The organism is Bradyrhizobium xenonodulans (genome assembly GCF_027594865.1).
GTDB classification, from domain to species: domain Bacteria; phylum Pseudomonadota; class Alphaproteobacteria; order Rhizobiales; family Xanthobacteraceae; genus Bradyrhizobium; species Bradyrhizobium xenonodulans.
Window position 1 is genome coordinate 8,017,839 of sequence record NZ_CP089391.1, and the last position, 115,343, is coordinate 8,133,181.

At 64.7% G+C, this 115,343-nt stretch carries 96 protein-coding genes (2 of these 96 cut by a window edge); 55 read left to right on the forward strand and 41 right to left on the reverse strand.

The features are described 5' to 3' along the window. The 7 genes from I3J27_RS37895 to I3J27_RS37925 all read left to right on the forward strand — a co-directional run. Positions 1 to 331, forward strand: the 3' portion of a protein-coding gene (locus I3J27_RS37895) for a response regulator (protein WP_270163901.1). It extends 404 nt beyond the left edge of the window; only the last 331 of its 735 coding nucleotides appear in the window; its start codon lies beyond the left edge, outside the window; its stop codon occupies positions 329 to 331. Positions 332 to 751: 420 nt separating this feature from the next. Next, positions 752 to 1,363 (forward strand): sigma-70 family RNA polymerase sigma factor, encoded by a 612-nt coding sequence (locus I3J27_RS37900; protein WP_270163902.1) that lies wholly within the window; start codon positions 752 to 754, stop codon positions 1,361 to 1,363. A gap of 487 nt (positions 1,364 to 1,850) precedes the next feature. Continuing rightward, the gene (locus tag I3J27_RS37905; protein WP_270163903.1) at positions 1,851 to 2,549 is read left to right on the forward strand and encodes a cytochrome c biogenesis CcdA family protein; all 699 of its coding nucleotides are present in this window, start codon (positions 1,851 to 1,853) and stop codon (positions 2,547 to 2,549) included. A 32-nt stretch (positions 2,550 to 2,581) separates the two neighbouring features. Continuing rightward, complete coding sequence (locus I3J27_RS37910; protein WP_270163904.1) at positions 2,582 to 3,169, forward strand: thioredoxin family protein; 588 nt, start codon at positions 2,582 to 2,584, stop codon at positions 3,167 to 3,169. An 82-nt stretch (positions 3,170 to 3,251) separates the two neighbouring features. Next, the gene (locus I3J27_RS37915; RefSeq protein ID WP_270172985.1) at positions 3,252 to 4,226 is read left to right on the forward strand and encodes a hypothetical protein; all 975 of its coding nucleotides are present in this window, start codon (positions 3,252 to 3,254) and stop codon (positions 4,224 to 4,226) included. Between the two features lie 364 nt (positions 4,227 to 4,590). After that, positions 4,591 to 5,184 carry a L,D-transpeptidase gene (locus tag I3J27_RS37920; protein ID WP_270163905.1) on the forward strand — a complete coding sequence of 198 codons (594 nt, stop codon included), beginning with the start codon at positions 4,591 to 4,593 and terminating at the stop codon, positions 5,182 to 5,184. A gap of 87 nt (positions 5,185 to 5,271) precedes the next feature. Continuing rightward, positions 5,272 to 6,309, forward strand: a complete 1,038-nt coding sequence (locus tag I3J27_RS37925; protein WP_270172986.1) for an amino acid ABC transporter substrate-binding protein — start codon at positions 5,272 to 5,274, stop codon at positions 6,307 to 6,309. Positions 6,310 to 6,506: 197 nt separating this feature from the next. On the opposite strand, the gene I3J27_RS37930 is transcribed toward I3J27_RS37925, so the two are convergent. Next, positions 6,507 to 7,646, reverse strand: a complete 1,140-nt coding sequence (locus I3J27_RS37930) for an acyl-CoA dehydrogenase family protein (protein WP_270163906.1) — start codon at positions 7,644 to 7,646, stop codon at positions 6,507 to 6,509. Between the two features lie 142 nt (positions 7,647 to 7,788). Then, positions 7,789 to 9,003: an acyl-CoA dehydrogenase family protein gene (locus I3J27_RS37935; RefSeq protein ID WP_270163907.1), complete on the reverse strand. Its 1,215-nt coding sequence runs from the start codon at positions 9,001 to 9,003 to the stop codon at positions 7,789 to 7,791. 138 nt (positions 9,004 to 9,141) lie between these two features. Between I3J27_RS37935 and I3J27_RS37940 the strand changes: the two genes are divergently transcribed. Then, positions 9,142 to 9,687, forward strand: a complete 546-nt coding sequence (locus I3J27_RS37940; protein WP_270163908.1) for a carboxymuconolactone decarboxylase family protein — start codon at positions 9,142 to 9,144, stop codon at positions 9,685 to 9,687. A 90-nt stretch (positions 9,688 to 9,777) separates the two neighbouring features. Beyond that, on the forward strand, positions 9,778 to 10,272 hold the full coding sequence (locus tag I3J27_RS37945) for a VOC family protein (protein WP_270163909.1): 495 nt from the start codon (positions 9,778 to 9,780) through the stop codon (positions 10,270 to 10,272). A gap of 91 nt (positions 10,273 to 10,363) precedes the next feature. Here I3J27_RS37945 and I3J27_RS37950 read toward each other — a convergent pair whose 3' ends face one another. Next, positions 10,364 to 11,602, reverse strand: coding sequence for an MFS transporter (locus tag I3J27_RS37950; RefSeq protein WP_270163910.1), 1,239 nt, complete (start codon positions 11,600 to 11,602; stop codon positions 10,364 to 10,366). Between the two features lie 196 nt (positions 11,603 to 11,798). Beyond that, the gene (locus I3J27_RS37955) at positions 11,799 to 13,046 is read right to left on the reverse strand and encodes an MFS transporter (protein WP_270163911.1); all 1,248 of its coding nucleotides are present in this window, start codon (positions 13,044 to 13,046) and stop codon (positions 11,799 to 11,801) included. A 197-nt stretch (positions 13,047 to 13,243) separates the two neighbouring features. On the opposite strand from I3J27_RS37955, the gene I3J27_RS37960 reads away from it, so the two are divergent. Further along, the gene (locus I3J27_RS37960) at positions 13,244 to 15,313 is read left to right on the forward strand and encodes a prolyl oligopeptidase family serine peptidase (protein ID WP_270163912.1); all 2,070 of its coding nucleotides are present in this window, start codon (positions 13,244 to 13,246) and stop codon (positions 15,311 to 15,313) included. 178 nt (positions 15,314 to 15,491) lie between these two features. Here the strand turns inward: I3J27_RS37960 and I3J27_RS37965 are convergent, their stop codons facing one another. Further along, complete coding sequence (locus tag I3J27_RS37965; RefSeq protein ID WP_270163913.1) at positions 15,492 to 16,163, reverse strand: DUF938 domain-containing protein; 672 nt, start codon at positions 16,161 to 16,163, stop codon at positions 15,492 to 15,494. 260 nt (positions 16,164 to 16,423) lie between these two features. Between I3J27_RS37965 and soxX the strand changes: the two genes are divergently transcribed. The 11 genes from soxX (at position 16,424) to I3J27_RS38020 (ending at position 25,737) form a co-directional block, all read left to right on the forward strand. Further along, positions 16,424 to 16,780, forward strand: coding sequence for a sulfur oxidation c-type cytochrome SoxX (gene soxX / locus I3J27_RS37970; protein WP_270163914.1), 357 nt, complete (start codon positions 16,424 to 16,426; stop codon positions 16,778 to 16,780). A gap of 38 nt (positions 16,781 to 16,818) precedes the next feature. After that, positions 16,819 to 17,310: a thiosulfate oxidation carrier protein SoxY gene (gene soxY / locus I3J27_RS37975; RefSeq protein WP_270163916.1), complete on the forward strand. Its 492-nt coding sequence runs from the start codon at positions 16,819 to 16,821 to the stop codon at positions 17,308 to 17,310. A gap of 11 nt (positions 17,311 to 17,321) precedes the next feature. Further along, the gene (gene soxZ / locus I3J27_RS37980; protein WP_270163917.1) at positions 17,322 to 17,633 is read left to right on the forward strand and encodes a thiosulfate oxidation carrier complex protein SoxZ; all 312 of its coding nucleotides are present in this window, start codon (positions 17,322 to 17,324) and stop codon (positions 17,631 to 17,633) included. Continuing rightward, entirely contained in the window at positions 17,633 to 18,496 is an 864-nt protein-coding gene (gene soxA, locus I3J27_RS37985; RefSeq protein WP_270163918.1) for a sulfur oxidation c-type cytochrome SoxA, read from the forward strand. The genes soxZ and soxA overlap by 1 nt, the downstream gene beginning before the upstream one ends. Continuing rightward, complete coding sequence (locus I3J27_RS37990) at positions 18,493 to 18,798, forward strand: hypothetical protein (protein ID WP_270163919.1); 306 nt, start codon at positions 18,493 to 18,495, stop codon at positions 18,796 to 18,798. The genes soxA and I3J27_RS37990 overlap by 4 nt, the downstream gene beginning before the upstream one ends. Before the next feature lie 52 nt (positions 18,799 to 18,850). After that, positions 18,851 to 20,602, forward strand: coding sequence for a thiosulfohydrolase SoxB (soxB, locus tag I3J27_RS37995; protein ID WP_270163920.1), 1,752 nt, complete (start codon positions 18,851 to 18,853; stop codon positions 20,600 to 20,602). Further along, entirely contained in the window at positions 20,599 to 21,057 is a 459-nt protein-coding gene (locus I3J27_RS38000) for a DsrE family protein (RefSeq protein ID WP_270163921.1), read from the forward strand. The genes soxB and I3J27_RS38000 overlap by 4 nt, the downstream gene beginning before the upstream one ends. Positions 21,058 to 21,300: 243 nt before the next feature. Continuing rightward, the gene (locus tag I3J27_RS38005; protein WP_270163922.1) at positions 21,301 to 22,338 is read left to right on the forward strand and encodes an MBL fold metallo-hydrolase; all 1,038 of its coding nucleotides are present in this window, start codon (positions 21,301 to 21,303) and stop codon (positions 22,336 to 22,338) included. Between the two features lie 80 nt (positions 22,339 to 22,418). Continuing rightward, entirely contained in the window at positions 22,419 to 22,586 is a 168-nt protein-coding gene (locus I3J27_RS38010; protein WP_270163923.1) for a hypothetical protein, read from the forward strand. A gap of 130 nt (positions 22,587 to 22,716) precedes the next feature. Next, a complete protein-coding gene (locus I3J27_RS38015) occupies positions 22,717 to 23,937 on the forward strand; it encodes an MFS transporter (RefSeq protein WP_270163924.1) in 1,221 nt (406 codons plus the stop codon). An 81-nt stretch (positions 23,938 to 24,018) separates the two neighbouring features. Beyond that, positions 24,019 to 25,737, forward strand: a complete 1,719-nt coding sequence (locus I3J27_RS38020; RefSeq protein WP_270163925.1) for an N-acyl-D-amino-acid deacylase family protein — start codon at positions 24,019 to 24,021, stop codon at positions 25,735 to 25,737. Positions 25,738 to 25,935: 198 nt separating this feature from the next. On the opposite strand, the gene I3J27_RS38025 is transcribed toward I3J27_RS38020, so the two are convergent. After that, complete coding sequence (locus I3J27_RS38025; protein ID WP_270163926.1) at positions 25,936 to 27,273, reverse strand: MFS transporter; 1,338 nt, start codon at positions 27,271 to 27,273, stop codon at positions 25,936 to 25,938. After that, the gene (locus tag I3J27_RS38030; protein ID WP_270163927.1) at positions 27,270 to 27,431 is read right to left on the reverse strand and encodes a hypothetical protein; all 162 of its coding nucleotides are present in this window, start codon (positions 27,429 to 27,431) and stop codon (positions 27,270 to 27,272) included. The genes I3J27_RS38025 and I3J27_RS38030 overlap by 4 nt, the downstream gene beginning before the upstream one ends. Here I3J27_RS38030 and I3J27_RS38035 point away from each other — a divergent pair. The 4 genes from I3J27_RS38035 to I3J27_RS38050 are packed head-to-tail and all read left to right on the forward strand — an operon-like array spanning position 27,421 to position 32,023. Continuing rightward, positions 27,421 to 28,074 (forward strand): ABC transporter ATP-binding protein, encoded by a 654-nt coding sequence (locus I3J27_RS38035; protein ID WP_270163928.1) that lies wholly within the window; start codon positions 27,421 to 27,423, stop codon positions 28,072 to 28,074. The two genes, I3J27_RS38030 and I3J27_RS38035, sit on opposite strands and share 11 nt — an antisense overlap. After that, complete coding sequence (locus tag I3J27_RS38040) at positions 28,071 to 30,533, forward strand: ABC transporter permease (protein WP_270163929.1); 2,463 nt, start codon at positions 28,071 to 28,073, stop codon at positions 30,531 to 30,533. Before I3J27_RS38035 ends, I3J27_RS38040 begins: the two co-directional genes overlap by 4 nt. Beyond that, a complete protein-coding gene (locus I3J27_RS38045; protein WP_270163930.1) occupies positions 30,523 to 31,605 on the forward strand; it encodes a lipocalin-like domain-containing protein in 1,083 nt (360 codons plus the stop codon). Before I3J27_RS38040 ends, I3J27_RS38045 begins: the two co-directional genes overlap by 11 nt. 28 nt (positions 31,606 to 31,633) lie before the next feature. After that, positions 31,634 to 32,023, forward strand: coding sequence for an MAPEG family protein (locus tag I3J27_RS38050; RefSeq protein ID WP_270163931.1), 390 nt, complete (start codon positions 31,634 to 31,636; stop codon positions 32,021 to 32,023). Between the two features lie 193 nt (positions 32,024 to 32,216). On the opposite strand, the gene I3J27_RS38055 is transcribed toward I3J27_RS38050, so the two are convergent. From I3J27_RS38055 to I3J27_RS38065, 3 genes are all read right to left on the reverse strand, one after another. Further along, positions 32,217 to 33,410, reverse strand: coding sequence for an ABC transporter substrate-binding protein (locus tag I3J27_RS38055; RefSeq protein ID WP_270163932.1), 1,194 nt, complete (start codon positions 33,408 to 33,410; stop codon positions 32,217 to 32,219). Between the two features lie 208 nt (positions 33,411 to 33,618). After that, complete coding sequence (locus I3J27_RS38060) at positions 33,619 to 36,789, reverse strand: efflux RND transporter permease subunit (RefSeq protein WP_270163933.1); 3,171 nt, start codon at positions 36,787 to 36,789, stop codon at positions 33,619 to 33,621. Next, positions 36,786 to 38,003: an efflux RND transporter periplasmic adaptor subunit gene (locus I3J27_RS38065; RefSeq protein ID WP_270163934.1), complete on the reverse strand. Its 1,218-nt coding sequence runs from the start codon at positions 38,001 to 38,003 to the stop codon at positions 36,786 to 36,788. Before I3J27_RS38065 ends, I3J27_RS38060 begins: the two co-directional genes overlap by 4 nt. Positions 38,004 to 38,417: 414 nt before the next feature. Between I3J27_RS38065 and I3J27_RS38070 the strand changes: the two genes are divergently transcribed. The 7 genes from I3J27_RS38070 to I3J27_RS38100 all read left to right on the forward strand — a co-directional run bounded on the left by I3J27_RS38070 (position 38,418) and on the right by I3J27_RS38100 (position 46,812). Further along, the gene (locus I3J27_RS38070; RefSeq protein ID WP_270163935.1) at positions 38,418 to 39,572 is read left to right on the forward strand and encodes an iron-containing alcohol dehydrogenase; all 1,155 of its coding nucleotides are present in this window, start codon (positions 38,418 to 38,420) and stop codon (positions 39,570 to 39,572) included. Positions 39,573 to 39,588: 16 nt separating this feature from the next. Beyond that, positions 39,589 to 41,139, forward strand: coding sequence for an AMP-binding protein (locus tag I3J27_RS38075; RefSeq protein ID WP_270163936.1), 1,551 nt, complete (start codon positions 39,589 to 39,591; stop codon positions 41,137 to 41,139). Positions 41,140 to 41,331: 192 nt separating this feature from the next. Then, a complete protein-coding gene (locus I3J27_RS38080) occupies positions 41,332 to 42,930 on the forward strand; it encodes an ABC transporter substrate-binding protein (protein WP_270163937.1) in 1,599 nt (532 codons plus the stop codon). Between the two features lie 35 nt (positions 42,931 to 42,965). After that, a complete protein-coding gene (locus I3J27_RS38085; protein ID WP_270163938.1) occupies positions 42,966 to 43,913 on the forward strand; it encodes an ABC transporter permease in 948 nt (315 codons plus the stop codon). Between the two features lie 9 nt (positions 43,914 to 43,922). Further along, the gene (locus I3J27_RS38090; protein ID WP_270163939.1) at positions 43,923 to 44,816 is read left to right on the forward strand and encodes an ABC transporter permease; all 894 of its coding nucleotides are present in this window, start codon (positions 43,923 to 43,925) and stop codon (positions 44,814 to 44,816) included. Beyond that, on the forward strand, positions 44,816 to 45,820 hold the full coding sequence (locus I3J27_RS38095; RefSeq protein WP_270163940.1) for an ABC transporter ATP-binding protein: 1,005 nt from the start codon (positions 44,816 to 44,818) through the stop codon (positions 45,818 to 45,820). Before I3J27_RS38090 ends, I3J27_RS38095 begins: the two co-directional genes overlap by 1 nt. Beyond that, the gene (locus tag I3J27_RS38100) at positions 45,817 to 46,812 is read left to right on the forward strand and encodes an ABC transporter ATP-binding protein (RefSeq protein ID WP_270163941.1); all 996 of its coding nucleotides are present in this window, start codon (positions 45,817 to 45,819) and stop codon (positions 46,810 to 46,812) included. Before I3J27_RS38095 ends, I3J27_RS38100 begins: the two co-directional genes overlap by 4 nt. Before the next feature lie 110 nt (positions 46,813 to 46,922). Here the strand turns inward: I3J27_RS38100 and I3J27_RS38105 are convergent, their stop codons facing one another. From I3J27_RS38105 to I3J27_RS38135, 7 genes are all read right to left on the reverse strand, one after another. Next, positions 46,923 to 48,896, reverse strand: a complete 1,974-nt coding sequence (locus I3J27_RS38105) for an acetyl-CoA carboxylase biotin carboxylase subunit (protein WP_270163942.1) — start codon at positions 48,894 to 48,896, stop codon at positions 46,923 to 46,925. Next, entirely contained in the window at positions 48,893 to 50,509 is a 1,617-nt protein-coding gene (locus tag I3J27_RS38110; RefSeq protein ID WP_270163943.1) for an acyl-CoA carboxylase subunit beta, read from the reverse strand. Before I3J27_RS38110 ends, I3J27_RS38105 begins: the two co-directional genes overlap by 4 nt. Before the next feature lie 97 nt (positions 50,510 to 50,606). Continuing rightward, a complete protein-coding gene (locus I3J27_RS38115) occupies positions 50,607 to 51,473 on the reverse strand; it encodes a beta-keto acid cleavage family enzyme (RefSeq protein ID WP_270163944.1) in 867 nt (288 codons plus the stop codon). Positions 51,474 to 51,673: 200 nt separating this feature from the next. Next, complete coding sequence (locus I3J27_RS38120) at positions 51,674 to 52,474, reverse strand: helix-turn-helix domain-containing protein (RefSeq protein WP_270163945.1); 801 nt, start codon at positions 52,472 to 52,474, stop codon at positions 51,674 to 51,676. Between the two features lie 174 nt (positions 52,475 to 52,648). Continuing rightward, positions 52,649 to 53,305, reverse strand: coding sequence for a glutathione S-transferase family protein (locus I3J27_RS38125; RefSeq protein ID WP_270163946.1), 657 nt, complete (start codon positions 53,303 to 53,305; stop codon positions 52,649 to 52,651). Continuing rightward, positions 53,305 to 54,468, reverse strand: a complete 1,164-nt coding sequence (locus I3J27_RS38130; protein ID WP_270163947.1) for an acyl-CoA dehydrogenase family protein — start codon at positions 54,466 to 54,468, stop codon at positions 53,305 to 53,307. The genes I3J27_RS38125 and I3J27_RS38130 overlap by 1 nt, the downstream gene beginning before the upstream one ends. A gap of 12 nt (positions 54,469 to 54,480) precedes the next feature. Further along, a complete protein-coding gene (locus I3J27_RS38135) occupies positions 54,481 to 55,617 on the reverse strand; it encodes an acyl-CoA dehydrogenase family protein (protein ID WP_270163948.1) in 1,137 nt (378 codons plus the stop codon). Between the two features lie 268 nt (positions 55,618 to 55,885). Here I3J27_RS38135 and I3J27_RS38140 point away from each other — a divergent pair, with 268 nt between their 5' ends. Both I3J27_RS38140 and I3J27_RS38145 read left to right on the forward strand, forming a co-directional pair. Next, complete coding sequence (locus I3J27_RS38140; protein WP_270163949.1) at positions 55,886 to 57,436, forward strand: acyl-CoA synthetase; 1,551 nt, start codon at positions 55,886 to 55,888, stop codon at positions 57,434 to 57,436. A gap of 87 nt (positions 57,437 to 57,523) precedes the next feature. Then, positions 57,524 to 58,744 carry an ABC transporter substrate-binding protein gene (locus I3J27_RS38145; RefSeq protein ID WP_270163950.1) on the forward strand — a complete coding sequence of 407 codons (1,221 nt, stop codon included), beginning with the start codon at positions 57,524 to 57,526 and terminating at the stop codon, positions 58,742 to 58,744. A gap of 49 nt (positions 58,745 to 58,793) precedes the next feature. On the opposite strand, the gene I3J27_RS38150 is transcribed toward I3J27_RS38145, so the two are convergent. Both I3J27_RS38150 and I3J27_RS38155 read right to left on the reverse strand, forming a co-directional pair. Beyond that, complete coding sequence (locus tag I3J27_RS38150; protein WP_270163951.1) at positions 58,794 to 60,305, reverse strand: glycosyltransferase family 2 protein; 1,512 nt, start codon at positions 60,303 to 60,305, stop codon at positions 58,794 to 58,796. A gap of 49 nt (positions 60,306 to 60,354) precedes the next feature. Beyond that, positions 60,355 to 61,125 (reverse strand): helix-turn-helix transcriptional regulator, encoded by a 771-nt coding sequence (locus I3J27_RS38155; protein ID WP_270163952.1) that lies wholly within the window; start codon positions 61,123 to 61,125, stop codon positions 60,355 to 60,357. Positions 61,126 to 61,312: 187 nt separating this feature from the next. Between I3J27_RS38155 and I3J27_RS38160 the strand changes: the two genes are divergently transcribed. The 3 genes from I3J27_RS38160 to I3J27_RS38170 all read left to right on the forward strand — a co-directional run bounded on the left by I3J27_RS38160 (position 61,313) and on the right by I3J27_RS38170 (position 65,387). Further along, entirely contained in the window at positions 61,313 to 63,574 is a 2,262-nt protein-coding gene (locus tag I3J27_RS38160) for a marine proteobacterial sortase target protein (protein ID WP_270163953.1), read from the forward strand. Between the two features lie 96 nt (positions 63,575 to 63,670). Beyond that, the gene (locus I3J27_RS38165) at positions 63,671 to 64,240 is read left to right on the forward strand and encodes a class GN sortase (RefSeq protein WP_270163954.1); all 570 of its coding nucleotides are present in this window, start codon (positions 63,671 to 63,673) and stop codon (positions 64,238 to 64,240) included. Positions 64,241 to 64,394: 154 nt separating this feature from the next. Then, positions 64,395 to 65,387 (forward strand): glycosyltransferase family 2 protein, encoded by a 993-nt coding sequence (locus tag I3J27_RS38170; RefSeq protein ID WP_270172987.1) that lies wholly within the window; start codon positions 64,395 to 64,397, stop codon positions 65,385 to 65,387. Between the two features lie 11 nt (positions 65,388 to 65,398). On the opposite strand, the gene I3J27_RS38175 is transcribed toward I3J27_RS38170, so the two are convergent. Beyond that, on the reverse strand, positions 65,399 to 67,045 hold the full coding sequence (locus I3J27_RS38175; protein WP_270163955.1) for a glycosyltransferase family 2 protein: 1,647 nt from the start codon (positions 67,043 to 67,045) through the stop codon (positions 65,399 to 65,401). Between the two features lie 202 nt (positions 67,046 to 67,247). Here I3J27_RS38175 and I3J27_RS38180 point away from each other — a divergent pair, with 202 nt between their 5' ends. After that, positions 67,248 to 69,461: an acetate--CoA ligase family protein gene (locus I3J27_RS38180; protein WP_270163957.1), complete on the forward strand. Its 2,214-nt coding sequence runs from the start codon at positions 67,248 to 67,250 to the stop codon at positions 69,459 to 69,461. Between the two features lie 144 nt (positions 69,462 to 69,605). Continuing rightward, complete coding sequence (locus I3J27_RS38185; protein ID WP_270163958.1) at positions 69,606 to 70,439, forward strand: MlaD family protein; 834 nt, start codon at positions 69,606 to 69,608, stop codon at positions 70,437 to 70,439. A 63-nt stretch (positions 70,440 to 70,502) separates the two neighbouring features. On the opposite strand, the gene I3J27_RS38190 is transcribed toward I3J27_RS38185, so the two are convergent. The 9 genes from I3J27_RS38190 to urtA all read right to left on the reverse strand — a co-directional run bounded on the left by I3J27_RS38190 (position 70,503) and on the right by urtA (position 82,796). Next, positions 70,503 to 74,402: an autotransporter domain-containing protein gene (locus I3J27_RS38190; protein ID WP_270163959.1), complete on the reverse strand. Its 3,900-nt coding sequence runs from the start codon at positions 74,400 to 74,402 to the stop codon at positions 70,503 to 70,505. Between the two features lie 577 nt (positions 74,403 to 74,979). Beyond that, positions 74,980 to 76,020: an aliphatic amidase gene (locus I3J27_RS38195; RefSeq protein WP_270163960.1), complete on the reverse strand. Its 1,041-nt coding sequence runs from the start codon at positions 76,018 to 76,020 to the stop codon at positions 74,980 to 74,982. A gap of 44 nt (positions 76,021 to 76,064) precedes the next feature. Next, a complete protein-coding gene (locus I3J27_RS38200; RefSeq protein WP_270163962.1) occupies positions 76,065 to 76,442 on the reverse strand; it encodes an FmdB family zinc ribbon protein in 378 nt (125 codons plus the stop codon). 92 nt (positions 76,443 to 76,534) lie between these two features. Then, positions 76,535 to 77,764 carry a formamidase gene (fmdA, locus tag I3J27_RS38205; protein ID WP_270163963.1) on the reverse strand — a complete coding sequence of 410 codons (1,230 nt, stop codon included), beginning with the start codon at positions 77,762 to 77,764 and terminating at the stop codon, positions 76,535 to 76,537. A gap of 28 nt (positions 77,765 to 77,792) precedes the next feature. Continuing rightward, positions 77,793 to 78,482 (reverse strand): urea ABC transporter ATP-binding subunit UrtE, encoded by a 690-nt coding sequence (gene urtE / locus I3J27_RS38210; RefSeq protein ID WP_270163964.1) that lies wholly within the window; start codon positions 78,480 to 78,482, stop codon positions 77,793 to 77,795. 12 nt (positions 78,483 to 78,494) lie between these two features. Next, complete coding sequence (gene urtD, locus I3J27_RS38215) at positions 78,495 to 79,250, reverse strand: urea ABC transporter ATP-binding protein UrtD (RefSeq protein ID WP_270163965.1); 756 nt, start codon at positions 79,248 to 79,250, stop codon at positions 78,495 to 78,497. Positions 79,251 to 79,315: 65 nt separating this feature from the next. Then, positions 79,316 to 80,458, reverse strand: coding sequence for an urea ABC transporter permease subunit UrtC (gene urtC / locus I3J27_RS38220; RefSeq protein WP_270163966.1), 1,143 nt, complete (start codon positions 80,456 to 80,458; stop codon positions 79,316 to 79,318). A gap of 17 nt (positions 80,459 to 80,475) precedes the next feature. Further along, positions 80,476 to 81,402, reverse strand: a complete 927-nt coding sequence (urtB, locus tag I3J27_RS38225; RefSeq protein WP_270163967.1) for an urea ABC transporter permease subunit UrtB — start codon at positions 81,400 to 81,402, stop codon at positions 80,476 to 80,478. A gap of 134 nt (positions 81,403 to 81,536) precedes the next feature. Next, complete coding sequence (gene urtA, locus I3J27_RS38230; protein ID WP_270163968.1) at positions 81,537 to 82,796, reverse strand: urea ABC transporter substrate-binding protein; 1,260 nt, start codon at positions 82,794 to 82,796, stop codon at positions 81,537 to 81,539. Between the two features lie 168 nt (positions 82,797 to 82,964). Between urtA and I3J27_RS38235 the strand changes: the two genes are divergently transcribed. Both I3J27_RS38235 and I3J27_RS38240 read left to right on the forward strand, forming a co-directional pair. Beyond that, a complete protein-coding gene (locus I3J27_RS38235; protein WP_270163969.1) occupies positions 82,965 to 86,336 on the forward strand; it encodes a hybrid sensor histidine kinase/response regulator in 3,372 nt (1,123 codons plus the stop codon). Further along, complete coding sequence (locus I3J27_RS38240; RefSeq protein WP_270163970.1) at positions 86,320 to 87,246, forward strand: response regulator; 927 nt, start codon at positions 86,320 to 86,322, stop codon at positions 87,244 to 87,246. Before I3J27_RS38235 ends, I3J27_RS38240 begins: the two co-directional genes overlap by 17 nt. A gap of 122 nt (positions 87,247 to 87,368) precedes the next feature. On the opposite strand, the gene I3J27_RS38245 is transcribed toward I3J27_RS38240, so the two are convergent. Both I3J27_RS38245 and I3J27_RS38250 read right to left on the reverse strand, forming a co-directional pair. Further along, on the reverse strand, positions 87,369 to 88,871 hold the full coding sequence (locus I3J27_RS38245; RefSeq protein ID WP_270163971.1) for a flavin-containing monooxygenase: 1,503 nt from the start codon (positions 88,869 to 88,871) through the stop codon (positions 87,369 to 87,371). A gap of 124 nt (positions 88,872 to 88,995) precedes the next feature. Then, the gene (locus I3J27_RS38250) at positions 88,996 to 89,754 is read right to left on the reverse strand and encodes a S1 family peptidase (protein WP_270163972.1); all 759 of its coding nucleotides are present in this window, start codon (positions 89,752 to 89,754) and stop codon (positions 88,996 to 88,998) included. 97 nt (positions 89,755 to 89,851) lie between these two features. Between I3J27_RS38250 and I3J27_RS38255 the strand changes: the two genes are divergently transcribed. Next, positions 89,852 to 90,487, forward strand: a complete 636-nt coding sequence (locus tag I3J27_RS38255) for an HAD-IA family hydrolase (protein ID WP_270163973.1) — start codon at positions 89,852 to 89,854, stop codon at positions 90,485 to 90,487. Positions 90,488 to 90,581: 94 nt separating this feature from the next. On the opposite strand, the gene mtnA is transcribed toward I3J27_RS38255, so the two are convergent. The 3 genes from mtnA to I3J27_RS38270 all read right to left on the reverse strand — a co-directional run bounded on the left by mtnA (position 90,582) and on the right by I3J27_RS38270 (position 93,066). Beyond that, on the reverse strand, positions 90,582 to 91,691 hold the full coding sequence (mtnA, locus tag I3J27_RS38260; protein ID WP_270163974.1) for an S-methyl-5-thioribose-1-phosphate isomerase: 1,110 nt from the start codon (positions 91,689 to 91,691) through the stop codon (positions 90,582 to 90,584). Positions 91,692 to 91,721: 30 nt separating this feature from the next. Continuing rightward, complete coding sequence (locus tag I3J27_RS38265; RefSeq protein WP_270163975.1) at positions 91,722 to 92,597, reverse strand: S-methyl-5'-thioadenosine phosphorylase; 876 nt, start codon at positions 92,595 to 92,597, stop codon at positions 91,722 to 91,724. 196 nt (positions 92,598 to 92,793) lie between these two features. After that, positions 92,794 to 93,066 (reverse strand): phosphopantetheine-binding protein, encoded by a 273-nt coding sequence (locus I3J27_RS38270; protein ID WP_270163976.1) that lies wholly within the window; start codon positions 93,064 to 93,066, stop codon positions 92,794 to 92,796. Positions 93,067 to 93,422: 356 nt separating this feature from the next. On the opposite strand from I3J27_RS38270, the gene I3J27_RS38275 reads away from it, so the two are divergent. From I3J27_RS38275 to I3J27_RS38305, 7 genes are all read left to right on the forward strand, one after another. Beyond that, positions 93,423 to 94,640 (forward strand): acyl-CoA dehydrogenase family protein, encoded by a 1,218-nt coding sequence (locus I3J27_RS38275; RefSeq protein ID WP_270163977.1) that lies wholly within the window; start codon positions 93,423 to 93,425, stop codon positions 94,638 to 94,640. 108 nt (positions 94,641 to 94,748) lie between these two features. After that, positions 94,749 to 95,729 (forward strand): amino acid--[acyl-carrier-protein] ligase, encoded by a 981-nt coding sequence (locus tag I3J27_RS38280; RefSeq protein WP_270163978.1) that lies wholly within the window; start codon positions 94,749 to 94,751, stop codon positions 95,727 to 95,729. A gap of 41 nt (positions 95,730 to 95,770) precedes the next feature. Beyond that, positions 95,771 to 96,646, forward strand: coding sequence for a GNAT family N-acetyltransferase (locus I3J27_RS38285; RefSeq protein ID WP_270163979.1), 876 nt, complete (start codon positions 95,771 to 95,773; stop codon positions 96,644 to 96,646). Positions 96,647 to 96,882: 236 nt separating this feature from the next. After that, complete coding sequence (locus I3J27_RS38290; RefSeq protein ID WP_270163980.1) at positions 96,883 to 99,750, forward strand: PAS-domain containing protein; 2,868 nt, start codon at positions 96,883 to 96,885, stop codon at positions 99,748 to 99,750. A 203-nt stretch (positions 99,751 to 99,953) separates the two neighbouring features. Then, entirely contained in the window at positions 99,954 to 100,931 is a 978-nt protein-coding gene (locus I3J27_RS38295) for a tripartite tricarboxylate transporter substrate binding protein (RefSeq protein WP_270163981.1), read from the forward strand. Between the two features lie 145 nt (positions 100,932 to 101,076). Further along, on the forward strand, positions 101,077 to 101,562 hold the full coding sequence (locus tag I3J27_RS38300; protein WP_270163982.1) for a tripartite tricarboxylate transporter TctB family protein: 486 nt from the start codon (positions 101,077 to 101,079) through the stop codon (positions 101,560 to 101,562). 4 nt (positions 101,563 to 101,566) lie between these two features. Next, positions 101,567 to 103,075, forward strand: coding sequence for a tripartite tricarboxylate transporter permease (locus I3J27_RS38305; RefSeq protein WP_270163983.1), 1,509 nt, complete (start codon positions 101,567 to 101,569; stop codon positions 103,073 to 103,075). Between the two features lie 114 nt (positions 103,076 to 103,189). On the opposite strand, the gene I3J27_RS38310 is transcribed toward I3J27_RS38305, so the two are convergent. Beyond that, positions 103,190 to 104,881 (reverse strand): bifunctional diguanylate cyclase/phosphodiesterase, encoded by a 1,692-nt coding sequence (locus tag I3J27_RS38310; RefSeq protein ID WP_270163984.1) that lies wholly within the window; start codon positions 104,879 to 104,881, stop codon positions 103,190 to 103,192. 222 nt (positions 104,882 to 105,103) lie between these two features. On the opposite strand from I3J27_RS38310, the gene I3J27_RS38315 reads away from it, so the two are divergent. After that, positions 105,104 to 105,364 carry a hypothetical protein gene (locus I3J27_RS38315; protein ID WP_270163985.1) on the forward strand — a complete coding sequence of 87 codons (261 nt, stop codon included), beginning with the start codon at positions 105,104 to 105,106 and terminating at the stop codon, positions 105,362 to 105,364. Between the two features lie 122 nt (positions 105,365 to 105,486). Here the strand turns inward: I3J27_RS38315 and I3J27_RS38320 are convergent, their stop codons facing one another. From I3J27_RS38320 to mtgA, 3 genes are all read right to left on the reverse strand, one after another. After that, positions 105,487 to 106,128, reverse strand: coding sequence for a hypothetical protein (locus I3J27_RS38320; protein WP_270163986.1), 642 nt, complete (start codon positions 106,126 to 106,128; stop codon positions 105,487 to 105,489). A 144-nt stretch (positions 106,129 to 106,272) separates the two neighbouring features. After that, positions 106,273 to 106,455 (reverse strand): 50S ribosomal protein L32, encoded by a 183-nt coding sequence (rpmF, locus tag I3J27_RS38325; protein ID WP_007598106.1) that lies wholly within the window; start codon positions 106,453 to 106,455, stop codon positions 106,273 to 106,275. Positions 106,456 to 106,623: 168 nt separating this feature from the next. After that, positions 106,624 to 107,298, reverse strand: coding sequence for a monofunctional biosynthetic peptidoglycan transglycosylase (mtgA, locus tag I3J27_RS38330; protein WP_270163990.1), 675 nt, complete (start codon positions 107,296 to 107,298; stop codon positions 106,624 to 106,626). Between the two features lie 161 nt (positions 107,299 to 107,459). Here mtgA and I3J27_RS38335 point away from each other — a divergent pair, with 161 nt between their 5' ends. Then, positions 107,460 to 108,383 carry a polyprenyl synthetase family protein gene (locus tag I3J27_RS38335; protein ID WP_145638445.1) on the forward strand — a complete coding sequence of 308 codons (924 nt, stop codon included), beginning with the start codon at positions 107,460 to 107,462 and terminating at the stop codon, positions 108,381 to 108,383. 9 nt (positions 108,384 to 108,392) lie between these two features. Then, positions 108,393 to 109,082, forward strand: a complete 690-nt coding sequence (locus I3J27_RS38340; RefSeq protein WP_270163991.1) for a DUF1345 domain-containing protein — start codon at positions 108,393 to 108,395, stop codon at positions 109,080 to 109,082. 51 nt (positions 109,083 to 109,133) lie between these two features. Here the strand turns inward: I3J27_RS38340 and I3J27_RS38345 are convergent, their stop codons facing one another. Both I3J27_RS38345 and I3J27_RS38350 read right to left on the reverse strand, forming a co-directional pair. Continuing rightward, a complete protein-coding gene (locus tag I3J27_RS38345; protein ID WP_270163992.1) occupies positions 109,134 to 110,948 on the reverse strand; it encodes a caspase family protein in 1,815 nt (604 codons plus the stop codon). Between the two features lie 183 nt (positions 110,949 to 111,131). Next, entirely contained in the window at positions 111,132 to 111,560 is a 429-nt protein-coding gene (locus I3J27_RS38350; protein ID WP_270163993.1) for a GFA family protein, read from the reverse strand. Between the two features lie 94 nt (positions 111,561 to 111,654). Between I3J27_RS38350 and I3J27_RS38355 the strand changes: the two genes are divergently transcribed. The 3 genes from I3J27_RS38355 (at position 111,655) to I3J27_RS38365 (ending at position 114,739) form a co-directional block, all read left to right on the forward strand. Continuing rightward, positions 111,655 to 112,029, forward strand: coding sequence for a nuclear transport factor 2 family protein (locus tag I3J27_RS38355; RefSeq protein ID WP_270163994.1), 375 nt, complete (start codon positions 111,655 to 111,657; stop codon positions 112,027 to 112,029). A 195-nt stretch (positions 112,030 to 112,224) separates the two neighbouring features. After that, a complete protein-coding gene (gene bla, locus I3J27_RS38360; protein ID WP_270163995.1) occupies positions 112,225 to 113,082 on the forward strand; it encodes a class A beta-lactamase in 858 nt (285 codons plus the stop codon). A 49-nt stretch (positions 113,083 to 113,131) separates the two neighbouring features. After that, a complete protein-coding gene (locus I3J27_RS38365) occupies positions 113,132 to 114,739 on the forward strand; it encodes a Na+/H+ antiporter (protein ID WP_270163996.1) in 1,608 nt (535 codons plus the stop codon). A gap of 31 nt (positions 114,740 to 114,770) precedes the next feature. On the opposite strand, the gene I3J27_RS38370 is transcribed toward I3J27_RS38365, so the two are convergent. Then, positions 114,771 to 115,343, reverse strand: partial view of an N-acetylmuramoyl-L-alanine amidase gene (locus I3J27_RS38370; RefSeq protein ID WP_370692001.1) — the 3' portion only. The gene runs 219 nt beyond the window's last position; the window shows 573 of its 792 coding nt (coding positions 220-792); its start codon lies beyond the right edge, outside the window — the gene reads right to left on this strand; the stop codon is at positions 114,771 to 114,773.

The window sequence follows — 115,343 nt, forward strand, 5'->3', positions numbered from 1 at the left end:
ATCGGACAAGGACCAGCTGGTACGGTTCGGGACGAAGTGGCTCGATCTCGAAGCCCAGGCCCTGCGCGACGACGAGGGCAACGAGCATCCGCTGACCGCGTCCGAGTTCGGGCTGCTGAAAGTGTTCGCGGCCAATCCGAAGCGCGTGCTGTCGCGCGAGCGTCTGCTGGAATTGGCCAATGCGCGCGACGCCGAGGCCTTCGACCGCGCCGTCGACCTCCGCATCATGCGCATCCGCCGCAAGATCGAGCCCGATCCGGCCAAGCCGGCCGTGATCCGCACCATCCGCGGCGGCGGCTATCTGTTCTCGCCGGCGGGCGAGAAGGCCTAGGGGCGGGCGGCAGTGCCGTAGTAGTGCCGTAGGGTGGGCAAAGCGCAGCGTGCCCACGTTCTCTCAATACTTGGTTCGTGGGCACGGCGCTTTGCGCCTTTGCCCACCCTGCGAGACCGCCGTCCAGGCTACGCGCGCCCCGGGACGACGGCGGTAGGTGCCGTGCGACCGAACGCAATCCCCCGAAATACGTTCCCGGCGCTTCCGTCCGGCCCCAAACCTCCACCCCCGTATTTTCCGTACATTGAAATTCCGGGACTTTTTGCCCCGAATGTTTCGTCGCCCCCCATTCGACGAAACAATTTGGCGGCGCACGAAACCATTTTCCCCTTTTCGTGCAGACGTCCCGAAACGTTGGCTCATTAACACTTTGGTCCAAGGAAACGCCGCTCGGTTGCGGCGCTACGGGGAGCCAGGTCAATGCGGAACGTCATCGCCATCAACGCCCAAGCCAGCCAGAGCATCATTGCCGCTCAGGCGACCTCGGACGATATGCTTCTCGAAAGCATTGCCGACGGCAACCGGACGTCGATGCACATCCTCTATTGCAGGCACAATGTGCGGGTTTATCGTTTCATCCTGCGCATCGTGCGCGATGCCACCACGGCGGAAGACCTCGTCAGCCAGGTGTTTCTGGACGTGTGGCGGACCGCCGGCCAGTTCCAGGGCCGCTCGCAGGTCTCGACCTGGCTGCTCTCGATCGCCCGCTTCAAGGCCCTGACCGCGATGCGCCAGCGTCGTTTCGAGGACATCGACCAGGAGGACGTGCGCCAGATTCCCGACGATTGCGACACGCCGGAGACCTCGCTCGACCGCAGCGACACCAGCGCCATCCTGCGCGCCTGCGTGCAGAAGCTGTCACCGGCCCATCGCGAGATCATCACCCTCGTCTACTACCACGAGAAGTCGGTGGAGGAGGTCGGCCAGATCATCGGCATCCCCCAGAGCACGGTGAAGACCCGGATGTTCTACGCCCGCAAGCAATTGGCCGAGTTGCTTAAAGGCGCCGGCGTCGAGCGCTTCGCCGCGTAAATCCAGTAATTTCAATTGGATAGGGCCTAACCTTGGGCCCTGTCCCCGGACACGGAAGTGTTACCGCCGACGAAACAATTGAAACAAAGCACAACATCAGGCGGAAAAACTTCCCTCCTATAAAGCTACATACGGTTTTCGTTAAACCTCCCAAGACCTCCAACGACCCGGCGAGATGCCCCCTCGCCGGGTTGTTTTTATTTTGGGGGGAACCGTGGAAATGGGGCGGACGGCGCTCACCGCAGGCTCCAGCCTCTCCCGCATGCGGGAGAGGCCGACGCACTCGCAGAGTGCGGCGGGTGAGGGTTCTTTCCTCTTGGGGAGTGTCCCGATGCGGGGACACCCTCTCCCCAACCCTCTCCCGCAAGCGGGAGAGGGAGCGCACCGCCTTCGCGGCTGACGCCACCCGTCACGAGCGCGTGACGACGCGTAACGTCCGCCGCCTCCATTCCGAACTGCCCTCGTGACCTCCCTCACGAGTGCCCCGATGCTCGAACTTCTCTTCGCCGTCCTCGCCGGTGTCCTCACCATCGCCGCGCCGTGCACGCTGCCGATGCTGCCGATCCTGCTCGGCGCCTCGATCGGCCGTGCGGGTCATTTGCGGCCTGCGATGATCGCGCTCGGCTTCGTCGTCTCGTTCTCGGCGACCGCGCTGCTGCTCGGCGCCATCACGCGGCTGTTCGACTTCGATCCGAATGTGCTGCGCGAGGCCGCCTCGATCCTCCTGCTCGGCTTCGGCCTGCTGATGCTGTGGCCGGCGCCGTTCGAATGGCTGTCGATCCGGCTCAATGGCTGGCTCGATCTCGGCAATTCCAGCGCCGTGCAGCGCGAGGGCGCGCTCGGCGGGCTCGTGCTCGGCACTACGCTGGGCTTGGTCTGGACGCCCTGCGCCGGTCCGGTGCTGGGCTCGATCCTGACGCTCGTCGCAACCCAGAAGAACGCCGCCTGGGCCGGCACGCTGCTCGTCGCCTACGCCATCGGCTCGGCGATCCCGATGCTGGCGATCGCCTATGGCGGCCAGGCCGCGACCACGCGCGTGCGCAGCCTCGCCCGCATCTCGCCGCGGCTGCAGCAGGGCTTTGGTGTCGTCGTGATCGCTTTCGCGGTCGCCGCCTATTTCCAATACGACACGCTGATCGTGGCGTGGCTCACCGGCTTCTATCCCACCGGCCAGATCGGCCTGTGACTATCTCGCATCTCAACCGGAGGACGTTTTCCATGACTCTCAAGCTGCTCGCCGTCTCCGCCGCCCTGATCGGCATCGCCGTGACAGGCGCCGTCATCCCCGGCATCTGCGACGAGGCCGCGCGCGCAACGCCGGTCGCCACCGCGCCCGCGGTGCCGATCCAGGTCGCTGCCGCAAGCCAGCGGACCGCGCCCGACTTCGCCGGCATCAACAACTGGTTCAACTCGAAGCCGCTGAACATGGCCGACCTCCGCGGCAAGGTCGTGCTGGTCGATTTCTGGACCTATGGCTGCGTCAACTGCGTCAACACGCTGCCGCACGTCACCGACCTCTACGCCAAGTACAAGGACAAGGGCCTCGTCGTGGTCGGCGTGCACACGCCGGAATTCCCGTTCGAGCGCTCGGTCTCGAACGTGCAGGCCGCACTGAAGCGCCACGGCATCACCTATCCGGTCGCGCAGGATAACGATTCGAAGACCTGGAACGCCTACAGCAACCGGTACTGGCCGGCGCAATACATCATCGACCAGACCGGCAAGATCGTGTTCCAGCACGAGGGCGAGGGAAGCTATGGCGAGATCGACCGCACGGTGGCAAAGCTGCTGAATGTCAGCAGCTGAAGCTGCGGCGGAGCGTCCGATGCTGCTTGACTCCACGGACCCGTCCGTGGAGTTTCGCGAGCACCGGAATCAGCCGCCCGCAATGGACGACGCGACCACCAGCACCGACATTCGCCTTCGCGAAGGCTCTTCGATCGCGCAGCGGCTGGTCATGTCCGCCTTTGCGGCGGCCGTGGCGCTGTGCTTCACGCCGGGCCTGTTCACGCACGACACGCTGGAAATCATCATCTCGGTGGTCGCACTGCTCGTGGGCGCCGGGTTCGTCGTCGGCATCATGCTGGCGCCGGCGGTGGTGTGGATCATCACGCCGAACGAGATCCTGATCGGGCGGCAAAGTCCGTTCGGCAAGCTCCGCACGCGGATCGTCGCGAAAGACGACATCGCGGGATTGCAGGTTCCCGGTAGCAAAAGAGTGAAAGCGCGCTTCCAACTCGTCTTCACGCTGGCCTCGGGGGAGCGCCTGACGTCCCCGCCGATCTCCGACGTCACCCATGTTCGTGACACGGTGGCCCGGATCGCCACGCAGTTCGATGTCCCCAATGTCGAGGAACCGGTCAATCCGCTCGATGCCAGCAATCCCGAGATGCATCTCGGCGAGCCGCTCGAGGCGTTTTCGACGCGGGACATCAGGATCGTGTCGCTGATCGCCGTCGCGTTGTCCGCCGTGCCCTACGCCACCAAGCTCTGGCGCGGATGGCCGCCCACGCATGTCGATATCCTGCTGCTGCCGCTTGGCGTGATTGCAGCGTTCGCCGTGCATCGATACGCCAATCTCGTGACCGGCGCGTTCTGGATCATCCGCGAGGGCGATATCCGCGTCGAACGCCTGTGGGGCGACGGCACGCCGCGCGCAGACCATATCGAGGGTCACGACGTCAGGACGATCACGGTCGACCGTCGCGGCCGCTCCGAGGACGAGCACTGCATCGTCACGATCCGGTTGCGGTCCGGGCGACGATTTCGCAGCCCCCGCATCGGCTCACGGGTCGAGGCCCGTGCGGTCGGGACGGAGATCGTCCGGCGGCTCGGGATCGCGGCGGAGAGCAACAAGATCTAGCCGGCAACCAGTGCCCATTGCCGAAGTTGATCTTTCCGCGAGTTCGATCTGAGCCTCTCCCGCTTGCGGGAGAGGCTCAGATCGAAGGCGCGGGTGAGAGCTCGCTCCGCATCGGGAGTCCCATTGCGGAAACACCCCTCTCCCCAACCCTCCCCCGCAAGCGGGGGAGGGAGCGCATCGAGCCAGACGCCACCATCACTGCTTTTCGCGCCATCCCCTGTTTGTGGCATTGCCCGGACTCGTCAAAAAACCATAGGCATTCTCGTGACATACCAGCCGAGCGCGCCATCAACTTGCCATGAACATGCCCCTGAGATTTGATGGCTTTGAATGATTTGCGCTGTGGCAGCGGGGAGAGCTTGAAATGACGGATTTTCGTCGCCTGACGGGGATGTGTGTGGCTGCGATCGGCCTGATCCTGTCGGTGCCCCAGGCCTTCGCCCAGCAGCCCGACCGCGGCGACGAGCCCGGCCTGGTCGCCGACGACGCCTACCAGCTCGAGCCGGAATGGCAGAAGCAGGTGGTCTACTTCCGCACCACCGAAACGCCGGGCACCATCATCATCTCGACCGCCGAGCGGCACCTCTATCTGGTGCAGCCGGGCGGGCGGGCGATCCGCTACGGCATCGGCGTCGGCCGCGACGGCTTCCAGTGGCAGGGGCTGGTGAACATCACCAACAAGAAGGAGTGGCCGGACTGGACGCCGCCGCCGGAGATGATCCAGCGCCAGCCCTATCTGCCGCGCTTCATGGCCGGCGGCCCCGGCAACCCGTTAGGGGCCCGCGCCATGTATCTCGGCACCACCGTCTACCGCATCCACGGCACCAACCGTCCCGATACGATCGGCACCAAGGTGTCCTCGGGCTGCTTCCGTCTGGTCAACAATGACGTCGCCGATCTCTACGATCGCGTCCCTGTCGGCACCAAGGTCGTCATCCGGCAGAAGCCCGAGCTGTAAGACCTAACGTTCGAGCATGGTCGCACCGATCATGCTCGCCCGCCTCCGTCCGAATTCCTTTTCCCGATTTTTCGAGAGAGCAACATGATGCGCACATTCCGAGGCGGCCTGCTGATCGGGCTCGCGGTCGCCGTGCTGGTCGCCGTCCTGGCCATCATCTACGAATTCTACGACACCCGCACTCTGAAGCGCACCGTGCGCCGCGGCGAAGTGCTGTGCGGCGTCAACAAGGGCCTGCCGGGCTTCTCGATTCCGGACGACAAGGGCAACTGGACCGGCTTCGACGTCGATTTCTGCCGCGCTGTCGCGTCGGCGATCTTCAACGATCCGGGCAAGGCGAAGTTCGTTCCGCTCGACGCCGGCGAGCGCTTCAAGGAATTGCAGAGCCGGAAGGTCGACATCCTCTCGCGCAACTCGACCTGGAGCATGGCGCGCGAGCTCGATTACGACCTCTATTTCCCCGCGGTCGCCTATTACGACGGCGCAGGCTTCATGCTGCCGCGCTCGCGCAACAAGGAGACCTCGCTGGACCTGACCGGCAGCAAGGTCTGCGTGCAGGCCGGCACCACCACGCTGCTCAACGTCGCCGACTACTTCAAAGCCAACAACATGAAGTATGAAGAGGTGAAGTTCGACAAGCTGGACGACGTGGTGAAGGCCTACGACACCGGCAAGTGCGACACGCTCTCCGCCGACGTCTCCCAGCTCTACGCGCTCAGGCTGAACCTGTCGAAGCCCGGCGACCACATGATCCTGCCGGACATGATCTCCAAGGAGCCGCTCGCTCCCGTCGTGCGCCAGCGCGACGACGACTGGATGATGATCGTGAAGTGGACGCTCTACGCCATGATCAACGCCGAGGAGCTCGGCGTCACCTCGGAGAACATCGACGAGGCCCTGAAGTCGAAGAAGCCGGAAGTGATGCGCCTCGTCGGCACCGAGGGCAATTACGGCGAGCAGCTCGGCCTCACCAAGGACTGGGTCGTCCGCATCATCCGCAACGTCGGCAATTACGGCGAGATGTACGAGCGCAACATCGGCGAGAAGTCGAAGCTGAAGATCCCGCGCGGCATGAACCAGCTGTGGAACGCGGGCGGCGTGCAGTACGCACCGCCGATGCGGTGACGGCGGTCTCTCCGCCGTCATTGCGAGCTTGAGGCATGCGCCCGCCACTCACTCCGCTGTCATCGCCCGCGAAAGCGGGCGATCCAGTATTCCAGAGGCGGTTGTAGTCAATCGAGAAGCCGCGGCGTACTGGGTCGCCCGGTCTCAAGCCGGGCGACGACACCGGCTATGAGGCGCGTCCCCGCCCCAACGTCGGCTCAATACCCCCGCGCCTTCGCCAGCTGCTCGGTGTGGTAGTTCGCATCCCCGAACAATTCCTCGCACACCCTCGCGCGCTTCATGAAGAAGCCGATGTCGAACTGGTCGGTCATGCCCATGCCGCCATGCATCTGCACGCCCTCCTGCACCGCGCGCGTCGCGGTGGTGCCGGCGCGCGCCTTGGCGACCGCAACGGCTGAGGCGGCCTTGGCGACATCAGCATCCAGCGCCTGAAGCGCCTTCATGGTGGCGGCGCGGGTGATCTCGATGTCGACATAGAGCTCGGCGGCGCGGTGCTGGAGCGCCTGGAATTCGCCGATCAGCTTGCCGAACTGTTTTCTGTTCTTCAGATATTCGACGGTGCGGTTGAACACCTCGTCGCTCAAGCCGACCATCTCGGCGGCGACTGCACCGCGACCGATATCGAGCACGCCGTCGAGCAGCGTGGCGCCTTGATCGACCTCGCCGAGCACGCTGTCGGCTGTGACCTCGACATTGGCAAGCTCGATCCGCGCCGCATTGTGCGCATCGACCATGATGGTGCGCTCGATCGCAACGCCCTTGGCCGCGGGGTTGACCAGGAACAGCGTCAGGCCCTCGCGCTCACCGGCGGCGCCTGCGGTGCGCGCGGCGACGATCAGGAGGTCGGCGACATGGCCGTCGACCACCAGGGCCTTGGCGCCGGAAAGCTTGAAACCGTTGCCGGCGCGCACGGCCTGCAAGCTGGTCTGGAGCGGGCGGTGCTTGGCGCCCTCGTCGATCGCAAGCGTCGCGAGCAGCGAGCCGCTCGCGATCTTCGGCAAGAACTCCGACTTCTGCGTGGCATTGCCGCCGCGGTTCAGCGCCGAGGCCGCGACCACGCTGGTGGCGAGGAACGGCGACGGCATCAAGGTGCGGCCGATCTCTTCCATGATGATGCCGGCTTCCATGAAGCCGAGACCGGAGCCGCCGAACTCCTCCGGCACCAGCAGGCCGGCAAAGCCCATCTCGGCGAAGGAATGCCAAAACTCCTTGGAGAAGCCGGTGGGATCCTTGCTGTCGCGCAAATGGCGCAGATGCGACACCGGCGCCTTGTCGCTGATCAGCCCGCGCGCACTGTCGCGGAGCATCGATTGTTCTTCGGTGAGGACGAGGGCCATGACGGGCTCCGGAAAGGACTGTCGATTGAATTCGGTGGTGAACCTCATGGTGAGGAGGCGCGTGGCGCCGTCTCGAACCATGAGGCTGTGGCCATCCTTCGAGACGCGGCCTTGCGGCCGCTCCTCAGGATGAGGACTGTACCTAGGCCCCGGGCAAATCCAAAATGCGCTTGGCGACGATGCCGAGCATGACCTCGCTCGTGCCGCCCTCGATCGAGTTGGCCTTGGTGCGCAGCCAGGCGCGCGGACGCGCGCCCTGCTTCGAGCGTTCGCTCTCCCATTCCAGCGCGTCGAGGCCGCCGGCCGACATCAGGATCTCGTATCGGCGCTTGTTGAGCTCGGTGCCGTAATATTTCATCGCCGACGAGAACGCCGGGTGCGCCTGGCCGGCCTTGGCGAGATCGACCGCGCGCTCGGCGCAGGCCGCGAGCGCGGCCTCATCGACGTCGAAGGTCGCGATCTTCCCGCGCAGCATGGAATCGTCCAGCTTGCCTTGCCCATCCGTGCCGACGGAGTCGGCCGCGATCTGGCCGAGCGGACGGCCGACGCCGCGCTCGCCCATGCCCGAGATCATCGCGCGCTCGTGCTGGAGCAGATATTTTGCGACGTCCCAGCCGCGGTTGACGGTGCCGACCACATGCGACGTCGGCACACGGACGCCGTCGAAGAAAGTTTCGCAGAACGGCGAGTAGCCCGAGATCAAGAGGATCGGCTTGGTCGAGACGCCCTTCGAGGCCATATCGAACAGGATGAAGCTGATGCCGTCGTGCTTCTTGGCGGCGGGATCGGTGCGGACCAGGCAAAAGATCCAGTCGGCGTAATTGGCGTAGGATGTCCAGATCTTCTGGCCGGTGATGACGAAATCGTCGCCGTCGCTCTCGGCGCGGGTCTGGAGCGAGGCGAGATCGGAGCCGGCGTTCGGCTCGGAATAGCCCTGGCACCAGCGGATCTCGCCGGCCGCGATCTTCGGCAGATGCTCCTTCTTCTGGGCCTCGTTGCCGTATTTCAGCAGCGCCGGCCCGAGCATCCAGATGCCGAAGCTCGACAGCGGCGGACGCGCGCCCATCCTGGCCATTTCGGCGCGCAGCACCTTGTGCTCGGCGGCGCTGAGGCCCCCGCCGCCATATACCCTCGGCCAATCCGGCACGGTCCAGCCCTTGTCGCGCATGCGCTCGAACCAGACGCGCTGCGGCTCCGACGAGAACTTTGCGTTGCGTCCGCCCCAGAACACGTCGGTGTCAGACGTCACGGGCTTGCGCATCTCGGGCGGGCAGTTCGCGTCCAGCCAGGCGCGCGTCTCGTTGCGGAATTGTTCGAGATCGGCGGTCTCAGAATCGCTTATCTTAGCGTCAGCCATTGGTCGTTTCCATCAATCAAGATCGATTTATTGCCGGCGACTCTGGGCCATCGCCCCGTGGAATTCAACCACTTCCGCAGGCCGCGCTCGGCTATAGTCACCGCGACGGCGGTGCCTGAAAACAAAGAGGAAACGACAATGCGCCTGAAGCTTCTTTCGCCTGGCGAAATGAACGAGAGCCAGCGGCAGACCTATGACGAATCGATTGCCGGCAAGCGCGGCAAGCCGCCGGCGCCGATGATGGCCTGGCTGGGCAGCCCCGAGATGGCCCGTCACGCCACGCGGCTCGGCGAAGTGCTGCGCTTCGACACGATCTTCCCCGCCAAGCTTTCGGAGATCGCGATCCTGGTGACGGCGCGGCACTGGACCGCGCATTACGAATGGTTCGCGCACAAGCGCCTCGCGCTTGCCGGCGGCATGGACCCGAAGATCATCGACGCGATCCGCGACCGCCGCACGCCCGAGTTCGACGATCCCAAGGGCAGGATGATCTACGACGTCGCGAAGTCGCTGCATGAGGGCCACGGCGTCGAGAAGGGCCTCTACGACGAGGCCGTGAAGCTGCTCGGCGAGCGCGGCGTCGTCGAGGTGATCGGGCTGTGCGGCTATTACACGCTGGTGTCGATGACGCTGAACACCTTTGAATTCGGGCTGCCGGAGGGCGAGGTGTCGGAGCTGGCATAGTTGCGCATCCGGAAACGCTGGGTTTCGGGATAGGCCAATGGCGCTGTCCCGAGGCCGCGCCTATGTGGAGTTCATCAACGGAGCACCACCATGTCGGAAAACCAAGCCGTCGCCGCCGGCACCAGGATCGGCCACGTTCACCTCAAGGTCGCCGATCTCGATCGCGCGCTGGGCTTTTATTGCGGCGTGCTCGGCTTCGAGCTGATGCAGCGCATGGGCTCGGGCGCGGCCTTCATCTCGGCCGGCGGCTACCATCACCACATCGGGCTCAACACCTGGGAAAGCAAGGGCGGCTCGCCGCCGCCGCCGGGCACGACCGGGCTGTTTCACACCGCGATCCTCTATCCGACGCGCCCGGCGCTGGCGGACGCGCTGCACCGCGTGCTCACGGCCGGCATCGCGCTGGACGGCGCCAGCGACCACGGCGTGTCCGAAGCGCTGTATCTGCGTGATCCCGACCAGAACGGCGTGGAGCTGTATTGGGACAAGCCGAAAGAGCAATGGCCGTTCGGACCGGACGGGAAGCTTTCGATGTTCACGAAGCGGCTGGACGTGGAGGACTTGCTACGGCAACGCGAGTCGTGATGCCGTAGGATGGGCAAAGCGAAGCGTGCCCACCAACTCTTGGTGACTCATTGAGAATTCGTGGGCACGGCGCGGTGCGCCTTTGCCCGCCCTACGAGAGCTTCGCCCGGGGCGTCCCCCGCACCATGATCAGCGCCGCCGCCACCACCTCCAGCGCGATGCAGAGATAGAACGGCAGTGTGTATCCGCCGGACCAATCGCGCAGAAAGCCGACGACACCGGGGCCGAACGCATAAGTCACCTGGTTGATCGCGGTGTTGAGGCTGATCAGCACGCCAAACGCGGCGGAGTCGAATTCCTGCTGCACGATCAGCGACGGCAGCGTGATGAGATTGCCGACAGAGAAGCCGAACACCGCGCAGGCTGCGATCAGCACATAGTCATTGTGCAGGTTGATGACGACGCACAATGCCGCCGCCTGACTCAGGAACGACAGCGCGGAGGCCAGCCGCTGGTTGAGCCGGTCGATCACCAGCGAGAACAGCACGCGGCCGATCACCGCCATCGCCGTCAGCACCGCAACCGCGACGGCGGCACGCTCGCGCCCGATCACGGGATCGAGGAACGAGATCAGGTGCACGATGAAGCCGACCTGGGCGAACAGCACCAGCGCAAACGCAATCGTCACCGTGAGGAAGCCGACATCGCGCAACGCCCAGGCACGGATCTGCGTCGATGATTGCGGCTTCGCCTTCGCTGTCGTCTGCCAGCCGTGAAGATCGGGCGGCCGTCCCACGAGGATGAGGATCACCGGCAGCAGCAGCACCAGCATGGCACCGGCGGCGGCGTACATCGCGCTGGCAAAGCCGATATGGCCGATCAGCGTCACCAGCAGCGGCACGCCGACGATGCCGCCGAAGCTCGCGCCGTTCAGCGCGAGGCTGATCGCCATGCCGCGCTTCTGGTCGAACCACAGGCTGATCGTGTTGGTGATCATGGCGAGGCTGGTGCCGGCCCAGCCGAAGGCGAGCACAGCGTCCGCGAGATAAAGCTGCCAGGGCTCGCGCACCGCGCCGATCGCGACCGCGGCGGCCGACATCGCCAGCGTGCCGGCGATCAGGCTGAGCCGCGGACCATATTTTCGCACGGCTTCGCCGACGAAGACGACGAGCAGCGCGCCGAACAGATAGAAGAACGTGGTGCCGGAGGAGATCAGCGATGCTGGCCAGCCCCGCGCGCGCTGCAGCTCGGCGACATAGACGCTCTGCCCGTAGAAGCCGAGACCCCAGCCGAAAGTGGCGAGCAGGAAGCAAACCGCGACGATGCGCCAGCCTTCGTAGCCGAGCGAAGATTCGTCGATTGGTGCGGTGGGGCGGGGATTGTCGAGCATTTGCGCTTGTCCTTGGTTTCCCCCGCGAGCGCTGTGCTTCACGCTCGCCTGTTCATGACGAGCATCATGTAACAATTCTGCTTCCGAAAATCACTTCGACCGGGATCGAAGTATCAACGTTGCTGACAGCCTCCTGCCAACTTGTGTTGAGCATGATCTTTCCGGAAAACCGCTACACACTTTTCGGGATCGTGCACTAGATCGCATCCGGGAACTCGCCCATCGCCGCGTCCGGCCGCGCCTTGCGGCGGCGGGCCCAGGACGCCAGCGAGAGCACGGCAAGGCCAAGCACCACCGGCGGGAACACCACCAGGTTCACGGCGGACCAGCCGTAATTGGCAAGCAGCTGGCCGGAGGAGAACGAGCCGATCGCCATCATGCCGAACACGAGGAAATCGTTGAAGGCCTGCACCTTGTTGCGCTCCTGCGGCCGGTGCGTCTCCAGCACCAGCGCGGAGGCGCCGATGAAGGAGAAATTCCAGCCGACACCGAGCACGATCAGCGTGGCCCAGAAGTGCATCGCGGTGAGACCGGACAGACCGATGCCGGCGGCGGCCGCCTCCAGCAGCAGGCCGGCGGCGACGATCTTGGGTGCGCCGAAACGCGCGATCAGCGCACCCGTGAAGAAGCTCGGCCCGTACATGGCGACGATGTGCCATTGAATGCCGAAATTGGAATCGGACACGGACAGGCCGCACATCTTCATGGCGAGCGGCGCCGAGGTCATCACCAGATTCATCATGGGATAGGAGATCACGCCGCACAGCGCCGCCGCGATGAAGCGCGGCTGGGTCACGATGTCGAGCAGCGGCCGGCCGCCATGCAGATCGGCCGGCGCGGGTTTTGGCATGTCGACGCCGGCGACGATGCCCATCGCAACCAGGGCGACCGCGGCCTGCACCAGGAAACTGAAGGCGAACAGATAGGGCGACCAGACGTCCATGGTCCATTGCACGAGCTGCGGACCGAGCACTCCGGCGAACACGCCGCCCGCCATCACCCAGGACACGGCCTTGGGCCGATAGGCCGCGCTGGCACCGTCGGCGGCGGCGAAGCGATAGGACTGCGCCACCGCGCCATAGAGGCCGCCGAGGAAGGTCGCAAGGCAGAACAGCGCGAACGAGCCGCGCAGGATCGCGAACGAGCCGAGCAGGCCGGTGAGCGTGCCGAGGCCGGTGCCGATGACGAAGGCGGCGCGGCGGCCGAAACGGCGCGAGATCGCTCCGGTCGGCAAGGTGCCGGCGGCGAGCCCCACCACATACATCGAGATCGGCACCGTCGCGAACGACATGTCGGGCGCAAGCGTGGCGCCGACGATGGCGCCGGTGGCGAAGATCACGGCCGAGTTGGCACCGGTCAGCGCTTGCGCGGCGGCAAGGCGCACCACATTGGCACGCACGCGGGCGTCGGCGGCGATCTCATTGGCTGTCGTCACGTCTAACATCGGCATTTCCGCCCCAAGGGGCTTTCAAGGGGCTGTGTTGATTCCCGGCACTATGGAGGGGCGCGGGAACACGGGCAACCGGCGCAAACGGGCGCGGGCCATGCCCCTGACGCAATCACGCCAATGATACCGGAACGCGCCCTTGACGGCTTGCGTTCGATCAAATCCTATCCGCCGCGTTCTCAGGAGTTTCGTTCATGTCCGTCGACGACCGGCCTACGCTCAGCGCTCCCGACGACGATCCCTGGCTGTGGCTGGAGGAGATCGAGGGCAAGCAGGCGCTCGATTTCGTCGCGCGGCAGAATCAACTGACGCTTCAAGCGTTCGGGGGCAAGGCCTATGAGCGCGACCGCGACATCCTCGCCGCGATCTACGATCGTCCCGACAACATTCCCTATGTCAGCCGGCGCGGAGATGACCTGCACAACCTGTGGAAGGACGCCACCAACCCGCGCGGCCTGTGGCGGCGGACCACACTGGCGGAGTTTCGCAAGGCCGATCCGGCGTGGGAGATCATGCTGGATATCGACCAACTCGCGGCGAGCGAGGGTGAGGACTGGCTGCTGAGCTCGATCACCTCGCTACGAGGGACCTCGCGAGCGATCCTGAGCCTGTCGCGCGGCGGCAGCGATGCCGTGACGTTGCGGGAGTTCGACCTCGACACCAAGAGCTTCGTTGCCGACGGCTTCACGCTGCCGGAAGCCAAGGGCGGCGTCGACTGGCTCGATGCCGACACGCTGCTGCTGTCGAGCGCCCATGGCGAAGGCATGGCGACGAGCTCCGGCTATGCGCGGACCGTTCGCGTATGGCAGCGCGGTCAGCCTGTCGATCAGACCGAAGTGATCACCGAGACCACCGCCGATCACATGGTGATCTATGGCGGCGTCGACGACACTGGACCTGCGCCGCGAGTTTGGATCGTCGATCAGATCGACTTCTTCAATCACGCGATCTCGCTGCGCGACGCGGCCGGTCACACGACGAAGCTCGACCTGCCGACCGGCATCTGGCTGCAAGCGCATGGCGACTGGTTCGCGATGAAGCTGCGCAAGGACTGGACGGTCGAGGGGCGGACCTACGCCACCGACACCGTGCTCGGCATCTCGCTCTCGGCGTTCCTCGCCGGCCGCCGCGATTTTGCGGTGCTATTCGAGCCTGCGCCGCGGCGCGCGCTGCAAGGCCTGTTCTGGGCTGCGGGAAAGCTGGTGCTGTCGATCCTCGACGAGCTCAAACCGCGCTTCGAGATCTGCACGCCGTCCACCACAAGCTGGAGCCGCGAGACGCTTCCCGGCCTGCCTGAGATCGGCGTCGTCGACGTCTGGCCGCTCGATCGCCATCCGTCCGAGAGCAACGGCGACCTGCTCGCCAACGTGCAGGATCCGCTGACGCCGCCGTCGCTGCTGTTGCTCGAGCGCGGTGTCACAAGCCCGACCGTGCTGAAGCAGGCGCCGAAGATTTTCACCGCCGACGGCCTCGTGGTGAGCCAGCACGAGGCGATCTCTGTCGACGGCGAGCGCATTCCCTATGTCCAGACCGGCCCGGCGAACGAGACCGGCGATGCGCCGGTCTACATGAGCGCCTATGGCGGCTTCGCCCATGCGGTGAAGCCGTATTACAATTCCTCGCTCGGCAAGCTGTGGCTGGAGCGCGGCGGCACCATCGTGCAGGCCAATTTGCGCGGCGGCGGCGAGTTCGGCACGCGCTGGCACGATGCCGGACGGCTCGCCGGCAAGAAACTCTCGCATGACGATTTCGCGGCGGTGGCCGCCGATCTCGTCCGCCGCGGCGTGACCAGCGCAAAGCGCATCGCCGCGCAGGGCGGCTCGAACGGCGGCATCCTCATCACCAACATGCTGGTGCGCTACCCTGAGCGATTCGGGGCGCTGTTCTGCACCATCCCGCTGATCGACATGCGCCGCTACACCAAGCTGCTGGCGGGTGCGAGCTGGATCGCGGAATATGGCGATCCTGACAAACCTGAAGAGTGGGACTGGCTGAAAACCTACTCCGCCTATCACAACGTCAAAGCCGGCCAGTCCTATCCGCCGATCCTGATCGCCACCACGCGGCGCGACGACCGCGTCCATCCGGGCCATGCGCGCAAGATGGCGGCCAAGCTCCAGACGATGGGCTACGAGGCCTGGTTCTACGAACCGGAAGCCGGCGGCCATGGCTACGGCAAGGACAACAAGGAGCGCGCCGGCTTCGAGGTGCTGGGCTTCCGGTTCTTGAAAGACAAGATCGGGTGGCGGGACGGCGAGGCGTGACCGCCTCTCGATTTGACCAATGCGAGCCCAGCGGGGCGGTACACCTCTCCCGCTTGCGGGAGAGGTCGCGCCGAAGGCGCGTGTGAGGGTTCTCTCCTCTTGGGGATTTCCCGTTGCTGAAGCACCCTCTCCCCGACCCTCCCCCGCAAACGAGGGAGGGAACGCACCGCCGTTGCGGCTAGCGCGCGAACACCAGCGTGAGATTGTTCGCGGGCATCTCGATCGTATCGACGAGGCGAAGGCCCACACCCCGTGCAAGGGTCTCGACATCGCTGATATCGCGCACGCCCCACTCCGGATTGCCTTCGCGCAAGGAGGTGTCGAACACCGCATTGCTGAGCGCGGTGTGCTTGCCGTCGCGCTTGAACGGGCCGTAGAGGAACAGCTTGCCGTCGGCCCGCAGGTAACGGCCGGCGCCGGCGAACAGGCCCTCGGCCACGGCCCAGGGCGCGATGTGGATGACGTTGGCGCAGAATAAGGCGGCAAGGCTCGTCGGCCCCTGCCCGCTTTTCATCTCCGGGCACCAGTCGGGATCGGTGAGATCGATCCGCAAGGGCGGGCGGATGTTTGGAAGGCCCGAATGAACCCGCCAGGCCTCGATGCTCCTCAGGTGCCGCTGGTTGAGGTCGCTCGGCCACCAGATCAGGCCGGGCGTGTTGCGGGCGAAATGGACCACGTGCTGGCCGGTTCCGCTGCCGAGCTCGACCACGTGGCCGGTCAGGCCTGCGAGGTGCTTTTCCAGCGCCGCCCAGAGCGGCTCGTGATTGCGATGGAATGCCGGCGCATCGAGCCGTCCGTCGGGCTCGACCCGTCCGCCATCCCTGCCGAATTCGACGACATAGTCCGCCAAGTGAGGTCCCCTTGAAAAAACGAGAACACGATGAAAACGAAAGGAGCGCCCAAACGCCCTCGAAACAGCCGGCCCGCACCCATTGATCTTATTCGTGGGGCCAAATCGGCCGAACAGATAATCTCTTTAGTTGCAATGCGGAAGATATTAACTCCATTTTGCCGCGTGCATAGTCTTGATTGTCAGGCGATGCCCTTTGTGCTTTGGAACACTATATTTCCGCAAACGAGATCATCGGCATAACGCCTCGGAATGACGCCTTGACCGCCTTTCCCCGGACGCCCGTCCTGTTCCTCCTGCTGGCCATCGCGGCCGGCCTTGCCGCGAGCCCCGCGCGGGCGCAATCCGCCGTGGCCGATGGCCAGAAGCTCGCCTTCGACCGCGGCAAGGGCAATTGCTTGACTTGCCACGTCATCAAGGGTGGCGACCTGCCCGGAACGATCGGCCCGGAGCTGAAGGACATCAAGTCAAAATACCCTGATCGCAGCGAGCTGGTCGCGATCATCTTCGACGAAACCAAGCGCAATCCGCAGACCATGATGCCGCCGTTCGGCCGGAACCGGATTTTGACCGAACAGGAGATCAGCGCGATCGTTGATTTCCTGCAAACCCTGTGACTTCAGGCAGGCCCAAGAGACTGTCCGGGAGATTTGAGATGACCACGACCACCGGCCCTCGTCCGACGCGGCGCCTGATCCTTCAGGGCACAGCCAGCGTCGCGCTGCTCGGCCTCGGCAATCTGCCGTTCGGCGCAACCTCCGCGCTCGCGGCCGCGAACGACAAATATCCGGAAGAGGCGTTCAAGCAGAAGAGCGAGGCCGACGCGATCAAGGCGCTCTACGGCAAGACCGCCGAGCCGTCCGACAAGGTCAAGCTCGACGCGCCCGAGATCGCCGAGAATGGCGGCGTCGTGCCGATCTCGGTGACGACGACGCTCGACAAGGTCATCTCGATCTCGTTCTTCGTCGCCGAGAACCCGAGCGCGCTCGCCGCGAACTACAAGATATCCGACGGTACGATCCCGAGCGTCGCCAACCGCCTGAAGATGGCCAAGACCAGCAAGGTGGTCGCGATCGTGGAGGCCGACGGCAAGCTCTACAGCGCGACCAAAGAGGTCAAGGTCACTGTCGGCGGCTGCGGCGGCTAGGGAGAACCGAGATGGCATCCACCATTCGCGTCCGCGCAACATCCAACGGCGACATCACCGAGGTGCAGGCGCTGATCCAGCACCCCATGGATACCGGCCTCGTCAAGGATTCCAAGGGCGAGCTGATCCCGGCGCACTACATCCAGGAGCTGAAGTTCGAATGTAACGGCAAGGACGTCTTCGTCGCCAATTGGGGCACCGCGGTCTCCAAGGACCCCTACGTCAAGTTCAGCTTCAAGGGCGCCAAGAAGGGCGACGACCTCAAGATCTCCTGGATCGACAACAAGGGTGGATCGGACACGACCACCGCGAAGATTTCGTGATGAAGGCCCGATCTGCCCTCCTGCTTGGCTCGCTCAGTGCCGCGCTGGTCGCGTTCGCCCTCACCTCGCCGCGCGTGGTCGCGGCGGACAAGGTCGATCCCGTCGCCGACGCCAAGGCGTTCCAGAACTTCTTCTTCCAGAAATTTCCTGATGTGAAGCACGAGGACTTCGTCAACGGCCCCTATTCCATGAACGCGGACATGAAGCGGCAGTGGCAGGAGAAGGAAGAATTCCCGCCCTACGAGTTCGCGCTCGACGCCGGCAAGGAGATGTTTGCGACGCCGTTCAAGAACGGCAAGACCTATGCCGATTGCTTCCCGAGCGGCGGCATCGGCATCCGCCAGAACTATCCCTACTTCGACGAGAAGGAAGGCAAGGTCGTCACGCTGGAGCTCGCGCTCAACCGCTGCCGCGAGGCCAATGGCGAGGTGCCCTATTCCTACGTCAAGGACGAGATGGCCTCGCTCACCGCATACATGGCCTACACCTCGCGCGGCAAGCTGATGGACATCAAGATTCCCGATGATCCCCGCGCGCTCGCGGCGTTCGAGAACGGCAAGCGCTATTTCTACACCCGCCGCGGCCAGATGAATTTCTCCTGCGCGAGCTGCCACGTGCAGAGCCCGGGCGAGCGCATCCGCGCCGAGATCCTGGCGCCGGCGCTCGGCATTCTGAACGCGATGCCGATCTACCGCTCCGAATGGAGCGGCATGGGCACGACCAGCCGCCGCTTCGTCACGTGCAACAGCCAGACCCGCGCGGTTCCGCTGGAGCCGCAGGCCGATGAATATCGCGACGTCGAATATTTCCTGTCCTATGTCGCCAACGGCTTGCCGATTTCGGGCCCGGGAGCGCGGCCATGAAGCGGTCACTTCCCCTCGCCATGCTGCTCGCCATGAGCCTCGCGCCGGCGGCGCGCGCGGCAAATGAGGCGGACTACAAGGCGGCCTATGCTGCTGCGGAGGCCGTCTCCAAGGAGGCAGCCGGCATGCGCAACCAGTGGACCGTGACCGTATCTGCGCTTGCGGCGGCGAAGAAGGCGGCCGACGGCGGCGATTTCGACCGCGCGGTCGCGGCGTCGAAGGAAGCCGAAGCGCTGGCGAAGGCCTCGATTGTCCAGGCCACGACCGAAAAAGAAGCCTGGAAGGCGATGGAAATCCGCTAGACTGAGCCGTGTTGGAACAGCCGAGCGATCATTGAGGGGCGGAGAATTCGAGATGGCGATCCGCCGCCGCGATTTCCTGAAGAGCACAGCCGCAACGGCCGCATCGCTCAGCCTGCCGCGGCTTGCGCGCGGCGCCGAGACCGCGAGCATTTACGACCTCGAACGGTTCGGCAATGTGCGCATCCTGCACACCACCGACACGCATGCGCAGCTCAACCCGGTCTATGTCCGCGAGCCCAGCGTCAATATCGGCATCGGCGAGATGGCGGGGCGGCCGCCGCATCTGGTCGGCCGCGCCTTCCTCGAACGGTTCGGCATCCGGCCCGACAGCGCCGATGCCTATGCGTTCAGCTGCTTCGAGTTCGAGAAGTCCGCAGGCCGCTTCGGCAAGCTCGGCGGCTTCGCCCATCTGAAGACGCTGATCGACCGCCTGCGCGGCGATGCCGGCGAAAAGCACTCCGTGCTCGTCGACGGCGGCGACCTCTGGCAGGGCACCGGGCTCGCCAACGTCATGCAGGGCCGCGACATGGTCGAGGTCGCCAATCTGCTCGGCATCGAAGCGATGACCGGGCATTGGGAGTTCACCTATGGCGAGCAGGCGCTGCGCGACAATCTCGAGCGCTTCAAGGGCGAGTTTCTGGCGCAGAACGTTTTCCTGACCGAGGAAGCCGCGTTCAACGACGCGGCCGCCTTCGACAAGGCCACGGGGCGCGTGTTCAAGCCGTCGACGATCAAGGAGCTCGGCAACCGCCGCGTCGCGATCATCGGCCAGGCCTTCCCCTACGTGCCGATCGCGCATCCAAGACGGTTCACGCCGGACTGGACCTTCGGCATTCGCGAGGAAGAGCTTCAGAAACATGTCGACGGCCTGCGCAACACCGACAAGGTCGATGCGGTCATCCTGCTGTCGCACAACGGCATGGACGTCGACCTCAAGCTCGCCAGCCGTGTCACCGGCATCGACGTCATTCTCGGCGGCCATACCCACGATGCCGTGCCGCAGCCGATCGCCGTGAAGAACGCGAACGGGACGACGCTCGTCACCAACGCCGGGTCCAACGGCAAATTTTTGGGCGTGCTCGACCTCGCGCTCGACAAGGGCAAGGTCGGCGACATCAGGTATCATCTGCTGCCGGTCTATTCGGAGCTGCTGAAGCCGGATCCTGCCATGGCCGAGCTGATCGGAAAGCTGCGCGCGCCGCATGTGAGCGACTGGTCGGAAAAGATCGCAACGCCCGACCGCCTGCTCTATCGCCGTGACAATTTCGCCGGCCCGGTCGACGAGCTGATCTGCACCGCGCTGCGCACGGAGCTCAATGCCGAGATCGCGCTGTCGCCGGGCTTCCGCTGGGGCGTCACGGCGCTGTCGGGCCAGGCGCTGACCATGGAGGATCTGCTCGCGGAGACCGCAATCACCTATCCCGAGACCTATGTGCAGGAGATGACCGGCGCAGAGATCAAGAACGTGCTGGAAGACATCTGCGACAATCTCTTCAATGCCGATCCCTATTACCAGCAGGGCGGCGACATGGTGCGCGCCGGCGGGCTGAGCTACACCTGCACGCCGACGGATGCGATCGGCAACCGCATCTCCGAGCTGAAGCTCGGGGGCGGCAAGACGCTCAGTGCGAGCCATCGCTACAAGGTCGCGGGCTGGGCCTCGGTCAACGGCCAGCAGGGCGCACCGGTGTGGGACGTCGTCGCCAAATATCTGCGCTCGGGCCGGATGTTACAGGAGCGGCTCGGCTCCGGCGTCATGCTGAAAGGCGTCGACGGCAATCCCGGCATTGCGGGACAGGGATGATGCGGTTGCAAATCTTGTCCGCGATGATGCTGGCGCTGCTCGCCTGGACGGCTAGCCCGGCGGCTTCTGCGCAGCAGGTGCCGCTCCAGGACAAGCCGTTCGCCGAGCACAAAATCGTGCTCCAGCTCTCCGATGGCGATGCGAAGAAGCAGGCCCTGGTGCTGAGCGTCGCCAACAATCTCTTGAAGGCCTACGACCCCGACAAGGTCGCGATCGAGGTCGTCACGTTCGGCCCCGGCATCGACCTGCTGCTGTCAGGCAGCGAGCGCCGCAAGCAGGTCGAAAGCCTGATCGCGCAGGGCGTACGCTTCGATATCTGCCTCAACACCGTCGACACGATCGAGCGGGAGACGGGCCAACGGCCGGAGTTCATCCCGGCTGCGACACCGGTCCAGGTCGGCGTCGGGCAGATCCTGTTCCTGGCGGAGAATGGGTACACGGTGGTGAGGCCGTAGGGCTCGCCGCCGCCACATGCTCGGTCTCATTCCCCGCGAAGGCGGGGAATCCAGTACGCCGCGCCCCCTCCGTATCCCACTTCGGCCTCTGGAATACTGGATCGCCCGCCTTCGCGGGCGATGACAGCGAGCGCGAGGCGCAATAATAATCTTCTATATTTTACTTCATGCGCAGCAAAATACTTCTCCTCCTGCCGCCCGGCGTAGTAGAATCCTCGAAATCACTTCACGCCGGGTCCTGCCATGATCTTCCGCCAGCTCTTCGACAGCGTTTCGGGCACCTACAGCTACGTCCTCGCCAGCCGGCCCGGCGGCGAGGCGTTGATCCTCGACCCCGTGCTGGAGAAGGTCGATCGTTACTGCCAGCTGCTGCGCGAACTCGACCTCAAGCTGGTCAAGGCCGTCGACACCCATCTGCATGCCGATCACGTCACCGGCCTCGGCGAGCTGCGCGACCGCACCCATTGCATGACCGTGATGGGCGACCAGACCAAGGCCGACGTGGTGGCGATGCGAGTTGCCGACGGCGACAAGGTGACGATCGAGGGCCTGTCGCTCGACGTGATGTACACGCCGGGCCATACCGACGATTCCTATTCCTATCTAATGGGCGACCGCGTCTTCACTGGCGACACGCTGCTGATCCGCGGCACCGGCCGCACCGATTTCCAGAACGGTTCTTCGCGCGCACAGTATGAGTCGATCTTCAACCGGCTGCTCAAGCTTCCGGACGAGACCATGGTGTTCCCGGCGCACGACTACAAGGGCGACACCGTCTCCACCATCGGCGAGGAGAAACGCTACAATCCGCGGCTGCAGGTGCGCTCGGTCGATGAATATATCGAGCTGATGGCCAATCTGAAGCTGCCCAATCCGAAGATGATGGACGTGGCGGTGCCCGCCAACATGCGGGTCGGCCTGCATCAGGAGGAGCTGGAGAAGGAGGGCCGCGCGCTCAGCGCCGTCGAGGCGATCCGCTCGCTTGGCCGCCCCGATATCCTCCTGGTCGATTTGCGCGAGAGCAACGAGCGCGCCAAGCACGGCATGCTCGAAGGTGCGCTGCACACACCCTACCCCAGCGTCGAGGAGAGCCTGAAGCCCGGCGGCATGCTGCGCGAGGTCGTGGCCGCGACCGGCCGCCGCGTCGTGTTCTTCTGCGCCTTTGGCGAGCGCTCGGCGATGGCTGTCGCCGCTGCCAAGGAGGCCGGCCTCACCAACACCGCCCACATCGCCGGCGGCATCGACGCCTGGAAGAAGGCCGGCGGGCCGCTGGTCCACTGACCACGCTGCTTGCGATAGGTCAGCAACTACACATATCTTCCGGATAGGATCGGGTGCAGCATCACCATCCGGGATCAGCCATGGCCAAGATCGGCAAGCCGAGCGAGCCGCACAACGTTGCAGACAACAAGAAGGTGGAAGGCGGGGCGAAAAAGCCCCCGCCGCCGCTCGACGACGACGAGTACGAAGACGGTGACATCGCGACGCCGAAGCGTGACCGCTACGGTGCGGATGACGAGCCGTTGTGAGAGGTGGAAGTCGGTTTTGATCCCGCGCGTGCCCCACCTGCACTACCTGCCATGCGCCGGCGTTCATGGACAAATAACCGCTGTCCCCGATAGTTTGCGCGTCCTCTCAAGGACGTGAAACGGAACTGCAATGGTCGATGTTCTCGCTGCACCGCAGCAAGGCAAGGCGGACAGCGCGCTGCGCACGCTGACGGGAATCTCGATCGCGCATTGGGTCAGCCATTTCCACCTGCTCGTTCTGCCGATGCTGTTCCCGTTCCTGAAGAGCCAGCTCGGCGTCGGTTATGTCGAGCTCGGTTTTGCGCTCACCGTGTCCGCGGTGGTATCGGGACTGACGCAGGCGCCGACCGGATATCTCGTCGACCATTTTGGCGCGCGCAAGATTTTGCTGGGCGGCCTCACGCTCGGCGGGCTCGCGCTGATCCTGCTCGGGCTGCATCTGAGCTACGCCTCGCTGATCGCTTGCGCCGTGCTCCTGGGTCTCGCCAACAGCGTCTATCACCCCGCCGATTACGCGATCCTCGCCGAGCACATGGATGAGGCGCGGATGGGCCGCGCCTTTTCGGTTCACACCTTTGCCGGCTATTTCGGCGGCGCCGTGGCCCCGGCGATCGTCGCTGCGCTCGTCACGGTGTCCGGCGGCCTGGGCGCGCTGATCGCATCCGGCGTGATCGGCGTTGCGGTGGCGCTGCTGCTGATCGTCATGAACATTCCCGATGCCGGCGCGCACAAGAAGAAACCCGGCAACGAAACCGCGCCCAAGCAGGCGGTGATCACGCCGGCGCTGATCACGCTGACGGCGTTATTCATGCTGCTCAGCCTGTCGGTCGCCGGCATCAACAATTTCGGCGTCGTGGCGTTGATGAGCGGCTATGGCACGTCCTACTCCGTCGCCAACGTCGCGCTCACCGCGTTCCTTGGCGCCAGCGCTGCCGGCGTGCTTGCCGGTGGCTTCCTCGCCGACCGCACCGAGCGCCACGGCTATGTCGCCGCGGCCTGCTTTGCCGCGAACGCGGCAATCGTGCTGCTGATCGCGCTGGTGACGCTGCCCGGCTGGACCCTGACGGCCGCGATGATGCTGGCGGGATTCCTCTCCGGCGTGATCGCACCCTCGCGCGACATGCTGGTGCGCAACGCCGCGCCTGCCGGCGCCGCTGGCCGCGCCTTCGGCATCGTCTCGACCGGCTTCAATCTCGGCGGCATCGTCTCACCGCTGCTGTTCGGCTGGATCATGGACCAGAGCGCGCCGCACTGGGTGTTCGGGGCGTCCGTGATCTTCATGGTCGCGACGGTGGTGCTGTCGCCGTTCACGGAGCGGAAGCGGCAAGCCAAGGCGGCCGCGCAACCCTGAGCGCACTTCCCCACGGTTGACACTGCGCCGGCGCGCCCGAAAATGCGCCCAAGCAGAACAACAAAAACGGGAAGAAGCACCATGAGCACCCCTGATCTCGTGATCCGCGGCGGCACCGTTGCGGACGGACGCGGCGGCGAGCTGTTCGAGGCCGACGTCGCCATCACCGGCGGCAGGATCAGCGAAATCGGCAAGGTCTCTGCCAAAGGCAGCGAAGAGATCGATGCGCGCGGAAAACTGGTGACGCCGGGTTTCGTCGACGTGCACACGCATTACGACGGGCAGGTCACCTGGAGCCAGGACATCACGCCGTCGTCGCAGAACGGCGTCACCACCGCGATCATGGGCAATTGCGGCGTCGGCTTCGCGCCGTGCAAGCCTGAAGACCACACTCGGCTGATCCAGCTGATGGAAGGCGTCGAGGACATTCCCGAGCCTGTCCTGAGCGCCGGCATTCCCTGGGCCTGGGAGAGCTTTCCGGACTACATGAACTGGCTCTCCAGGCGCGATTTCGACATCGACGTCGGCGCGCAGCTGCCGCATGCCGCGCTGCGCGTCTATGTCATGGGCGAGCGCGGTGCGCGCCGCGATCCGTCGACGGCGGAGGACAATGCGGCGATGGCCAAGCTCGCAGGCGAAGCTGTGCGCTCCGGCGCGCTCGGCTTCTCGACCTCGCGCACGCTCAACCACCGCACCTCCACCGGCGATTTCACGCCGACGCTGAAGGCGGGCGAGGACGAGCTCACCGCGATTGCCGGCGCGATGCACAGCCAGGGCCGCAGCGTGCTGCAATTCGTGCTGGATCTTTCCACCCTCCACGAAGACCTGCCGATGATGCTGCGGGTGGCCGATGCCACGAAGTGCCCGATCTCGTTCTCGATCACGCAGAACGACAAGGCGCCAAACCGCTGGCGGCAGACGCTGGACGAGATCAACGCCGCGGCGAAGCGCGGCCTCTCCATCACCGCGCAGATCGCGGCGCGGCCCGTTGGGCTGTTGCTTGGTCTCGAGCTGTCGCGAAACCCGTTCCAGACCCATCCGAGCTACAAGGCGATCGCGCATCTGCCGCTGAAAGAGCGGCTGGCACGGCTGCATCAGGCTGACATGCGCAAGGCCATTTTGAGCGAGACGGCAACCGCGACCGATGATCCGCTGTTCTTCCGGCCCAACTACGACATGATGTTCCTGCTCGGCGATCCCCCCGATTACGAGCAGCCGCCGGAGAACGCGCTGGGCCCGCAGGCACGCAAGCAAGGCCGCCAGCCGGAGGAGCTCGCCTACGAAGCGATGCTGTCGGACGAGGGCCGCGGCATGCTCTATGTGCCGTTCCTCAATTATGCCGACGGCAACCTCGATGCGACGCGCGAGATGCTGATCGATCCGCAATCGGTGCCCGGCCTCTCCGACGGCGGCGCGCATTGCGGCATCATCTGCGATGCCAGCTTCCCGACCTATCTGCTGACGCACTGGACGCGCGACCGCACCCGCGGCGAGAAGCTGACGATCCCGTTCGTCGTGGCGGCGCAGTCGCGCAAGACCGCGCTCTCGGTCGGCCTCACCGACCGCGGGCTGATCGCGCCCGGCTACAAGGCCGACGTGAATGTGATCGACTACGACCGGCTGCATCTGCATCCGCCGAAGGTGCATTACGACCTGCCGGTCGGCGGGCGGCGGCTGTTGCAGGACGTCGACGGCTATGAGGCGACGATTGTGTCCGGCGTGGTGACGCGGCGACAGGGTGAGGCGACGGGACGCCGGCCGGGGAAGTTGATTCGGGGTGCGCAGGGACTGGCCAGCTAGCGAAAGCTGCGGTGCGAAGACCGCGCCTCAAACTCGCTGTCGTCCCCGCGAAGGCGGGGACCCCTAACCACAGGGAGTAGTTGTAGAGCTGAAGCGGTCACTCCGACTCATCGCCAAACTGCTCCCTGTGGCGATGGGTCCCGGGCTCGCGCTGCGCGCGCCCCGGGACGACAGCCGTGATGGAGCAAGCAGCGCCCCCTACGTCGGCGAGACCACGCCTTTCAGCGGCGCGGCCTGCGCGGCCGCACCGCGGGTCAGCCTGGCCTTTTCGGTGTTCGGCCAGAGCAACAGCAGGCCGATCACACCGGAGCCGACCATCACTACCGCGTTGATGGTGAAGCCGGTCATGTAGCCGTCGAGCATGGTGCCGGCGCGCTGGATCACGGTGCCCATCACGCTCGGCGCGATGATGCCGGAGAGCGTGTAGAGCGCGCTGTAGATCGAGATGACCGCGCCGCGTTGCGAGGCCGGCGTGAACTCGCCGAGCATCGGCGGGCAGACGACGTAGATCGCGCCGCACAGGCCGGAGCCGACGACGAGCAGCGCGATCTGGAGGCCAGCGCCCGTGACGTGCGGCATCGTCGCCAGGATCAGGCCGCCGACGATCAGCGGCACCGAGCCGAGCACGCCGCGCGAGATACGCGTGGTGTAGCCGCGCGCGTTCATCACCTGCGAGATCCACCCCGTGAGAATGACGACGATCGCGCCGAACACCCAGGGCAGGACCGAGACGAACCCGGCCTGGCTCTGCGAGAAGCCGAGGCCCTTGACGATGAACGGCGTGAACCAGGTGAGCCCGAGCGAGAGCGCCCAATAGGCACCGAAGGTCGCGATCGCGCAGCCGATGAAGGTGCGCGAGGTCAGCAGGTGCAAATAGGGGATTTTCGGCTCGGTGGCAGCGAGGACCTGCGTGTCCTCCAATGGGCCTTCCTTGCCGAAGGTGAGCCAGGCGCAGACCCACATCAGACCGACGATTCCAAGCGCGCCGAAGGCGTAGTGCCAGGAATGATTGACGATGACCCAGTTCAGCGCCGGCACGGCAAGAATGACGCCGAAGGCCGAGCCCTGCGACAGGATCGCGGTCGGCAGCGTGCGCTTCTCGTCCGGGAACCATTTGTAGATCGCGTGTGCGGCGACCGAGAAGGCCGGGCCTTCGCCGGCACCGAGCACGATACGGCAGATCAGGAGCGTGGTGAACGAGACGGTCCCGACCATCGGGAACTGGGCCAGCGCCCAGATCACCGCCAATGTCAGCAGCACCCAACGCGTCGGCACCTTGTTGACGATGAAGCCGACCACGATGGCCGAGATCGAGAACAGGAAGAAGAACGAGGAGCCGAGAAAGCCGAATTGCTCGGCGTCGAGCTTCATCTCGGTCATGATCGGCACGCCGGCGAGACCGACGACGATCTTGTCGGCAAAGTTCACGACCATGAAGAGAAAGAGCAGAAAAGTGACGGTCCAGGCGCCCTTCGGCGTTTGCTTGGATTCCCCTGCCGTCCTGCCCGCCGCATCGGGCGTTCCCTGAGCGCTCATCGTTCTCCCCGTATGTCTTTAATTGCCGGCACTTTTTTGATTTGGCCGTTCCGGGAGCTAACAACGGCTTGGAAGCCAACGCAACCCGGCATTTCCACGGCAAGTGTGCTACGCAGCATTGAGTTAATTCCGTCCGGCGCATCGATCTTGCTGAGCATCCGAAACCTCTCCAAAACCTTCTCCTCGGCCGGCGAGCCGGTCCATGTGCTGCGTGGTGTCGACCTCGACCTCAGGGCGGGCGAGCGCGTCGCGCTGACGGGCGAATCCGGCAGCGGCAAGAGCACGCTGCTGCACCTGATCGCGGGCCTCGATGCCGCCGATGGCGGCACGATTCGGCTCGCTGACATCGAGGTCACCAAGCTCTCCGATGCGGGGCGCGCAGGCCTGCGGCGCGACCGGATCGGGCTCGTGTTCCAGCAATTCAACCTGATCCCGAGCCTGTCGGTCGCCGATAACCTCGCCTTCCAGGCACGGATCGCCGGCCGGCATGATGCAGCCTGGAGCAAGGAGCTGGTCGAGCGGCTCGGCCTCGGCGGCCTGCTCAAGCGTTATCCAGAACAATTATCGGGCGGCCAGCAGCAGCGGGTCGCGATCGGCCGGGCCCTGGCGACGAAGCCCTCGCTGCTGCTCGCGGACGAGCCAACCGGCAATCTCGATGAAGCCACCGCCGACGAGGTGCTGGCGCTGACGCGCGATCTCGTCACGCGCACCGGCTGCGGCTTCCTGATGGTGACGCACAGCCTGCATCTGGCCGGCACGCTCGACCGCCACGTCACCCTGCATGCGGGACGGATCGCATGAGGCGCGCGCTGTGGGTCCTCGCCGTGCTCCTGAGCCATTGGCGGCGGCACAAGATGCAGTTCGCCACGCTGCTGATCGGCCTGATCGCGGCGACTGCGCTGTGGAGCGGCGTGCAGGCGATCAACCAGCAGGCACGCAACGCCTATGATCGCGCGGCAGCAACCTTCGGCGGCGTGCGCACCGCCATGCTGGTCGCGCCTGACGCCGCGACGTTCTCACAGGATCTCTTCGTCAAGCTCCGCCGCGCCGGCTGGCCGGTCTCGCCGGTGCTGGAGGGCCGCGTCCAGGTCAATGGACGCTCGATGCGGCTGCTCGGTATCGAGCCGGTGACGATGCCGGCCGATGTCGGCAATGCACCGCGCCTTGGCGCCTCGAATTTGAGCAGTTTCGTTGCCCCGCCCGGCCAAACGCTGGTGGCGCGGGAGACGCTGACCGATCTGCAGGAGCCGGAAGGCGCCGCACCGCCGATCAGCAGTGGCGCAAAACTGCCGCCGCTGCGCGTGCTGCCGCAACTCGTGCCCGACGTGCTGGTCGTGGACATCGGCGTGGCGCAGCGTTTGCTCAACAAGCCGGATCAGGTGTCGCGGCTGCTGATCGGCAAGGCGAAGGGCAAGCCGGCGCCGCTCGCGAGCGTCATCGGCAATCAGTTGCAGCGGGTCGAGCCGAATGCGGAGACGGAGCTGGAGCGCCTCACCGACAGCTTTCATCTCAACCTCACCGCGTTCGGCCTGCTGTCGTTCTTCGTCGGCCTTTTCATCGTGAATTCAGCCGTCGGCCTCGCCTTCGAGCAGCGGCTGCCGATGCTGCGGACGTTGCGGGCCTGCGGTGCCTCGGCGCGCCTCGTCAACACGGTGCTGGTGGTCGAGCTGGTGGCGCTGGCGCTGGTCGCGGGCCTGATCGGGCTCGTCTGCGGCTATTTCATCGCGGCGGCGCTATTGCCGGATGTGGCGGCATCGTTGCGCGGGCTCTATGGCGCGCAAATCCCGGGGCAGCTCACGCTACGCAGCGAATGGTGGCTTGCCGGGATCGGCATCAGCATTGCCGGCGCGCTGGTCGCGGCGGCAACGAGCCTGATCAAGGCTGTCAGGATGCCGGTGCTGGCGACTGCGCAGCCGTACGCCTGGCAGCAGCGGCAGCGCCGCTGGCTGGTACTGCAAAGCGCTGCGGCCTGCGCCGTGTTCGCGGTCGCGCTGCTTCTGCTTCACTACGGACAATCGCTGATCGCGGGCTTCGGTGTGCTCGCGGCACTGATGCTCGGCGCGGCGCTGATCCTGCCGGCTTTCCTCGAGATCATCCTGCTCGTCGGCCAGCGCTTTGCACGGGGCCCGCTCGCGCTGTGGTTCTGGGCGGACAGCCGGCAACAGCTCTCTGGATTGTCGCTGGCGCTGATGGCGCTGCTGCTTGCGCTCGCCGTCAATGTCGGCGTGTCCACCATGGTGGAAACCTTCAGCCGCACTTTTATAGGCTGGCTCCACGGACGGCTCGCGGCCGATGTCTACATCAGCGCGTCCGACAATGCGCAAGGCGTTGCAATCCGGAACTGGCTGAAGGAGCGCAGCGACGTTCAGGCCGTCCTCTCTGGCGGACGTGCCGAGGCGCAGGTTCAGGGCCAGCCGGTGGAGTTGCTTGGGCTGCCCGACCACGCCCTCTATCGCGAGCGCTGGCCGCTGCTGGAGACCGCGCCGCGTGCGTGGACGCAGCTCGTGCCGGGCAATGCCGCCTTCATCAGCGAGCAATTGAGCCGACGCCTCAATGTCCGCGTCGGCGACGTCATCGAAGTGCCGGCGCCCGGCGGGGCGTGGGAGCTTGATATCGTCGGCATCTATGCCGATTACGGCAACCCCAAGGGACAATTCGCCGTCAATGTCGCGGCGCTGATCCGGCACTTTCCGCAGACGCCGCAGACCCGGATCGGCCTGATCGTCGCGAAGGAGAATATCCCCGGCCTGATTGGGGCGCTTCAGAAGCAGTTCGCGCTCGACGGCCGCAGCGTCGCGGATCAGGCGACGGTGAAGGTAGAATCGATCCGCATCTTCAACCGCACCTTTGCGGTGACGTCGGCGCTCAATGCCTTCACGCTCGGTGTCGCCGGCATCGCGCTGCTGACCAGCCTCTTGACGCTGGCGAATTCGCGCCTGCCGCAGCTTGCGCCGCTCTGGGCGGTCGGCATCACGCGGCCGCGCCTTGCCGCGATCGAATTGACCAAAACACTGTCGGTTGCGCTGTTCACATCGCTACTGGCCGTGCCGCTCGGGCTGCTGGTGGCGTGGTGCCTGATTGCGATCGTGAACGTGAAGGCGTTCGGCTGGCGGCTGCCGTTCCATGTGTTTCCCCTGCAATTGGTCGAGCTGGTTGTGGTCGCGCTGATCGCTTCGCTGCTGGCCGCATTGCTGCCGATGCTCCGGCTGGCGCGGATGCAGCCGGCGAGCCTCGTCAAGGTGTTTGCCAATGAGCGCTGACAACATCTCGCGCCGCGCCTTTGCCGGCGGCATCGCCGCGCTCGCGCTCGCCCGCCGCGCGGATGCGCAAGGCTATGCCGGGCTCGGCGAGACCGCCAACGGCTTCGCCAAGGTGACGCCGGGAAAGACGTTCGACTTCCCGGGCGATCACGGCCCGCATCCGGAGTTTCGCATCGAGTGGTGGTATCTCACGGCAAACCTCGTCGACAGCAGCGGCGCGGCCTGCGGCCTGCAATGGACGCTGTTTCGCCAGGCGGCGCAGCCGGGACCGCAAGGCGAGGGCTGGGCCAATCAACAGATCTGGATGGCGCATGCCGCAGTGACACGCGCCGACACCCACCGCTTCAACGAAGTGTTTTCGCGCGGCGGCATCGGACAGGCCGGCGTCACGGCAAAGCCGTTTGCGGCATGGATCGACGATTGGGAGCTGAAAGGTGTTGAGCGCACCGACGATCGCACTCTGGCGCCGCTGACGTTGAAAGCGTCCGGCACGGATTTCAGTTACGCGCTGACGCTGGAAGCCGATCGTCCGGTGGTGCTGCAGGGCGATCGCGGCTACAGCCGCAAATCCGAGCGCGGGCAGGCGTCGTACTATTACAGCCAGCCGTTCTACCGTGCGCGCGGCACGCTCACCATCGACGACAAGCCGGTCGATGTGTCCGGCCATGCCTGGATGGACCGCGAATGGAGCAGCCAGCCGCTCGACGCCGACCAGACCGGCTGGGACTGGCTGTCGCTGCATCTGTCATCCGGCGACAAGCTGATGCTGTACCGGCTGCGCCAGAACGACGGCAAGGGCTACCCGTTCGGCAACTGGATCAGTGCCGCCGGCGACACGCAGATGATTGCGGGCGGCGATATCCAGATGATGCCGAAGGCGACGGCCGAGGTGGCGGGACATAAGCTGCCGGTGGAATGGCAGATTGCGATCCCCTCGCGTTCGTTCTCGATTTCCTGCAAGCCGCTCAATCCCGGGGCGTGGATGGGGACCGGCTTCTCCTACTGGGAAGGGCCGATCAGCTTTGCCGGGACGCATGACGGCGTTGGCTATCTCGAGCTGACGGGCTATTGAAGCGCGGTCTCTTTGGGGAAACCGAGCGATGTATCATCTCACCGCCCTCGTCACGCTGCTGGCGATTGCATTTTATTTCTTCACCATCATGAACGTCTCGCGGTCGCGTTCGAAGACGGGCGTCAAGGTGCCGGCGACATCGGGCCATCCCGACTTCGAGCGCGCCTTCCGCATCCAGGCGAACACGCTGGAATGGATGCCGATCGTTCTGCCGGCACTCTGGCTGTTCGCGATCTATATCAGCGATGCCATTGCAGCCGGGACCGGCGCGATCTGGATCATCGGCCGCATCGTCTACTTCATCGGCTATTCGCAGGCGGCGGCCAAGCGCGGCCCCGGCTTTGCGATCCAGGGCATCGCGGCCATTGCGCTGTGGGCGGGGGCTCTCGGAGCGGTGGTGTTGCGGCTGGTGAAGTGAGACGCGAGCAGCGGTCACACATTCCGCTGTCGTCCCGGACAAGCGAAGCGCAGATCCGGGACCCATAACCACAGGGAGTAGTTTGGCGAAGACTCGGAGTCACCGGCTCGCTCCACGGCTCCTCCCTGTGGTGATGGGTCCCCGCGTTCGCGGGGACGACAGCGAGAATGTGGCACTCGCTGTGCCTCTTCCGTCACTTCGTCAGCGGGCAGCCGCTGTCCTTGGCGGCGAAGAAGGCCTTGTCGCCGGGGACGGTGGCGAGCAGCTTGTAATAGTCCCAGGGCTTCTTCGATTCCGACGGCTTCTTGACCTCGAACAGATACATGTCGTGGACCATGCGGCCGTTCTCGAGCACCTTGCCGCCCTGCGCGAAGTCGTCGTCGACCGGCAGTTCCTTCAGCTTCTTGGCAACCGCATCCGGATCCTTGGTGCCGGCGGCCTTGACCGCCTTGAGATAGCTGATCGTCGCCGAATAGGTGCCGGCCTGGATCATGTTCGGCATCCGGCTGGTGCGCTTGAAGAAGCGTTCGCCGAAATGGCGCGTGCGGTCGTTGAGATCCCAGTAATAGCCCTCGGTCAGCACCAGGCCCTGCGCCGCCTGCAAGCCGAGACCGTTCACTTCGGCCAGCGTCATCAGGAGGCCGGCGAGCTTCTGGCCACTGGCGACGATGCCGAATTCGGACGCCTGCTTGATCGAGTTGGTGGTGTCGAGGCCGGCATTGGCGAGACCGACGATCTTCGCCTTCGAGCTCTGCGCCTGGAGCAGGAAGGAGGAGAAGTCCGAGGAATTCAGCGGCACGCGCACCGAACCGACCACCTTGCCGCCATTGGCGGTGACGATCTCGCTGGTGTCCTTCTCCAGCGCGTAGCCGAAGGCGTAGTCGGCGGTGAGGAAGAACCAGGTGTCGCCGCCGGCCTTGGTCAGCGCACCGCCGGTGCCGACGCCAAGCGCGCGGGTGTCGTAGGCCCAGTGGAAGCCGTAGGGCTGGCAGGCATCGCCAGTGAGGCGCGAGGTCGCGGCGCCGACGACGACGTCGATCTTCTTCTTTTCCTTGGAGAGCTCGTGGATCGCAAGCGCGACCGAGGAGGTCGTCAGCTCCGTGATCATGTCGACGTTCTCGACGTCGTACCAGCGCCGCGCGATCGAGCTCGCAAGATCCGGCTTGTTCTGGTGATCGGCGGTGACGAGCTCGATCTTCTGGCCCAGCACCTCGCCGCCAAAGTCCTCGATCGCCATCTTGGCGGCCTCGACCGACCATTTGCCGCCGTAATCGGCATAGACGCCGGACTGGTCGTTGAGGATGCCGATCTTGACGCCTTGCGCGGAGGCCGGCGCGGCGAGGAGCAGGGCAGAGGTTGCGACGGCAGCCAAAAGTGCTGATTTCATTCGTTAAGCTCCCAGCAGTTTTCTGTTTTGAAATCGCGCGGATACTAGTGAAGAACCCCGCGTGTGCCCATCCATTTCATGTTGGTCGTTAGTATGGCGGGGGCAGGAAGGCTGCGCGGCAAACAACCGCTGTCGTCCCGGACGCGAAGGCGCGCGTTCGTCGGGACGACACCGGAAATTTGGAAGCGCCAGTGGCCCTCACCAACACTTACGGAGCAGCCACCTCCGGCTTCTTCCCCTCGTTCCGCCCCTCGGCAAGGTTCCGCACCACCACATAGAAGATCGGGGTGAACAGCAGCCCGAACAGGGTGACGCCGATCATGCCGAAGAAGACGGCAACGCCGACGGCCTGCCGCATCTCCGAGCCGGAGCCGCTCGAGATCACCAGCGGCAGCACGCCGAGGATGAAGGCGAAGGAGGTCATCAGGATCGGTCGCAGGCGCAGGCGGCAGGCGTCGATCACGGCCTCCAGCCGCGGCTTGCCCTCGTTCTCGATGTCGCGTGCGAACTCGACGATCAGGATCGCGTTCTTGGCCGCCAACCCCACCAGAACGACGAAGCCGATCTGGGTGAGGATGTTGACGTCCTGGCCCATGATGCGCACGCCGATGGTGGCGGCGAGCAAGCACATCGGCACGATCAGGATCACCGCGAACGGCAGGGTCCAGCTGCCATATTGCGCCGCGAGCACGAGATAGACGAACAGCACGCAGATCGGGAACACGTAGAGGCCGGCATTGCCGCCCGTGACCTGCTGGTAGGACAGGTCGGTCCATTCGAAGGTGAAGCCGCTCGGCAGGGTGTCGTCCGCGAGCTTCTTGATGGTGTTGAGCGCGGTGGTCGAGCTGGTGCCCGGCGCCGGCTCGCCCTGAAGCTCGGACGCCGCATAGAGATTGTAGCGCGCGACGCGGTCCGGGCCCGACACGTCCTTGAACTCGACCACGCTGCCGAGCATCACCATATCGCCGGAGGCGTTGCGCGTGCGCAGGCGTGAGAGGTCGCTCGGTTCTTTCCGGAACGGGAAATCGGCCTGCGCGGTGACGTGATAGGTACGGCCGAACAGGTTGAAGTCGTTGACATAGGTCGATCCGAAATAGGTCTGGATCGTGTCGTTGATGTTGGCGATGGGCACGCCGAGCTTCTGCGCCTTGGTGCGGTCGATATCGACGAAGAGCTGCGGCGTGTTGGCCGAGAACGGCGAAAACACCGAGGGAGCGAGCAGCGAAGGCGATTTGCGCGCCGCGGCGACAAGCTCGTCGGTGGCCGCGGCGAGCAGCTCCGGCCCGCGGCCCTGGCGGTCCTGGATGCGGATGGTGAAGCCGCCGCCGGTGCCGATGCCGGGCACGGCCGGCGGCGGAATGACGATGATGAACGCGCCCTGGATCGCGGCGAGCCGCTTGCGCAGCTCGGCCGTGATGGCGTTCGCGGTCAGCCCTTTCTTGAGCCGTACCTCGGGCTCGTCGAATACAGGGAATAGTGCGGCCGCATTGCCGGCCTGGGTGCGCGTCGCACCGGAGAAACCGGCGAAGGCCGCGACGCGGACGATACCCGGCGTATCCAGCGAGATCCGCTCGATCTCGCGCACGACCTCCGTGGTGCGCGCCAGCGACGCCGCGCCCGGCAATTGCACGGAGATGATGACGTAGCCGCGGTCCTGCGCCGGAATAAAGCCTTGCGACGTCGTCCCGATCAGCCAGCCGGCGCTGCCGATCAGCACGACATAGATCAGGATCATCACCACTGAATGCCGGATCACGAAATTGGCGAGGCCGGCATAGCCATGCGCCAGGCGGTCGAAGACGCGGTTGAAGACGCCGGTGAAGGCACCCCACGCCCGCGCGATCAGATTCCAGGCGGCGGGCGGCCGCTTCTCCTCGTGCGGGGTGAGGATCAGCGAAGCCAGTGCCGGCGACAGCGTCAGCGAGCAGAAGCAGGAGATCGCGGTCGCGACCGCGATGGTGACGGCGAATTGCTGGAAGAACTGCCCGGAAATGCCACCGAGGAATGCCGTCGGGACGAACACCGCGCAGAGCACCAGCGCGATCGAGACCAGCGCGCCGCCGACCTCCTCCATGGTCTTGAGCGCAGCATCGCGCCGGCTCAAGCCGTGCTCGAGATGGCGCTCGACATTCTCGACCACGACGATGGCGTCGTCGACCACGATGCCGACGGCGAGCACGAGGCCGAACAGCGTGAGATTGTTGATGGAGAAGCCCAGCGCCGCCATCACCGCGAAGGTGCCGACCAGCGAAACCGGTATAGCGATGATCGGAATGATCGCGGGCCGCCAACCTTGCAGGAACACCAGCACCACGATGACCACGAGCAGCATGGCCTCGTAGATGGTCTTGATCAGCTCGTGGACGGACTGCGCGATGAATTCGGTCGGATTGTAGCCGATGTTGTAATCAAGACCTTTCGGGAAGCTCTCCTTCAGCTTCGTCATCGTGTCGGAGATGTGCTTTGCCGTCGCCAGTGCGTTCGACCCCGGCCGCTGCGTCACCAGCATGGCGACCGCTGATTTGCGCAGCAGGAAGCTGTTGGTGCTGTAGGCGAGCGCGCCGAGCTCGATACGGGCGACGTCGCGCAGGCGCACGGTGCGGCCGTCGGAGCCGGCCTTGATCAGGATGTCCTCGAACTGCTTCTGGTCCTTCAGGCGGCCCGTGAAGGTGAGGTTCGGCTGGAAGGCGCGGTCGGCGATCGGCGGCTCGGCGATCTGGCCGCCCGCGATCTGCACGTTCTGCGCCCGGATCGCGGCCAGCACTTCGGTCGAGGTCAGGCCGAGATTGGCGATCCGATCGGGATCGAGCCACAGCCGCATCGAATAATCGCGCGCGCCGAAAATCTGGATGTCGCCGACGCCGTCGATGCGCAGCAGCTGGTCGCGGACCTGGAGCAGTGCGTAATTGGAGATGTAGAGCTGGTCGAAAGTGTCGTCGGGCGACAGCATGAACACGACCATCAGGATGTCGGGCGAGTTCTTGCGCGTGGTGACGCCGTTGCGCTGCACCTCTTCAGGAAGGCGCGGCTGCGCGATCGCGACGCGATTCTGCACCAGCACCTGGGCCTTGTCGAGATCGGTGCCGAGCTTGAAGGTGACGGTGATGGTGAGCTGGCCGTTCGAGGTCGCCTGGCTGTAGAGATACAGCATGTCCTCGACACCGTTGATCTCCTGCTCGATGGGAGCGGCGACGGTGTCGGACACAGTCTGCGCGGAGGCACCGGGATATTGCGTGGTGACCACCACGGTCGGCGGCACAACTTGCGGATATTCGGACACCGGCAAGGTGGAGTAGGCAAGCGCGCCGACGATCAGCAGCACGATCGACAGCACCATCGCCAGGATGGGCTGGTTGATGGAGAGACGACCGAGATTCATGACTTGCCACCGGCCGGCGCTGGAGCAGTCTGCGGCGCGACCTTGGCGCCGACGCGGGCGCGCTGGATGCCGTTGACGATGACGCGGTCCTCCGCCTTCAGCCCCTCGCGGATCACGCGCAGGCCGTCGTCGAGCGGACCGAGCACCACGGGGCGCGCCTCAACGGTGTCGTCAGGCTTGACCACGAACACGATCTTGCGGGACTGGTCGGTCGCGACCGCGACGTCGGGAATCAGCAGCGCCTCATAGGGCGCGCTGCCGATCAGGCGGACGCGGCCGAACTGGCCGGGCAGGATCGACAGATCGGTGTTCTTGACCACGGCGCGGCTGCGCAGCGTGCCGGTGGAGACGTCAAGGCGGTTGTCGAGGAAGTTGATGCTACCCTCATGCGACGGTTTTGTCTCGCCGGCGAGCGTCACCTGGACCGGGTTCGCAGTATCGCGCGAGCTCGGGCGGCGGCCTTCGAACCACAGCTTGCTGTATTTGATGAAGGTGGCCTCATCCATGTCGAAATAGACGTAGATCGGGTCGAGCGTCACGATCGAGGTCAGCAAGGTCGAAGAGCCGTTGTCGCTGCCCTGCACGAGATTGCCGGGGCTGACGAGATGGCGGCTGACCCGGCCGGTGATCGGCGCAGTCACATGCGTAAACTCGATATTGAGCCGGGCGGCCTTCAGCGCGCCTGCAGCCTGCGTCTCCGCGGCATGCGCGGCCTGCAAGGCCTGGCGGCGCTGATCGACGGCCTGCTCGGAGACCGCGCTGGTCTGGACCAGGCTCAAACCGCGGTCGAGCTCGCGCTTGGCAAGCTCCACCTTGGCGCGCGCGTCGGAGAGCTGGCCGTCGGCCTGCTCGGCGACCGCCTCGAACGGACGGGGGTCGATGACGTAGAGCAGATCGCCCTGACGCACGATCGCGCCGTCCTGGAATTCGACGGAGTTGACGAAGCCGCCGACGCGGGGTCGCACCTGTACCTCCTCCATCGCCTCGAAGCGGCCGGTGAACTCGTCCCAATCGGTGACGGTGCGCTTGACCGGCTGGGCGACGGTCACCGGCGCGGGCGGCGGAGCGGAGGCCTGAGACGCCGGCTTGTCACAGCCGGAAAGAGCGAATGCTGCGGCGAGGAGACCGGCAATTGCGTAAGGCATTGCACGGGGCCCGGGCTGAACGAAATCGTGCGTTTTGACAAACGGCTCGTGTCCATCCGGTCCAGTCATCCCAGGTCCTCTTATAAAAACCGCGGAAAATGCAGGTTACCCTCCTGCAAGCGGGCGCCACAAGATGGGTGGCAATGATGAACTCTTCAAGACCAATGCGGGCGCAATGCTTCGACGGATGCCCTGGCCGGATGGCGGGTTGACATGGAGAGAGTTGGGTTTGGACGCCGACCTTTCTTCGCCTCTCCCCGCCTGCGGGGAGAGGCCGGAGCGCATCGCAAGATCCGATCCGGGTGAGGGGGCTCTCCGCGACTCCAGCTGTCACCTCCCTCGCGGAGAGCCCCTCACCCCAACCCTCTCCCCGCAAGCGGGGAGAGGGGGGAGAGAGACCAGCGTGTTCGCACATGACGGGAACGGCGGGCTCGGCTAGATTACCCCACCAAAAACAAGACGAAGTGTCCGGGGAGGACAGGCGTGCACCAGGGACGTGTCGTTTACGGCGCGATCGAGGAGGTCGTGTTCGGCCATCCGGCGGCCGCGGCTATCGTCGCACAGATGGACCGGCTGGGGACGCGCCGTGCCTTCCTGATGGTCTCGGGCACGCTGAACCGGCAAACCGACGAAATCACCAGGATCAAGGAAGCACTCGGCGCCCGCTGCGCCGGCCTGTTCGATGCCATGCCGGCGCATACGCCGCGCGAGGCGGTGATCGCGGCCACCAACGCCGCGCGTGAGGCGGGCGCCGACCTGATCGTCACCGTGGGCGGCGGCTCGATCACCGACGGCGCCAAGGCGGTGCAGCTCTGCCTTGCCAACGGCATCGACGACGTCGACGGCATCGAGCGCATCCGCGTCCACAAGGGCGTCGCGCCCGAGATGAACGCGCCGAGCGTACGGCAGATCAGCGTGCCGACCACGATCGCCGGCGGCGAGTTCAGCGCGATCGCCGGCGTCACCGACCTGCGCACGCATGTGAAGCAGATGCTGCGGCATCCGCTGACGGTGCCGCGCGCGACCATCCTCGATCCTGCCATCACCGTGCACACGCCGGAATGTCTGTTCCTCTCCACCGGCATCCGCGCCGTCGACCATTGCGTCGAGGCGATCTGCTCGAACGAGACGCACCCTTATGCCGATGCCCAGTCGGTCAAGGGCCTCGCCATGCTCGCCGACGCGCTGCCGCGGGTGAAGGCCGATCCTGCCGACCTCGATGCCCGCATGGACGCGCAGATCGGCACCTGGCTGTCGATGGGGGCGCTTTCAGCCGGCGTTCCCATGGGCGCGAGCCACGGCATCGGCTACGTGCTCGGCGCGGCCTTCGACGTGCCGCACGGCTACACCTCCTGCATCATGTTGCCGGCGGTGATGCGCTGGAATGCGCGCGACAATGCCGAGCGCCAGATGATCGTCGCGGCCGCGATGGGCTATCCCGGCCACAACGCCGCCGACGTGCTCGACGCATTCATCCGCTCGCTCGGCATGCCCCGGAGCCTGTCCGACGTGCGCGTGTCGCCGGAGCATTTCGACGCCATCGCGGAACAAGCGATGCGCACGAACTGGATCCCGCGCAATCCGCGCAAGATCGACGGCCCCGCGCAGTTGCGCGAAATCCTGCTTCTCGCCGCATAATTCACCTGGAGGACGGATGTATCCCGGTCAGCATGCCCGCCTGCGCCCGCTCCAGCCCGCCTTCATCATGGCGGCGACCGGCGAGGCCGTCACCTATCGCGAACTCGATGCGCGCAGCAACCGCCTGGCGCATTTGTTCCGCAAGCACGGCTTGAAGCGGCGCGACCATTATTCGATCTTCATGGAGAACAATTCGCGCTACCTCGAAGCCTGCGGCGCGGGCGAGCGCTCCGGGCTGTACTACACCTGCATCAATTCGTTCCTGACGCCGGGCGAGCTCGCCTATCTCCTCGTCAATAGCCAGTCGAAGATCCTGATCACGTCCGTTGCAAAGCTCGACATCGCGCGCGAGGCGATCAACGCCTGTCCGGACATCAGGCTCTGCATCGTCGCCGACGGTCCGGGCGAGAGCGATCGTATCGTCGGCCTTAAGGACGCGACCGCCGGTCTGCCGGCGACGCCGATCGCCGACGAATGGCTCGGCACCGCCATGCTCTATTCGTCAGGCACAACGGGACGGCCGAAAGGAATCCTGCGGCCGCTGCCGGAGGAGCCGCCAAAACACAATCTGCCGCTTTTCGATTTCCTGACCAAGCTCTGGCACTACCGCGAGGGCATGGTCTATCTGTCGCCGGCCCCGCTCTATCACTCGGCGCCGCAAGCCGCCGTGAACCTCACGATCCGCATGGGCGGCACCGTGATCATCATGGAGAGCTTCGATCCCGAGCGTTACCTCCTGCTCGTGCAGCAATGGGGCATCACCCACACCCAGCTGGTGCCGACGATGTTCTCGCGCATGCTGAAGCTGCCGGAAGAGGTGCGAAGCCGCTACGATTTGTCGTCGCTGGAGATCGCGATCCACGCCGCCGCGCCCTGCCCGGCGCTGGTCAAGGACGACATCATCAAATGGTGGGGGCCGATCATCCACGAATATTACGGCGCGACCGAAGGCCTCGGCTTCACCGCCTGCAACAGCGAAGAATGGCTTAGCCACCGCGGCACCGTCGGCAAGGTGCTGCTCGGCGACCTCCACATCCTCGACGAAAACATGCAGGCGTGCCCGACCGGCACGCCGGGCCAGGTCTGGTTCAAGACGGCCTCGCCGTTCGAATATTTCAACGACCCCGAGAAGACGAAAGAGGCGCGCTCGGCCGACGGCAGCATGAGCACGGTGGGCGACGTCGGCTATGTCGACGCGGATCGCTTTCTCTACCTGACCGATCGTGCGACCTTCATGATCATCTCCGGTGGCGTGAACATCTACCCGCAGGAATGCGAGAATCTGCTGATCACCCATCCGAAGGTCGCCGACGCCGCGGTGTTCGGCGTGCCCAATCCCGATCTCGGCGAAGAGGTGAAGGCGGTGGTACAGCCGATGCCCGGAATCGTGCCGGGTCCCGCGTTCGCCGAGGAACTGATCGCCTTCTGCGCGAAATCGCTGTCGCGGCAGAAAGTGCCGCGCTCGGTCGACTTTGAAAAGGAGCTACCGCGGCTGCCGACGGGGAAGCTGTACAAGCGGCTGCTGCGAGATCGGTACTGGGGCAACAAGACGTCGAAGATCGTGTGAGAAGCAGGCACACATTACAGTTCCGCGACCTGTTCGCACCTGCACTCTCACATGATGAGAGTGTGAAACCCTGCGGCCTTCCGTCATCCGAATTGTCGAGGCGGCTGCTGGCCTTGCGGGTTGCCTCGCTGCGCGCGCGTCGCTATCGTCCGACAAACAGGCCGAAAAGGCCGTTGTCCAGGGAGGATGAGCATGCGGAGCGTGTGGGCGCTCGCCGTAGTGGCGGCGCTATCTGTGCTGACGGCCTCAACCACCACGCTCGCCGGCGAGCCCAAGCAGGGCGGGATCCTGCGGATCTATCACCGCGACAGTCCGGCGAACGCCTCGATTCTCGAGGGCGCGACCTATTCGGTCAACGTGCCGTTCATGGGGGTATTCAACAACCTCGTCATCTACGACCAGCACAAAGCGCAGAACAGTCCCGACAGCATCAAGCCTGAACTTGCGGAAAGCTGGTCCTGGAGCGGCGACAACAAGAAGCTGACGTTCAAGCTGCGCCAGGGCGTCAAGTGGCATGACGGCAAGCCATTCACATCGGCCGACGTCAAATGCTCCTTCGACCTGCTGATGGGCAAATCGCAGCAGAAGCTCCGGCAGAACCCTCGCAAGACCTGGTACGAACAGGTCAACGACGTCACGCCCAACGGCGACTTCGAGGTGTCCTTCGACCTGAAGCGGCCGCAACCCTCGTTACTGGCGATGCTCGCCTCCGGCTACACGCCGGTTTATCCCTGCCATGTCTCGCCGGCGGAGATGCGCACCCATCCGATCGGGACCGGGCCGTTCAAATTCGTCGAGTTCAAGGCCAATGAATCGATCAAGCTCGCTCGAAACCCGGACTACTGGAGGAAGGGCCTGCCCCATCTCGACGGCGTCGAGTACACGATCATCACGAACCGCTCGACCGCCATCCTCGCCTTCGTCGCCGGAAAGTTCGACATGACTTTCCCGACGCATATCACCATCCCGCTGCTCAAGGACATCAAATCGCAGGCGCCGAACGCGACTTGCGTCGTCGAACCGACCAACGTTTCGACCAACATCATCGTCAATTCGACCGCGCCGCCGTTCGACAACATCGACATTCGCCGCGCGATGGCGATGGCGCTCGATCGCAAGGCCTTCGTCGACATCCTGTTCGAGGGCCAGGCCGATGTCGGCGGCACCATGCTGCCACCGCCGCAAGGCATCTGGGGCATGCCCAAGGACAAGCTTGCGACCATTCCCGGCTATGGTCCGGACGTGAATGCGAACCGGGAGGAAGCAAAGAAGCTGATGCAGAAGGCGGGCTACGGCCCCGACAAGCATCTCGCGGTGAAGGTCTCGACGCGCAATCTCGCGGAATATCGCGATCCCGCGGTGATCCTGATCGACCAGCTCAAGAGCATCTATATCGACGGCGAGCTCGACGTCGTCGAAACCGCGAACTGGTTCCCGAAAGTCGCGCGCAAGGACTACATGCTCGGCCTCAATCTGACCGGCAATTCCGTCGACGATCCCGACCAGTCCTTTTACGAAAACTATTCCTGCGGCTCCGAGCGGAACTACACCAATTACTGCAACAAGGAGATCGAGAAGCTGTTCGACGCGCAGTCGCAGGAGACCGACGTCAACAAGCGCAAGCAACTGGTCTGGGAGATCGACAAGAAGCTCCAGGAGGACGTGGCCCGCCCCATCATCTTCCATGCGCGGGCCGGCAGCTGCTGGCAGCCCTATGTGAAGGGGGTCACGATCATGTCGAACAGCTCCTATAACGGCTTTCGCTACGAGGATGTCTGGATGGACAAGTAGCGCGGGCGGCTGACGGGTTCGACGGGAGGCGATGCATGTTTGCCTATCTGGTGCGGCGCCTGTTCCTGATGCTCGTGACCCTGTTCGGGATCTCGGTCGTCATCTTCTTCCTGCTGCGCATCGTGCCCGGCAACATCGTCGACATCCTGTTTGCCGCGGCCGGCTACGTCGATCCCGCCGACAAGGCCAATCTGGAGAAGGAGCTCGGCATCGATCAGCCGCTGATCGTGCAATATTGGCACTGGATCAGCGGCTTTCTGCGCGGCGACTTCGGCTACTCCTACGTCTCAGAGAAGCCGGCGCTGCAGGAGATTTTGCCGCGGATTCCGATCACCGCGCGGCTTGCCGGCCTGGCGCTGTTGTTCTCGGCGTCGATCGGCATTCCCTTAGGCGTCATCAGCGCGGTGAAGCAGGGCACAAGGCTCGACTACGGCTTGCGCGTCGTCAGCCTCAGCGGCTTGTCGCTGCCCTCGTTCTGGCTCGGCCTGCTCATCCTCACCGCCTCGGTGGCGATGTTCGGCCAGATGCCGATCTTCAATCCCAATCCGCAGACCTGGCTCGAAGCCTTCGCGACCTATGCCGTGCCCGCCGCCGCCGTCGGCTTCCGCAGCGCCGCGCTGACCATGCGCATCACCCGCTCCTCGATGCTGGAGGTGCTGCGGCAGGATTACATCCGCACCGCCCGCGCCAAGGGCGCCTCCGATGCCGCCGTGAATTATCAGCACGCGCTGAAGAACGCGATCCTGCCCGTCATCACCGTGATCGGCATCGAGGCGGCGTTCCTGATCGGCGGCCTGATCGTGACCGAGACCGTGTTCAACATCCCCGGCGTCGCGCGCTTTCTGGTCGAGGCGATCCGCTGGCGCGACTATCCGATCGTGCAGAACCTCGTGATGCTGATTGCCGTCGTCGTGGTGAGCGCGAATTTCATCGTCGATATGCTGTACGCGGTGTTCGACCCGCGGATCAGGTACACGGATTAGGAGAGCTGTTTGGCCGCGATCGACTTTGACGTTGAACTGAGGCGCGCCGGAGCGCACGCGACCGGCGGCTGGCGGCGCGTGCTGTTCCTGGCGCAGCGCCACGTGCTGGGCGCGGCCGGGCTGATCATTATGGCGGTGTTCGTGCTGACGGCGATCTTCGCCGACTTCATCGCGCGCTATGATCCCCTCACGGTCGATGCCGCGCGTGCGCTGGCGCGCCCAAGCTTGGCGCACTGGATGGGCACGGACTCCTTCGGCCGCGACGTGTTCAGCCGCATCATCCACGGCGCGCGGATCTCGCTCGCGGTCGGGATCGGCTCGACCGCGCTCGGCGGCACCATCGGCGTGATCGTCGGACTGACCTCCGGCTATCTCTCCGGCTGGGTCGATCTCGTGTTTCAGCGCATCTCCGACGTCCTCCAGGCGTTGCCGCTGCTGGTGCTGGCCCTGATCATGACGGCCGCGCTCGGGCCATCGCTGCCGAATGTCATCCTGGCCATTGCCATTCCGCTGATCCCGACCGTCTCGCGTGTCACCCGCGCCAACACGCTGGCGCTGCGTGAACTGCCATTCGTCGAGGCCGCCAAGTCGATCGGCATGAGCGAGGTGCGGATCGCGCTGCGCCATGTGCTGCCGAACACGCTGGCGCCGCTGATCGTGCTGGCGACCGCGCAGCTCGGCTCGACCATCCTGACCGAGGCCTCGCTCTCCTTCCTCGGCCTCGGCATTCCCGAGCCTTATCCGTCGTGGGGCCGCATGCTCTCCGAATCTGCCGCCGAATATGTCCGCACAGCGCCGTGGCTGGTGATCTTCCCGGGCATCGCCATCAGCCTCGCCGTGTTCGGCGCCAATTTGTTCGGCGACGCCCTGCGCGACATCCTCGATCCCCGGCAGCGCGGCTGATGGCTGATCAATCCAATCTCGTGCTCGAGGTGAAGAACCTGAAGACGGTGTTCTTCACGAATTCCGGCCTGTTCAAGGCGGTTGATGACATTTCATTCACCGTGAAGCGCGGCGAGACGCTGGCGATCGTGGGCGAATCCGGTTGCGGCAAGAGCGTCACTGCGCTGTCGCTGATGCGGCTCGTCCCCGATCCGCCCGGCCGCATTGTCGGCGGCTCGATCTCGCTCGAAGGCACCGATCTGCTGGCGCTGGACGAGGCCGGGATGCGTGCTGTCAGGGGCAACCGCATCTCCATGATCTTCCAGGAGCCGATGACGTCGCTCAACCCGGTGATGCGGATCGGCGACCAGATCGTCGAGGCCGTGCGGCTGCATCGGAACCTGTCCAACCGCGAGGCGCAGGACGTCGCAGTCGAGATGCTGCGGCTGGTGCGCATTCCTGAACCGGCCCGGCGCGCGCGCGAGTATCCGCATCAGCTCTCCGGCGGCATGCGCCAGCGCGCGATGATCGCGATGGCGCTGGCCTGCCGGCCGGCGCTGCTGATCGCGGACGAGCCGACCACCGCGCTCGACGTCACCATCCAGGCGCAGATTCTGGCGCTGATCCTCGATCTCCAGAAGGAGCTCGGCACCGGCCTCGTGCTGATCACGCATGATCTCGGCGTCGTCGCGCAGACCGCGCAGCGCGTGATCGTGATGTATGCGGGGCGGAAGGTCGAGGAAGCCAGTGTCGAGGCGCTGTTCGCCGCGCCAAAGCATCCCTATACGCGCGGGCTGATGGCCTCGATCCCGGCCGTGCCGGCCCCCGGCGTCGCCGCGCAGGAGCGGCTCAACGAAATCCCCGGCACCGTGCCCTCGCTGGTGCGCCTGCCCAAGGGCTGTGCATTCGCACCGCGCTGCAAGCTCGCGATCAAACGCTGCGAGGAATATCCGCCGCTCATGGACTGGGGCGGCGGCCACCTTGCCGCCTGCTGGCGTGCGGCTGAAGTGGCGGAGGTGGCATGACCGAGGCGTTGCTCGAAGTCATCGATCTCAAGAAGCACTATCCGGTGCGCGCCGGCGTGCTGCGCCGGCAGGTCGGCACCGTCCATTCGGTCGACGGCGTCTCGTTCTCGCTTCATGCCGGCGAGACATTGGGGCTGGTCGGCGAATCCGGCTGCGGGAAATCGACCGTGGCGCGCAGCGTGCTGCGGCTGGTCGAGCCGACCTCCGGCCAGATCCGTCTCGACGGCGAGGACATTACCCGTCTCTCCAAGACCGCGCTGCGCCCGTACCGGCGCTCGATGCAGATCGTGTTCCAGGACCCGTTCGCCTCGCTCAATCCGCGCATGACCGCGGGCGACATCGTCGGCGAGCCGCTCGCCGTACACGGCCTCGCGACCGGCAAGGCGCTGGAGGCGCGGGTCGCAAAGCTGTTCGAGCAGGTGGGACTGCGGCCCGACCAGATGCGTAACTTTCCGCATCAGTTCTCCGGCGGCCAGCGCCAGCGCATCTGCATCGCACGGGCGCTTGCGCTGGAGCCACGGCTGATCGTCTGCGACGAGCCGGTGTCCGCGCTCGACGTCTCGATCCAGGCGCAGGTGATCAATCTCCTGATCGACCTGCAGCGCCAGCACGGCTTCTCCTATCTCTTCATCGCGCACGACCTCGCCGTGGTCGCCCATATCAGCCACCGCGTCGCCGTGATGTATCTCGGCCGCATCGTCGAGATCGCCGACAAGGACGAGTTGTTCCGCAATCCCAGGCATCCCTACACGCAGGCCCTGCTCGCCTCCGTGCCGATCGCCAATCCGCTCGCAAAGAAGCTCGCCCCGCTGGTCGACGGCGACGTGCCGAGCCCGGTCAATCCGCCGTCCGGCTGCGCGTTTCACACCCGCTGCCGGTTTGCGATGGAGCGGTGCAAGACCGAGCGGCCGGCGCTGGTGGACGCGGGTGCCGGGCACCAGGTGGCGTGCTTGCTCAATGAGGGGACGGGGCGGAGCAACGCGATCCCGTAGGGTGGGCAAAGCGTAGTGTGCCCACCATCGGTGCGTAGAATCGCCGGCATTCCGTGGGCACGGCGCTTCGCACCTATGCCCACCCTACGATAACTCGTTGCGCTGCTCCGCTACGCCCCGATCTCCACCACGATCCTGCCCGTCGTCACCTGCTCGCCCTCGGCGACGTCGATCGCGGCGACCACGCCGTCGATGTCGGCCTTGTGGACGTGCTCCATCTTCATCGCTTCCAGCGTCAGCACCGGCTGACCCGCGATGACGCGGTCGCCGGGCTTGACCATAACGGCGACGACGCGGCCGTTCAGTGCGGCGCGGACTTTGCCATCGCCGCCGTTGCTTGCAGCGGCCTTCGGCGCAGCCAGGGTGAGATCGGTGACCGCGAGCGGGATGCCGCGGTGCTGGAGATAGAGCCGGTCACCGTCGCGCAGGAATTTCGCGCTGTCCATCACGCCGCCATGGCGGAAGCGGATGGCGTCGGAATCGAGCTGATCGATCTCGAACCTGTCCTGCCGGCCGCCGGTGGCGACGGTGTAGCTGCCATCACGCTCGCGCGTGACTTCGAGCTCGTGCGTGTGGCCGGCGATATCAATTTTCGCAGGCAGGGGGAACGTTGCCGACAGGCTACGGCCACGCTGCCATGACGGCGCGCAAGGATTTGTCACGTAGAGCAGCAGACCCGCCAGTGCGATGCCGAATGCGACGTTCGCTTGCGGCGCCAGCAGGGCGTCGCGATATGCGCCGATGAAGGCCGTCGTCGCCTCACCCCTGGCAAAGCCGGGGTGACGCAGGCAAGACATCAGGAAGGCCTGGTTTGTCGTCACGCCAAATGCCGTGAGCTGCTCCAGGCCGACGATCAGCCGCCCCCTCGCCTCCTCGCGCGTGGCGCCATGGCTGATCACCTTGGCGATCATGGAATCGTAGAACGGCGGGATCTCCGAGCCTGATTGCAGCGCGTGCTCGACGCGGATGCCGTCAGGCACCTGCCAGCGCGCCATGCGGCCGGACTGCGGCATGAAATCCTGTGCGGCATCTTCCGAGCAGAGCCGCACCTCGATCGCATGACCGTGGAAGCGAATGTCCTGCTGTTTCACCGGCAACGCCTCGCCGCGCGCGACGCGCAGTTGCAGTTCGACGAGATCGAGCCCGGTAATCGCCTCGGTCACGGGATGCTCGACCTGAAGGCGCGTGTTCATCTCCATGAAGTAGAACGCGCCGCTCGCATCGAGCAGGAATTCCAGCGTGCCGGCGCCCTCGTAGCGCAGCGCCTTGACCGCTGCGACAGCGACCTCGCCCATTTTCGCGCGCAGCTCGGGCGTCACGGCGGGCGACGGCGCCTCCTCGATCAGCTTCTGGTGCCGCCGCTGCACCGAACAGTCGCGCTCGCCGAGATGGATGGCGTTGCCGTGGCTGTCGCCGAACACCTGGATCTCGATGTGGCGGGGATTCTGGATGGCGCGCTCGAGGATCACCGTGGGATCGCCGAACGCCGCCTTGGCCTCCGACCGCGCGCTGCGCAGCGCATCCGCAAAGGACGCAGCATCGCTCACGAGCCGCATCCCGCGCCCGCCGCCGCCGGCGACCGCCTTGATCATCACGGGGAAGCCGATCTTCCTGGCCTCCGCAAGCATGATTTCGTCGCCCTGGTCGGCGCCTTGATAGCCGGGCACGACAGGCACGCCGGCCTTCTTCATGATCTCCTTGGCGCCGGCCTTGTTGCCCATCGCCTCGATCGCCTGCGGCGACGGGCCGATGAAGACGAGGCCGGCATCCTTGCAGGCCTGCGCAAAGTCCTCGTTCTCGGCGAGGAAGCCGTAGCCGGGATGCACGGCGTCCGCGCCGCTCGCCTTGGCAGCTGCGATGATCGCGGGGATGTTGAGATAGGATTGCGCCGGCAAGGCTTCACCAATCCGCACAGCCTGGTCGGCCTGCTTGACGTGGAGCGCGTCGCGATCGGCATCCGAATAGACCGCGACGACGCCAAGGCCGAGCTGCCGCGCGCTGCGCATCACGCGCAGTGCGATCTCGCCGCGATTGGCAACCAGAACCCTGAAGAACGGCCGTTGATGCACTGATCCGTTCCTCATGGGCGGGCCACCGAAAACTGCATGCGCTGGGGTGTACGTGAATCGCCCTCGCGGCAGATCGCGAGCACTTCGGACAGCACCGCGCGGGTGTCGCGCGGATCGATCACGCCGTCGTCGAGCACCCGGGCGCTGGTCGAGAACACGTCCATCTGGCCGTCGAACACGCCGACGATCTGCGCCTTCATCGCATCCAGTTTTTCCTTCTCTACCGGCTTGCCGCGACGCGCCGCGGCAGCCTCGGTCACGATCGCCATGGTCTCGGCGGCCTGCTCGCCCCCCATCACGGCGGTCTTGGCATTGGGCCAGGAAAAGCAGAAGCGCGGATGGAAGCCGCGGCCGCACATGCCGTAATTGCCGGCGCCGAACGAGGCACCGCAATAGATGGTGATCTGCGGCACCGTCGCTGACGTCACCGCCTGGATCATTTTCGAGCCGTGCTTGATCATGCCGGCTTCTTCGTAGGATTTGCCGACCATGTAGCCGGTGGTGTTGTTGAGATAGAGGATTGGCGTGCGGGTCTGGCAGCAGGCCTGGATGAAATGCGTCGCCTTGTTGGCGCCGGCGGGATCGAGCGGCCCGTTGTTGGTGATGATGCCAATCGCCTGGCCCTCGATGCGGGCATGGCCGCAGACGGTGGCCGGGCCGTAATTCGGCGCCATCTCGGTGAAATCGGAATCGTCGACGATGCGCGCGATCACCTGCTTCATGTCGACGGGGCGCTTGTGGTCCATCGGCATGATGCCGAGCAGCTCGTCCTGGTCGTAACGCGGCGGTTTGAACTCCGACGCTGCCTTGCCCGGCCGTTCCCATTGCAGCGCCGCCATGATCTCGCGCGCGATACGCAACGCATCGCGGTCGTCCTCGGCGAGATAATCGCCGAGGCCGGACACCTGCGTGTGCATCTCGGCGCCGCCGAGCTCTTCCTCGGTCGCGATTTCGCCGGTCGCAGCCTTCAACAGTGGCGGGCCCGCAAGGAAGGCGCGGGTGCGGCCGCGGACCATGACGATGTAGTCGGAGAGGCCGGTTTGGTAGGCGCCGCCCGCCGTGGACGAGCCATGCGTGACAGTCACGACTGGAAGACCCGCCGCCGAGAGCCGCGCAAGGTTACGAAAGATGTTGCCGCCGCGAACAAAATCCTCGACACGGTAGCGCAGCAGATTGGCGCCGGCGCTTTCGACGAGCTGGACATAAGGCAGCTTGTTTTCCAGCGCGAGCTCCTGGACCCGCAGCGTCTTGTCGAGGCCGTAGGGTTGGAGCGCGCCGGCATCGATGCCGGAATCGCTGGCACTGACCATGCAGCGGATGCCCGAGACGAAACCGATGCCGGCGATGACGCCGCCGCCGGGCACGCTCTTGCCGGCATCCGGTACATCGAACATGTAGCCGGCGAGCGTCGACAGCTCGATGAAGGGCGCGCCGGGATCGAGCACCAGCGCGACGCGCTCGCGCGGCAGCAACTGGCCGCGCTTGTGGAAGCGATCCTTTGCCGCCGCCGACGCGGCTCGCGTGCGCTCTTCCAGCGCGCGCATGCGGTCGATGAGACCAAGCATGCCGTCGCGGTTGGCGTGGTAAGCGGCGCTACCGGGGGAAATGGTGTTTTCGAGAATGGACATAACTCAATCCTGCTCGTCATTGCGAGGAGCGGCTTGTCCGCCGTAGCTCGGAGAGCGAAGGCGGGAGCGACGACGCAATGAAGGGTGAGGCGATACCTTACCTGTTCGTCCCAAAAATCTTCCGCGCCTCGGCGGGGCTCGCGATCTCGCGGCCGGCGCGGCGGGCGCAGGCGGCGATCGCCTCGATCAGCTGACCGTTCGACGTCACCTTCTTGCCGTCGGCGAGATAGAAGGCGTCCTCGAGACCGGTGCGCAAGTGGCCGCCGAGCTCGGCGCAACGCTGGTGCAGCGGCCAGATCTCTTCGCGGCCGATCGCCGTGACCTGGAAATGCGCTTCGGGCCGCTTCAGCTTGATCAGGATCGGCAGCAGCTCGGGATCGGAGGGCATTCCCGAAGCGACGCCCATCACGAAGTTATATTCGAGCGGGCCCTTGTACATGCCGACTTGGCGGTACATGCCGACGCAACGCACGATGCCGACGTCAAAGCACTCGAATTCGGGGATGGTGCCGACTTCGTTCATGACGTCGAGATAGTCCTTCACCTTCTCGACCGAATTGTCGAACATCATCGGCGGCCAGGCCCATGTGTTGTCGGCTTTCACCTTCAGATAGTTCAGCGAGCCGGCGTTGCAGGCGGCGATCTCCGGCCTGGTCTCGCGGATGCAATCGAGCGCGCCCGAGTAGTTCGGCCCCGAGACGCCCGAGGTGTGATTGATGATGGCGCCGGGGCAGGCTTCGCGGATCGCGTGCTGGATTTCCTTGCTGACACTGACGTCCCAGGACGGCAGGTGTCCCTTGTCCGGCGCCTGCTGGCGCAGATGGATGTGCATAATGGACGCGCCGGCATCGAACGCAGCCTTGGCCTCGCGCGCCATCTGCTCAGGCGTCACGGGCACATTGTGCTGCTTCGGGTCGGTGAGCACGCCGTTCAGCGCGCAGGTGATGACGGCCTTGTCGCTCATGCCAGAAATGTCTCGCAGGTTGAGAATTCAACGCTTGCGATCATGTGACGCGGAGGATGCAGCTTCTTGCGCGGAGAAGCTGAATAAGGGCGAGCTTTCGTAGGGCGGGCAAAGCGAAGCGTGCCCGCGTCTTTCATCACAATCCGGGAGAGATGGCGGGCACGGCGCTTTGCGCCTTTGCCCACCCTACGAGAACGGTGCTAGCTCGCCTCCGCAAGCCGCACCGTCTCGGTGCTGCGATAGATCGCAAGATCGCGCGAGCCGACGAAAATCGCGCGCGGCTTCAATCCGTAGAAGCGGCGGATCGAATGGCTGAAATGGGTGCTATCGGGATAGCCGATGTCCTGCGCGAGATGGGCGAGGTTGAGGTCCTGGTTGGCGAAGTGCAGCAAATGCCGCGCACGCTTCCAGGCGCGGAATGAGCGGAACGAGATGCCGGTCTCCTCCTTGAACAGATGCAGGAAGCGCGACGCCGAGAGACCCGCTTCGGCTGCACAAGTATCCGCCGTCACCGGCTCGCCGGAGAAACGCTCGATGCGGGCGACCGCTCGCGTCACGCGCGGGTCGAGCACGCGGCGGGGCAACGCCTCGCCAAAGCACATCTCGTCGAATTCGGCGGTGGTGATGTCGCCATAGCGGCGCTGGCGCAGCAGCGTGTAGGCGGCGAGGATCTTGCGGGCATAGACCGCGCGCTCCGGTCCCATCAGCCGCGCGGCCAAAGCCTCGATCACGCCATCGGGCATGCTCTCGGGCTCGAGAGTCACGCTGATTGCAGTGCGGTAGTCGCTAGCGATGGAATGCCGCTGGTTCGGCAGGGTGACGAACAGCTCGCCGGTGGCGAGGGCATCGTCGATCGTCAGGTGCAGATTGCCCTTCACCGCCACATAGACATGGCAGCAGCCCGGGGTGCGCTTGCGCGGGCGGCCGAGCAGGCCGGCATAGAACACCCGCTCCGGCGTGATCAGCATCAGATGGTCGGATTCGCGACCGTTATCTTCCATGGGGATCCTCCTCGCGCGGCTCTTTGGCCGCTGCGGACGGAGTCACCTTAGCGGAAATTTGGGCGCTGTCACGACGGGATAGCGCTGTCATGGGGCGCAAAGCGTTGGCATCCCAGGACGGCGATGCATCCGTCCGGAACCCGTCCTCAGGCCGCAGTCCCAGCCCGCGAAGGCTTACGCCCTCACGCGCGGTGCAACATTCTGCTCAACGCCAGCCTTCTGCTCCGCGGCGACGGCGCGCTTGAACCCGTCGCGCTGCTGCAATCGCGCCCAATAGGCCGCGACATTTGGCCCAAAGTCCTTCGCGAGCCCGATGCTGTCGGCGAGCCGAAGCGCGTAACCAATGACAATGTCAGCGGCGGTGAAACGGCCCGCGCACAAGGTTTCGGCATTCGCGGTCGCTGCCTCGACGGCGCGCAAGCGTCCCAAAAACCATTTGGCATAGTCGCCCGCGACCTGCGGATTGCGGCGCTCCTCCGGCTCGAGCTGGGTGTAGCGGAGCACCAGCGTTTGCGGGAAGGTTAACGTGGCGTCGCTGAAATACATCCAGTTCAGGAAGGCGCCATAGGCGGGATCTTCGGAGCCGACCATCAACGGCGTCGGTCCATATTTGATGCCGAGATAGTGGCAGATGCCGGAGGACTCCGTCATCTTCGTCTCGCCGTCGACCATGAAGGGGATTGTGCCCAGCGGATTGAGCGCAAGGTACTCCTTGGCGAACACTCGCGGCGGGAACGGCAGCATCTTCAGTTCATACGGCAGCCCCATCTCCTCCAGCATCCAGAGCGGACGGAACGAGCGCGCGGCATCGCAGTGATAGAGCGTGATCATCAGGCGTTCCCCTTACTACCCGGCAGCGTCCCCATCATCTTGCACAGGACCATCAGCATGACCTCGTCGGCGCCGCCGCCGATCGAGGTCAGGCGGCTGTCGCGATAGGCGCGGCTGACCGGCGTCTCATTGGTAAAGCCCATTCCGCCCCAGTATTGCAAGCAGGCGTCGGTGAGCTCGCGCCCGAGCCGGCCGGCCTTCAGCTTGGCCATGGTGGCAAGTTTTGTGACGTCCTCGCCGGCCACCAGCTGCTCGGCGGCACGATAGATCAGCGCGCGCAGCAGCTCGACCTCGGTCTGCATTTCCGCGAGCTTGAAGTGCACCACCTGGTTGTCGAGGATCGACTTCCCAAACGCCTTGCGGTTGCGCGTGTATTCGATGGTCTGGTCGATGATGTATTCGTGGGCCTTCAGGCAGGCCGCCGCACCCCAGAGCCGCTCCTCCTGGAACTGGATCATCTGGTAGCTAAAGCCCTTGCCTTCCTCGCCGATCCGGTTGCGCTTGGGCACACGGACATTGTCGAAGAAGATCTGCGCGGTATCCGACGAGCGCATGCCCATCTTGTCGAGCTTTCGCGCGACAGTGACACCCTTGCTCTTCATGGGGACGCAGATCAGCGACTTGTTGCGGTGAACGGGCCCATCGCCGGTGTTGGCGAGCAGGCAGATCCAGTCGGCCTGGGTGCCGTTGGTGATCCACATCTTGCCGCCATTGATGACGTAGTCGTCGCCATCGGAGCGCGCGGCGGTCTTGATTGAGGCGACGTCCGAGCCCGCGCCGGGCTCGGAGACGCCGATGCAGGCGACAAAGTCGCCGGAGATCGAGGGGCTGAGGAATTCACGCCGCACCTCGTCCGAGCCGAACCGCGCCAGCGCCGGCGTCGCCATGTCGGTCTGCACCCCGATCGCCATCGGCACGCCGCCGCAGGTGATGGCGCCGAGCTCTTCCGCCATCACCAGCGCGTAGGAATAATCGAGACCGGAGCCGCCGAACGCGACCGGCTTGTTCAGGCCGAGAAAGCCGAGGCTGCCCATTGTCTTGAACAGCTCGTGCGCCGGAAAGATGTCGGCCTTCTCCCACTCATCGACATGAGGGTTGATCTCGGCCGCGATGAATTTTTGCAAGGACCGGCGGATGTCGTCGTGGTCGGCGGTAAACAGCATTTCTTCCCCTTATCACAACCCCATCTGCCGCGAGGCCAGATCCTTCATGATCTCCTCGGTGCCGCCGCCGATGGCATTGACCTTGACCTCGCGGTAGATGCGCTCGGCCTTGATGCCGCGCATGAAGCCGGCGCCGCCGAAGATCTGCACGGCCTCCGAGGCGCAGAACGCCATGGTCTGCGTCGCCTGGTTCTTCATCATGCAGATTTCGGCGACCGGGCTTTCGCCCTGCTCGAGCCGCCACGCCAGCATCTCCAGCATCGCTTGCGACGCCGCAACCTTCTGCGCCATGTCGACGATCTTGTGGCGGATCACCTGATGCTGGGCGAGCGGCTTGCCGAAGGTCTTGCGCTCCCTGGCGTAGGCAATGGCTTCGTCGAGGCAGACGCCGGCGAAAGCAGTGCAGCCCGCCGCCATGCCCATGCGCTCGCTGTTGAAGTTCTGCATGATGATCTTGAAGCCCTGCCCCTCCTCGCCGATCAGGTTTCCGGCCGGCACGCGGCATTCGTCGAAATGCAAGGTCGCGGTGTCGGAGGCCCACCAGCCCATCTTCTTGAGCTTGGTGCGCGACAGGCCGGGCGTATCGCCCTCGATCAGGAGCAGGCTGACGCCGCCGGCGCCCTCGCCGCCGGTGCGCACGGCAACGGTCAGATAATCGGCGCGCATGCCGGAGGTGATGAAGGTCTTCTCACCGCTCACGACGTAGTGATCGCCATCGCGCCGCGCCCGGGTGCGGAGGTTCGCGACATCGGAGCCGCCGCCCGGCTCGGTGATCGCCAGCGCGGAAATCTTCTCGCCGGCGAGCACCTGCGGCAGCACGCGCGCCTTCACCTCGGGCCGCGCCGCGCGCGCGATCGGCGGCGAGCCGATGGTGTGGCTCATCAGGCTTGCGCTGATTCCGCCGGCGCCAGCCCACGCCAGCTCCTGGCTCGCGACGATCTTCATGAACTGGTCGGCGGCGATCCCGCCATATTCCTCGGGGAATCCGAGTCCCAACAGGCCGATCCCGGCCGCCTTGCGATAAAGTGCGCGCGGGAATTCGCCGGCCTCGTCCCATTCATGGGCGAAGGGTGCGATCTCCTTGTCGACGAAGCGCCGCATCACATCGCGGAAAGCGTCGTGCTCGGCGGTATAGAACGGGCTCTTCATCGCATTGTTGCCTCGCAGACGGATTCGTCGCGTCAACCATGGCCGGAACCTTGGCGGCTCACTTGCGCGGAGTGGCTGACCGGAAGGAGCCACGCCGGACGGTGCCTGCCTCTAGCAACTCAACGCAAGACGATTTTCGCCCCTCGCGCGCCAACTCCAAGTCAAAAAAAGACGTGGTGCACAAACTCCGGCCGGTCCCAGGGCCATGCCGGGCATAGCGCACGATAGCAGGAACGCAGGCGGCACAAGACCGCCGAGGGAGGGATTTTTGGCCGTTCGTTACTACGACTGGATCGTCCACCACGGCCGCCGCACGCCTGATAAGGTCGCGGTGATCGACCTCGCGAGCGAGCGCCGCTTCACTTATTCGCAGCTCGACGCCCGAGTTTCGCGTCTCGCTTCATCCCTTCGCGACACGCACAAGGTCTCGCGCGGCGACCGCGTCGCGGTGCTGGCGCTGAACACGACCGATACGCTGGAGGTGCAGTTCGCCTGCGGGCGGCTGGGTGCGATCTTTGTGCCGCTCAACACCCGCCTGACCGTTCCCGAGCTTCAGTTCATCACCGGTGACTGCGCACCGAAGGTGATGATCCACGACACCGATCTCGCCGAGACGGCGCTGAGCGTCGCAAAGCTCTGCAATATCGCGACCAGTCTGCTGCTTGGCCCCGGCGGCGCCTATGAGGCCGGCATCGCGGCCGCGAAGCCGCTCGACCGCGCCGAGGAGGTCACGCTCGATGATGTCTCGACCATCATGTACACGTCAGGCACCACGGGACATCCGAAGGGCGCGACCATCACCCATGGCATGACCTTCTGGAATTGCGTCAATCTCGGCGGCCCTGCCTGCATCGGGCCGGCCTCGGTGCTGCTCACCGTGCTGCCGCTGTTCCACACCGGTGGTCTCAATTGCTACACCAATCCGGTGCTGCATGCCGGCGGCACCGTGATGATCATGCGCGCCTTCGATCCCGGCACGGCGCTCGGCCTGATCAACGATCCCGCGCAGGGCATCAACGTGTTCTTCGGCGTGCCCGCGATCTACCAGTTCATGGCACAGCATCCGGCCTTCGCGACCACCGATCTCAGCCGGCTGATCGTCGGTGGTGTCGGCGGCGCACCGATTCCGGTGCCGCTGCTGAAGGTGTGGGAGGCGCGCGGCGTCGCGCTTCAGCAGGGCTACGGTATGACCGAGACCTCGCCGGCCGTGCTGGTGCTCGACCGCGAAGATGCAGCACGCAAGGCCGGCTCCGCCGGCAAGCCGGTGCTGCATACCGAGGTTCGGATCGTGCGCCCCGACGGCAGCGACGCCGATGTCGGTGAGCTCGGCGAGCTCTGGGTGAAGGGACCGAACATCACGCCGGGCTACTGGAACAGGCCGGAGGCGAACCAGACCTCCTTCACCGATGGCTGGCTGCACACGGGCGATGCGACGCGCGTCGACGAGGAAGGCTTCTACTACATCGTCGACCGCTGGAAGGACATGTACATCTCCGGCGGCGAGAACGTCTATCCGGCCGAGGTCGAGAACGTCCTGCACCAGCTCGCCGCGATCGCGGAAGCCGCGGTGATCGGCATTCCCGATCCGCAATGGGGCGAGGTCGGCCTTGCCATCGTCGCGGCCAAGCCGGGCCAGCGGCTGACCGAGGCGGATGTCTTCGCGCATTGCGCGGCAAATCTCGCCCGCTTCAAGTGCCCGCGCCAGGTTCGCTTCGTCGATGCGCTGCCACGCAACGCCACCGGCAAGATCCACAAGCCGACCTTGCGGAAGGAATTCTCGGTGACATCGGAAGTCGACAAGAAAGTCGCCAACGCCTGATCGAAGCGCCCCTCGCGGGCGCTTTTCTCTTTTCGACGTGCCTGCTCCGACCAGAAGAAACCCTAAAGAAAACCCCAAGGAATTTTCATGAACAAGAAACTCTCTTTGCTTGCCGCAGCAACGGCGATGGCGCTGCTTGCGACCCCGTCCGCCCATGCGCAGAAGGCGTACGACACCGGCGTCACCGACACCGAGATCAAGATCGGCAATGTCGAGGCCTATTCCGGTCCGGCTTCCGCTTACGGCATCATCGGCAAGACCGAGGAAGCCTATTTCAAGATGATCAACGATCAGGGCGGCATCAACGGCCGCAAGATCAACTGGATCTCCTATGACGACGGTTACTCGCCGCCGAAGACCGTGGAGCAGATCCGCAAGCTGATCGAGAGCGACGAGGTGTTCCTGGTGTTCAACGCGCTTGGGACGCCGACCCAGACCGCCGTGCAGAAATATCACAATTCCAAGAAGGTGCCGCAGCTCTTCCTCGCCACCGGCGCCAGCAAGTGGAACGACCCGAAGAACTTTCCCTGGACCATGGGCTTCCAGCCCAGCTACCGGGTCGAGGCGCAGATCTTCGCAAAATACATTTTGAAGGAGAAGCCGGACGCCAAGGTCGCGATCTTCTATGCCAACGACGATTTCGGCAAGGACTACCTCGCCGGCATCAAGGACGTGTTCGGCGACAGGGCCTCGAAGATGATCGTCGCCGAAGAGAGCTACGAGACGTCGGAGCCGTCGATCGATGCGCATATCGTCAAGCTCAAGGGCACCGGCGCCGATGTCTTCGTGAACATCTCGACACCGAAATTCGCGGCACAAGCCATCAAGAAGATCGCGGAGCTGGAGTGGAAGCCGATGCACCTGATGACCGACGTCTCGGTGTCCATCGGTGCGGTGATGAAGCCAGCGGGCCTCGAGGCCTCCGAAGGCGTGCTCTCGGCCGGCTATCTGAAGGATGCCTCGGACCCGCAGTGGAAGGACGACGAGGGCATGAAGAAATTCATGGCCTTCATCGACAAGTACATGCCCGGCGCGAACATTTCGGACGCCAATCTGGTCTACGCCTATGCCGCAGCCCAAACCATGGTGCAGGTGCTGAAGCTGTCAGGCGACAATCTGACCCGCGAGAACGTGATGAAGCAGGCCGCCAGCCTCAAGGACTTCGTCCCCGACACGCTGATCCCGGGCATCAAGATCAACACCTCCGCCACGGACTTCGCGCCGATCGAGCAGCTCAAGATGTGGCGGTTCAAGAAGGGCCAGTGGGAGCTGTTCGGCGACATCATCAGCGCCGAAACGGGCGGCTAGTTCGACCGAACCTTCCGTTTGAAGCCATCGAATAGCGGCCGAAGGGCCGCTATTCTTTTGGGAATGCGGCCACGCAATCCCCGGCCTCGGCCTCGGACGTCTCCTGACCGACGTCGATGGAAACGATCGACAGGCCGAGACGGCGTGAGTCGCCGACGCCTCTGAGCACGGGGCACGCCCATGCGAGAGTGGCGATGCCGGATGGGGGCATGTCGAGATTGAGCGTGTAGCTGTCGCTACCCGTCACGATCGCCTCGGGATCGACAGGTTTACCGTCGAGATAGAAATACGTGCCGATCGTGTCCAGCGGCGCGCGAAGTGCGGGACTTCGAATGCGGACGATGTTGCGGCCGGGCGTTCCCTTGATCCGCACGGCAGCCTGCGGCTCGCTCCAGCGGAAAGTATGGCCGGCGGAAGATTCCTCGGCATGGAATCCGATCTGCGCGATAATTTGCTTTCCCATCAACCCGGCGACCGGCCCGGCCTGCCGGTGCGCGTGATGAATACAGTCGAGCCGTTGAAGGCGTATCAGTGAAGCGATGTAGCACTTCATCCATCGACCGATCGCGTCGCTCGATCCGATGTACCCCAGTCCGGTCAGGACCGCGCGTGCGTATATGGCCGTCAGGCGCGCCGCCGTGCGGACACCGAGATCCCCGCGCAACGCCGGCATGGCCCAGCGCCGGAGGGATCGGAGCATTTCGTCAGGTCGCTTCCAGCCCCGGCCCGCGAGGCTGTCGCGCATGAGCGCATTCAATGCATTGCGGGCGAGCAATGCATCGCGCTGGTCCCGTTCGCGCCATTCGACCGGAATCTCGAGCAGCTCGCTGCCGGGATCATTGCGTGCCTCGCTGAGATAACGGATCTCGCCCTGCACGAAATCGAGCGTGAACTTTTTCAGTTCGCCGACCTCGCCGACATAGTAGTGATGGAAGCGCGCTTCCTCGAGATAACCGATCGCATGCCCCCTCGCGTGGTAAGCGGCAGCGAGCACCCATTCGGCGAAATGGCCGAGCTCTTCGCGCAAGCCGCCGCATTCCCAATAGACGTCGCTTCGCGTCACGAAGCACTGGTCGAGCACCTTGCGCCATGGATGCTGCTTCATGCCGAACTCGATGTCGGCCTGGTACATCGCAGCTTCCGCCACGGACAGGCGGTTATGGCAGATCGGCACCGACTGGCAGGAGAAGCCCGCCCAATCGGGATGCGCATCGATCGCGCGGATACAGAGCTCGATCACGTCGGGCTCGGGCCGGCAATGCGATTCCGTGAAGAACAGATATTTGCCGCGGGCCTTGGTCGCACCGAACGCACAGAGCCCGATATCGTGCTCGAAACCAGCATCCTCAATCCGGGCCTGATTGCCGGCAAGCACCACGAGCTCGTCGCGCGCGGTGAAATCGGGCGGCACCACCAAAATGATCTCGTAAAGCGATTTGTCCGCGGTCTGCGATACCCAGCCGAGCCAGGACAGCTCCCACTGCCCGCGGTGATATTCGAGCGGGATGATGATCGAGAACAGCGGAGATTCGCCGCCGTCACGTACGGGCGCGTCCTGCATGCCCCCTTATAGACGCATACGACGCCATTTTCGGACTCTTTCTCGCGGACTATACCGACAGAAACACCGCGAACGATTCTTCCACCGTGCGGCGCAGATGCCGTCCATACAACGCGTGGTTGGCATCGCCAGGCCCGACCCGTCCCAGCGATGGCTGCGGGACGTTGCGGAGCGGCACATAGGCGATCGGCGCTGCGACCGGCGTCAGTTGCGAGCCGGAGCCGGCGCGGAGCGTCGAGATGATGCCGTACATCTCGCCCGCCACCGTCGGCCGCGACACCGTGATCACGCGATGCTGGCCGTGCTTGATGATGACGAGGTAGATGAAGCCGGACTGGTGGGGGACGGCGACCTCGCCGGTATGCTCGTAGGCCGCATCGGTCCGATCGCCCTCGCGGAAGACCAGCGAAGAGACCTTCGGCTCCCAGACGATCTCGGTACGGTAAGCAAAAATTGCGTCCTTGTCGCCGAAGGACGGCCGCAGCGTGATGTAGACGTCCTCGAGCCAGGTTACCGCGCGATGCGAATAGGAGCCAAGGCTGTCGGGCGCGACATCGTTTGCGGCCGGAGGCGTCATCACGACGGCGCTCTTGCGCAAGGAGACACCCAGGGCCTGCTCCAGCCGCACCGTCGTCGCCAGCGTGAAGGGCCGGCGGCCGCCGAGCACCTTCTCCAGGGTCGACAGGCTGAGCTTGGCCTGCTCGGCCAGCGCCTGCCGGGAGATCCGGCGCCTCGCAAGCTCCTCCCGAATGGTCTCGGCAATCTCCCGGCTCTGCTCGTCCGAAAGCTGCTTGTCCGTGAGTTTATCCTGCATCTGCATCGTCGACCCTGCTCCAGGACGACCATTCTAGCAGGCCGGACAAACCAGCACAAAACCGCACATGGCGGCCCGGGCGACCGGTGTGCCCGGCCGGCCGCGGCGGAACATTGCCGATCATTCTGCTCGCGAAAACGGGCTCTCCCGGCGAATGCTCAGAGCCAGCAAACGTCCTTCGGGAGCAGGCCAAATGGACACCTACGACACAGCCGACAACGACGAGCACCCCATGTTGAATCGCTTGATCAAGCTTGGATTGTTTCTTCTCGCGCGGGGGATCGCGGTGATGCTGATGGCCTTCGTGGCCCTGCTCGTCAGTTTCGGGGAGAGTTGGTCGGCGACGACGGAGCAAGCCGGCCTGCTCCAGCCCGGAGAGGCCAGGTCCGGTACGCTTCTCCTGAAGGAGGACGGCGCCACCACCGAGGCGATCCGTCTCGGCATCGACGTCGACATCACCGTATCGGGCCCGACGCTGCGCGCCCGGGTCACGCAAATCTTCCGCAACCCGACCAAGGATTGGGTCGAGGCGACCTATGTCTATCCGCTTCCGACCGGCGGCGCTGTCGATACGTTGAAGATGGTGGTCGGCGACCGAATCATCGTCGGCGACATCAAGGAACGGCAGCAGGCGCGCGTGATCTACGAAGAGGCGCGCCGCGCCGGCCAGAGGGCCGCACTCACCGAGCAGGAACGGCCGAACATCTTCACCAATTCGCTCGCCAATATCGGCCCCGGCGAAACCGTGCTGGTGCAGATCGAATATCAGGAGCCGGTGCATCAAAGCGGTGACGAATATTCGCTGCGGCTGCCGCTGGTGGTCGGCCCGCGCTACAATCCAACGCCGATCGTGCAGAGCGTCGACTTCCGCCAGGACGGCTCGGGCTGGGGCGCGACCCATTCGGACCCGGTGCCGGACCGCGAGCGCATCTCGCCCCAAGTACTGGATCCCGCAAAGCACGCAGCGGTCAATCCGACCAGCATCACCGTGCGCCTGAAGGCCGGCTTTGCACTCGGCGAGGTCAAGAGCCAGCATCATAACGTCAAGATCGAGAGCCCGGACAATGCGACGCGAATCGTCACGCTTGCCGACGGTGCCGTACCTGCCGACCGCGATTTCGAGCTGACCTGGAAGCCCGCCGCGGAGAAGGCCCCGTCGGTCGGCCTGTTCCGCGAGCGCGTCGGCGATACCGATTATCTGCTCGCCTTCGTCACGCCGCCCAGCGCCGAGCAGGCGACGCAGAAGCCGCTGCCGCGTGAGGTGGTGTTCGTGATCGACAATTCCGGCTCGATGGGCGGCACGTCGATCGTTCAGGCCAAGGCGAGCCTGACTTACGCGCTCTCCCGTCTCCAGCCGACCGACCGCTTCAACGTGATCCGTTTCGACGACACCATGGACGTTCTGTTTCCGGCCTCCGTGCCGGCCGACGCGGCGCATGTCAGGGACGCGACCTCGTTCGTCGACGCATTGCAGGCGCGCGGCGGCACCGAGATGGTGCCGGCGATGCGCGCCGCTCTGACCGACAAGCTCGGCGACACCAGCATGGTTCGTCAAATCGTGTTCCTGACCGACGGCGCGATCGGCAACGAGCAGCAATTGTTCGAGACGATCAATGCGATGCGCGGCCGCTCGCGCATCTTCATGGTCGGCATCGGCTCCGCGCCCAACACTTATCTGATGACGCGCGCCGCCGAGCTCGGCCGCGGTGCCTTCACCCATATCGGCTCGGTCGAGCAGGTTGAGGAGCGCATGCGCGGCCTGTTCGCCAAGCTGGAGAACCCCGCCGTGACCGGCCTCAGCGCAAAGTTCTCCGACGCGAAGGCCGATTTGAGGCCGGCGATCATTCCCGACGTCTATCGCGACGAGCCGCTGGTGCTGGCAGCAAAACTCGACAAGCTCGCGGGCTCGCTCGAAATCAAAGGCCGCGTCGGCGACCGTCCGTGGTCGGTGACGCTGCCGCTGCAAAACGCCGCCGAAGGCAAGGGCCTGTCGAAGCTTTGGGCCAAACGCAAGATCGGCGATGCCGAGGTGGCGCGCACCCTGCGCGAGATGACGCCGGAAGACTCCGACAAGGCGATCCTGGCGCTGGCGCTTGACCATCAGATCGTCACGCGCCTGACCAGCCTCGTCGCGGTCGACAAGACGCCGAGCCGCCCCGAGGGCACGCCGCTCAAGCTCAGCGAATTGCCGATCAACCTGCCGGCCGGCTGGGATTTCGCGAAGGTCTTTGGCGAACGACAGCCGCTGCCCGCGCAGCTCCGCGAGCGCCATGCCGACGCGCGCAACCAGCCTGCGACCAGGCGGCCGACACCCACGGTGCCCGACGCGATCCGCCTGCCCAAGACTGCAACCTCGGCCGAGCTGAAGATGATCGGAGGCTTCATCCTGATCGTGCTCGCCCTGATCCTGTTCGTGTTCAACCGGCGTCAGCCCTTGCTCACTGACGCCGCTTGAGAGAGGAGCCCCCCGAACTCCTCTGTTAGCGCGCGCGGTCGCCCGTCCCACACCAACGGCCGCGCGCGCCTTTTTCTTGCTGTCATTGCGAAACAAATGCCCCGCCTCATCTCTCCCCTGGCTCTCGCGCTGATCGGCCTCATCCTGCTCGGCGACGGCGCCTACATCCATGCCAAAGCCTGGCTGGCGCAGGTGCTGCTGGAGCGTGCGTTCGACAGGAGCGTCGTGACCGGCGAAGCGGTCAAGCCATGGTCATGGGCCGACACCTGGCCGGTCGCGCGGATCGAGGTGAAGCGGATCGGCGCCAGCGCCATCGTGCTGGGAGGCACCAGCGGCCAGGCGCTTGCTTTCGGACCCGGCCATATCGACCAAACGGTTGATGCGGGCGACCGCGGTATCGCGGTATATGCAGCCCATCGCGACACACATTTCCGTTTCTTGCGGAATGTTGCCATTGGTGACGTAATCGATGTCACACGCAGTGACGGCAAACACTTCCGCTATCGAGCGGATGCCTCCGCTATCGTTCGTTTCGATGCATCGGGCATCGATCCCGCTACGCAGGATTTCGAGCTGGTGCTCGCGACCTGCTGGCCGTTCGATGCCGTCACGTCCGGTCCCGAGCGCTACATCTTGCATGCCACCTTGATGGCAACCGATGAATAGCGGTTCGCAATCGGCCATCCCGGATCGGGAAAGACCGCGCCAAACAGCCGGGCAACCGCGCCTGATGGAACCGCTGAACTGGCGCCGTCGTCCGTAGACCTATAAGAATGGTCGATTGATTTTTCTGATGCTGCAATTTTCAGGACGACCGGTGATGGACGACGAGTTCAGGCAGCGCCTCGAACAGCGGCTGGGGCAGCTCGAAAACCGTGTCGCGCTGTTGGAGAGGAACCAGGAACTCATTGCCTCCGGGCAAAGACGCTCCTCTCTTCGCAGCCTCTGGCGGCGCCCGCCGATATGGACCTTCGAGCAGTACCCGCCGCGCCTGCTCAACCTGAACGTCTCCCCGCCGGCTCCCGCGATCACTGGGCATGCGCCCCGAATCGCGATGGTCACCCCGAGCTACAACCACGTGCAATATCTCGGTGCCACGATCGAGAGCGTCGTGAGCCAGAACTATCCGAACCTGACTTACCACGTGCAGGACGGCGCCTCGATCGACGGCACAGTCGATCTCCTGAAGAGCCTCGGCGACAGCGTCAGCTGGACCAGCGCGCCGGACAAGGGACAGTCGAACGCCATCAATCTCGGCTTCGCCGGCGCCGACTGCGAGATCATGGCCTATCTCAACAGCGACGACATGCTGCTGCCCGGAACGCTCGCCCACGTCGCCAACTACTTCGTGTCGCATCCCGATGTCGACGTCGTCTACGGCCACCGCGTCTTCATCGACCGCGAGGGGCTCGAGGTCGGACGCGCCGTGCTGCCGCCCCATGACGGCAATGCGCTGCAATATGCCGACTATATTCCGCAGGAGACCATGTTCTGGCGCAAGCGCGTGTGGGACAGGATCGGGCCGATCGACGAGAGCTTCCATTACGCCATGGACTGGGACTTCATCATGCGGGCGCAGGAAGCGGGATTCAAATTCGTGCGCCTGCCGCGATTTCTCGCCTGCTTCCGCATCCACGATGCGCAGAAGACGGCTTCGACCTACGCCGTCGGCGTCAGGGAGATGGGCATCCTGCGGCGCCGCGTTCTCGGTTTCGATCCGACCCAGATGCAGATCCGGCGCGCCATCGCGCCCTATCTCGCAAGGCAGTTGGCGTATCACTATGCCTACAGGCTGGGCCTGCTGCGCTACTGAGAAAGCAGAGATCAGCGGCGTTGTGAAGCGCGAACGCCGAGATCGAGCCAGATCCGTTCGACACCGATGCCGAGCGGCCGCACATCGTCGCCCAATGCCAGATCCGCAGGCGAGCGCGGATCGGAGAGCGCCAGGCGAATGGTCAGCGTCCCGTCGGCGGCAATCGCGCCGGGATCGAGCGTCAACCTGCGCAAGCCGGCGAACGCGTCCGTCGAGAAGGTGAGTTGCTGGAGCGCTCCGTTGCCGACGCGGCAGACGGCGCGCAGGTCCGGATTTTCTTCGGAAACGAATGCCCGGCACGCCAGGACAACATCGGTCGGCCGTGACGGAACGGAGCGAACCTCGAAGCGGAGCACGCAATTTCTGGCGATCGACCAGGTGCCCCATTGCTCCGGCTCACTCCATCCTTCGATCAACGCCCCGACACCGGTCCCGTCGCGTGTGAATGTGAGCTCGTCTGCGCCAAGGACCGGCACGGTCACGGACGTCTCCAAGGCGGCGAGATCGAACGGCGCCTGATCCGGAACGAACTGCGCGATCAGGCGCACCGCATCCGCGATCGAATCGAGCCCGAGCGCAGCGCAATCCAGCTCGTATATCGCACGGTTCGGCCCGGTTACGCGGACGCCCCGGCCGGGCGGCGGACGATCTGCAAGGCGTGCCGGAATGATGATGTCGGCCGCATCGAAACCATGGGTGTGGGCGAGCTCGCCGATGGTCTGCACGGTCCGGTCGTACAGGAGCGGCCGATTGTTGATGTCGGTCGCAAGCGCCTGCGCCAGCGCCTTGAAGTCGAGCCGCACATCGTCGTCATCCGCCAGCAGCAGGCGCTTCAGGACGAGCATGTCCTTGGCGATAAAGAGCTGGAGCGCGTTGAGATCAGGGAGTTCTGGATCGCCGTCAACGGCTCCGAAATCGCGGGCGCCGCGCGACGTTTCGAGCAGGTCTGTCGTCTCGAAGAACAGCGCATGGCCGGTGCTGTGCCGCGAGAATCCGGCCATGCTCAAAGGGCGCGACAGGCGGACGAAGCTGTCGGTCAGCGCGGCGTTGGCGATACCGGAGGCCACGTCGGGCGACAGCCCGATGAAATAGCGGCCACCGATCGCGCGCATCCGGTCGATGATGCTGCGGCGGACGAACGAATTGTAGATCATCGGCAGATGCGCATAGTGCGCCTGAAAACCGAAGATGCGTATGAGTTCGTTCCGTGACGAGACTCGCCTTGCGGACGAGGTGAGGTCGATCTCCGCGAGCAGCCGGTTGCGGAAAGCCGGATCGTAGTAGTTCGGCCAGTGATAAGTGTAGGCACGCCAGCTCAGCAAATCGATCGTCCGGCCCGAAAGAATGTCCTCCGCGGTCGCGCAGGCATACGGCATCAGGGCGTCGTCATCGCCGATGAAGGTGACGTACTCGCCCGAGGCATGGCCGAGCGCGGTCTCCCAATTGTCGGTCATGGTGAGAACGGCGTCGCTGGCGAAGTGCCTGAAGCGCGCGTCCTTTAGACCCGCGACCATCTCGGCAATCTCGGGATTGCCGCCATTGTTCTGGACGACGAACTCGCAATCGGCATTCGCAGGCTGGCGCGCCATGGTCGCGAGCGCATGACGAAGCGTGTCCGGACGATCGAGAGTTGGCACCACGACGGATAGCAGCGGCATGATCACCATTGCGAGAATGAGCGTCGCGAAGTCCTAGCACTTCGCCGCGCCGTTCGCACTTTCGCCAAAAGTCTGGTGATGCTAGCCTTTGTCACGAAGCCGCGCCATTCCGCCACGCGGGATGGAGCCCGTCACGATCAGTCCCGCCAGACGCCGGCGCATGACAGCGCGCCGCAACAAGAACAATGGGTGAGGAAGCACCATGGAAGCTCAGGTATCTCCCGTTTCTCCGAGCCCGTGGTCTCCGTCGCCCGACGCGAGCGATGTCGTCAAGGGCATCCACGCCATGTTGCATCCGCACAATATCGTGCTGGTGGGCGCGACCGACAAACCCGGCAACTATGCCGAGCGCATCTGGAACAATCTGGTCAGGTACGGCTACGAGGGCGGACTCTATCCGGTCAACACCAAGCGCGAGACCATCTGGGGCGTCCCTTGCTTCAAGGACTTTGCCAGCCTGCCGGAAAGGCCCGATCACGTGCTGGTGCTGGTGCCGGCGCGCTTTGCCGTTCAGGTGATCCGCGACGCCGCCGCGGCCGGTGCGCGGTCGGCCACCATCGTCACCTCCGGCTTCAGCGAATTGCAGGACGAGGAGAGCCAGAGGCTCGCCGCCGAATTGCAAGCCGCGATCCGCGAGACGGGCCTCGCCGTCACCGGCCCGAACTGCCTCGGCAATTTGAGCGCGGGCGAAAAGCTCTTCACCAATATCGACGACCGCATCGTCACCATGGAGCAGGGCGCGGTGGCGATCGCCGGGCAATCCGGCGCCATCGTGATGGCGATCCGCCAGGCGCTGGAGGATCGCGGCGTCGGGGTCGGTTACATGGTGACGACCGGCAACGAAGCCGGGCTCGAGACGCCGGACCTGATGCGCTATTTCGCCGAGGATCCGAGCATCAAGGTGATCGTGGTCTATCTCGAAGGCGTGCGTAACACCAAGGCGTTCCGGGATGCCTGCAAGGCGGCGCGGGCTGCGAGCAAGCCGGTGATTGCGCTCAAGCTTGGGGCGTCCGAAGGCGGCCGCGCCGCGGCGATGGCGCACACCGGCGCGCTCGCGGGCTCGATCGAGACCTTCGACGCCATTGCAACGCGCGAGGGCGTGATCCGGGTCGGCGGGCTCGACGAGCTGATCGAGACCACCGAATGCTTCGTCCACTCGGCCGTACCCAAAGGCGACCGCCTCGCCGCCGTCACGCTGTCCGGTGGCAAGCGCGGCATGCTGCTCGATGCATTCTATGCCGAAGGCCTGAACTTTGCGCCGCTGAGCCCGCATGTCGGCTCGGAGCTGGCGAAGATGCTCGGGCCGGGGTCGATCGTCGGCAACCCGCTCGACGCCGGCTTTGCCGCGGTCGTCGATCCCTCCGTCTACATGAAGTCGATCAAGCTGATGATCGACGATCCCGATATCGACATCGTCATCATCGATGCCGAGCTGCCCAAGGCGCCACACGAGTTGCGCGAGCGCAATCTGCGCATCGTCGACGAGATGGCGAGCCGGGCCGCAAAGCCCGTGATCTATATCAGCGCGATGTCGATCGGCTTCACCGAGTTCACCAAGGATTTGCGCAAATCGCTGCCGCATCTCGCGGTGATGCAGGGCATGGACCGTGCCGTAACGGCGATCAAGTCGCTGCTCGACTACGCCAGGCTGCGCAAGGAAGTGCCCGACATCGTCTCGAGCTCGAAGCCCGCTGCGCGCACCGTCCTTGAGAAGGCGCTGAAATCGGCGAGCGGCGCCGCGCTCGACGAGGTCGCCTCGAAGAAGCTCTTGAAGGCCTATGGCATCCCGATTTCGAAGGAAGCCATCGCGCAGACCGCGGCCGAGGCCGTGAAGATCGCCAGGCAGATCGGCTTCCCGGTGGTGGCAAAGCTCGTCAGCGCCGAGATCCTGCACAAATCCGACATCGGCGGCGTGGTGCTGAACCTCAACAGCCCAGCCGAGGTGAAGAAGGCGTTCACCGACATCACTGCGCGGGTGGCGAAGCTGAAGGGCAAGCCGAAGCTCGACGGCATTTTGATCGCGCAGCAGGTCAAGGCCGATCTCGAGCTCGTGGTCGGCGCCTCACTGGATGCCGAGATGGGCCCGGTCGTGCTGTTCGGCACCGGCGGCATCGACATCGAGCTGATGAAGGACGTCGCGCTGGCCGGCGCGCCGCTGGACGAGGCCGAGGCGCGGCTCCTGATCGGCCGCACCAAGGCCGGCATCAAGATGCGCGGCTATCGCGGCAAGCCGGCCTTGCACGAGGCCTCGGCGGTGAAGGCGCTGGTCGGCCTGTCCAACCTGATCGCCGATGCGGGCGACCGGATCGCCTCGATCGACATCAACCCGTTCCTGATCAACACCAGAACGGGCGTCGCCGTCGATGCCCTGATCGTGCTGAACAACGCTGCAGCCAAGAGCGCCGCCGGGCATTGAAGGTACGCAGGGCGGATCAGCGCAAGCGTAATCCGCCAATTTGCGCCGCGGGAGGGATAACGGCGGGTTACGCTTCGCTAACCCGCCCTGCGTACCATTGCAGCTCCTTCCAACCTCCCCGCTTTGGCCGTAGACTCAGCCTGCATGGCACGCGCGAGCAACCTTGTCATCGGAACCGTGACGCTGGCGGCGATCGCCGTGGCGTTCGGCGGCGTGCTCGGCGTGCAGAAATGGCGCACCATCCAGAGCCGCAGCCAGTTGCGCGTCGTATTCGAGGGCGGATCGGCCAGCGGCCTGCGCCGCGGTGGCCCGGTCAATTTCGACGGCGTGCCGGCGGGCCAGATCCTGTCGATCAAATTGGACAGTCCGCGCAAGATCGTGGCGCTGGTGATGCTCGACAACACCGCGCCGATCCGCAAGGACACGGTCGCAGGCATCGAATTCCAGGGCCTCACCGGCGTCGCCGCGATCTCGCTGATCGGAGGCGCACCTGCTGCCCCGCCGGTGCCGCTGGACTCGGATGGCATCCCGGTGCTGACCGCCGATCTCAGCGACGCCGAATCCATCGTCGACACCCTGCACAGCGTCGACCGCACGATCGTCAGCAACGCCCCCGCGATCCAGGAGGGCCTGCACACGTTCGAGGCCCATACCGCCGATCTCAGGAGCAAGGGCGGCGAGATCGATTCCGTCATGGCCAAGGTCGACAGCGCCTTTGCGGGTTTCGACAAGGCGGTCACGAAGATCGAAAGCGTGGTGCCCGGCTTTGCCGACGGCAAGGCGGACGAGCTGTTCGAGAAGATCAGGGGATTGCACGAGCTCGCCGATACCATGAAGAAGAAATCGGCAGGCTATCTCGAGGATATCCGTCGCTCGCTGCTCGACGTCAGCGAGGCCGCCAACAAGATGGCCGGCACGCCCGCGCCCGCAGCCGCCACCCCGCGCCCACCGCGCAAGCCGCCGCAGAAGAAGCAGTAGGGCTCTTCCTGATCCTCCCCTGGAGGAGGAGGGTGGCAGTCCCGCCTGGTCTAGCGACGATGTTCACCACGCGTAGCGCACGACGCCCTTGCCGGCGTAGGAGCGCGTGACGTTCGAGAACTCGCCCTCGAAGGTCGCCGACGCGGACCAGCCGTTCATCCAGCTCATCTGCACCGACGCCGTGGTCAGTGCGGAATCGCGCGCCTGCGCCGCACCGTTGACGACGAAGGCCGCGCCCGGCAGCGTCTGGAACACGGCGCCGACGGTGCGGTCCGGATTGTAGTCATGTGCCCAGGCGAGGCGGCCGCGCAACGTCATGAGGCCACCCGCCGCAGCGAACGACTTGTCCGCGCGCAGGCCGAGCTCGGTGCGGCTGCTGGTGACGTCCCTGGCACCGTAGTTGAGCGCAAAGGTGCTGTTGCCGACCACCGCGAACTCCGAATAGTTCGGCAGGCTGAACAGGGTCGCCTGGGCGGCAGCATAGGGCGTCAGACCGATCCATTGCGTGGCATAGCGGTAACCGCCTTCGACCCGGCCCGAGAGTGCGTTGGCGTTGAACTGCGCGCGCAACTGATCGATGCCGGCAGCCGTGACGATGCGGTTGGTCGTGACGTCCTGCCAGCCATAGGCCAGCGCCGCCGTGATATAGGCCGGCCCCATCGTGTGGCGCACGAAAGCACCGGCCTGGAACAGGTCGGACCGGCCCCAGCCGAGCCCGTTGACGTTGAAGCCGGTGCCGCCGCCGGCCAGCGCAAAGCCTGCGATCGTCGACGGCGAGAAGCGATAGTCGAGGCCGACGGCGGTGCCGTAGACGCTGCTGCTGGTGTTGTTCGAGCCGAGCGCAACGTTGCCGTCGGTGGTCTGCGAGCCGCCATAACCGGCTGCCCAGACATCCCAGCGCTGCTCGAACGTCGCGGCCGGCGCCTTGCGGGAGATCGAGGCGAAGGCGTCGCGCGTGGTCTTGTCACGCGCGCCCTTGCCGGTCGCCGCATAGGCATTCGCGCTCGTCTCATCGGCATAGGGCGTCGCACCGGGCGCACCGCTGCGCCCGGAACCAAACACGTCGGTCAACAGGCTGATGAACAGGTTCATCGCGTCGAACGTCGTCTGCTGCGATCCCGTCGCCGATTCGCCGGAGGCCTGGGTCAGGCCGGCCGGCGAGAGCCCGGCGTAAACCGCCGGCAACCCACCATTAGCCTTGAAGAAATCCTGAAGGGCGGTGGCGACGTTGCTTTGATTGACATTGAGATTGTTCTTCGCGCCATAATCGAGCGCGAAATCGAGATAGACGACACCGGCCCCCACCGTTGTGGTGCCGACGAGGCCACCGAAGGTGGCAACGCCCGTGAAATTGCCGCTTGAGGCTCCGCCGAACTGCATGATCGTGTACCGCGGCAGCACTGTGCTTCCCGGCAGGAACGGCGCAACGACTGTGCCATTCAGCACGACGTTGCCGGTGACGGCCGCAAAGCTCGAGCTGGCCGAACTCAGCGTAACGAGATAGAGCGCGCCGGACTGGAATGCGAGGCTGCCCTGAACCGTTATGCTGGAGCCCGGCGTACCCGAGCCCGGCGCAAAAATACCACCGTTCGCGACCTGCATTTCACCAACCACACCGATGCCGGTGAGTGCGCCACCGGCGTTCACCGTCGTCAGACTGGAAGCTGCGATCGAGCCATCGACCTGGAGCACGCCGCCGTTCACGGTGGTGCTGCCCGTATAAGCGTTGGTGCCGGACAGAATCAGCTTTCCGCTTCCGACCTTTTCGAGCGAGCCGGAGCCGGCGGGACCGCAACCGCACGGATTGAAATCGCCGATGACACCACTGACTTCTGTCGACGCATTGTTGCCGCCGACGACGAGCGTATTGCCCCCGCCGATGTAGTAGGTGCCGCTACCTTCGATCGAACCGGCGGTGATGCGCCGGTCGCTGTTCGGCCCGAGGCTGCCTCCGAAATCGACGATACCGGTGCCCGTCGTGATGAAGCGCGCGTTGCCGCCGGTGGAGTTGTCGAAGAACGAGGTCTCGCCACCGTCCTTGGTGATGATCGTGGCATTGGCGGCCGTCGCGAACGCGCCGAAACTGGTCCGACCATCAGCCTCGTTGATGATCGTTGCGTTGCCGGCGGTCGCCGTATCAGATCCGGACGACGTCCCAAACAAGGTCGTGCCGAAATCCTTGTTCACGATCGTAGCTGACGCGGCCGAGGATTGCTCAACGAACGCGATGCCGCCGCCATTCTGGTTGGTGATGGTGGCCGCGCCCGCGTTGGTCTGGCCAAAGAAGCCGACCAAGCCGCCATCGTTGAGGATGGTCGCCCGGCCGGCCGTGGCGGTGTCGGTCCCGCCCCCAAACGGATCTCCGAAATAGATCTGCCCGTTGTTGGTGATCACCATAGAGCTGGCGGAGGTCGCGTTGAGGAACTGCGTCGTGCCGGAAAAGTCGTTGAAAAGCATCGTGACGCCCGACGTGTCGGCATTGACGATGCTGAAGAAGCCCTCGTTGATGACGGCCCCGACAATGCTGCCGCTGCGGGTCGCATCGCCTAGTTGCAGTGCCGCACATGAGCAGATGAAGGTGCCTCCGGTGTAGGTATTCGTGCCGGTGAGCACCACGACACCGCTCCCGAACGAATTGTCCAGGACCGTGAGCTTGCCCGCTCCAGCGCCGTCGGAGATATTTCCGGCGATCGTCAACATTGTCCCATTGGAATCGATGGCGCCGCCGGAGCCGCCGCTGTTGATCTTGAAATTGTTGGCAATAGTGAGATCGCTGAAGCCATCGGCCTGGAACGAGCCGGATTCGAGCGTGATCGTGCCCGTGCCCGCCGATTGATCGTTGGTGACCTGAAGGGTGGCACCGACGACCCTGGTGCCCCCGCTGTAGGTGTTCACTGCGGACAGGATCGTGGTGCCGAAACCGCCACTGGAGTCTGTCACCTGCAGCACACCTGTATTGCCATCGCCGTTGGCGATGACGCCCGCCAGCGTCAGCACGGTGCCGTTGTTGTCGACGGTGCCGCCCGCCGTGTTGACATTGAAGGCGTTCGCGAAGGTCAAGTCGCTGGCGCCGTCGACCTGGAAGGTGCCGCCGTTGAGTGTTACGGCACCACTCGACACGGAGGTGTCGCTCGTGACTTGCAACGTACCCGACGTGATGGTCGTCCCGCCCAAATAGGAATTACCCGCGCCAAGCACCGTGGTTCCGGGACCCATTTGAACAACGTTTCCGGTCCCGCTGATGACGGCGCTGAACGTGAAGGTGTCCGAGCGATTGAAGGCCAGCGTTCCGCCGTTGTCGACCGTACTGGATCCGATATTCCCGCTGGTCCCGCCATTGCCGAGTTGCAAGGTGCCTGCGGCAATCACCGTACCGTTGGAATAGGTGTTGTCTGCCGTCAGCGTCAGCACGCCAGCGCCGAACTTGCTGACGGCGCCACTCCCGCTGATCAGCCCGTCGAAGGTGATATCGTCCGATCGGTTGAATGTAAGCTGGCCGTTGTTCAGGACGTCGCCGACGATACTGCCGCTGGTGCCTCCGCCCGCACCGTTGCCCAGCACCAGCGTTCCGGACGATATCGTCGTGCCGCCGGTGTAGGTGTTGGCTCCCGTGAGGATAGTGAAGCCAGTGGGCGTATTCTGAATCGTTACGGAGCCGCTACCGGAAATCGTTCCGCCATAGCCCAGACCATTCGACCGGGAGAACACCAGGCTTCCGTCGTTCAGAACGTCGCCGATGATGGAGCCGGTTGTGCCGCCGTTGCCGATTTGCAGCGTGCCCGCACTGATCGTGGTGCCGCCGGTGTAGGTGTTGGTTCCGGTCAGGATCAGCGTGCTGGATCCCGCCTGCGTCAACTGAACGCCGGACACTGCCTGACCGAGGTTATTGGCGATGGAAATCGTTTGGCCGGCATTGGCGTTGTTGGTGACGCCGCCGCTTACGCCTGCCTGACTGAAAGTCACGTCATCGCCGCTGATCGTGTAGGATTGCGAATTGGCGCTGAACGTCCAGGAGCCAGGCGACACAAAGCCCGTTACGATCGATGCTGAGCCGGTGGCACCAAAAACTGCCGACTGCCCCGCAGATACCGGCGGCGCGCCACTTGGCGGGTTGGACCAGTTGGTGTCCAGCTGATAACCGGTCGTGGCGGTCGAGCTGCCGGTACCTCCCCAGGTATAGCTCTGCGCGTCTGCGTCCGTGCCAAATCCAAAACAAGCTATCGCGGTAGCCACCAAAATGAGCGGAAACGCAGCGGCGCCTCCGCCCAGCCGATCGCGTTCGCCAGTTCGCCACTGAATCGGCACGCCACACCCCCACGCCACTGCGCCTTGCGGCGCTCCCCGGCGATGGTTAGCACGTCGTGTTCCGTAGTTTTGCGGTGATGTTTCTGAATCTTGCCGTGTTACCCGAAAAACGGGAACTTTCGGGCTCGGTGTTGTACCCGCGCAACGCTCATTTGGGGTGCCTTCGCAACCAGAGCACGATTCCGTCCGTCCCCGGGGGCAGGCCGGGGACGGACGTTGCAGTGCGATCAGCGCCTCAATAATTGCTGGCCGCAGCCTCGTTCGGGATGCCGTCGATCGGGCATTCGTCGGTGCCCGGTGTCGAGCGGGTCATCGCCTCGACCATGTCGCGCGTGCCTTCGGGATCGGCGATCCAGTTCTTGTAGAAATCATAGGGGCATGCCGCGACGCCGCGCGGGCTTTCGCCGGAATTGATCATGCCGGTGTAGCCGCGATGGACCAGCTTGTAGAGATGGTTCTGCGACTGGCCGTTGCGACGCGCATCGCGGATCAGATGTTTCGAGAGCTGGGCGTACTGGATGCCGTAGTCCTCCTCGCCGCACTCGCCGAGCGTACGGCCATCGAAGCCGATGATCGCGGAGTGACCAAAATAGGAATAGACGCCGTCGAAGCCGGAGGCGTTGGCGACCGCGACATAGACGTTGTTGGCCCACGCCATCGCCTTGGAGATCATGACCTGCTGCTCCTTGGCCGGATACATGTAGCCCTGGCAGCGCACGATCAGCTCGGCACCCTTCATGGCGCAATCGCGCCAGATCTCCGGGAAATTGCCGTCGTCGCAGATGATCAAGCTGACCTTCATCCCTTTGGGGCCGTCGGAGACATACGTGCAATTGCCGGGATACCAGCCCTCGATCGGCACCCATGGCATGATCTTGCGATACTTCTGCACGATCTCGCCCTTGTCGTTCATCAGGATCAGCGTGTTGTAGGGCGCCTTGTTCGGATGCTCCTCGTGGCGCTCACCGGTCAGCGAGAACACGCCCCACACTTTCGCCTTGCGGCAGGCTTCGGCGAAGATCGCGGTCTCCTCGCCCGGCACTGAGCACGCTGTCTCGTACATCTCCTTGGAATCGTACATGATCCCTTGCGTGGAGTATTCCGGGAAGATCACCAAATCCATGCCGGGCAGGCCGGCCTTCATGCCCACCAGCATGTCGGCGATCTTGCGCGCGTTGTCGAGCACCTCGGCCTTGGTGTGCAGGCGGGGCATCTTGTAGTTGACCACCGCGACGCCGACGGTGTCGTTGCTGCTGGAAATGTCACCGTGAAGCATGTTGGGCGCTCCTGCCTTTTATTGGTTTGAGATCATCGCGGGTGTTAGTGGCTGATCATCCAGGGACGCGCGGTGGGAAATCCCTTGGCGCCGCTCCTGGTCTTGGTCACCAGCCGCGCGGGCTTCTTCCTGTCGGTCGAGCCCTTGTCCTTCACGGTCCTGCCCGTGGAGCAGCAGCCGCAGCCGGGACCGTGCGAGGCCTTGTATTGCGCGAGCGTCTGCGGCGCGTGCGTGCTGCGCTCGTTGACGGCATGCGCCTTGCGCTTCTCGGCCGGCATGCAGAAGAAATTCGGCGCGGTCAGGATGACCCGTGGCGCCATCGTCTCGCAATGCGGGCAGCTTTGCGGATCGTCGCATTCCGCCATCGGGCGGAGGTCCTTGAACGGACCGCAATCGTCACAGAGATACTCATAGACCGGCATTGCATCATCCCTACGCTGTTGCCTGTGAGAGACTTCCCGCGGCGGATGCGGGACGGCAACCGCCGCCATCCCGCATCCTTCTCGCGCACCGATTACTTGTCCGGCGAGATCGGCATCTGGATATCGCCCGTGATGTGCTTGATGGGTCCTGCCGCCGACGGCATCACGTCGAAGTCGAAGATCTCCGTCGGCAGCCATAGCGTGGCGCAGGCATTGGGCACGTCGACCACGCCTGAGATGTGGCCCTGGCACGGCGCGGTGCCGAGGATCGAATAGGCCTGGGCGCCGGAGTAGCCGAACTTCTTCAGATATTCGATGGCGTTGAGGCAGGCCTGGCGATAGGCGATGTGGACGTCGAGATAATGCTGCTTGCCGGCCTCATCGACAGAGATGCCTTCGAAGATCAAATAGTCCTTGTAGTTCGGCGTGATCGGCGACGGCTTGAAGATCGGATTCTTGATGCCGTATTTCGCCATGCCGTCCTTGATCACCTCGACCTTCAGATGCAGCCAGCCGGCCATCTCGATCGCGCCACAGAAGGTGATCTCGCCATCGCCCTGGCTGAAGTGCAGATCGCCCATCGACAGACCCGCGCCCGGGACATAGACCGGGAAGTAGATCTTCGAGCCGCGCGAGAGATCCTTGATGTCGCAATTGCCGCCATGCTCTCGCGGCGGGACGGTGCGCGCGCCCTCGGCGCCGATCTTGGCTTTGACATCGCCCTTGGCGCGGCCGCCATGGGCGGTCGCCGCGAACGGCGGATTGGCGAGGCCCGGCACGCGGGTCGGGTTGGTCGAGATCAGCTCGGCCTCGCGCTTGTTCCAGGTCTCGAGCATCTTCGGATCGGGCAGGCAGCCGATCAGGCCGGGATGAATTAGGCCGGCGAAGTTGACGCCGGGCACGTGGCGCGACGAGGTGTAGAGGCCCTTGATGTCCCATATCGACTTCTGCGCCAGCGGGAAATGGTCGGTGAGGAAGCCGCCGCCATTCTGCTTGGAGAAGAAGCCGTTGAAGCCCCACAGGCTCTCCTTCATCGGGCCGACGTCGAGCAGGTCGACGACGAGGAGATCGCCGGGCTCAGCGCCCTTGACGCCGATCGGACCGGACAGGAAGTGCACGATCGACAGATCGATGTCGCGCACGTCGTCGGCGGAATCGTTGTTCTTGATGAAGCCGCCGGTCCAGTCATAGGTCTCGATGATGAAGTCGTCGCCGGGATTGACCCAGGCCACGATCGGGATGTCGGGGTGCCAGCGGTTGTGCACCATGTCATTTTCGTAAGCCGACTTGGTGAGATCGACCTTGATCAGTGTCTCTGGCATCGAGATGCTCCCCTTTTACCGTGGTTGATTAGACGGACAGATATTTCGAGACCTGCGCGGCATCGACGGCGTCGCGCGGATCGTCACGCACGATCTCGCCGTTCTCGATCACCAGCACGCGGTCTGCGATGTCGAGCGCGAAACTGAGAACCTGCTCGGACACGACGATCGAGAGGCCTTTTTCATCGCGAATGCGCTTCAGCGTGCGCGCCATCTCCTTGATGATCGACGGCTGGATGCCTTCAGTGGGCTCATCCAGCAGCAGAACCTTCGGCTTGGTCGCAAGCGCGCGGGCGATCGCGAGCTGCTGCTGCTGGCCGCCGGAGAGATTGCCGCCGCGGCGACCCTTCATCTCCAGCAGCACCGGAAACAGCTCGTAGATGTCGCCGGGCACCTCGGAGCCGCCGGAGACGACGAGGCCGGTCTCGATGTTCTCCTTCACCGTCATGGTAGAGAAGATCATGCGGCCCTGCGGCACGTAGGCGAGGCCCTTGGCCACGCGCGCATAGCTCGGCAGGCCGCCGAGCTCCGCGCCGTCCATGGTCATCGAGCCGCTCTTGGCGGGCAGGATGCCCATCAGCGACTTCATCAGCGTGGTCTTGCCCATGCCGTTGCGGCCCATGATCGCCACGATCTCGTTGGGCGCGACCTTGACGTTGAGCCCGTGCAGCACCTCGCTCTGGCCGTAGGCAACATGGAGGTCGGAAATTGCAAGCATCGTTACGCCTCCTTAGTGGCCCAGATACACTTCGACGACCTTGGGGTCGTTCTTCACCTTCTCCATCGTACCCTCCGAGAGGATCTGGCCCTGGTGGAGCACGGTGACCTTGTGCGCGATGTCCTCGACGAACTTCATGTCGTGCTCGATCACCAGCACCGAGCGGTTCTTGATGATGCGGTTGAGCAGTTCGGCGGTCTTGGCACGCTCGGAGACGCTCATGCCGGCGACCGGCTCGTCGAGCATCAACAGATCCGGATCCTGAATCAGCAGCATGCCGATCTCGAGCCATTGCTTCTGGCCGTGGCTGAGCTCGGCGGCAAAGGTGTTGAGCTTGTCCTTGAGGAAGATCATCTCCGCGACCTCCTCGACCCGCTCCTTCACGGGCTGATCGCGCTGGAAAGTCAGCGAGCCAAACACGGTGCGGCCGCGCGGAAAGGAGATCTCGAGGTTCTCGAACACGGTGAGATCCTCGAACACCGATGGCGTCTGGAACTTACGCCCGACACCGGTCTGAACGATCTCGTTTTCCTTCATTTTCGTGAGCTCCTTGCCACGAAACTGAATCGAGCCCGAGGTCGCCTTTGTCTTGCCGCAGATCAGGTCGAGCACCGTGGTCTTGCCGGCGCCGTTGGGACCGATGATGACGCGGATCTCGTTCTCCTCCACGTAGAAGGAGAGATCGTTGACCGCCTTGAACCCGTCGAACGAGACAGTCAATCCGGAGACCGCGAGCAGGAATTCTTTGGGCTGATGACCGACGAGCATAACCTATCCCCTCACTGCCAGCGTGGCATCGGCATCGTGATGACCGACGAGCATGACCTATCCCCTCACTCTGCCGGTGCGCCGTCGGCGACCGAATTGTCCTTCCAGTCCGCCTTCGACTTGCGCGAGGCGAACAACCGATCGATGCGCGGCTGCACGTAATCGGCCCAGAGCCCGGACAGGCCGTTCGGGAAGGCGAGCACGACCGCGATGAACAGCGCGCCGAGGCCGAACAGCCAGAGTTGTGGGAAAGATTCCGACAGGCTGGTCTTGGCGAAATTCACCAGAATGGCGCCCCAGATCGCACCGAAGATCGACATGCGCCCGCCGACCGCGGTGTAGATCACCATCTCGATCGAGGGCACGATGCCGACGAAGGACGGCGACATGAAACCGACATTGAGCGCGAACATGGCGCCGCCGATCGCGGCGAAGACCGCGGCCATGCAGAAGGCGAAGATCTTGAAGTTGGCGACGCTGTAGCCGGAGAAGCGGACGCGATCTTCCTGTTCGCGCATCGCCACCAGGATGCGGCCGAGCTTGGTCAGGCGGATGAACTGCGCGATGCCGATGCAGGCGAACAGCAGCACCACCTCGACGAAGTACAGGATGACCTTGGCGTGGTCGGGCCGGATGTCCCAGCCCTTGAGCGTCCGCAGATCGGTCATGCCGTTGATGCCGCCGGTATAGCCCTGCTGCCCGACGATCAGGATGGTCAGGATGGCGGCGACGGCCTGGGTGATGATCGCAAAGTAGGTGCCGCCGACGCGGCGCTTGAACATCGCCGTGCCGATGATCAGGGCGAAGAGGCCCGGCACCAAGATGATGGCGAGGATGGTGAAGGTGAGGCTGTGAAATGGCTGCCAGAACAACGGCAGCGACGTGATCTGATTCCAGTCCATGAAGTCCGGAATGCCGGGCGTCGACTGGATCTTGGTGTTCTCCACGCTCGATGCCTCGAGCTTGAGGAACATCGCCATGCAATAGCCGCCGAGACCGAAGAACACGCCCTGTCCCAGGCTCAAGATGCCGCCATAGCCCCAGCACAGCACGAGGCCGAGCGCGACAAAGGCGTAGGTCAAATATTTCGCGACCAGATTGAGGCGGAACACATCCAGCGTCAGCGGCAGGATCACGAACAGCACGGCGGCCAGAACGATGAAGCCCATGAGCTCGGATCGATTGAAGAAGCGCGAGTTGATGATCATGACTTGCCTGCTTCCCGTTATTTGCGGACTTTGAGGGCAAAGAGACCCTGCGGCCGCAGCATCAGGATGCCGACGACGGCGAGCAGCGTGAGCACCTTGGCCATCGAGCCCGACAGGAAGAATTCGAGCGTCGACTGCGTCTGCGAGATCGAGAATGCGGAGGCGATGGTGCCAAGCAGGCTGGCGGCGCCGCCGAACACGACGACAAGGAAGGTGTCGACGATGTAAAGCTGGCCCGACGTCGGCCCGGTCGAGCCGATCATGGTGAACGCGCTGCCGGCGACGCCGGCGATGCCGCAGCCGAGGCCGAAGGTGTAGCGGTCGACCTTCTCGGTGTTGATGCCGACCGCGCCGGCCATGATGCGGTTCTGCACGACGGCACGCACCTGGCGGCCCCAGCGCGATTTGTACATGACATAGGCGACAGCGATGGTGATGAGGACGGTGAGACACATCACGAAGACGCCGTTGATCGGCACCTCGATGCTGTCGGTGACGTGCAGCGAGCCGAGCATCCATTGCGGCAGCTCGACGCCGACTTCGCGCGCGCCGAACACGGAGCGATAAGCCTGCTGCAGCATCAGGCTCAGGCCCCAGGTGGCGAGCAGCGTATCGAGCGGGCGCTTGTAGAGATGCCGTATCAGCACCCATTCCACCAGCATTCCCAGCGCACCGGACGCGACGAAGGCCAGGATCATCGCGAGGAAGAAGTAGCCGCTGAACAGGCTCGGCAAATAGGTCTGGAAGAGGCTCGAGGTCATCCAGGTGACGTAGGCCCCGAGGATCATGAACTCGCCGTGGGCCATGTTGATGACGCCCATCTGGCCGAAGATGATCGCAAGCCCGAGCGCCATCAGGACGTAGACCGAGAACAGGATCAGTCCCGCAAAACCCTGCATGACGAAGATCGAGCCAAGATCACCAAGCGAGTAGTCGCCGAACATCGATGTCCTCCGTCGGGGATAAGGGTCCCGCGTCGCGAGCAGGTTCGCGACGCGGGGGTCTTGGGCGTGGGTTTGCTGTCCACGCCAGGGAGAGGCTTGGTGTTAGGGAGAAGGCGCGAACGACCCCGCGCTTCTTACTGGTAACCCTTGGGGAACGGATCCGGCTCGACGAGATCGGCGGTCTCGTAGATCAGCTCGAACTGGCCATCGAGCTTGGCGCGGCCCACCCGGGTCTTCGACCAGAGGTGATGGTTCTCGTGGATGCGCACGTAGCCTTCGGGGGCGCCCTTGAACTCGACGCCGGGCGAAGCCGCCGCGATCTTGTCGACGTCGAAGGAGCCGGCCTTCTCCACCGTCAACTTCCACAGCCACGGGCCGAGATAGGCAGCCTGGGTGACGTCTCCGATCACGGTCTTTTCGCCCCACGCCTTCTTGAACGCGGGCACGAACGTCTTGTTGTTCGGATTGTCGAGCGACTGGAAGTACTTCATGCAGGCATAGGCGCCCGCAATGTTCTCGCCGCCGATGCCGTCGATCTCGTCTTCAGTGACCGAGATCGTCAGCAGCGCCTGCTTGGACAGGTCGATGCCGGCCGCCTTGAGCTGCTTGTAGAAGGCGACGTTCGAGCCGCCGACGACGTCGGTGAAGATCACGTCGGGCTTGGTCAGCTTGATCTTGTTGATGACCGAGTTGAACTGGGTGCTGCCGAGCGCATAATACTCCTCGCCGACGACCTTGCCCTTCAGCACGTTCTCGACGTGCTTGCGCGCGATCTTGTTCGAGGTACGCGGCCAGATATAGTCGGAGCCGATGAAGAAGAACGACTTCGCGCCCTTCTCCTTGGCAATCCAGTTCAGGCCGGCGAGAATCTGCTGGGTCGCTTCCTGGCCGGTGTAGATCACGTTCTTGGACTGCTCGAGGCCTTCGTAGAAGGTCGGGTAATAGAGCATGCCGTTATACTGCTCCATGACCGGCAGCACGGCCTTGCGCGAGGCCGAGGTCCAGCAGCCCATGATCGCCGCGACCTTGTCGTTGACCAGCAGCTTCTTGGCCTTTTCCGCAAAGGTCGGCCAGTCGCTGGCGCCGTCCTCCTGGATGAACTTGATCTTGCGCCCGAGCACGCCGCCCATGGCGTTGATCTGCTCGATGGCGAGCTTTTCGGCCTCGATCGAGCCGGTCTCGGAGATGGCCATGGTGCCGGTGGCCGAGTGCAGGATGCCGACCGTCACCTCGGTGTCGGTGACCGCAAGACCCGTGGTGTTGACCGCCGAGGTCGCCGGCGTCTGTGCAAACGACGCCTTCGGCAGCATCGTGATGGCAGGCAGGGCGGCCATTCCCATCAATAGTTTGCGCCGGAGCGGCGACAACAGGCCCTTGTTGGCTTCGTTTGACATGAGCACCCCACTTTTTGTTCGAGGACACGCGATTGGTGCCGTGAGGATGGCTCGGATTTGTGCAGCGCAAGCATACGCAAGATCGCGTATACTGCACCGCAAAATACCGACGTAGGCTTTTGGTACGGGATTTGCGAGGGCTCCGGGTCAGTATCGGGAGTGGGGTTAGTGGCAGGGCGGCAGCGAATAGACCGCGTCAGGCGCCAGTATAATCAATGGGTCGCCAACCAGACGCTGGAAGACTACGCGCTGCGCTTCACCGCCAAGAGCGCGCGCCGCTGGTCTGCCGCCCGCGTCGCCAACACCGCGCTCGGCGCCATCTCCTTTCTGGCGCTGGAAGCGATCGGCGGCACCATCACGCTGAACTACGGCGTCACCAATGCCAGCGCCGCGATCCTCGTCGTCTCCATCATCATCTTCTTTTGCGGCGTGCCGATTGCCTATTACGCAGCCAAATGCGGCATCGACATTGACCTGCTCACCCGGGGCGCAGGCTTCGGCTATATCGGCTCGACCGTCACATCGCTGATCTACGCCTCCTTCACCTTCATCTTCTTCGCCATCGAGGCGGTGATCCTGGCCACCGCGCTGGAGATGTGCTTCGGCATTCCGCGCCCGATCGGCTACCTCATCAGCGCCGTGGCGATCATCCCGCTCGTCACCTACGGCATCACGCTGATCAGCCGCTTCCAGCTCTGGACGCAGCCGATCTGGATCATCCTGCACATCCTGCCCTTTGCCGCGATCGCCTGGGCCAATCCCTACTCGTTCGCGGAATGGCGCAAATTCGCCGGCGAGCACGGCGACGCGAGCGGGCATTTCGACCTGCTGCTGTTCGGTGTCGCATCCTCCGTGGTGTTCTCGCTGGTGGCGCAGATCGGCGAGCAGGTCGACTTCCTCAGATTCCTGCCGCGCGACCGCCGAACGTCGCGAACCTCGTGGTGGATCGCCCTGCTGATCGCGGGCCCCGGCTGGATCATCTTCGGCGCGCTGAAATTGCTGCTGGGCTCATTTCTCGCCTTCTTTGCGCTAAGCCACGGCCTCTCCGGCGAGCTCGCCGCCGAGCCCGCGCACATGTATCTCGAGGCGTTTCGCTACGTGCTGTCGCAGCCGGACATGGCGCTGGCGCTCACCGGCACGTTCGTGATCCTGTCGCAGATCAAGATCAACGTCACCAACGCCTATGCGGGCTCGATCGCCTGGTCGAATTTCTTCTCGCGTCTGACGCACAGCCACCCCGGCCGCGTGGTGTGGCTGGTGTTCAACGTCATGGTGGCGCTGCTGCTGATGGAGATCGGCGTCTACAAGGCACTGGAGCAGACGCTGGCGCTCTATTCCAACGTCGCGATCGCCTGGGTCGGCGCGCTGGTCGCCGATCTCGTCGTCAACAAGCCGCTCGGCCTGCGCCCGCCGCAGATGGAGTTCAAGCGCGCCCATCTCTACGACATCAATCCAGTCGGCGTCGGCGCCATGACGATCGCGACCATCGTCTCGATCGCAGCGTTCTACGGCCTGTTCGGCCCGACCATGAAGGCGCTCGCCGCCTTCGTCGCGCTGACGGTGGCCTTCGTCACGGCGCCCGTCATCGCCTGGCTCACCGACGGCAAATATTACATCGCGCGCAAACCGAAGAAGAGCTGGGCCAATATCGAGGCGATTCAGTGCTGCATTTGCGAGCACAGCTTCGAGCCTGAGGACACCACCTCCTGCCCGGCCTATGCCGGCCCGATCTGCTCGCTGTGCTGCTCGCTCGATGCGCGCTGCCACGATCTCTGCAAGCCGCATGCACGGGCGCAGGTCCAGTTCGCCGACGCGCTCAGCAGGATCTTGCCGCAGCCGATCTATCAGCGGATCAACTCGCAGTTCGGCCACTATGTCGGCGTGTTCGTGGTCTCGGCCGGCCTCGTCGCGCTGGTGCTGGGACTGATCTATCTGCAGACCTCGGCGAGCGTGCCTGGCGAGAATTCGCTCGTCTCGAACGTGCTGTGGAACGTGTTTTTCTCGCTCAGCATCATCATCGGCGTGGTGGCCTGGCTGTTCGTGCTGGCGCAGCAGAGCCGCCGGGCCGCCGAGGCCGAGACGCGGCGGCAGACCGCGCTTCTGATCCAGGAAATCGACGCCCACAAGCGTACCGACGCCGAGCTCCAGCGCGCCAAGGAGGTGGCCGAATCCGCCAACCTCGCCAAGAGCCGCTACGTCGTCGGTCTCAGCCACGAGCTGCGCTCGCCGCTGAACGCCATCAGCGGCTATGCCCAGCTCCTGGAGCAGGATTCGACGCTTCTCACCAAGCCGCGCGACCAGGTCCGCGTCGTCCGCCGCAGCGCCGATCACCTCTCCGGCCTGATCGACGGCATCCTGGACATCTCCAAGATCGAGGCCGGGCGACTGTATCTGTCGCGGGACGAGGTCCGCGTGAGCGAATTCCTCGACCAGCTCGTCGGCATGTTCCGTCTCCAGGCCGCCGCCAAGGGCATCGACTTCGTGTTCAGGCGCCCCGCGCATTTGCCGGTCGTGGTCTATGCCGACGAGAAACGGCTGCGTCAGGTGCTGATCAACCTGCTCTCCAATGCGATCAAGTTCACCCAGACCGGCAGCGTGCAGTTCGTCGTGCATTACCGCAGTCCGGTTGCCGAGTTCGAGGTGATCGACACCGGACCCGGCATCCAGGGCGACGATCTCGAACGCATCTTCGCGCCGTTCGAACGGGGCGCACTCGGCGTCTCGCAGCCGCAGACCGGCACCGGGCTAGGCCTGACCATCAGCCGGCTGCTCGCCGGCGTGATGGGCGGCGACATCAAGGTCTTGAGCACGGTCGGCACCGGCTCTACGTTCAAGGTCAAGATCCTGCTGTCGGAGGTGACCAATCCGCAGCGCATCGCGCCGGTGGAGGCGCCGGTCTCCGGCTATCACGGCGCGCGCAAGACCATCCTCATCACCGACGACGACCCCGTGCACCGCGACCTCCTGCGCGAGGTGCTGACGCCGCTCGGCTTCATCCTGCTCAGCGCGCCCGACGGCCCCGGCTGTCTCGCACTGGCGCAGCATTGCCGGCCCGACCTGTTCCTGCTCGATATCTCCATGCCGGCCATGGACGGCTGGGCCGTGGCGGAGGCGTTGCGCGCGAGCGGTCATCATCAGGCACGGATCCTGATGGTATCGGCGAGCGCACTCGAGGCCCACGGTACGCCGCTGGCGCAGCCGTTCCACGACGGCTATCTGATGAAACCGATCGACATCCCGCGATTGCTGGAGACCATCCGCCAGCTCCTCAAGATCGAATGGCAGTACGGATCGGACGAGATCGAGGTGCCGTTCTGGCGGCCCGAGAGCGGATCAAGGCCGCCGGCGCGGCACATCGAGGCGCTGATCGGGCTCGGCCAGATCGGCTACGTCAAGGGCATCCAGCTGAAGCTGGACGAGATCGGCAGCGAACACCCCGAGCATGCCGACTTCGTCGCCGAAATGCGGTCGCTGGTCGACCGCTTCGATCTCGACCAGTACATGGCCACATTGAAGACGTTGCATGCGCATGAGCATTGAGTCGAAGAAGCGCGATGTCGCGCTCGTTGTGGATGACTCTCCCGAAACGCTGCGGCTGCTCACCGACGCGCTCGACGGCGCCGGGATGACGGTGATGGTGGCGCTCGACGGCGCCGCCGCGATGCGCATCGTCGACCAGATCACCCCCGACATCGTGCTCTTGGATGCCGTGATGCCCGGCATCGACGGGTTCGAGACCTGCCGCCGCCTCAAGCGCGATGCGGGCTTGGCCAACGTCCCCGTGATTTTCATGACGGGTCTTGCCGAGACAGAGCACATCGTTCGCGGGCTGGAAGCCGGCGGCGTCGACTACGTGACGAAGCCGATCGTGATCCAGGAGATGCTGGCGCGCATCCGCGTCCATCTCGGCAATGCCCGGCTGACCCAGAGCGCGCGCGCCGCGCTCGACGTCTCCGGCCGTTTCCTGTTCGCGGTCGACCGGCAGGGCAATTTGCTCTGGGCAACGCCGCAGGCGCAGAAGCTGCTGTCCGATCATCACGGCGTGCAGGCCGACGACTTCGTGCTGCCGCCCTCACTGCTGCAATGGCTGGAGCAGGCGAAAGGCAAGGGCAGCGCGAAGTCTCAGGCCGCGTCGCTGCCCGACAATCCGCAACTCCGGCTCTATTACATGGGCGAAACCGCTCCGAACGAATTCCTGCTGCGGCTCTCCAAGGAATCCGGCACGGCGCTGCCGCCGGAATTCACCAGCGAGCTCGGCCTCACCACCCGCGAAGGCGAGGTGCTGGCCTGGCTCAGCAAAGGCAAGACCAACCGCGACATCGCGCAGATCCTGGGCTTGAGCCCGCGCACGGTCGACAAGCATCTGGAGCAGATCTACGCCAAGCTCGGGGTGGAGAACCGGACCGCGGCGGCGGCGATCGCGACGAATGCGACGAGAAGGAATTCGTAAGCGCCTGTGCGGGCGCGTTGTGCTGCCGCTCACCCAACCAACGGTGTCGTCCCGGGCTCGCTTCGCGCCCTGGGACGACAGCGGAGGATGGGGCGATCGTTATCGCCCCTCACACGATCCCTTCACCCATACACAAACGCCGCGTCATCCATATCCGTCTTCGGGATCTCGTCCTTCTCGGTCCAGTAATCCTGGCTGTGTTGCCATTCCGGCTTGTCGCCGCGTTTGGGCAGCAGGTCCATGTTGCGCATCATGTAGCCGGGGTTGAAGTTCTCCGGATCGATCCAGGGCAGGATCGGCATGTTGTGGTCTTCGGGACGCAAGGCCACCTCGACTTTCTTTTTGCCCTTTGCCTTCATGTGACCGAGCAGCCGGCAGACGAAATCGGCAACGAGATCGACACGCAGGGTCCAGCTCGCACGGAAATAGCCGAACACCCAGACCATGTTCGGAACGCCCGTGAACATCATGCCGCGATAGGTCACGGTGTCGCCGAAGGCGAGCGGCTTGCCGTCGATCTCGAAGGCGATGTCGCCGAGGGCTGCGAGATTGAAACCGGTCGCGGTGACGATGATGTCGGCGTCCAGCAGCTTGCCGGATTTGAGCTGGATGCCGTTCTCGACAAAGCATTCGATCTCGTCGGTGACGACCGAGGCTTTGCCGCTGGCAATGCCTTTGAACAAATCGGCATCGGGCACGAAGGCGATGCGCTGCCGCCACGGCCGGTAGCTCGGCGTGAAATGCGTCTCGACGTCGTAATCGGGACCGAGCACCGCGCTGATCTGGCCGATCAGCTCCTTCTTCACCTGCTCCGGCTTGGAGAGGCAGAGCTTTGTGAACGCATCCTGCTCGAACAGGATTTTTCTCCGAACGATCTCATGGATCCAGGCCTCGTCGACCTGGAGCCGGCGCAGTTCCTCCGCGATCTCGATCGCGTTGCGGCCCAGGCGGAAATAGGTCGGCGAGCGCTGCAGCATGGTGACATGCGCGCATTTGTCCGCGATGTTCGGCACCAGCGTGGCCGCGGTCGCGCCCGAGCCGATCACGACCACCTTCTTGTTCGCGAGGTCGATGTCATCAGGCCAGGTCTGCGGATGGACGATGCGGCCCTTGAAGCGATCCGTGCCCTTCCATTCCGGTGTGTAGCCTTCCGAATGGCGATAATAGCCTTGGCACATCCAGAGGAAGTTCGCGGTGAAGGTCTTTGCTTCCCCGGTATCGGTCGTGATCGCTTCGATGGTCCAGAGATTTTGCTCGCTCGACCAGCTCGCCGAATTGATCTGGTGCTTGTAGCGGATATGCCGAGCGATATCGTTCTCGTCGATCACCTCGTTCATGTAGGCGAGGATCTCGTCGGCGGTGGCGATCGGCGGCCCGACCCAGGGTTTGAAACTGTAGCCGAAGGTGTGGAGGTCACTGTCCGAGCGGATGCCGGGATAGCGATGCGTGGTCCAGGTGCCGCCGAACGTCGCCTGCGTTTCGAGGATGACGTAGCTCGTGCCCGGCAGCTGCTTGTTGATGTGGTAGGCGCTGCCGATGCCGGAGATGCCGGCGCCGACGATCAGCACGTCGAAATGTTCAGAAGCCTGTTTGGCCGTGGCGTGACTGCGAACAGCGACATTCATTGTTGCTTCTTGCCTTGCTTGTTTTTGTGGCCGTCCTTGACTGGACGGCGCGTTTCCTCCGCGGCGGGCATGGTCGCCCGTCGCGCTTCCGCTTCAAAATGACATAGATCAAGCCGCGGTCAAATCACAGCGCCGCACCCCAGCTCCGCGCGGTCTGCAATATCCAGTCGCGATAGAGCGTGAGCGGGGTGACGCCGGTCAATCCGCCGCAGCCGGCGGCGTTGTTTGGCCCGGTCGACCAGCTGATGAGGCCGACGAGCACCGACCCGCTCGGCTTGTCCTCGAACACGGGACCGCCGGAATCGCCGGTGCAGGCGCCGATTCCGTCACGAACACCGTTGGTTACGGGATCGACCAGACGGATTTGAAGCGTGCCGGGCTGCCCCGTGGCAACGAGACCGGCTACGCGAATCATGCCGCCGCTCTTGCCGTCGCCGCTCACGGTGACGCCGATACCGGCGATGACGAAGCGGCCGCCGACCTGGATCGGAATATTTGGTGCGCCGACGACGATTGTCGATTTTCCCTTGGGTGGAATTTCCAGTTGCAACAAGGCCACGTCGGCAGTGGCGCGATGCGATTGCATCGCCTGCATGTTGAAGCTCGGATGGATCGCGACGGTGCGCACGTTCAGCAATTGAGGCTGGCCGCCGGCGTCACGATCGACGATCTTGTAATCCGCACCCGGCTGCACGCAGTGAGCAACTGTCAGCACCAGCCTTGGGGCAATCAAGCTGCCGGTGCAGAAATTGCCGCGCGAGCCGACGATGGTGACGACTGCGCGCGCGACGCCATCGGTCTGCGGCGTGCCGCCGCCGACGATGGCGTGAGCGGGTGTGGCGAGGAGCAGCGCGGCTATGGCGAAAGTGACAAGCTTCTTCATGGGAACATGCTTCGGCATCGGCGGGGATTGCTTCGGACTGGTCCTTGCCGATAGCGCATGCTAGCCCTCTTGGAAAGGAATTGACGAGGGGCGGATCTTGACGATCGAGGCTGTGATCTTTGATTTTGGCGGTGTGCTGACAAGCTCGCCATTCGAGGCGTTTTCGCGGTTCGAGACCGAGCGCGGCCTGCCCATCGACATCATCCGCCGCACCAATGCCGCCAATCATCTGGAAAACGCCTGGGCCAGGTTCGAACGCGCCGAGGTCGATATCGAGACGTTCGATCATTTGTTTGCAGCAGAATCACTCGCGCTCGGCGCAGAGGTGCGCGGGCGGGACGTGCTGCCGCTGCTGCAGGGCGATCTGCGTCCTGAGATGGTCGAGGCGCTGAAGCGCATCAAGGCGCAACTCAAGACCGGCTGCATCACCAACAATCTGCCGGCCAACGCGATCGGCAGCATGACCGGACGCACGCTCTACGTCGCCGAGGTGATGGTCCTGTTCGACCACGTCATCGAATCCGCCAAGATCGGCCTGCGCAAGCCTGACCCGCGGATTTACCAGCTGATGGTCGAGACGCTGAAGGTCGATCCGAAAAACTGCGTTTATCTCGACGATCTCGGCGTCAATCTGAAACCCGCGCGCGAGATGGGCATGATCACGATCAAGGTTGCAAGTGGCGCCCAGGCCATCGCCGAGCTCGAGGCGGCGACGGGGCTGAAGCTGAACTAGTTCGCAAAGGCCGTAGAGTGGGCAAAGCGAAGCCTGCCCCCACAAGCAGAAGGTGGGCACGGCGCTTCCGCGCCTTTGCCCACCCTACGAGAGCCTACTTCGCCGCAACAGCGATCCGCTCCGGGAACGCAGCCGCAAGCGAGGCGCGATCCGGCTTCAGCACGCCGCGCTCGGTAATGAGCCCCGTGACGAGCCGCGCCGGTGTCACGTCGAACGCGTAATTCGCGACCGGCGAGCCCTCCGGCACAATCCGCACCGTTTCCAATCTTCCATCCGCAGTGCGGCCAGTCATGTCGGTGACTTCCGCACCGCTGCGCTGCTCGATCGGGATATCGCGGATGCCGTCATGGACGGCGAAATCGATCGTCGGCGACGGCAGCGCGACGTAGAACGGCACGTCGTTGTCATGCGCCGCAAGCGCTTTCAGATAGGTGCCGATCTTGTTGCAGACGTCGCCATTGGCGGCGACGCGGTCGGTGCCGACGATGGCGAGATCGACCATGCCGTGCTGCATCAGATGCCCGCCGGTATTGTCCGGAATCACGGTGTGCGGCACGCCGTGATGGCCGAGTTCCCAGGCGGTGAGCGAGGCACCCTGGTTGCGCGGGCGGGTCTCGTCGACCCAGACATGGACCTTGATGCCGCGCTCATGCGCGAGATAGATCGGCGCGGTCGCGGTGCCCCAGTCGACGGTGGCAAGCCAGCCGGCATTGCAATGGGTCAGCAAATTGACCGTCTCGCCAGGCTTCTTCTTTGTGACGATTGCCTCGATCAGCTTCAGGCCGTTGCCGGCGATGCCGCGATTGATCTCGACGTCCTGCTCGACGATTTCGTCGGCGCGCGCATAGGCTGCCTCGGCCCGTTCAACGGGATCGACCGGCACGAGCGCCGTGCGCATCTCGTCCAGGGCCCATTTCAGATTGATCGCCGTCGGCCGCGCCACGACAAGCGTGTCGTAAGCGCGCTTCAGGCCGGCGTCGGAAGCGTCCTCGCGCATCGCGAGCGCCATGCCATAAGCTGCGGTCGCGCCGATCAGCGGTGCCCCGCGCACCAGCATGTCGCGGATGGCGACCGCCGCGTCTTCGCATGACGTCAGCTTCGCAACAATGAACTCGTGCGGCAGCCTGCGCTGGTCGATCGCGCCGACCGACCACCCGTCGCGCTCACGCCAGATGCTGCGGAAATGCTTGCCGTCGACCTTCATGGCGTTCTGCCTCTTCGTCCTTCTTGTGTCTCAACCGCGCAGGATGCGCCCGGCCACCGCGTCGAGCTTCTTCAGAAGCTCGGGGTCGCGGGCCTCGGGCGCCGTGATCAGCGCGGTGTCGAGCGCGCGATCCGAACCGATCGGGCACGGCTCGTGCTCGCGGGGAAAGTCCTTGGCCAGCCGTGCCACCAGCGCCTTCGCCTTGTCGGCATTCGAGGTCAGCACGCGGATGATGTCCTGGACCGTGACGGCATCGTGATCGGGATGCCAACAGTCGAAATCCGTCACCATCGCGACGGTGGCGTAGCAAATCTCAGCCTCGCGGGCGAGTTTCGCTTCGGGCATGTTGGTCATGCCGATCACGGAATAGCCCAGCGTCTTGTAGGTCATGCTCTCCGCATAGGTGGAGAATTGCGGCCCTTCCATGCAGACATAGGTGCCGCCGCGCGCAAACGCGATGCCCTCGGCTTCAGCGGCCGCCGCAAGATGGATGCGCAGCCGCGGCGAGACCGGATGCGCCATCGACACATGGGCGACGCAGCCCCGGCCGAAGAATGAGCTCTCGCGCTTGTAGGTGCGGTCGACGAACTGATCGACGAGAACGAAGGTGCCGGGCGGCAGTTCCTCCCTGAAGGAGCCGCAGGCCGACAGCGAGATCAGGTCGGTGACGCCGGCGCGCTTCAGCACATCGATATTGGCGCGATAGTTGATGTCGGAGGGCGACAGCCGGTGGCCCTTGTCGTGCCGCGGCAGGAACACGATCGGCAGGCCGGCAATAGAGCCGCGCCGCAGCGGGGCCGACGGCTCGCCCCAGGGGCTCTTGATCGCCTCTTCGCGTGCGCCTTCGAGTCCCGGCAGATCGTAGATGCCGGAGCCGCCGATGATGCCCAATACCGCCTGCGTCATGCCTGCTCCACCCTGTCCACCACGTGCGACATGGTTAAGCTATGCCAGTTTTACGGCGGTTTTGGAACCGGGGGTGCTGGAGTGATGCCGGTGGTGTGAGGGGCGGAAGATGCTCAACTCACACTCGATGTCGTCCCGGTGAACGCCGGGACCCTGCGTTCGCAGGGGCGACCCGGGGAAAAATTGGTGCGCTTAACTAAGCCGCGGTCGCCAGCTGCAACTGGGTTGCGACCATGCGCTCCAGCGTCTCGACGGACTGGAAATTCTCCGGCGTGATCTCGGACTGCGGGATGGTGAAGTCGAACTCGGCCTCGACACCGAGCATCAGATTGACCATGTCCATCGAGGTCAGGCCGGCGTCGACGAGCTTCGCCTGTGGCGTGACGTTCGCGGGAAGCGAGTTCTGATCGAGGATGCCCTTGACCAGCTTAATGATGCGATTGCGCAATTCGGTATCGAAGGCCTGCATCGGCAAATTTCCATCTGTCCATGAAAGGTCGGAGCTGTCGCCGGCTACGATGGGCGCGACGGGCCGATCCCACAATGGGCGTCACCATTACTTCGCGTTTCTTAGTAAACGATGACTCAGATTGTCCGGAATTCGATCTTCTTCCAGAACCCTAACGCGATCGCCGAAATTCGGCCGATGCAAACAACCGGACCTTAACTGTTCGTTCGGAATTTGGCTTTGTTTACCCTCTATTTCATCGACGAATTTGAATTAAATCCGTAGCCTCACATCACAAGCAAAGATGGCCGGATGATCGCCGGCGGCATCGCGAATGATGCCGGCGATCTCGAACGGCAAACCGGAGGCGGACGAGTATGAACGTGCGTGAAGCAGTCCTCACTGTCGACGAAACGCAAACGAGCTTCCTCGAGCAGGGCCCCTCCCTCGTCGAGCGCGCCGCCCGGACCGCCGCTGCGGCCGCAGCCGACGCAGACGGCGTCGATCGCGACGCCCGCTTCCCCCACAAGGCATTCGAAGTCGCCCGCGAGCAGAAATTGCTCGGCGTCATGATCCCGGTCGAGTTCGGCGGCCTCAGTGCCTCGATCTACGACGTCACCGACATCTGCTACACGCTCGGGCGCGCCTGCGCCTCGACCGCGATGATCTACGCGATGCACACGACGAAGGTCGCCTGCGTCGTCAGGCACGGCCACGGCATCCCCTGGATGGAAACCATGATGCGCCGGGTCGCTCGCGACCAGTGGTTGCTCGCCTCCTCCACCACGGAAGGCCAGAACGGCGGTAACATCCGCGCCAGCGCGGCCGCAGTCGACGTTGCCGGCGACACCGTCTCGCTGGTGCGCGACGCCACTGTGATCTCCTACGGCGCCCAAGCTGATGGTCTCGTTACCATCGCCCGGCGCGCCACCAACGCCGCAGCCTCCGACCAGGTGCTGCTGGCGCTGGCCAAGGACGATTATTCGCTGAAGCAGACGCTGGGCTGGGAAACGCTCGGCATGCGCGGCACCTGCTCGACCGGCTTCGAGCTGAAGGTCGACTGCCCCGCCGACCGCGTCTTTCCGGAAGCCTATGACAAGATCCATGCCCAGACGATGACGCCGTTTGCGCATCTGTGCTGGTCGTCAGCCTGGGCCGGCATCGCCGCCGCGGCCGTGACCCGCGCGCAGGCCTTCGTTCGCAAGGCGGCCCGCACCTCCGGTGGCCAGATGCCGCCGGCCGCCGCACACTTCACCGCCGCCAAGATGTCTCTCGCGAAACTGCGCGCGCTGATATCAGCCAATATCGACGCCTTCGCCCGCGTCGAGCATGACGAGCGCGCGCTGAGCTCGCTCGACTTCCAGTCCTCGATCACGCTGCTGAAGGTGCAGGCCTCCGAGCTCGCGGTCGAGACCGTGATGCATGCGATGCGCACCGCGGGCCTTTCAGGCTATCGCAACGACGGCGAATTCACCATGGGTCGGCATCTGCGCGACGTGCTGTCGTCGCCGATCATGATCAACAACGACCGCATCCTGGCCAACGCCGCCACCTCGACCCTGATGAGCGGCGTGCCATTGAGCCTTCGCGACTGACGTGCCTTCACGACTTGCGAGCCTTCGACTTGCGAGCCTTGCCGATTGACGTGCCTTTGGTGACCGAACCAACAAGAACAATTTTTTGACATAGCAGGACATCGAACCATGAACATTGCCGTCCTCCCCAATTCGCCCGAGACCGCGCCTGAGATCATCGACCCGCTCGATCATCTCGCCGACAAGCTGTTCCACCCGATGGGCTCGGACGGCGTCTACGCCCGCACCGCGCTCTATGAGGGCGTCGTCGAGAAGCTCGCCGCGCTGATCACCGGACATCGCGAGGCCGGCACCGAGGTGATGCGCTTCCCGCCGGTGATGAGCCGCGCGCAGCTCGAGAAATCCGGCTATCTCAAGAGCTTTCCGAACCTGCTCGGCTGCGTCTGCGGCCTGCACGGCACCGAGCGCGAGATCAACGCCGCGGTGAGCCGCTTCGATGCCGGCGGTGACTGGACCACCTCGCTGTCGCCGGCCGACCTCGTGCTGTCGCCCGCCGCCTGCTATCCCGTCTATCCGATCGCGGCGAGCCGCGGACCTTTGCCGAAAGGCGGCCTGCGCTTCGACGTCGCCGCCGACTGCTTCCGCCGCGAGCCGTCAAAGCATCTCGACCGGCTGCAATCGTTCCGGATGCGCGAATATGTCTGCATCGGCAGCCCGGACGACGTCGCCGATTTCCGCGAGCGTTGGATGGTGCGCGCCCAGGCAATTGCGCGCGACCTCGGCCTGACCTTCCGCGTCGACTATGCCAGCGACCCGTTCTTCGGCCGCGTCGGCCAGATGAAGGCGGTGAGCCAGAAGCAGCAACAGCTCAAGTTCGAGCTCCTGATTCCGCTGCGCTCGGAAGAGCAGCCGACCGCCTGCATGAGCTTCAACTATCATCGCGAGCATTTCGGCACGACCTGGGGCATCCAGGACGCCGATGGCGAGCCGGCGCACACCGGCTGCGTCGCCTTCGGCATGGATCGCCTGGCCGTCGCCATGTTCCACACCCACGGCACCGACCTTTCCGCCTGGCCCGCCAAGGTGCGGGAGATCATGGGCATGCAGCCGCAAATCGCGACCGATGCCCATGGCGAAGGCTGGCGCTAACAGAGCTCACGAGGCCTACCATTTCCACGGGCAAGACGAACGTGATCCACACCAAGGTCCGATGCCGCGAGATCACCGAGGCCGACGTCGAGAAGGTCGCCGACCTCCTGACGCGCGGCTTCGTCGGCCGCTCGCGGAACTATTGGATGCAGGGCCTGCGACGGCAGGCCTTCCGGCCCGTACCGGAGGGCTATCCGCGCTTCGGTTACATGCTCGACAATGACGGCGAGCCCGTCGGCGTGCTGCTGCTGATCTACACGACACGGAAGCACGGCGAAGAGACCGCCATCCAGTGCAATTTGTCGAGCTGGTATGTCGATCCGGCCTACCGCAACTACGCCCCGCTGCTGACCAAGATCGCGCAGCGGCACAAGGACGTCACCTATCTGAACATCAGCCCGGCACCGTGGACCTGGCCCATCATCGAAACGCAGGGCTTCCGCGCCTATTGCAGGGGCATATTCTTCTCCGTGCCTGCGCTGGCGCGTCCCCCGCGCTGGAGCAAGATCGAGGTCATCCCGCAGCACATCAAGACGATCGAGGGACTTTCCGACGACGAGACCGAGCTTTTGACGCGGCATGCGCGCTACAATTGCCTCAGCCTCGTCTGCCGCACGCCGCAAGGAGCGTTCCCCTTCATCCTGCAACCGGTGCGCATCCGCCGCGGTTTCATCGCCCCGCCCGCGATGAAGCTGATCTATTGCCGCAGCGCCGCCGAATACGCCGCCTGCGCAGGCCGCATCGGCCGGCTGCTGCTGCGGCTCGGCAAGATCGCGGTCGCGGTCGATTCCAACGGCCCGATTCCCGGTCTCGCCGGTATTTATACCGAGCGCCGCGGCCGCAAATATTTCAAGGGCCCGCATCGGCCGCAGCTCGCCGACCTCACCGATACGGAACTCGTGCTGTACGGGCCATAGCAGCGGCCGCAGCCTCCCCTCCTTCCCGTGAAGGATAGCTCGGCGCCCGCGGTATGACCCCACCAGTCAGTGTCGGTGAGTTCCCGCGCATTCGCGTGCCGGCGCACGCATCTCTCCATCGCCAGTCACCCTCCGTAAACTACTGCGCTTAAGGGAATTTTCCCGCCTCTTCGCTACCCTCGGCGACTGAATTACGTTGCGCCAAGTTTATTGCCCGCCGAGACCCTGTCGATCCCATGACGTCGACCTGCGATAACGAGCCCGGTGCACGCCGCGAACAGAGCCCGGAAGCTCTTGTCGCGCTGAGCCAGCTTGCGCTCGACCATATGGAGCAGGGCGTCTGCGTCTACGACGCCGACAACCGGATCGTGCTGGTCAACCAGCGCTACCTCTCCTTTTTCAACATGTCGGCCGATATCGTGCGGGTCGGCACGAGCTACCGCGAGGTGCTGACGCACAGCGCGACGCGCGGCAACTTTCCGGAAGGCGAGCTCGATGCGCTGTATTCGGCGCGGATCGCACAGATCGCAGCCGGCAAGCCATTCCGGACCGAGCAGCATCTGGCGAGCGGCCTCGTCATGGCGCTGGAGCTGAAGCCCCTCCCCGGCGGCGGCTGGATGACGATCTGCGACGACGTCAGCCGTCTCGCCCGGCTCGAGGCAGAATTGCGCGTGCAGACCGAGCGCAGCCAGCACGCGCTCGCCAACATGTCGCACGGCCTCATCATGTATGACACCGACGACCGCGTCGTCGTCTGCAACGAGCGGTTCCTGAACCTCTACAACCTCGACCCCGAGATCGTGAAGCCGGGTATCCCGCATGGCACGGTGATTGAGCACTGGATGTCGCGCGGCAATTTGCCGGGCATGTCGGCGGACGAATTCCACGACACCAGGCTGGAGGACGTGCGCACCAGGAAGGCGAAGACCCTGCTGGTGATGCGCTACGACGGACGGATGGTGCAGGCGGTGTCCCGCTTCCTGCCCGACGGCGGCTGGGTGACGGTGCATGAGGACGTCACGGAGCGGCTGCAATACGAGGAAACGCTGAGACAACAGAACTTCATCCTCGATGCGGCGCTGGAGAACATGGCGCACGGGCTCGCCTTCTACGACAGCGACATGCGCCTGCGCGTCTGCAACACCACCTACCGCAAGATCTACCGGCTGTCACCGGAGGAGACCAGGCCCGGCACGCACCTCGCCGAGCTGATCGAACGCTCGATGGCAAACGGCGCGTTTGCGTCCGAATACAGTCCCCAGCAGCTTCTGGAGGCCGCCAGCGCGCGGATCGCGAACCGCGATTCCTCGCCGATGCGCCGGCGCATGTCGAACGACACCGTGATCTCGGTCAGATACTGCGCCCTTCCCGAGGGCGGCTTCGTCGCAACTTACGAGGACATCACCGAGCGCGAGCGCGCGATCGAGGAGCTGAGCGAGCAATATCGGCGCTTCGACGCGGCGCTGAACAACATGAGCCAGGGCCTGTGCATGCTCGATTCGAGCCTGCACGTCATCGTCTGCAACCGCCGCTACATCGAGATGTACGGCTTGTCGCCCGACGTCGTGAAGCCCGGCGTCTCGATGCGCGAGATCATGGAGCACAGCTGCGATCTGGGCATCCATCAGAACACGACGGCCGCGCGGCTCTATGCCGATTATGTCGAGCGGCTGCGCGAAGGCGAGCACACGCTGCACCGCCACTTGAGCGACGGCCGCATCATCAAGCTCAATCACAAGCGGATGGAGCATGGCGGCTGGGTCGTTACCTATGAGGACGTCACCGAGCGCCACAAGGCCCAGGCCCGCGTCGCGCACATGGCGCGGCATGATTCGCTCACCGACCTGCCCAACCGAACGCTGTTCCGCGAGAAGATGGGCGAGGGGCTGAACCAGGTCGCGATCGCCGGCGGCGCCATGGCCGTGCTGTGCTTCGACCTCGACAATTTCAAGACCGTCAACGACCGGCTCGGCCACGCCGCCGGCGACCGGCTGCTGCGCTGGGTCGCGGCACGATTGAAGGAGAATGTCGGCGAGCACGATACCGTCGCCCGCCTCGGCGGCGACGAATTCGCCGTTCTCCAGCGCGGACCGCAGCCGCAATCGGCGGAAAGGCTCGCCCGCCACCTGGTCGAGATCATCGGCCATCCGCCGCCGCTGGAGAGCCAGTCGATCCATGTCGGCGTCTCCGTCGGCATCGCGATCGCGCCCGATCACGGGCTCGATGCCGACGAGCTGATGAAATGCGCCGACCTCGCGCTGTACCAGGCCAAGGCCAAAGGCCGCGGCGTCTTTCAGCTGTTCGAGCCCGAGATGGAGGAAGAGGCGCGCAGCCGGCATGCGCTGGAGCAGGACCTGCGCGGCGCGCTGGAAGCCAGCGAATTCCATCTGGTGTTCCAACCGCAGGTGCGGCTCGACACAACCGAACTCACCGGCTTCGAGGCGCTGCTGCGCTGGAAACATCCGTCACGCGGCTTCGTCTCCCCCGCCGAATTCATTCCGCTTGCGGAGGAGAACGGGTTGATCGTTCCGATCGGCGAGTGGGTGCTGCGCACGGCCTGCGCGACCGCGGCATCCTGGCCGGATGTCACCGTCGCGGTCAATTTGTCGCCGGTGCAATTCCGCTCGCGCGGGCTGGTCGCGATGGTCACGAGCGCACTCGCCGAAGCCGGCCTGCCGCCGCAGCGGCTCGAGCTCGAGGTCACCGAAACGGCGCTGCTCGATGACAGTGAGGCGACGATCGAGATCCTGCACCAGCTCCGCGCGTTAGGAGTGCGCGTCAGCCTCGACGATTTCGGCGTCGGCTATTCCTCGCTGAGCTACTTACGCAAATTTCCGTTCGATCGCATCAAGATCGACCGCTCCTTCGTCGGCACGCTCGGCGAAAGCCCGGAGAGCATCGCCATCGTTCGCACCATCGCCAGCCTCGGCTCCGTGCTCGGCGTCGAGACCACGGCGGAGGGCGTCGAAACGATCGAGCAGCTCGACTTCGTCCGCGAGTGCGGCTGCACCGCGGTGCAGGGATATTATTTCGGCAAGCCCTGCCCGGCGGCCGAAGTCGGACGCACGATCGAGACGCTGACCGCGGTTCGACGCGTGGCGTAAGGGCTTCCACCCCGTCAAATTCCGTCTCTCGGCACGCCTCCAAACGACCAATTGTCGCACGTGTCTTTTCCGGCCGGATCGCCGCTCCGTCTCTTGCGGGCGGCGCGCGCAATGCACTTTTCTTCTCCCGTGATTTCGGGGACAATCCCGCATAACAATGAGAAATGGCGGTCCAATGAGGCCGCCGCGAGGGAGGAGCTTCGATGTCGCGATTCGGGCTGAAGACGATCGCCTTTGCCGCCATGCACCTTGTCATGGGCACGTTGCTCGCAACCGCCGCCGGCGCGCAGGACTATCCCAGCAAGCCGGTCACGCTGATCGTGCCATGGCCCGCCGGCGGATCAACCGACATCTCGATGCGCGCGATCGCCGACAGCGCCTCGAAGGTGCTGGGGCAGCCGATCGTGATCGACAACAAGGCGGGCGGCGGCGGCACAGTCGGGCCGGCGACCATGGCTGCGGCCGCGAAACCGGACGGCTACACCATCTCGCAGATTCCCATCACCGTCTTCCGCCTGCCCCTGATGCAGGAGGTGTCATGGGACCCGGCCAAGGACTTTTCCTACATCATTCACCTCACGGGCTATACGTTCGGCGTGACCACCAGCGCGGAATCGCAGTTCAAATCCTGGAAGGACGTGGTCGATTTCGCCAAGGCCAATCCTGGCAAGGTCACCTACGCCTCGCCCGGCACCGGCACCTCGCTGCATATCGGGATGGAGCAGATCGCGGCGATGTCCGGCATCAAGCTGACGCAGGTGCCGTTCAAGGGCGGCGCGGAAACCAACGCCGCCGTGCTGGGACGGCACACCATGCTGCAGGCCGATTCCACGGGATGGCGGCCGCTGGTCGACGCCGGCAAGCTGAAGCTGCTGATGGTGTGGACCGGCGCACGGTCGCCGAACTATCCCGACGTGCCGACGCTGAAGGAGCTCGGCTATCCCATGGTCTATGATTCCCCGTTCGGCATCGCCGGACCGAAGGGCATGGATCCCAAGATCGTCGCCAAGCTGCACGACGCCTTCAAGAAGGCGGTCGAGGACCCCGCGGTGATCGCGACGCTCGCCAAATACGACATGGTGCCGAACTACAAGAACACCGAGGATTACAAGAAGTTCGTCGTCGAGGTCACGGAGTCCGAGCGCAAGGTGATCGATACGCTCGGGCTTGCGAAGAAGTAGAGTTGCCCTGCCACACATGCTGGCCTCATCCTGAGGTGCGAGCCATACTTGCGGCTCGCCCCGAAGGATGGATCGGGGCACCGTCGCCCTTCGAGGGCTGCGCTGCGCTCCGCCACCTCAGGATGACGGCGAACTGAGAGCACACATGACCGACCAAACCAACGTCAAACTCCGCCTCAGCAACTCCGAACTCTGGGGCGGCTTGATCGGGCTCGCGCTCGCTGGCTTCGTGATCTGGCAAGGATTGAAACTGAAGCTCGGCACCATCAACGATCCCGGCTCCGGCTATGTTCTGTTCTACACGGGCATTTTGATGTGCGTGTTCGCCACCTCCATCATCGTCTCGGCCATCACCGAGGGCGGACCGACGCTGGCTTCGCGCTGGGAGAACGTGCGCTGGAGCAAGCCGCTTCTCGTCATCGCCTGCCTCACCGTATTCTCCTTCGCCCTGGAGCCGCTCGGCTTCCTGCTGTCGTCGATCCCGCTCATGCTGGTGCTGCTGCGCGTGATTGATCCCGTGCGCTGGACCCTCGCGATCCCGGTCGCCGTGCTGGTGCCATCAGGCATGTGGTGGGTGCTCAAGCGCCTGCTGCTGATTCAACTGCCCTCAGGCCTGTTCGGGATCGGCTGATCGCATGGAGACGCTCGTCAACGTCGCGCATGGGTTCGGCGTCGCGCTGCTGCCGATCAACCTGCTCTACTGCTTCATCGGCGTCTTCATCGGAACGCTGGTCGGCGTGCTGCCCGGCATCGGGCCGATCTCGGCGATGTCGCTGCTGCTGCCCGTGACGCTGTCGGGCACGCCGGAATCCGGCATCATCATGATGGCCGGCATTTACTACGGCTCGATGTATGGCGGCTCGACCACGTCGATCCTGGTCAACATCCCCGGCGAAGCGGCCTCGGTCGTCACCTGCATCGACGGCCACCAGATGGCGAAGCAGGGCCGCGCCGGCCCCGCGCTCGGCATCTCCGCGTTCGGCTCCTTCATCGCCGGCACGTTCGCGCTGGTCGCCTTGATGCTGGTGGCGCCGAGACTCGCCAGCATCGCGATCGCATTCGGGCCAGCCGAGTATTTCAGCCTGATGGTGCTCGGCCTCGTCGTACTCACCTTCCTCACCCAGGGATCGATGCCGAAGGCGCTGCTGATGGCCTGCATCGGCGTCGTGCTGGGACTGATCGGGCTCGACAGCATCACGGCGCAGCCGCGGCTGACTTTCGGCCGCATGGAGCTGATCGACGGCATCGGCCTGGTGCCTGTCGTGATGGGCCTGTTCGGCGTCGCCGAGGTGCTGCTCAATACCGAGCAGGCCATCAAGCGCGACATCATCAATGCCAAGATCACCCAGCTTCTGCCCAACAAGGCCGACTGGCAGGCGAGCGCCGGCCCGGTGGCGCGCGGCACGCTGCTCGGATTCCTGCTCGGCATTCTGCCGGGGGGCGGCGCGGTGGTGGCCTCGTTCGCATCCTATGCGCTGGAGAAAAGGCTATCGAAATCGCCGGAGCGTTTTGGCCATGGCGCGATCGAGGGCGTCGCGGGGCCCGAATCCGCCAACAACGCGGCGGCCGGCGGCGCATTCATTCCGCTGATGACGCTTGGCATCCCGCCGAACGTGGTGATGGCGCTGCTACTCGGGGCCTTCGTCATCCACGGCCTTCAGCCCGGACCGCTGCTGATCACGCAAAACCCCGGCCTGTTCTGGGGCATCGTCGCCAGCATGTATATCGGCAACGTCATGCTGCTGATCCTCAATCTGCCGATGATCGGCATGTGGGTGCAGCTACTCAAATTGCCCTACAACATTCTCTTTCCGCTGATCATCCTGTTCACGATCCTCGGCGTGTACTGCTCGAGCAACAACGTGTTCGACGTCTATGTGATGATTGCGTTCGGGATCATCGGCTATTTCATGCGCAAGCTCGGCTACGAGCCGGCGCCGCTGGTGCTCGCCTTCGTGCTCGGACCGATGCTGGAGAACAATCTGCGCAAGTCGCTGATCCTGTCGCAGGGCGATCTCTGGACCTTCGTGCAGCGGCCGATCTCGGCGGCGTGTCTTGCGCTGGCGATGGTGTTGCTGATCGCGCCCCTGCTGCCCGCGCTGCGCAAGAAGCGCGAGCTGGTGGCGCTGGACGAGGGGGCGTGAGGAGATCCCGTAGGGTGGGCAAAGGCGCGCATGCGCCGTGCCCACGATCTGCCTGGGTTGGAGAGAGGTGATGGGCACGCTTCGCTTTGCCCACCCTACGACACCTACGGTGTCTCAGCCCGCCGCAGGCAGCGCATTATCCGGCGGCGCGCTCCACGGGCGGTCGGCTGAAGCCAGCCCGATCAACCTGCCCTGGATGTAGTCGCAGCCCCAGTCGCGCAGCATGTTTGCGGCCTCTTCGTCCTGCACCCATTCGGCCACGGTCTTGATGTCGAGCCGGCGGGCAAGGTCGATCAGGGTCTGCACGAAGGCGCGGTCGTCGGCGGAACGGGTGATGTTCTGCACGAACGCGCCGTCGATCTTCACGATATCCACGCCGAGCTTGCGCAGGTTGCGGAACGAAGTGTAGCCGGCGCCGAAATCGTCGATGGCGATGCGGCTGCCAAAATTCTTCAGCCGCGTGACAAAGCCGCGGACGTCATCGATGTCCTGGATCGCGACCGTTTCGGTGATCTCGACGATCAGCCGCTCGGCAACGCCGGGATGGGCCAGCATCAGCGACTCGATCCCCGCCCACCAGTCCGGATCCATGGTCGTATCCGGCGAGATGTTGAGGCTCAGGCAGATGTCGGGCGCGGCCGCGAGCTCGGCGACCACGAGCTCGAGCACGCGGTGATCGACCAGGCGGATCAGGCCGAGCCGTTCGGCGACCGGCACGATGTCGGGCGCGAGCAGCACCTGACCGTCACCCTGGTCCATCCGCACCAGACATTCGTGGAAGGCACGCTCACGCGAAGCCGTCGACACCACCGGCTCATAGGCGAGCCTGATGCGGCGTTCGTTCAGCGCTGTCACGATCTCGTCGGTGACGCGAATGTTGACGCGGCGCTGTGCGTCGCGCGCGGGATCCGGACGCCAGGCTGCGAACGAGCCGGAGCGGCGGCGCTTGGCGGCGTCCAGCGTCTCATGGGCGCGATTGACCGCCTCGTCGGTGTTGCGGGCATAGCGCGGCACGCTCACTGCGCCGATCGAGGCGGTGACCGACACCGGTCCGGATCTGGTCGGCACCACCTCGTCGCGGATGCCGGCGAGGAAGCGCTCGGCGGCGACGTTCATGTCGTCGACGGTGCAGTTCTTCAGGATCAGGCCGAACTTGTTGCCGGAGAAGCGCCCGAGCACGTCACCGCCGCGCAGCCGCGCGCGGATGCGCTTGGCGACGTCGAGGATGACGGCGTCGGCAACGTCGAAGCCGAAGGCGTCGTTGACGCGGGCGAGATGATCGATGCCGACCAGCATGAAGGCGGCGGTCGAGCGGAAGCGGGTCGTCTCCTCGATCGCCTCGGCCAGCGCCGCGATCAGATGGGAGCGGTTGAGCTCGCCGGTCAGCGGATCGAGCCGGGCGAGCTTCGTCAGCTCCTCGTCGCGGGCATGGCGCTCATTGTTGATACGGACGGAGCCGATCGCGCGCGTGGGGCGGCCGTCGGGGCCGGCGAACCAGCGGCCGGTCTCCTCGATCCAGACTAGGGGATCGGAGGCGCTCATGCGCACGCCGTATTCGACGCGATAGGGCGTGCCGTCGGCGCCATGCACGGCGGAGGTCTGCGCCAGCGCGGCGGTTCGGAGCATTTGCGCGGGCTCGATCAGCTTGGCGAATTCGGCGCCGGTCGCGAGCCGCTCGGCCGGGATGCCGGGGAAGACGGCGCCGACCTCGCCCCAGACGATGGCATCGCTGGCGATGTCCCAGGCGAACACGGCCTGGCCGAGCGCGGCCAGGATGTCGGAGGCTTGCGGCAATGCAGGGGTCAAAATCGCCTCGTTTCGGGACAGCGGGGAAGTCCTGAGCCGGCACAGAATACGGCCAGATTCGCCTCCGACCCTAGGCAAAGTTCATAAACAATTTGGAAACCACGTTTCGCGGGCTCCCGGAACCAAATCGGCCCGGCCGGCATAGGCCTTGCGAGTACATGACACGCACCGGCGCCAGCGTCCCGAAACGCGACAGGCTCGGCCGGATTAACGGTGATAGCGATGTTGGGTACTGATCGATCGGACGAAGCGGATAACGGCACGGGCACGGCCCTGGTGCCGCAGTTGCAGATGTTGCAGTGGGTCCACAAGGCGCCGCTGCCGCGCCCCGATCCGAGCTTCGTCGCCCAGCTCATCGCCAATGCCGAGCACCTGCCCCAGACCAGCCGGCTCCGCCGCGCCTCTTCCGAAGACGCGCAGATGGCCTATGGCGACAAGCGCCCGCTTTCGAGCGTCACCGCGCGCACGCGGCAGGTGGCTTGAGAAGCAGGACGAGTCCAACCCTCACCGTCCCTGCGGAGTCCTCCTGACCCAGCCCTCTCCCCGTAAGAACGGGCGCAGGGAGCACACCGACGTTGCGGTGAGACTGTGCCGATCCAGAGAAATCAGCGCTGCGTATCGGGCGAGGACGGTGTGCCGTTACCCGGCTGAAGATGCGGCGAGGGAATTTCCGGCGAGGGCACAGGCTTCGGCGCGGGGTGATCCATCAACACGGATTCGGCGACGGACTGCGCCGAGGGCGCGGGCGGCACCACCGGTGCTGCCTGCGGCGCGGTGACCGGCTCGAACTTGGGCTCGGCTGCGATTTCATCGGCCGGCGCTTCGGCCCGGCGCTTGGCTTTGCGCGGCGCCGGCGCTGTCGTCTCGGCGACATAGGTGACGCGGCGGCGCGTGCGCTGGGCGATGCCACCGAGGAAATCGGCCATCGCGAGCAGCACCAGCAGGAAATAGGTGGAGTTGCCGAATTTGGGCCACATCACGAATTCGGCTGCGGCCGCGCCAAACACGATCAGCGACAGCAGATGATCCATCAGGAATTTCGAGCCGGGCCGCGCGCCTTTGACCACCTCTAACAGCAGCAGCACGATCCCGAGCGCCAGCATCAAATCGGCAAGCGTGACCGGCCAGGTCTCGCCGGACACCATCGGCACCTTGAACAGCACGTCCGTAAAGGACACGGTCGGCATCAGGAAGGCGATGATGTTGTAGACCGCGAGCGGAATCAGAAGCAGCGGGAAACCGACCATCGGCGAAATGCCTTCTCGATCTAGATATCCGGGCAAGACAACGCGACGGCGAAGCATTTGGCTCCGCCGCCGTCACTGTCATATCTCATGGGTTGGCCGAAATCAGGCAGGTCAAATCAACCTGCCCGGAGAAGGGTCCTTAACTCAGGACTCTTTCTTCTTCAGGACCTGACGGCCCTTGTACATGCCGGTCTTGAGGTCGAGATGGTGCGGACGACGGAGTTCGCCGGAATCCTTGTCTTCCACGTAGGTCGGCTTCTTGATGGCGTCTGCCGAGCGGCGCATGCCACGACGCGACGGCGAGGTTTTTCTTCTCGGAACGGCCATTTCAATATCCTCTAGGGATTGGTGTGGTCAGGGCATCGTCCGCGAGGGACGGCTCAGCACCCGCAATAGGAGGCGAGCTGAATGCCGATCAAGGCCGGGCTTATAGAGGAAGGCTGGCCGTAAAGCTAGGCTTTTGGGTCGGAAAATACGCCCGAAATGGGCTCGAAATCAGCGATTTTCCCGCCAGCAGGTCGAAAGCGAAGAGGCCTGCGCCCTCGCCACATAGGTCCCGGCCAACCGCCGGACGCCCGGCCCGGGGGTCCTGGCGCTGCGTTTGACCGGATTCGGCAAGGTCGAGGCCAGAAGGGCCGCCTCCCGCGGGGACAGGCTGGCCGCCGACTTGCCGAAGGCGTAGGCACTGGCCGTCTCCACCCCGAACTGCCCCTGGGCGCCGAGCTCGGCGATGTTGAGGTAAATCTCCAGAATCCGCGGCTTTGGCAGGACGAGGTCGATCCACAGCGCCAGCGGGAATTCCAGCGCCTTGCGGACGAAATCCCGCCCCTGCCAGAGGAACAGGTTTTTCGCCACCTGCTGGGTGATGGTGGAGGCGCCCCGGAACGGCGTCCCGTCCTCCTGCGCGTCGTCGATCGCCTCGCGCAGCGCGCCCCAGTCGATGCCATGGTGCTTGCAGAAATGGGCGTCCTCGGCCGCCACCACCGAGCGCGGCAAATAGGGCGACATCGCCGCCAGATCGATCCATTCCCGATGCATCGGCGCGCCCCGCAAGCTGCGCCAGGCCATCAGCGTCGAAACCGGATGGCCGGTGCGGTAAAACGGCGCGATCACATAAGGCGCGAGAACCACGACCGCGAGCGCTACCAGCAGGATTTTAACGATGCGCAAATCGACCTTTCCGGCGCAAATTGAAACGCGGCCACGGATCCCGCCATTAAGTCTGTGATAATTCGGGCCTTTTCCAGCACTTTTTAGGCCTTCCAAACGATTGACTGGGGCGGGCTCATAAAGGATTGTCCCGCCGAATTTTAGTTCTGGAGCCCTTCTTGATGACCGGCACGTCCCCGTCCGATTTCGCCAAACGTCTGGACAAGACCGCTGATGACACCGAGGCGCTGCTCGGCCGCCTGCTGTCGGACGACATCCTGCACGATGAGATCGCCCGGCCCAAGCGACTGATGGACGCAATGCGCTATTCGAGCCTGAACGGCGGCAAGCGTCTGCGGCCGTTCCTGGTGGTCGAGAGTGCCGCCGTGTTCGGCGTTCCGCGCGAAGCGGCACTGCTCGTCGGCGCCGCGCTCGAATGCATCCACTGCTATTCGCTGATCCATGACGATCTGCCGGCGATGGACAATTCGGACCTGCGCCGCGGTCGCCCCACCCTGCACAAGAAGACCGATGACGCCACCGCGATCCTTGCCGGCGATGGCCTGCTGACGCTCGCCTTCGACATCGTCACCCGCGACGAGATCCATCGCGACGCCAATGTGCGCCTGCTGCTGACGCGCGCGCTGGCGCGCTGCGCCGGCATCGGCGGCATGGTCGGCGGCCAGATCCTCGACCTCGCCGGCGAAGGCCGCTTCGGCGGCAATGAACCGATCGATGTCGCCCGGATTCAGCAGATGAAGACCGGCGCGCTGTTGCGCTACGGCTGCATCGCCGGAGCGATCCTCGGCCAGGCCTCCCAGAAAGAATATCAGGCGCTCGACGATTACGGCCGCGCGCTCGGCGAAGCCTTCCAGATCGCCGACGATCTGCTCGACGTCGAAGGCGATGCGGCAGCCCTCGGCAAGCCGGCCGGCGCCGATGCCGCACTCGGCAAAACCACCTTCGTCACCCAGCTCGGCATCGAAGGCGCCAAGCAGCGCGTGCGCGACCTGCTCGCGCGGGCCGACAGCGCCGTGTCGATCTTCGGCGACCGCGCCGCCGTGCTGCAAGCCGCGGCGCGCTTCGTGGCCGAGCGGAAGAACTGACGCGCATCGATGGCAGCCGGCGGCAAAGAGGATCCGGTCCTCGTCCGCTTCCGCAAGATGTCGCGGCCGGTGCGGCTGATCTATGCGCGGCCGCGTACCTTCATCGCGCTCGCGGCCGGCGTTCTGGTCTGCCTGCTGCTGCCGGGCTCGCACCGGCTGGTGACGCGGCTCCTGTTCGGCTGGGATGCGCTGATCGCGGTCTATCTCGTGCTGGTCTACGCGATGATGCTGTGCAACGACCACCAGCACATCCGCCGTGCTGCGGCGATGCAGGACGACGGCCGCTTCGTGATCCTGCTGGTCACGGCGATCGGCGCCTTCGCGAGTATCGCCGCGATCGTCTCCGAGCTCGGCACGCCGCATCGCGGTGCTGCGGAGCTGACCATTGCGATCTCCACCATCGCACTGTCCTGGGCCGCCGTGCACACGACCTTCGCGTTGCACTACGCCCATGAATATTACCGCCCCCCGTCGGGCGGGTTGCAATTCCCGAGCGGGGACAAGGAAGACCACGCCGACTATTGGGACTTCGTCTATTTCTCGTTCGTGATCGGGATGACCGCGCAGGTCTCCGACGTCGGCATCTCCGACAAGATCATCCGCCGTACCGCCACCGCGCACGGCATCATCTCATTCATCTACAACACGGCGCTGCTGGCGCTGACGGTGAACATCGCGGCGAGCGCGATCGCGACGTGATCAGCGACATAGTCCCGGCTTCGCCGGGACTATGTCGCGAAAGCAGCACTCTTAGTTGCAGACCTCCACATTGGCATCAACGTGAGGGCCACCGCCGCCGCGATATTCGAGGCGACAGCCGCGCCTGACGGGACGGCAGAGCAGATCGTTGCAAAAGACCTGTCCGCCACCGCCCGCAGCGCGACCCGCGCCGGCCGCAGCGATACCGCCCGCCGCTCCAGCGGCCGCACCACCCGACTGACGACGCTGCCGCGCCGGCCGGTCATCGCTGTCGTCGCGTCTGGCGGTTGCAGGCTTGGCCGTTGCAGGCTTGGCGGCACGCTGCTTCTCGCATTCATTATCGTCGTTGATCGCATAGCCGTCACGGCAGACGATCTTGCTGCACTTGTCGCCGTCGACCTTGAAGCCGTGCTCACAAACCAGCGGGCAAACGCGCGACGGCTTTGACTTGACGGTATCGAGCGCATCGGTGCTCGCCACCTTCACGTCGAGCTTAGTGCCGGCATAGCGGTTGAACTGCGACAGCGACCGCTGCGAGGACGTGTTCCAGTTGCCGTCCGCCTGCCCGGAGAAGCAGCCGACGCGCCCGAGCTCGGTCTGCACCGAGCGGCTGAGGTCGGCCGGCGCGGTCGCCGGCGTCAGCGAAGCGACGTTGGTGCCGGCGGGGCTCGCCGTGCTGGCGGGCGCAGCGCTCGGCGCAGTGGCGGCGAGGTTGACGCGCTGCTGCTCGGCGGCGGCCGCCTGCTGTTGCGCCTGCTCTTTCGCCTTCTGCGCGGCGAGCTGCGCCTGCTCGGCGGCCTTGGCATCGGCCGCGGCCCTGGCCTGCGCATCCTTCTGCGCGCCGAGGGCGGCGAGACGATCACGCTCGGCCTCGGCCTGCTTCGCCTTCTCGATCGCCGCGGCATGGGCCTGCTCGGCGCCGATTTTCTCGACCTGCAGCTTGGCGAGGCTCGCATAGAAACCGTCGGAATGCTGAGCGAGGAAGGCATCCCACGCCGCCTTGTTGCCGACCTGGAGCGCCAGCTCGTAGTCGCGACGGATATCGGCCTGCGGGTTCGCCACAGGCGCGACTGGCGCTGCGGCCACCACCTTGACCGGGACCAGCGGAACGTCCTCGCCACCGAGCGAGCCGTACACGAACGGCTCCTGCTTGTTGCCGGTCGACTTGAGCACATCGTCCCGCACGAAGCCGAAGGCGCGGCGGACGTCGAGGCCCGGCGTCGTCAGATGCTTCGACAGCGCGACCGTAAACGGGCTGTTGGCGCCGTCGCCGTCCTGCGCGGTGAATCCGGCCTTGGCCGAATAGGCGATCAGCGTGTTCGGGCTGGTCGGCTCGACCTGGGCCAGACCACGCCCGATGCCGCGCGAGACGATCGTGCGCTTCATGGTCTTGCCGAACGGATTGTCGCGGCAGGCATCCAGGATCACCAAGCGAAGCTGTTTGGCAGGTTCGACCGCGACCAGGACGCGGTCGAGCGAGAGCGCCTCGTCGTACACGTCGGTGTCGCGCTCGAGCCTGGCGTCGACCGGGATCAGATAGTTCGAGCCTTCGACCTCGATGCCGTGACCGGCATAGTAGACCACGGCGATGTCGGCACTGCGGGTCGCATCAGCGAACTCGCGCAGCACGCGCCGCGTGTCCTGGGCCGACAGATCGTGCCGGGAATCGACGATGTCGAAGCCGGCATCCTTCAGAGTCTTCGCCATCACCGAGCCGTCGTTGACGGGATTGGAAAGCGACGGCGCATGCTGGTAGGCCGAATTGGCGATCACCAGCGCGACGCGCTTGGCGGCGAAAGCGGGTTCAGTGCCGAACAGCAGCGCGGCGGCCAGGAGAAGCGGACAAAGTCTGAGCAGATTGCGCATGACACGACTTCCGAAAATTCGGGGCATTTCGAGCCCTTTGGACCGCTTTAGCAGGATCTTCCGCTGGCGCTTGTGATGGAGGTCACGAAGGCGGCGCCGGCACCCGGGCGAAAGACCCCTTCTGTATGTCGCACCAGCGGCGGCGCGGTTCGCCGGCAAATGCGCGTCGCGGAGCGGGTTCCATCAGCCATCTCCGACGTGCCCCCGATATTGCGGCAGATCGTCCGTAATCTCGTGCCAAGCCGCCTTCGAGCCCACGAAAATATGGACGCTTGGCCGGATTGAGGGGGCATCGACCAGGGTTCCCATGGCGACATGGACCCATTTGCCCTCGCGCACCTGGGAATAAAGCAGCGAGCCGCACCGGGCGCAGTGAGCATCATGGGTCGTGTCGTCCCCGTAGATGAGGCGCTTGTCCTCGCCCTGGACGATACGGAGCTTGTCCTGCGTGATCCCCGCGAACGGCTTGAAGGCGGAGCCGGTGGTACGGCGGCAGTTCGAGCAGTGGCAGTTCATCGCATAGGAGAAGGCATCCGCCACCTCAAAGCGCACGGCACGGCAATAGCATTCGCCGGCGAGGATACGAGCGTTCGAATTTTCTGATGCGGTCATGACGACGCCTTCGCGCAAATGGCTGACACACCCATAGCGCATTTTGATGTGTACGACTAAGTTCGCCCCAAGCCATCATTCAAAGGGATGACCCATGAACCAGGACCGTTCAAGCGTCGAAGCCGTCGTGCAATCCTATTTTGACGGACTTTACGACGGCGATGCCGAAAAGCTCGGCGCGGTGTTTCACCCCTCCGCCGATTTGCGCTGGGTGGAAAAGGGCGAGCTCAAGGTCCTGACCGTGCCGGACTGGCTCGCCTGGGTACGCAAGCGCCCCTCTGCCAAGGCGGAAGGCAAGCCGCGCGAGGATTTCATCGTCACCATCGATCGTTCGGACGACAACACCGCCTTCATCAAGGTCAAATGCCAGCTGCCGCCACGCTATTTCACCGACTATCTGGTAGCGATGAAGCTCGCCGACGGCTGGCAGATCGTGTCGAAATCGTACCGGTATGATCTGAGGGAGTGAGGGGGCTTTGCCTTCCGCTGCCCGAATTCGGACGCGCTCGCCCTCCATTCTCCGTCATTGCGAGCGAAGCGAAGCAATCCAGAATCCCTCCGCGGAGACAGACTGGATTGCTTCGTCGCTTCGCTCCTCGCAATGACGGTGCCGATAGAGGGTGCGCTCCATCCCCGCCCACGTCCACTCGCCTGAAAGCTCCCCATGCTTCTCGACCGCCGCTCCCTGCTCGCCTCGCTCTGCTGGATGGCCGCTTCCCCCGCGCTCGCTGCGGAGGCGCCGCCGGAGCTCGAAGCTTATGAGCGCGAGAGCGGCGGGCGGATCGGGGTCCACGCAGAAAATCTCGCGACCGGAAAAAAACTCGCCTGGCGCGCCGACGAGCGGTTCGTCATGTGCTCGACCTTCAAGGCTTCGCTGGCGGCTTGCGTGCTGGCGCGGGTCGATCGCGGCGAGGAGCAGCTTGCGGCCACGATCGCTTACGGCAAGGACGACCTGCTGGAGTACGCACCGGTTGCGAAACAAAATCTCGCGGCCGGCAAGATGTCGGTCGCCGAAATGTGCAAGGCGATCGTCGAGCTCAGCGACAACACCTGCGCCAATATGCTGCTGGCGCGGATCGGCGGACCGGCCGCGCTCACCTCATTCTGGCGGTCGATCGGCGATACCAACTCGCGGCTCGACCACAACGAGCCCGAGCTCAACCGCTCGCCGCCGGGCGATCCTCATGACACGACGACACCCGCGGCGATGGCCGGCAATCTGAAGCGTCTGGTGACGGGCGAAGCGCTGTCGCCGGCCTCGCGCGCCCAGCTCACCGAATGGATGGTGGGCTGCAGGACCGGCGCGAACCGGCTGCGCGGCGGCCTGCCGGCAGACTGGAAGATCGGCGACAAGACCGGCAACAACGGCAAGGATGCATCGGGCGACGTCGCGGTCGCCTGGCCCAAACCCGATACGCCGATCCTGATCGCAGCCTATACCCAGGGTGGCACGCCCAACGCCGCTCAGATCGAGGCGGTGTTCGCTCGCATCGGACGGATGGTGGCTGAACGGCTGGCCTGAACCACGCCGCATTGACCTTGCGGCTGCTTCCGGGTCAAGACAGACCATCATGGAAGCGAAATTTCAGACCTTTCTCATCCTGCTCGCCGCGTTGGCGGGCACCGCGCTTGTCGCGCGCCGCTTCAACGTTGCGCCGGCCATCCTGATGATGCTCGCGGGCGTCGGCCTCGCCTTCGTGCCGGGGATGCCGCCGGTGGAATTGCCGCCCGAGCTGGTGCTGCTGATGGTGCTGCCGCCGCTGATCTACTCGGCGAGCGTCGCCATGAGCTGGCGCGAGTTCCGGAACAACCTTCGCCCGATCGTGCTGCTTGCGGTCGGCGCGGTGATCTTCACCGCCGCGCTTGTTGCGACGGCAACGCATTATCTGATCGGCCTGCCCTGGACCGTCGGCTTCCTGCTTGGAGCGATCGTCGCACCGCCCGACGTGGTGGCGCCGCTCGCGATCGCGCGCCGGCTGAACATGCCGCGCCGGCTCCTCGTCATCCTCGAGGGTGAGGGGCTCGCCAACGATGCCACCGCGCTGATCCTCTACCGCTTCGCGCTCGCCGCCATCATGGTCGGGCATTTCTCGCTGCCGCTCGCGGCCGGCGAATTCCTGCTGATCGTCGCCAGCGAGATCGCCTTCGGTATCGGCGTCGGCTGGCTCTCGCTTCGCTTCCGCAAATGGTCCAGGGATTCTCAGGTCGAGCTGACGCTGTCGCTGATCACGCCCTACGTCTCCTACTGGCTGCCCGAGCATGTCGGCGGTTCCGGCGTGATCGCCACCGTGGCCTGCGGCCTGTACGTGAGCTGGAACGGCCCGCTGCTGATCTCGTCGGCGACGCGCCTGCAAGGCATCTTCTTCTGGGACCTCGTGATCTATCTGATCGAGGGCTTGCTGTTCCTGCTCACCGGCTTCCAGATGCGCGCGCTCTACGAGAAATCGAAGGCGTTCCCGCTCGACGACATTCTCATTGCGACCGCCGTCGTCCTGGTGATCGTCGTGATCGCACGCTTCGCCTGGCTCTATCCCGCGACCTATCTGCCGCGGATCCTCAGCAAATCGCTGCGCGAGCGCGATCCGTCCCCGCCATGGCAATGGCCGTTCACGCTCGCCTTCACCGGCGTGCGCGGCGCGGTGTCGCTGGCGGCCGCGCTGGCACTGCCGTTCACGCTGCCTGACGGCAATGCCTTTCCCTATCGCGACCTGATCCTGTTCGTCGCCTTCGGCGTCATCTTCGTCACGCTGATCGGCGTCGGTCTGACGCTGCCGCCGGTGGTGCGCTGGCTCGGCGTCGCCGAGGCCGGCCGCAACGAGCATGCCGCCGAGCACGAGGCCGAGATCGCCGCGCGCCGCCAGGCGCTCGATGCCGCACTGAAATCGCTCGACGCGCTGACCGCCGAAAAGGACGTTTCCGACGAAGTCATGCGGCTCCTGCGCGCGCGCCACGAGATCCGCGTCAACCAGCTTCCCGAATCGCTCGATCCCACCCATCACGACGTCTCCGCCGCCGGCACTGCGCTGACGCGCGATTTGATCGCCGCCGAGCGCAAATTCATCCACAACCTCCTGCGCGACGGCCAGATCACGGACGAGACACGGCGGCGGATCGAACGCGATCTCGATCTGGAGGAAGCGAGTTTGGCGAACCGGGAGTATCGGGGCGCGCCGCTGTAGCTTCCCGTCATTGCGGGCGCGACGGAGCCAGCTACCGCTTCTCGCAGAACTCCCCGACCGCTGCCGCAACGGCCCCCGCAATCGTCTCCTGCCGCTCCGACGAGTTCATCGTCATCTCCTCGTCGCGGTTGATGATCGAGCCGGCTTCGAGCAGCACCGCGGCGCTCCTCGTCCGCGACAGCACGACGAGCCCATCATAGCGGTAGACGCCGACATCCTTGTCGAGCAATTGGCGGCGGTAGCGGCCCATCACCGGCATTGTGTACTGGCTGGCATAGTGCAGGCCCTGCTCCTTCAACTGCCGGCCGATCATCCGCGCTAGCATCAGGCTGGTGGCGAAATGCGGATTCTGGCGCGACACGAACAGCGAGTGGCCCGAAAAGCGGTCGCTGAAATAGCTGTGTGCGCCGTCGAATTCCCAGGTCTCGAGCAGCTTGTCCGGCACAGAATCATGATGGATCGACAGGAACAGATCGGCCCGGCCGTCATTCGCGGCACCGACGCGCTTGAACAGGCTCGGCCGCGCCTTGCCGTCGGTGACGAGCAGGCGGGTCGCGGCAAAGCCTTCGGATTTGAGTTTCGCCGTGACGAGTGTTGCGAGACG

Coding starts and splice junctions, on each gene's coding strand:
- urtB (WP_270163967.1), bottom strand. CDS start 81,402: ATGTTCGGCGACTACTCGCTTGGTGATCTTGGCTCGATCTTCGTCATG.
- I3J27_RS38020 (WP_270163925.1), top strand. CDS start 24,019: ATGAGCACCCCTGATCTCGTGATCCGCGGCGGCACCGTTGCGGACGGA.
- I3J27_RS37930 (WP_270163906.1), bottom strand. CDS start 7,646: ATGGCCCTCGTCCTCACCGAAGAACAATCGATGCTCCGCGACAGTGCG.
- urtD (WP_270163965.1), bottom strand. CDS start 79,250: ATGCTCGTCGGTCATCAGCCCAAAGAATTCCTGCTCGCGGTCTCCGGA.
- I3J27_RS37940 (WP_270163908.1), top strand. CDS start 9,142: ATGCGCCTGAAGCTTCTTTCGCCTGGCGAAATGAACGAGAGCCAGCGG.
- rpmF (WP_007598106.1), bottom strand. CDS start 106,455: ATGGCCGTTCCGAGAAGAAAAACCTCGCCGTCGCGTCGTGGCATGCGC.
- I3J27_RS38245 (WP_270163971.1), bottom strand. CDS start 88,871: ATGAATGTCGCTGTTCGCAGTCACGCCACGGCCAAACAGGCTTCTGAA.
- I3J27_RS38085 (WP_270163938.1), top strand. CDS start 42,966: ATGTTTGCCTATCTGGTGCGGCGCCTGTTCCTGATGCTCGTGACCCTG.
- I3J27_RS37950 (WP_270163910.1), bottom strand. CDS start 11,602: ATGCTCGACAATCCCCGCCCCACCGCACCAATCGACGAATCTTCGCTC.
- I3J27_RS37990 (WP_270163919.1), top strand. CDS start 18,493: ATGAAGCGGTCACTTCCCCTCGCCATGCTGCTCGCCATGAGCCTCGCG.
- I3J27_RS38155 (WP_270163952.1), bottom strand. CDS start 61,125: ATGCAGATGCAGGATAAACTCACGGACAAGCAGCTTTCGGACGAGCAG.
- fmdA (WP_270163963.1), bottom strand. CDS start 77,764: ATGCCAGAGACACTGATCAAGGTCGATCTCACCAAGTCGGCTTACGAA.
- I3J27_RS37905 (WP_270163903.1), top strand. CDS start 1,851: ATGCTCGAACTTCTCTTCGCCGTCCTCGCCGGTGTCCTCACCATCGCC.
- I3J27_RS38040 (WP_270163929.1), top strand. CDS start 28,071: ATGAGGCGCGCGCTGTGGGTCCTCGCCGTGCTCCTGAGCCATTGGCGG.
- I3J27_RS38075 (WP_270163936.1), top strand. CDS start 39,589: ATGTATCCCGGTCAGCATGCCCGCCTGCGCCCGCTCCAGCCCGCCTTC.
- I3J27_RS38055 (WP_270163932.1), bottom strand. CDS start 33,410: ATGAAATCAGCACTTTTGGCTGCCGTCGCAACCTCTGCCCTGCTCCTC.
- I3J27_RS38120 (WP_270163945.1), bottom strand. CDS start 52,474: ATGGAAGATAACGGTCGCGAATCCGACCATCTGATGCTGATCACGCCG.
- I3J27_RS38130 (WP_270163947.1), bottom strand. CDS start 54,468: ATGCTGTTTACCGCCGACCACGACGACATCCGCCGGTCCTTGCAAAAA.
- bla (WP_270163995.1), top strand. CDS start 112,225: ATGCTTCTCGACCGCCGCTCCCTGCTCGCCTCGCTCTGCTGGATGGCC.
- I3J27_RS38305 (WP_270163983.1), top strand. CDS start 101,567: ATGGAGACGCTCGTCAACGTCGCGCATGGGTTCGGCGTCGCGCTGCTG.
- I3J27_RS38100 (WP_270163941.1), top strand. CDS start 45,817: ATGACCGAGGCGTTGCTCGAAGTCATCGATCTCAAGAAGCACTATCCG.
- I3J27_RS38345 (WP_270163992.1), bottom strand. CDS start 110,948: ATGCGCAATCTGCTCAGACTTTGTCCGCTTCTCCTGGCCGCCGCGCTG.
- I3J27_RS38185 (WP_270163958.1), top strand. CDS start 69,606: ATGGCACGCGCGAGCAACCTTGTCATCGGAACCGTGACGCTGGCGGCG.
- I3J27_RS38170 (WP_270172987.1), top strand. CDS start 64,395: ATGGACGACGAGTTCAGGCAGCGCCTCGAACAGCGGCTGGGGCAGCTC.
- I3J27_RS38295 (WP_270163981.1), top strand. CDS start 99,954: ATGTCGCGATTCGGGCTGAAGACGATCGCCTTTGCCGCCATGCACCTT.
- I3J27_RS38335 (WP_145638445.1), top strand. CDS start 107,460: ATGACCGGCACGTCCCCGTCCGATTTCGCCAAACGTCTGGACAAGACC.
- I3J27_RS38300 (WP_270163982.1), top strand. CDS start 101,077: ATGACCGACCAAACCAACGTCAAACTCCGCCTCAGCAACTCCGAACTC.
- I3J27_RS38110 (WP_270163943.1), bottom strand. CDS start 50,509: ATGTCCATTCTCGAAAACACCATTTCCCCCGGTAGCGCCGCTTACCAC.
- I3J27_RS38115 (WP_270163944.1), bottom strand. CDS start 51,473: ATGAGCGACAAGGCCGTCATCACCTGCGCGCTGAACGGCGTGCTCACC.
- soxZ (WP_270163917.1), top strand. CDS start 17,322: ATGGCATCCACCATTCGCGTCCGCGCAACATCCAACGGCGACATCACC.
- I3J27_RS38165 (WP_270163954.1), top strand. CDS start 63,671: ATGCCCCGCCTCATCTCTCCCCTGGCTCTCGCGCTGATCGGCCTCATC.
- I3J27_RS38365 (WP_270163996.1), top strand. CDS start 113,132: ATGGAAGCGAAATTTCAGACCTTTCTCATCCTGCTCGCCGCGTTGGCG.
- I3J27_RS37915 (WP_270172985.1), top strand. CDS start 3,252: ATGGACGACGCGACCACCAGCACCGACATTCGCCTTCGCGAAGGCTCT.
- I3J27_RS37935 (WP_270163907.1), bottom strand. CDS start 9,003: ATGGCTGACGCTAAGATAAGCGATTCTGAGACCGCCGATCTCGAACAA.
- mtnA (WP_270163974.1), bottom strand. CDS start 91,691: ATGAAGGTCGACGGCAAGCATTTCCGCAGCATCTGGCGTGAGCGCGAC.
- I3J27_RS38290 (WP_270163980.1), top strand. CDS start 96,883: ATGACGTCGACCTGCGATAACGAGCCCGGTGCACGCCGCGAACAGAGC.
- I3J27_RS38045 (WP_270163930.1), top strand. CDS start 30,523: ATGAGCGCTGACAACATCTCGCGCCGCGCCTTTGCCGGCGGCATCGCC.
- I3J27_RS38350 (WP_270163993.1), bottom strand. CDS start 111,560: ATGACCGCATCAGAAAATTCGAACGCTCGTATCCTCGCCGGCGAATGC.
- I3J27_RS38250 (WP_270163972.1), bottom strand. CDS start 89,754: ATGAAGAAGCTTGTCACTTTCGCCATAGCCGCGCTGCTCCTCGCCACA.
- I3J27_RS38125 (WP_270163946.1), bottom strand. CDS start 53,305: ATGATCACGCTCTATCACTGCGATGCCGCGCGCTCGTTCCGTCCGCTC.
- I3J27_RS38025 (WP_270163926.1), bottom strand. CDS start 27,273: ATGAGCGCTCAGGGAACGCCCGATGCGGCGGGCAGGACGGCAGGGGAA.
- I3J27_RS38080 (WP_270163937.1), top strand. CDS start 41,332: ATGCGGAGCGTGTGGGCGCTCGCCGTAGTGGCGGCGCTATCTGTGCTG.
- I3J27_RS37945 (WP_270163909.1), top strand. CDS start 9,778: ATGTCGGAAAACCAAGCCGTCGCCGCCGGCACCAGGATCGGCCACGTT.
- I3J27_RS38010 (WP_270163923.1), top strand. CDS start 22,419: ATGGCCAAGATCGGCAAGCCGAGCGAGCCGCACAACGTTGCAGACAAC.
- urtA (WP_270163968.1), bottom strand. CDS start 82,796: ATGTCAAACGAAGCCAACAAGGGCCTGTTGTCGCCGCTCCGGCGCAAA.
- I3J27_RS38200 (WP_270163962.1), bottom strand. CDS start 76,442: ATGCCGGTCTATGAGTATCTCTGTGACGATTGCGGTCCGTTCAAGGAC.
- urtE (WP_270163964.1), bottom strand. CDS start 78,482: ATGCTTGCAATTTCCGACCTCCATGTTGCCTACGGCCAGAGCGAGGTG.
- I3J27_RS38195 (WP_270163960.1), bottom strand. CDS start 76,020: ATGCTTCACGGTGACATTTCCAGCAGCAACGACACCGTCGGCGTCGCG.
- I3J27_RS38095 (WP_270163940.1), top strand. CDS start 44,816: ATGGCTGATCAATCCAATCTCGTGCTCGAGGTGAAGAACCTGAAGACG.
- I3J27_RS38340 (WP_270163991.1), top strand. CDS start 108,393: ATGGCAGCCGGCGGCAAAGAGGATCCGGTCCTCGTCCGCTTCCGCAAG.
- I3J27_RS38015 (WP_270163924.1), top strand. CDS start 22,717: ATGGTCGATGTTCTCGCTGCACCGCAGCAAGGCAAGGCGGACAGCGCG.
- I3J27_RS38150 (WP_270163951.1), bottom strand. CDS start 60,305: ATGCAGGACGCGCCCGTACGTGACGGCGGCGAATCTCCGCTGTTCTCG.
- I3J27_RS38270 (WP_270163976.1), bottom strand. CDS start 93,066: ATGCAGGCCTTCGATACCGAATTGCGCAATCGCATCATTAAGCTGGTC.
- I3J27_RS38240 (WP_270163970.1), top strand. CDS start 86,320: ATGCGCATGAGCATTGAGTCGAAGAAGCGCGATGTCGCGCTCGTTGTG.
- I3J27_RS38030 (WP_270163927.1), bottom strand. CDS start 27,431: ATGCTCAGCAAGATCGATGCGCCGGACGGAATTAACTCAATGCTGCGT.
- I3J27_RS38145 (WP_270163950.1), top strand. CDS start 57,524: ATGAACAAGAAACTCTCTTTGCTTGCCGCAGCAACGGCGATGGCGCTG.
- I3J27_RS38135 (WP_270163948.1), bottom strand. CDS start 55,617: ATGAAGAGCCCGTTCTATACCGCCGAGCACGACGCTTTCCGCGATGTG.
- I3J27_RS38050 (WP_270163931.1), top strand. CDS start 31,634: ATGTATCATCTCACCGCCCTCGTCACGCTGCTGGCGATTGCATTTTAT.
- I3J27_RS38275 (WP_270163977.1), top strand. CDS start 93,423: ATGAACGTGCGTGAAGCAGTCCTCACTGTCGACGAAACGCAAACGAGC.
- I3J27_RS37960 (WP_270163912.1), top strand. CDS start 13,244: ATGTCCGTCGACGACCGGCCTACGCTCAGCGCTCCCGACGACGATCCC.
- soxA (WP_270163918.1), top strand. CDS start 17,633: ATGAAGGCCCGATCTGCCCTCCTGCTTGGCTCGCTCAGTGCCGCGCTG.
- I3J27_RS37955 (WP_270163911.1), bottom strand. CDS start 13,046: ATGTTAGACGTGACGACAGCCAATGAGATCGCCGCCGACGCCCGCGTG.
- urtC (WP_270163966.1), bottom strand. CDS start 80,458: ATGATCATCAACTCGCGCTTCTTCAATCGATCCGAGCTCATGGGCTTC.
- I3J27_RS38280 (WP_270163978.1), top strand. CDS start 94,749: ATGAACATTGCCGTCCTCCCCAATTCGCCCGAGACCGCGCCTGAGATC.
- I3J27_RS38355 (WP_270163994.1), top strand. CDS start 111,655: ATGAACCAGGACCGTTCAAGCGTCGAAGCCGTCGTGCAATCCTATTTT.
- soxB (WP_270163920.1), top strand. CDS start 18,851: ATGGCGATCCGCCGCCGCGATTTCCTGAAGAGCACAGCCGCAACGGCC.
- I3J27_RS37925 (WP_270172986.1), top strand. CDS start 5,272: ATGCGCACATTCCGAGGCGGCCTGCTGATCGGGCTCGCGGTCGCCGTG.
- I3J27_RS38065 (WP_270163934.1), bottom strand. CDS start 38,003: ATGACTGGACCGGATGGACACGAGCCGTTTGTCAAAACGCACGATTTC.
- I3J27_RS38005 (WP_270163922.1), top strand. CDS start 21,301: ATGATCTTCCGCCAGCTCTTCGACAGCGTTTCGGGCACCTACAGCTAC.
- I3J27_RS38000 (WP_270163921.1), top strand. CDS start 20,599: ATGATGCGGTTGCAAATCTTGTCCGCGATGATGCTGGCGCTGCTCGCC.
- I3J27_RS37900 (WP_270163902.1), top strand. CDS start 752: ATGCGGAACGTCATCGCCATCAACGCCCAAGCCAGCCAGAGCATCATT.
- I3J27_RS38060 (WP_270163933.1), bottom strand. CDS start 36,789: ATGAATCTCGGTCGTCTCTCCATCAACCAGCCCATCCTGGCGATGGTG.
- I3J27_RS37920 (WP_270163905.1), top strand. CDS start 4,591: ATGACGGATTTTCGTCGCCTGACGGGGATGTGTGTGGCTGCGATCGGC.
- I3J27_RS38160 (WP_270163953.1), top strand. CDS start 61,313: ATGGACACCTACGACACAGCCGACAACGACGAGCACCCCATGTTGAAT.
- I3J27_RS38320 (WP_270163986.1), bottom strand. CDS start 106,128: ATGGTCGGTTTCCCGCTGCTTCTGATTCCGCTCGCGGTCTACAACATC.
- soxY (WP_270163916.1), top strand. CDS start 16,819: ATGACCACGACCACCGGCCCTCGTCCGACGCGGCGCCTGATCCTTCAG.
- I3J27_RS38315 (WP_270163985.1), top strand. CDS start 105,104: ATGTTGGGTACTGATCGATCGGACGAAGCGGATAACGGCACGGGCACG.
- I3J27_RS38180 (WP_270163957.1), top strand. CDS start 67,248: ATGGAAGCTCAGGTATCTCCCGTTTCTCCGAGCCCGTGGTCTCCGTCG.
- I3J27_RS37910 (WP_270163904.1), top strand. CDS start 2,582: ATGACTCTCAAGCTGCTCGCCGTCTCCGCCGCCCTGATCGGCATCGCC.
- I3J27_RS38265 (WP_270163975.1), bottom strand. CDS start 92,597: ATGACGCAGGCGGTATTGGGCATCATCGGCGGCTCCGGCATCTACGAT.
- I3J27_RS38105 (WP_270163942.1), bottom strand. CDS start 48,896: ATGAGGAACGGATCAGTGCATCAACGGCCGTTCTTCAGGGTTCTGGTT.
- I3J27_RS38175 (WP_270163955.1), bottom strand. CDS start 67,045: ATGCCGCTGCTATCCGTCGTGGTGCCAACTCTCGATCGTCCGGACACG.